This window comes from Kitasatospora sp. NPDC056731 (assembly GCF_040687675.1).
In the GTDB taxonomy this organism is placed as follows: domain Bacteria; phylum Actinomycetota; class Actinomycetes; order Streptomycetales; family Streptomycetaceae; genus Kitasatospora.
In genome coordinates this window covers 54,549-169,891 of the sequence record NZ_JBFBNR010000011.1, presented here as the reverse complement: position 1 = coordinate 169,891, position 115,343 = coordinate 54,549, and the positions used below count along the sequence as shown (strand labels likewise).

Annotated in this window: 86 protein-coding genes (1 of these 86 only partly in view); 45 read left to right on the top strand and 41 right to left on the bottom strand. The window is 74.0% G+C overall.

Going from position 1 to position 115,343, the window contains the following annotated elements; translation table 11 throughout:
* The 5 genes from AB0R04_RS14190 to AB0R04_RS14170 all read left to right on the top strand — a co-directional run.
* On the top strand, positions 1-554 hold the 3' portion of the coding sequence (locus AB0R04_RS14190) for a TetR/AcrR family transcriptional regulator C-terminal domain-containing protein (protein WP_363370975.1). It extends 55 nt beyond the left edge of the window; only the last 554 of its 609 coding nucleotides appear in the window; its start codon lies beyond the left edge, outside the window; its stop codon occupies positions 552-554.
* Between the two features lie 660 nt (positions 555-1,214).
* A complete protein-coding gene (locus AB0R04_RS14185; RefSeq protein ID WP_063350270.1) occupies positions 1,215-1,598 on the top strand; it encodes a hypothetical protein in 384 nt (127 codons plus the stop codon).
* A gap of 88 nt (positions 1,599-1,686) precedes the next feature.
* Positions 1,687-2,742, top strand: coding sequence for a hypothetical protein (locus AB0R04_RS14180; RefSeq protein ID WP_363370971.1), 1,056 nt, complete (start codon positions 1,687-1,689; stop codon positions 2,740-2,742).
* A gap of 34 nt (positions 2,743-2,776) precedes the next feature.
* Positions 2,777-3,220 (top strand): roadblock/LC7 domain-containing protein, encoded by a 444-nt coding sequence (locus AB0R04_RS14175; protein WP_363370967.1) that lies wholly within the window; start codon positions 2,777-2,779, stop codon positions 3,218-3,220.
* A 77-nt stretch (positions 3,221-3,297) separates the two neighbouring features.
* Positions 3,298-3,672, top strand: a complete 375-nt coding sequence (locus AB0R04_RS14170; RefSeq protein ID WP_350879111.1) for a hypothetical protein — start codon at positions 3,298-3,300, stop codon at positions 3,670-3,672.
* A 98-nt stretch (positions 3,673-3,770) separates the two neighbouring features.
* Here AB0R04_RS14170 and AB0R04_RS14165 read toward each other — a convergent pair whose 3' ends face one another.
* From AB0R04_RS14165 to AB0R04_RS14135, 7 genes are all read right to left on the bottom strand, one after another.
* Positions 3,771-4,187, bottom strand: a complete 417-nt coding sequence (locus AB0R04_RS14165) for a DUF6188 family protein (protein ID WP_063350273.1) — start codon at positions 4,185-4,187, stop codon at positions 3,771-3,773.
* A gap of 119 nt (positions 4,188-4,306) precedes the next feature.
* The gene (locus AB0R04_RS14160) at positions 4,307-5,422 is read right to left on the bottom strand and encodes an NUDIX hydrolase (RefSeq protein WP_363370964.1); all 1,116 of its coding nucleotides are present in this window, start codon (positions 5,420-5,422) and stop codon (positions 4,307-4,309) included.
* Between the two features lie 273 nt (positions 5,423-5,695).
* Positions 5,696-6,577, bottom strand: a complete 882-nt coding sequence (locus tag AB0R04_RS14155) for an SGNH/GDSL hydrolase family protein (RefSeq protein ID WP_363370961.1) — start codon at positions 6,575-6,577, stop codon at positions 5,696-5,698.
* Positions 6,552-7,808, bottom strand: coding sequence for a glycosyltransferase (locus AB0R04_RS14150; RefSeq protein WP_363370958.1), 1,257 nt, complete (start codon positions 7,806-7,808; stop codon positions 6,552-6,554). Before AB0R04_RS14150 ends, AB0R04_RS14155 begins: the two co-directional genes overlap by 26 nt.
* Positions 7,805-9,022, bottom strand: a complete 1,218-nt coding sequence (locus AB0R04_RS14145) for a glycosyltransferase family 1 protein (RefSeq protein ID WP_363370955.1) — start codon at positions 9,020-9,022, stop codon at positions 7,805-7,807. The genes AB0R04_RS14150 and AB0R04_RS14145 overlap by 4 nt, the downstream gene beginning before the upstream one ends.
* Before the next feature lie 108 nt (positions 9,023-9,130).
* A complete protein-coding gene (locus AB0R04_RS14140) occupies positions 9,131-9,319 on the bottom strand; it encodes a DUF1508 domain-containing protein (RefSeq protein ID WP_063350276.1) in 189 nt (62 codons plus the stop codon).
* A gap of 204 nt (positions 9,320-9,523) precedes the next feature.
* Entirely contained in the window at positions 9,524-11,239 is a 1,716-nt protein-coding gene (locus AB0R04_RS14135; RefSeq protein ID WP_363370952.1) for a serine/threonine-protein kinase, read from the bottom strand.
* A 255-nt stretch (positions 11,240-11,494) separates the two neighbouring features.
* Here AB0R04_RS14135 and AB0R04_RS14130 point away from each other — a divergent pair, with 255 nt between their 5' ends.
* Positions 11,495-12,175 (top strand): FHA domain-containing protein, encoded by a 681-nt coding sequence (locus AB0R04_RS14130; protein ID WP_363370950.1) that lies wholly within the window; start codon positions 11,495-11,497, stop codon positions 12,173-12,175.
* Positions 12,176-12,183: 8 nt separating this feature from the next.
* On the opposite strand, the gene AB0R04_RS14125 is transcribed toward AB0R04_RS14130, so the two are convergent.
* The 3 genes from AB0R04_RS14125 to AB0R04_RS14115 form a co-directional block, all read right to left on the bottom strand.
* Positions 12,184-12,417, bottom strand: a complete 234-nt coding sequence (locus tag AB0R04_RS14125) for a hypothetical protein (RefSeq protein WP_363370948.1) — start codon at positions 12,415-12,417, stop codon at positions 12,184-12,186.
* Positions 12,418-12,448: 31 nt separating this feature from the next.
* Entirely contained in the window at positions 12,449-15,028 is a 2,580-nt protein-coding gene (locus tag AB0R04_RS14120; RefSeq protein WP_363370946.1) for a hypothetical protein, read from the bottom strand.
* 81 nt (positions 15,029-15,109) lie between these two features.
* On the bottom strand, positions 15,110-15,844 hold the full coding sequence (locus AB0R04_RS14115; RefSeq protein WP_363370944.1) for a Crp/Fnr family transcriptional regulator: 735 nt from the start codon (positions 15,842-15,844) through the stop codon (positions 15,110-15,112).
* 173 nt (positions 15,845-16,017) lie between these two features.
* On the opposite strand from AB0R04_RS14115, the gene AB0R04_RS14110 reads away from it, so the two are divergent.
* The 6 genes from AB0R04_RS14110 to AB0R04_RS14085 all read left to right on the top strand — a co-directional run bounded on the left by AB0R04_RS14110 (position 16,018) and on the right by AB0R04_RS14085 (position 23,463).
* The gene (locus tag AB0R04_RS14110; protein WP_363370941.1) at positions 16,018-16,761 is read left to right on the top strand and encodes a hypothetical protein; all 744 of its coding nucleotides are present in this window, start codon (positions 16,018-16,020) and stop codon (positions 16,759-16,761) included.
* 7 nt (positions 16,762-16,768) lie between these two features.
* On the top strand, positions 16,769-17,185 hold the full coding sequence (locus AB0R04_RS14105) for a hypothetical protein (protein ID WP_363370938.1): 417 nt from the start codon (positions 16,769-16,771) through the stop codon (positions 17,183-17,185).
* Complete coding sequence (locus AB0R04_RS14100) at positions 17,182-18,384, top strand: protein phosphatase 2C domain-containing protein (protein ID WP_363370935.1); 1,203 nt, start codon at positions 17,182-17,184, stop codon at positions 18,382-18,384. Before AB0R04_RS14105 ends, AB0R04_RS14100 begins: the two co-directional genes overlap by 4 nt.
* Positions 18,381-19,514, top strand: coding sequence for a hypothetical protein (locus AB0R04_RS14095; protein ID WP_363370933.1), 1,134 nt, complete (start codon positions 18,381-18,383; stop codon positions 19,512-19,514). The genes AB0R04_RS14100 and AB0R04_RS14095 overlap by 4 nt, the downstream gene beginning before the upstream one ends.
* Before the next feature lie 16 nt (positions 19,515-19,530).
* Positions 19,531-20,181 carry a VWA domain-containing protein gene (locus AB0R04_RS14090; RefSeq protein ID WP_363370930.1) on the top strand — a complete coding sequence of 217 codons (651 nt, stop codon included), beginning with the start codon at positions 19,531-19,533 and terminating at the stop codon, positions 20,179-20,181.
* 1,452 nt (positions 20,182-21,633) lie between these two features.
* The gene (locus AB0R04_RS14085; RefSeq protein ID WP_363370928.1) at positions 21,634-23,463 is read left to right on the top strand and encodes an ABC transporter ATP-binding protein; all 1,830 of its coding nucleotides are present in this window, start codon (positions 21,634-21,636) and stop codon (positions 23,461-23,463) included.
* A 66-nt stretch (positions 23,464-23,529) separates the two neighbouring features.
* Here AB0R04_RS14085 and AB0R04_RS14080 read toward each other — a convergent pair whose 3' ends face one another.
* A complete protein-coding gene (locus AB0R04_RS14080; protein WP_363370926.1) occupies positions 23,530-23,949 on the bottom strand; it encodes a hypothetical protein in 420 nt (139 codons plus the stop codon).
* A 237-nt stretch (positions 23,950-24,186) separates the two neighbouring features.
* Positions 24,187-25,569 (bottom strand): amino acid permease, encoded by a 1,383-nt coding sequence (locus AB0R04_RS14075; protein ID WP_363371079.1) that lies wholly within the window; start codon positions 25,567-25,569, stop codon positions 24,187-24,189.
* 451 nt (positions 25,570-26,020) lie between these two features.
* Here AB0R04_RS14075 and AB0R04_RS14070 point away from each other — a divergent pair, with 451 nt between their 5' ends.
* A complete protein-coding gene (locus AB0R04_RS14070; protein ID WP_363370923.1) occupies positions 26,021-26,227 on the top strand; it encodes a hypothetical protein in 207 nt (68 codons plus the stop codon).
* Between the two features lie 75 nt (positions 26,228-26,302).
* On the opposite strand, the gene AB0R04_RS14065 is transcribed toward AB0R04_RS14070, so the two are convergent.
* Entirely contained in the window at positions 26,303-27,253 is a 951-nt protein-coding gene (locus tag AB0R04_RS14065; RefSeq protein ID WP_363370921.1) for a deoxyribonuclease IV, read from the bottom strand.
* A 357-nt stretch (positions 27,254-27,610) separates the two neighbouring features.
* Here AB0R04_RS14065 and AB0R04_RS14060 point away from each other — a divergent pair, with 357 nt between their 5' ends.
* On the top strand, positions 27,611-28,684 hold the full coding sequence (locus tag AB0R04_RS14060; RefSeq protein ID WP_363370918.1) for a right-handed parallel beta-helix repeat-containing protein: 1,074 nt from the start codon (positions 27,611-27,613) through the stop codon (positions 28,682-28,684).
* Positions 28,685-28,765: 81 nt separating this feature from the next.
* A complete protein-coding gene (locus tag AB0R04_RS14055) occupies positions 28,766-29,797 on the top strand; it encodes a methyltransferase (RefSeq protein ID WP_063350289.1) in 1,032 nt (343 codons plus the stop codon).
* Between the two features lie 68 nt (positions 29,798-29,865).
* On the opposite strand, the gene AB0R04_RS14050 is transcribed toward AB0R04_RS14055, so the two are convergent.
* From AB0R04_RS14050 to AB0R04_RS14010, 9 genes are all read right to left on the bottom strand, one after another.
* Positions 29,866-30,576, bottom strand: coding sequence for a class F sortase (locus AB0R04_RS14050; RefSeq protein ID WP_363370915.1), 711 nt, complete (start codon positions 30,574-30,576; stop codon positions 29,866-29,868).
* Between the two features lie 159 nt (positions 30,577-30,735).
* Positions 30,736-31,368, bottom strand: coding sequence for a hypothetical protein (locus AB0R04_RS14045; RefSeq protein ID WP_363370913.1), 633 nt, complete (start codon positions 31,366-31,368; stop codon positions 30,736-30,738).
* Between the two features lie 500 nt (positions 31,369-31,868).
* Positions 31,869-32,189, bottom strand: coding sequence for a TcmI family type II polyketide cyclase (locus tag AB0R04_RS14040; RefSeq protein WP_063351612.1), 321 nt, complete (start codon positions 32,187-32,189; stop codon positions 31,869-31,871).
* Between the two features lie 5 nt (positions 32,190-32,194).
* Positions 32,195-32,650 (bottom strand): SRPBCC family protein, encoded by a 456-nt coding sequence (locus tag AB0R04_RS14035; protein WP_063350292.1) that lies wholly within the window; start codon positions 32,648-32,650, stop codon positions 32,195-32,197.
* A gap of 1 nt (position 32,651) precedes the next feature.
* Positions 32,652-32,915: an acyl carrier protein gene (locus AB0R04_RS14030; protein ID WP_363370910.1), complete on the bottom strand. Its 264-nt coding sequence runs from the start codon at positions 32,913-32,915 to the stop codon at positions 32,652-32,654.
* 34 nt (positions 32,916-32,949) lie between these two features.
* Positions 32,950-34,191 carry a beta-ketoacyl synthase N-terminal-like domain-containing protein gene (locus tag AB0R04_RS14025; protein ID WP_063350294.1) on the bottom strand — a complete coding sequence of 414 codons (1,242 nt, stop codon included), beginning with the start codon at positions 34,189-34,191 and terminating at the stop codon, positions 32,950-32,952.
* A gap of 5 nt (positions 34,192-34,196) precedes the next feature.
* Positions 34,197-35,453 carry a beta-ketoacyl-[acyl-carrier-protein] synthase family protein gene (locus AB0R04_RS14020; RefSeq protein WP_363370907.1) on the bottom strand — a complete coding sequence of 419 codons (1,257 nt, stop codon included), beginning with the start codon at positions 35,451-35,453 and terminating at the stop codon, positions 34,197-34,199.
* Positions 35,450-35,875: a cupin domain-containing protein gene (locus tag AB0R04_RS14015; protein WP_063350296.1), complete on the bottom strand. Its 426-nt coding sequence runs from the start codon at positions 35,873-35,875 to the stop codon at positions 35,450-35,452. Before AB0R04_RS14015 ends, AB0R04_RS14020 begins: the two co-directional genes overlap by 4 nt.
* Before the next feature lie 32 nt (positions 35,876-35,907).
* The gene (locus AB0R04_RS14010) at positions 35,908-37,074 is read right to left on the bottom strand and encodes a SchA/CurD-like domain-containing protein (protein WP_363370904.1); all 1,167 of its coding nucleotides are present in this window, start codon (positions 37,072-37,074) and stop codon (positions 35,908-35,910) included.
* 302 nt (positions 37,075-37,376) lie between these two features.
* Between AB0R04_RS14010 and AB0R04_RS14005 the strand changes: the two genes are divergently transcribed.
* Positions 37,377-39,002 (top strand): FAD-dependent monooxygenase, encoded by a 1,626-nt coding sequence (locus AB0R04_RS14005; protein ID WP_363370901.1) that lies wholly within the window; start codon positions 37,377-37,379, stop codon positions 39,000-39,002.
* Between the two features lie 103 nt (positions 39,003-39,105).
* Here AB0R04_RS14005 and AB0R04_RS14000 read toward each other — a convergent pair whose 3' ends face one another.
* The 3 genes from AB0R04_RS14000 to AB0R04_RS13990 all read right to left on the bottom strand — a co-directional run bounded on the left by AB0R04_RS14000 (position 39,106) and on the right by AB0R04_RS13990 (position 40,795).
* Complete coding sequence (locus AB0R04_RS14000; RefSeq protein ID WP_363370898.1) at positions 39,106-40,029, bottom strand: serine/threonine dehydratase; 924 nt, start codon at positions 40,027-40,029, stop codon at positions 39,106-39,108.
* Positions 40,030-40,166: 137 nt separating this feature from the next.
* Positions 40,167-40,493, bottom strand: coding sequence for a hypothetical protein (locus AB0R04_RS13995; protein ID WP_063350300.1), 327 nt, complete (start codon positions 40,491-40,493; stop codon positions 40,167-40,169).
* Entirely contained in the window at positions 40,490-40,795 is a 306-nt protein-coding gene (locus tag AB0R04_RS13990; protein ID WP_063350301.1) for an SAV_915 family protein, read from the bottom strand. Before AB0R04_RS13990 ends, AB0R04_RS13995 begins: the two co-directional genes overlap by 4 nt.
* A 236-nt stretch (positions 40,796-41,031) precedes the next feature.
* Here AB0R04_RS13990 and AB0R04_RS13985 point away from each other — a divergent pair, with 236 nt between their 5' ends.
* The 4 genes from AB0R04_RS13985 (at position 41,032) to AB0R04_RS13970 (ending at position 45,870) form a co-directional block, all read left to right on the top strand.
* Positions 41,032-41,466 carry a helix-turn-helix domain-containing protein gene (locus AB0R04_RS13985; RefSeq protein ID WP_363370893.1) on the top strand — a complete coding sequence of 145 codons (435 nt, stop codon included), beginning with the start codon at positions 41,032-41,034 and terminating at the stop codon, positions 41,464-41,466.
* Positions 41,467-41,589: 123 nt separating this feature from the next.
* A complete protein-coding gene (locus tag AB0R04_RS13980; RefSeq protein WP_363371076.1) occupies positions 41,590-41,925 on the top strand; it encodes a DUF4180 domain-containing protein in 336 nt (111 codons plus the stop codon).
* Between the two features lie 165 nt (positions 41,926-42,090).
* Positions 42,091-44,313, top strand: a complete 2,223-nt coding sequence (locus AB0R04_RS13975) for an NADP-dependent isocitrate dehydrogenase (protein ID WP_363370890.1) — start codon at positions 42,091-42,093, stop codon at positions 44,311-44,313.
* Between the two features lie 276 nt (positions 44,314-44,589).
* Entirely contained in the window at positions 44,590-45,870 is a 1,281-nt protein-coding gene (locus AB0R04_RS13970) for an RICIN domain-containing protein (protein ID WP_363370887.1), read from the top strand.
* 19 nt (positions 45,871-45,889) lie between these two features.
* Here AB0R04_RS13970 and AB0R04_RS13965 read toward each other — a convergent pair whose 3' ends face one another.
* Both AB0R04_RS13965 and AB0R04_RS13960 read right to left on the bottom strand, forming a co-directional pair.
* Positions 45,890-46,522, bottom strand: coding sequence for a YdcF family protein (locus AB0R04_RS13965; protein ID WP_363370884.1), 633 nt, complete (start codon positions 46,520-46,522; stop codon positions 45,890-45,892).
* An 85-nt stretch (positions 46,523-46,607) separates the two neighbouring features.
* On the bottom strand, positions 46,608-47,630 hold the full coding sequence (locus tag AB0R04_RS13960) for a cytochrome c oxidase assembly protein (protein WP_363370881.1): 1,023 nt from the start codon (positions 47,628-47,630) through the stop codon (positions 46,608-46,610).
* A 233-nt stretch (positions 47,631-47,863) separates the two neighbouring features.
* Between AB0R04_RS13960 and AB0R04_RS13955 the strand changes: the two genes are divergently transcribed.
* Complete coding sequence (locus AB0R04_RS13955) at positions 47,864-48,838, top strand: NAD-dependent epimerase/dehydratase family protein (RefSeq protein WP_363370878.1); 975 nt, start codon at positions 47,864-47,866, stop codon at positions 48,836-48,838.
* An 83-nt stretch (positions 48,839-48,921) separates the two neighbouring features.
* Here the strand turns inward: AB0R04_RS13955 and AB0R04_RS13950 are convergent, their stop codons facing one another.
* The gene (locus AB0R04_RS13950) at positions 48,922-51,033 is read right to left on the bottom strand and encodes a phosphocholine-specific phospholipase C (RefSeq protein ID WP_363370875.1); all 2,112 of its coding nucleotides are present in this window, start codon (positions 51,031-51,033) and stop codon (positions 48,922-48,924) included.
* 201 nt (positions 51,034-51,234) lie between these two features.
* On the opposite strand from AB0R04_RS13950, the gene AB0R04_RS13945 reads away from it, so the two are divergent.
* Positions 51,235-53,415 (top strand): hypothetical protein, encoded by a 2,181-nt coding sequence (locus tag AB0R04_RS13945; protein WP_363370873.1) that lies wholly within the window; start codon positions 51,235-51,237, stop codon positions 53,413-53,415.
* A gap of 303 nt (positions 53,416-53,718) precedes the next feature.
* On the top strand, positions 53,719-55,758 hold the full coding sequence (locus AB0R04_RS13940) for a transglycosylase domain-containing protein (RefSeq protein WP_363370871.1): 2,040 nt from the start codon (positions 53,719-53,721) through the stop codon (positions 55,756-55,758).
* Between the two features lie 78 nt (positions 55,759-55,836).
* Here AB0R04_RS13940 and AB0R04_RS13935 read toward each other — a convergent pair whose 3' ends face one another.
* The gene (locus AB0R04_RS13935; RefSeq protein WP_363371073.1) at positions 55,837-57,087 is read right to left on the bottom strand and encodes a hypothetical protein; all 1,251 of its coding nucleotides are present in this window, start codon (positions 57,085-57,087) and stop codon (positions 55,837-55,839) included.
* Between the two features lie 224 nt (positions 57,088-57,311).
* Positions 57,312-60,644: a cytochrome P450 gene (locus AB0R04_RS13930; protein WP_363370869.1), complete on the bottom strand. Its 3,333-nt coding sequence runs from the start codon at positions 60,642-60,644 to the stop codon at positions 57,312-57,314.
* A 173-nt stretch (positions 60,645-60,817) separates the two neighbouring features.
* Between AB0R04_RS13930 and AB0R04_RS13925 the strand changes: the two genes are divergently transcribed.
* From AB0R04_RS13925 to AB0R04_RS13830, 20 genes are all read left to right on the top strand, one after another.
* Positions 60,818-61,483, top strand: a complete 666-nt coding sequence (locus AB0R04_RS13925) for a LuxR C-terminal-related transcriptional regulator (RefSeq protein ID WP_363370866.1) — start codon at positions 60,818-60,820, stop codon at positions 61,481-61,483.
* Positions 61,484-61,614: 131 nt separating this feature from the next.
* Positions 61,615-63,084, top strand: coding sequence for an MFS transporter (locus tag AB0R04_RS13920; protein WP_363370863.1), 1,470 nt, complete (start codon positions 61,615-61,617; stop codon positions 63,082-63,084).
* A complete protein-coding gene (locus AB0R04_RS13915) occupies positions 63,084-63,536 on the top strand; it encodes a MarR family transcriptional regulator (RefSeq protein WP_363370860.1) in 453 nt (150 codons plus the stop codon). The genes AB0R04_RS13920 and AB0R04_RS13915 overlap by 1 nt, the downstream gene beginning before the upstream one ends.
* 80 nt (positions 63,537-63,616) lie before the next feature.
* On the top strand, positions 63,617-63,751 hold the full coding sequence (locus tag AB0R04_RS13910; RefSeq protein WP_363370857.1) for a hypothetical protein: 135 nt from the start codon (positions 63,617-63,619) through the stop codon (positions 63,749-63,751).
* 238 nt (positions 63,752-63,989) lie between these two features.
* Entirely contained in the window at positions 63,990-65,267 is a 1,278-nt protein-coding gene (locus AB0R04_RS13905) for a helix-turn-helix domain-containing protein (RefSeq protein ID WP_363370854.1), read from the top strand.
* Positions 65,268-65,464: 197 nt separating this feature from the next.
* A complete protein-coding gene (locus AB0R04_RS13900) occupies positions 65,465-65,911 on the top strand; it encodes a cobalamin-dependent protein (RefSeq protein ID WP_107453099.1) in 447 nt (148 codons plus the stop codon).
* On the top strand, positions 65,908-67,197 hold the full coding sequence (locus tag AB0R04_RS13895; protein ID WP_363370852.1) for a methylaspartate mutase: 1,290 nt from the start codon (positions 65,908-65,910) through the stop codon (positions 67,195-67,197). The genes AB0R04_RS13900 and AB0R04_RS13895 overlap by 4 nt, the downstream gene beginning before the upstream one ends.
* 74 nt (positions 67,198-67,271) lie before the next feature.
* The gene (locus AB0R04_RS13890) at positions 67,272-68,264 is read left to right on the top strand and encodes an asparagine synthetase A (protein WP_363370850.1); all 993 of its coding nucleotides are present in this window, start codon (positions 67,272-67,274) and stop codon (positions 68,262-68,264) included.
* The gene (locus AB0R04_RS13885; protein WP_363370847.1) at positions 68,261-69,532 is read left to right on the top strand and encodes a glutamate synthase-related protein; all 1,272 of its coding nucleotides are present in this window, start codon (positions 68,261-68,263) and stop codon (positions 69,530-69,532) included. Before AB0R04_RS13890 ends, AB0R04_RS13885 begins: the two co-directional genes overlap by 4 nt.
* Positions 69,533-69,761: 229 nt before the next feature.
* A complete protein-coding gene (locus AB0R04_RS13880) occupies positions 69,762-74,468 on the top strand; it encodes an amino acid adenylation domain-containing protein (protein WP_363370844.1) in 4,707 nt (1,568 codons plus the stop codon).
* Positions 74,469-74,500: 32 nt separating this feature from the next.
* Entirely contained in the window at positions 74,501-78,982 is a 4,482-nt protein-coding gene (locus AB0R04_RS13875) for an amino acid adenylation domain-containing protein (RefSeq protein ID WP_363370842.1), read from the top strand.
* Positions 78,983-78,991: 9 nt separating this feature from the next.
* Positions 78,992-80,764 carry a non-ribosomal peptide synthetase gene (locus AB0R04_RS13870; RefSeq protein ID WP_363370839.1) on the top strand — a complete coding sequence of 591 codons (1,773 nt, stop codon included), beginning with the start codon at positions 78,992-78,994 and terminating at the stop codon, positions 80,762-80,764.
* On the top strand, positions 80,761-81,558 hold the full coding sequence (locus AB0R04_RS13865) for a thioesterase domain-containing protein (RefSeq protein ID WP_363370836.1): 798 nt from the start codon (positions 80,761-80,763) through the stop codon (positions 81,556-81,558). Before AB0R04_RS13870 ends, AB0R04_RS13865 begins: the two co-directional genes overlap by 4 nt.
* A gap of 2 nt (positions 81,559-81,560) precedes the next feature.
* Positions 81,561-82,745, top strand: a complete 1,185-nt coding sequence (locus AB0R04_RS13860) for a cytochrome P450 (protein ID WP_363370834.1) — start codon at positions 81,561-81,563, stop codon at positions 82,743-82,745.
* A 143-nt stretch (positions 82,746-82,888) separates the two neighbouring features.
* Positions 82,889-83,101 carry an MbtH family protein gene (locus AB0R04_RS13855; protein WP_063350320.1) on the top strand — a complete coding sequence of 71 codons (213 nt, stop codon included), beginning with the start codon at positions 82,889-82,891 and terminating at the stop codon, positions 83,099-83,101.
* An 8-nt stretch (positions 83,102-83,109) separates the two neighbouring features.
* Positions 83,110-84,105 (top strand): TauD/TfdA family dioxygenase, encoded by a 996-nt coding sequence (locus tag AB0R04_RS13850; RefSeq protein WP_363370831.1) that lies wholly within the window; start codon positions 83,110-83,112, stop codon positions 84,103-84,105.
* 49 nt (positions 84,106-84,154) lie between these two features.
* On the top strand, positions 84,155-97,450 hold the full coding sequence (locus tag AB0R04_RS13845) for an amino acid adenylation domain-containing protein (protein WP_363370829.1): 13,296 nt from the start codon (positions 84,155-84,157) through the stop codon (positions 97,448-97,450).
* 6 nt (positions 97,451-97,456) lie between these two features.
* Entirely contained in the window at positions 97,457-98,779 is a 1,323-nt protein-coding gene (locus AB0R04_RS13840) for an MFS transporter (protein ID WP_363370827.1), read from the top strand.
* Between the two features lie 63 nt (positions 98,780-98,842).
* Positions 98,843-99,655 (top strand): dimethylargininase, encoded by an 813-nt coding sequence (ddaH, locus tag AB0R04_RS13835; protein WP_363370824.1) that lies wholly within the window; start codon positions 98,843-98,845, stop codon positions 99,653-99,655.
* 162 nt (positions 99,656-99,817) lie between these two features.
* Entirely contained in the window at positions 99,818-100,054 is a 237-nt protein-coding gene (locus AB0R04_RS13830; RefSeq protein WP_063350324.1) for a hypothetical protein, read from the top strand.
* Positions 100,055-100,154: 100 nt separating this feature from the next.
* Here AB0R04_RS13830 and AB0R04_RS13825 read toward each other — a convergent pair whose 3' ends face one another.
* Positions 100,155-103,334: a BTAD domain-containing putative transcriptional regulator gene (locus tag AB0R04_RS13825; protein WP_363370821.1), complete on the bottom strand. Its 3,180-nt coding sequence runs from the start codon at positions 103,332-103,334 to the stop codon at positions 100,155-100,157.
* Positions 103,335-103,593: 259 nt separating this feature from the next.
* Here AB0R04_RS13825 and AB0R04_RS13820 point away from each other — a divergent pair, with 259 nt between their 5' ends.
* Positions 103,594-104,667, top strand: coding sequence for a hypothetical protein (locus AB0R04_RS13820; protein WP_363370819.1), 1,074 nt, complete (start codon positions 103,594-103,596; stop codon positions 104,665-104,667).
* A 41-nt stretch (positions 104,668-104,708) separates the two neighbouring features.
* Here AB0R04_RS13820 and AB0R04_RS13815 read toward each other — a convergent pair whose 3' ends face one another.
* From AB0R04_RS13815 to AB0R04_RS13795, 5 genes are all read right to left on the bottom strand, one after another.
* Positions 104,709-105,704, bottom strand: a complete 996-nt coding sequence (locus tag AB0R04_RS13815) for a 2-hydroxyacid dehydrogenase (RefSeq protein ID WP_363370816.1) — start codon at positions 105,702-105,704, stop codon at positions 104,709-104,711.
* 124 nt (positions 105,705-105,828) lie between these two features.
* Positions 105,829-106,854: a 6-phosphofructokinase gene (locus AB0R04_RS13810; RefSeq protein WP_063350327.1), complete on the bottom strand. Its 1,026-nt coding sequence runs from the start codon at positions 106,852-106,854 to the stop codon at positions 105,829-105,831.
* Positions 106,855-107,208: 354 nt separating this feature from the next.
* The gene (locus tag AB0R04_RS13805; RefSeq protein ID WP_063350328.1) at positions 107,209-107,937 is read right to left on the bottom strand and encodes a glutamine amidotransferase; all 729 of its coding nucleotides are present in this window, start codon (positions 107,935-107,937) and stop codon (positions 107,209-107,211) included.
* A 46-nt stretch (positions 107,938-107,983) separates the two neighbouring features.
* A complete protein-coding gene (locus AB0R04_RS13800; RefSeq protein WP_063350329.1) occupies positions 107,984-109,246 on the bottom strand; it encodes a MurT ligase domain-containing protein in 1,263 nt (420 codons plus the stop codon).
* A gap of 262 nt (positions 109,247-109,508) precedes the next feature.
* Entirely contained in the window at positions 109,509-110,213 is a 705-nt protein-coding gene (locus tag AB0R04_RS13795) for a GNAT family N-acetyltransferase (RefSeq protein WP_363370812.1), read from the bottom strand.
* A gap of 301 nt (positions 110,214-110,514) precedes the next feature.
* Between AB0R04_RS13795 and AB0R04_RS13790 the strand changes: the two genes are divergently transcribed.
* The gene (locus tag AB0R04_RS13790) at positions 110,515-110,757 is read left to right on the top strand and encodes a hypothetical protein (protein ID WP_363370810.1); all 243 of its coding nucleotides are present in this window, start codon (positions 110,515-110,517) and stop codon (positions 110,755-110,757) included.
* Positions 110,758-110,906: 149 nt separating this feature from the next.
* Here the strand turns inward: AB0R04_RS13790 and AB0R04_RS13785 are convergent, their stop codons facing one another.
* The 5 genes from AB0R04_RS13785 to AB0R04_RS13765 all read right to left on the bottom strand — a co-directional run bounded on the left by AB0R04_RS13785 (position 110,907) and on the right by AB0R04_RS13765 (position 115,334).
* Positions 110,907-112,124, bottom strand: coding sequence for a HAMP domain-containing sensor histidine kinase (locus tag AB0R04_RS13785; RefSeq protein ID WP_363370808.1), 1,218 nt, complete (start codon positions 112,122-112,124; stop codon positions 110,907-110,909).
* Positions 112,121-112,891: a two-component system response regulator CseB gene (cseB, locus tag AB0R04_RS13780; protein WP_363370805.1), complete on the bottom strand. Its 771-nt coding sequence runs from the start codon at positions 112,889-112,891 to the stop codon at positions 112,121-112,123. The genes AB0R04_RS13785 and cseB overlap by 4 nt, the downstream gene beginning before the upstream one ends.
* Positions 112,888-113,784 carry a hypothetical protein gene (locus AB0R04_RS13775; RefSeq protein ID WP_363370802.1) on the bottom strand — a complete coding sequence of 299 codons (897 nt, stop codon included), beginning with the start codon at positions 113,782-113,784 and terminating at the stop codon, positions 112,888-112,890. The genes cseB and AB0R04_RS13775 overlap by 4 nt, the downstream gene beginning before the upstream one ends.
* A gap of 175 nt (positions 113,785-113,959) precedes the next feature.
* Positions 113,960-114,778 (bottom strand): class F sortase, encoded by an 819-nt coding sequence (locus AB0R04_RS13770; RefSeq protein ID WP_363370799.1) that lies wholly within the window; start codon positions 114,776-114,778, stop codon positions 113,960-113,962.
* Between the two features lie 79 nt (positions 114,779-114,857).
* Complete coding sequence (locus AB0R04_RS13765) at positions 114,858-115,334, bottom strand: hypothetical protein (RefSeq protein WP_363370797.1); 477 nt, start codon at positions 115,332-115,334, stop codon at positions 114,858-114,860.
* Between the last annotated feature and the right edge of the window lie 9 nt (positions 115,335-115,343).

The window sequence follows — 115,343 nt, the reverse complement described above, 5'->3', positions numbered from 1 at the left end:
TGCGGCTGGTCGACGAGTCGGGCGACCTCACCATCCCCGGCCTCGCCGGCGCCCTCAAGGTCAGCCCCTCCGCGCTCTACCACCACGTCGCCGGCCGGGCCGAGATCGTCGCCCTGATGCGCGCCGAACTCGTCCGCACCATCGGCGAGCAGTCGATGTGGGACCAGCCCTGGGACGCGGCGCTGCGCACCTGGGCGCACGCCTACCGGGACGCCTTCGCCGAACACCCCGGCATCGTCCGCCTGCTCGCCACCGCCCCGCTCGCCGAATCGTTCATGCACGAGCTGTACGAGCGTGCCGTCGCCACCCTGGAGGGTGCGGGCTTCGCCGCGCGGGACGTGATGGGCGTGATCACCGCGTTGGAGAGTTTCATCCTCGGCTCCGCTCTCGACCTGGTCGCCCCGGACGTCATGGTCGACGCCGTCGACCGTGACGCCACCCCGCGCCTGGCCGACGCCCTTGATGCCGTCCCCGCCGGCCGTGAACGCGCCGACCGGGCCTTCGAGCTGGGCCTCACCGCCCTGATCGCGGGTTACCGGGCGCTGCTGCCCTGACCGCCCTCCGTGCCGGGGCCGTCGCTGCCGGGGCCGGGTCGCCGCAGTTCCGTCAGGTCCGGTCCCGTTCCTCCATCCGGTTTCTGAACAGGCGTGATGACCTGCTAATGTTCTTCTCGTCGGGAGGGAAACAAACTCCCGAGCAGGCGTCAGCGGTGCTACCAGAGCACGTCCTACTTTCAGTAGGAAGAGTCCGTGCGACCCGGGCCTGGCGCTCCACCCGAAGGGGCTCGTTCCGTCCAGCGGAACGGGCCCCTTCGTCATGTCCGGGGCTCCTTCGTCATGCCCGGGGCTCCGGCGGCAGTCGGCGTGCGGCGACCCGGTGGTGTAGACCTGTTTGCCCGGGCCCCTATCGCATGTCGGCGGTCGAAACCCTGCCGTGCGGCCGGTTCTCGGCCAAGCTCCCCTGCCAGGTGGTCGGCGGGTGGCGGTGGGCTGCGGTCCGCGACCGTCCCCGGGCCAGCGGGTTCGCCCGGCAGCGGTGGCTGACGTCCTGTCACACCTTGGCCGGAAGTGGACGCTACTGATGTGAATATGCCATTGGAATGTTCGTCATATGGAATCCGGCAGTAGCCTTCCGTGTCGAGCCCGCCACTGCTGGTGGCGGCCCGGCCGTGCCGTGCTGCGCCCGGCTGCCCAGACCCCCTCGAAGGAGCCGGTGTGCCGGGTATCGACGAATGCCTCGCCGGAGCGATGTCGATCTCCGGGGCGCGCTCCGCGAGCCTGGTCGACTGGAGCAGCGGACTCGCACTCGGCAGCCTCGGCGAGTGCCCGACCGGTGACCACGAGACCGCGGCCGCCGAGACAACCGACTTGGTACGGGCGGCCGTTGAGAGCCAGACCTTCACCGGGGCGGAGGACCGGCGGTCGCCGTTACAGGACGTCATCGTCACCGCCGGCCGCAGCTACCACCTCATCTGCTTCATCGACACCGTCTTCGACAGCCGCCTCGTCCTCCACCTCTGGCTCGACCGCGCCCAGGGCAACCTCGCCGCCGCCCGCTACCGCCTCCAGGCGCTCGCCGAGGAACTGGTGCTGGGGTGAGCGGGACGCCCATCGCGGCCATCGGGTTTCGGCCAGCACGCCGGACGGGCCGCCCCCGCCGCCCGCGCTCCACCGGGTGGTGGCCCCGATGAACGCCGCGCCCGCCGCCGTCCGCCCGCCCGCCACGCCGCAGACCCCCGGCGAGGCCCTCGGCCTGCTCGCGGCCCGCCGCGCCACCGGCGCCCTGTGCGGCCCGCTCGGCAGCCTGCACCTGGTCGACGGCCAGGTGGCGCACGCCGACTCCCCGCGCGCGCCCGGCCTGGCCGAACTGCTCACCGGCTGCGGCCGGATCACCCCCGGGCAGTGGGCGGAGCTGCTCCGGCTCCACGGCCCGCGCGCCCGGGTCGGTGAGGCACTGGTCGAACGGCGGCTGCTCACCCGGGGCGAGCTCGAACTCGGCCACCTGGGCACGCTCTTCGACGCCGCGTTCTTCGTCCTCGCCGACCGGACCGGCGGCGTCTGGCGGTTCGAGCCCGATGCCCGGCACTGGCTGGGCCCGGTGGCCACGGTCGACCCCGGCCGGCTGCGCCGCGAGGTCGAGCGCCGGGGCCGGCTGCTGGAACGCATCTGGCCCTGGCCGCAGCTCGACACCGCGCCGGTCCGCCCGGTGGTGCCGGTCCCACGGCCGTCGCACCGCCCGCCCGGCCGCCGCCGGCGCGAACTGCTGGAGCACGCCGACGGCCGAAGAACCCCGGCGGACCTGGCGCGCCTGCTCGGCCGGTCCGGCTTCGGCGTCACGGCGGACGTCCGCCGCCTGGCCGCCGCCGGGCTGCTCGACGCCCCGCGGCACGCCGCACCGGCGGTGGCGCCGGCGGTGGCGCCGGCGGTGGCGCCGAGCGCCGCGACACCCGCGACACCCGCGACACCCGCGACACCCGCGACACCCGCGACACCTGGGGCGCCGAGGCCCGCGGCGCCCGTCGCGGAAGCCGAGGCGCCGGCCCCCGCCCGCCCGCCGGGAGGAGGCCTGCACCGCCGGGTCCCCGGAGCCACCCTCACCGGCACCACGCCGTCCGGCCCCGTGGCCCCCACCCGCTCCGATCGCCCGCCCACCACGGCAGCGGCCCACCCGCCGCTGGCCGTCCCCGACCCGGACATCGCGCTGCTGACCCGGGTCCGAACCCTTCTGGAGGCCCGACTTTGAACCACTCTCCACCCGCGACCCCGCCGTCCCGGCCATGAGGCGGGTGCTCAAGCAGCGTGTCGGAAGGAGACAACTGATCGCCTTGGAGACCGAACTGCTCGCCGAGCTCCGCGCCGTCAAGCAGCGCGTCCCGCACCTCGCGGGTGGCCTGGTGGCCAGCGTGGACGGCCTGTTGGTCGCGCACGACACCCACGGGGCGGAACCCTCCGGCCTGGCCGCGATGACGGCGGCCTCGCTGTCGCTGGCCCAACGGCTCGCCGACACCACCGGCCAGGGCGAGTTCCGCGAGTCGCTGGTGCGCGGCGAGCACGGCTACGTCGCCACCTACGCGGCCGGGGGCAGCTGCGTGCTGGCCCTGCTGGCGCACCCGGACGTCAACGTCGGCCGGCTGCACCTGGAGGCCCGCCGCTCGGCCCAGCGGATCGCCGGGCTGCTCAGCGACAGCCTCCTGCCGAAGGACCCCCGCGACCCGGCCTGACCGGCCTGACCGGCCAGGCCCCCGGCCCGACCGCACCTATCACCCCAGCACCCCACCATCGAAAGGGAGTTACCCAGATGACCGACGCAGCCGGCGCGCTCAAGCAGGCCATGACCAGCATCGAGGGCGCCATCGGCGCGGCACTCGTGGACTACAACAGCGGCATGGCGCTCGCCACCCTCGACGGCCCCGGCGGGCTGGACCTCAACGTGGCCGCGGCGGGGAACACCGACGTGGTCCGCGCCAAGATGCGCACCATGGACATGCTCGGCCTACAGGACGGGATCGAGGACATCCTGATCACCCTCAGCAGCCAGTACCACCTGATCCGGCCGCTCGCCGGCCGCACCGGCAAGGGCCTCTTCCTCTACCTGGCGCTGGACAAGGCGCGGGCCAACCTGGCGATGGCCCGCCACCAGCTCACCAGGATCGAGGCCGAGCTGGAGGTCTGACAGGTCGGACAGCTCGAACAGGCGGACAGCTCGAAAAGTTCGGACAGGCCGGACAGGCCGGAGAGTCCGACCGGACGACGCGTCGGCCCGGCGTCGGCTCAGGCCGCGCCGGGCGCCGTCCACCGGACCTCGCCGCCCGGCAGCCCCGCGCACACCGCCCCCTCGGCGGTCTCCACGCTCCACGGCGCGAGCTGCGCGTGCGGCGGGACGGACAGCGCGCCGCCCTCCGCGAAGGCCAGCTCCAGGCCGCCGGCGAGGGTGATCTCGGCGGTGTCGACGGTCCGGCCGACGAGTGCGAGCAGGGTGCCGGTCGGACGGACGGTCAGCGCCGGAAAGTAGTGCTCGACCTCCGCCGGGGCGGTGAAGGAGGGCGCGGCGAGGCGGAACTCGTGCGCCACCCGGACGGTCACCGGTCCGTCGAGGGTGAGGTCCAGCCGGTCGCCGCCGCTGACCGACGCCACCCGGCGGCCGGCCAGCGCCTCCGTGATCCCGTGCTGCGTGATCCCGTTCTGCATGGCCCCAGTGTGACCCACCCGACCCGGCCTTGTCCGCCCTGCCCAACAGCCCCGCCCGACCGGCCGGTCCGACCGGCCCGCCTGACTCGCCCTCCTGAATCCGCCCCGCCCGCCCGCCGCTACCCGGCGGCGCGTCCGCGCACCAGCTCGGCCGGCCCGCCCGCCCGCTCCCGCGCGGCCAGCGCGGCGGCCGTCCGGTCCCAGGACGGGCCGGTCAGCAGCGCCCGTGCCTCGGCGGGGCCGCAGAGCCGCCACTCCACCAGCTCCTCGTCCGGCAGTGCGATCGAACCGAGCATCCGTTCCGTCACCGTGCCCCCGTCGAACACGGACACCAGCACGGCGGTGTCCCGCCCGGTCGCCGGGTCGGCCTCCGGATCGGCGGCCGCCCCGGGCTGCCAGTCCAGCGCCAGCAGCCGCCCCGGTTCGACCTCCCAGCCGAGTTCCTCGCGGATCTCGCGCCGGACGGCCGCCCGGGGCAGTTCCCGGTCCGCCTCGATCCCGCCGCCCGGCAGCGTCCAGTACGGCACCCGGCCGCGCGGCCCGTCCCACGGCCGCAGCCGGACCAGCAGGACCCGCCCGGCGTCGTCGGTGAACAGGGCCCGGGCCTTGGCCCGGATCCGCGGGCGGGTGGCGATGTAGGTGGCCCGGTCCATCGGCGGCTCGTACCCGGGCCCGCCGGGGGCGGAGCCCAGGGCGGGCGCGTCGGCCAGCCCGGTGTACGCGGGCGGCGGTTCGTCCGCCGGCAGGTGGTCGAGGGTGTGCCCCACGGGCCTGCTGTCCTCCAGCTCCAGCGGACCGGCCGACCGTGGCGCCCGCAGGCAGGCCGTGACCCGGCGGGACAGCAGGGGCGGCAGCGCGTGGCCTGCCTGTTCGGGGGTCAGCCAGGCCCAGCCGCCGACCTCCGCCGCGTCCGGCCGGATCGCGGCGGTCTGTTCGGCGGTGAGCGGCTGCGCCCAGTACAGGTACGCGGCGATCGGCGGCCGGAAGTGGTCGAGCGTCCAGTCGACGCAGGCCAGCGGCCCCAGCCGGGGCGTGAACCCGAGTTCCTCCACCACCTCGCGCAGCGCGGTCTCCCGGGGCGAGCGGTCCTGCGGCTCCCACCCGCCGCCCGGGATCGCCACCGGATGCTTCCGGTCGTACGGCAACCGCACCACCAGCACCCGCCCCCGCTCGTCCGGGAACAGCACCCCCGCCGCCGCCAGCAACTCCCGCCCGCTCCCGGATGACGCGTCCACCGCTGCTCCCTCCGTCAGGCCCGGTTCGAAGGCCGTGTCCCCCCGACGACTCGGCGGACCCCTTTCATGGTTCCCCCCACGAGCCGTCCTAGGGCGTGTCTGACAATTCGCGTCGGATCAGCGCGCGGCGGTGGGCGCCCGGCTGGGCGTGCCGGCGAAGCGTCCTCGTACTGGGCCGTACTTGGACGTTTCGCCGGTGCGTTCAGGCGGGATGCCCGGCGTCGCGCGCCCGGCGGGAATTGTCAGACACGCCCTAGCCGAGCCCCCGCCGCCTCACCCCAGTGACGCGAGGGCCTGGGCCGCCGCGCGGGCCATCTGCTCGTCGTGCCGCCCGCTGGACCCGCGCAGCCGGGCGAGGCCTTCGGCCGCCGCCAGGGCGAGCAGCCCGGGCAGCAGGTCGGTGCTGCGGGCGGCGACCCAGCGGGTGCCCTGGGTGGCCATCCACCACAGGTCGGCGGCCCGGCCGGGCGGAGCCTCGGCGGGGGTGTCGACGGGCGGCGGGCCGAGGGGGTGGCCGGCGGCGGCGAGCAGTTCGTGGAACCGGCGGGCGATCAGGTGGTGGCCCTCGGCGCTGGGGTGCAGCCGGTCGACGCTGAGCAGCCGGCGCTGCGCGCACCAGGGCAGCTCGGCGATGTGAAGGTGCACCGCCCGGTGCCGGGCGGCGAGGGCGTGTATGACGGTGTTGACGGCCTGCATCCGCCGCGCCAGCGGTCGGGCCAGCGGCGCGGGCAGGCGGAGCAGGGTGCCCGGATCGGGCAGGCAGGCGGTCAGCAGGACGGCGCCGTGGCTGGAGAGTTCGCCCAGGGTGGCGTCGAGCTCCAGGGTGGTGCGCCGGATGTCGAAGCCCGCCCGTAGGGTGTCGTTGCCGCCGACCACCACGGCCGCGAACCGCGGCCGCAGTGCCAGTGCGGCGGGGAGTTGGCGATTCGTCAGATCGGCGGTCAGGGCGCCGCTGCACGCCAGGTTGGTGAACTCGACGCCGCCCTCGGGTGCCAGCGACCGGGCCAGGACGGCGGCCCAGCCGCGCCACCCCTCGCCGACCGGGTCCCCGACCCCTTCGGTCAGCGAGTCCCCGAGCGCGACGAACCGCACCGGCCCGCCGGTGGCCGGGCGGCCGTCCGCGGACCGGTCACGCCCGGTGCCGAGCACGCTCATCCCAACCCTCCTCCACCGCACCGGGGTTGCGCACGCCGGGGTTGCGCACGCCGGGGTTGCGCACGCCGGGGTTGCGCATGCCGGGGTCCCGCACGCTGTGGGCGGCGAGGAACGCGGCCACCGCGGCCGGCCAGCCGTACCGCTCGGCCTGGGCCCGGGCGCCGGCCCGCCGCGCCTGCTCCGGGCGTGCCAGCAACTCCCGTACCGCCGAGGCGAATCCGGCCCCGGTGTCGGCGGCGGCCACCCCGGCCAGGCCGATCAGCCCGGGCAGCGCGGAGGAGCGGCTGACCGCCACCGGCGTCCCGCAGGCCAGCGCCTCCAGCGCGGCGAGCCCGAAGGTCTCCACCGGCCCGGGCGCGAGCACCACGTCCGCGCAGCCCAGCAGCCGGGCCAGTTCCTCCCGCCGGCCCAGGTGCCCGAGGAGGCGCACCGGCAGTCGCAGCCGCTCCGCCCGGGCCGCCAGCCGGTCCCGCAACGGTCCGGCCCCGGCCACCACCAGGACGGCCGGCAGCCCCCGGGCCCGCAGTGCGGCCAGCGCCTCGACGGCCCGTTCGGGCCGCTTCTCGGCCGAGAGCCGGGAGCAGAGCACCAGCAGCACGTCGTCCGGCCCGCAGTACCGCGCCCGCTCCCGGGCCCGCGCGGCCGGCGGCAGCGGGCGCATCGCGTCCAGGTCCACGCCGAGCGGGGCCCGGACCAGGTTGGGCACGCCGATCCGCCGGAACTCCGCCGCCGCCCAGTCGGTGGTGCAGAGCACCGCGTCGTACGTACGGGCCGTCGCCGCGTTGAGCCGGTCGGCGGCCGCGTCGGCGAGCGGGCGGGGCAGCCCCCAGGCGCGCAGCAGCCCGACGGCGCTCTCGTGCGACACCATCACCGAGCGGACGCCGTGCCGCCGGGCCCAACTGCCGGTCCAGCGCAGCGTGGTGCGGTCGGACACCTCCAGCCGGTCGGGTTTCAGCCGGGTGAGTTCGGCGGCCACCGCCCGCCGGTCGGTGAGCACCCGGTAGCCGCCGCTGGCCGGCAGCACCGGCCCGGGCAGGGTGACCACCAGGCCCTGCTCGCCCTCCTCCTCGCTGCGCCGCTCCCCGGGCACGATCAGCACCGGCCGGTGCCCGGAGGCCAGGTAGCCGGCGCCGAGGTGGCGCAGCGCGGTGCGCAGGCCCCCGGAGACCGGGGTGACGAAGTTCGCGAGCCGCACGATGGTCAGCGGCTCGCGGTCGGCGGTGTCCGTCATGCCGGCAGCTCCGCCACGACGGCGACCGGCTCGACGACCGCCGGGGGAGCGGTAGGGGGAGCCACCGGTGTGCCCCGGTGCTCGGCGAGGACCTCCGCGTAGTGCCGCAGCAGCAGGTCGCCGACCGCCTCCCAGGTCCGCGCGGTCACCTCGGCCCGTCCGGCGCGCCCGTACGCGGCCCGCCGCCCGGGGTCGGCGGCCAGTTCCGCCACCGCCCGGGCCACCGCGGCGCCGTCCCGGGGCGGCACCAGCAGGCCCGTCCGGTGGTGCGCGACCAGGTCCAGCGGGCCGCCGGCGGCCGGGCCGATCACCGGCACGCCGCTCGCCATCGCCTCCTGGATGGTCTGGCAGAAGGTCTCCAGCGGGCCGGTGTGCACGAACACGTCCAGGGTCGCGAAACAGCGGGCCAGTTCCTCGCCGGTCCGGCGGCCGAGGAAGACCGCGCCGGGCATCGAGGCCCGCAGCCCGGGCCCGGACGGCCCGTCCCCGATCACCACCACCCGTACCCCGGGCAGGGCCGACGCGGCGGCCAGCAGGTCGACCCGCTTCTCGGGCGCCAGCCGCCCGACGTACCCGACCAGCACCTCGCCGCCCGGGGCGAGCGCCCGGTGCAGCGCCTCGTCCCGGTGCCGGGGGTGGAACCGCACCGAGTCCACCCCGCGGGGCCACAGCTGCACCCGGGGCACCCCGTGCGCGGTGAGGTCCTGGGCGGCGGGGGTGGACGGCGCCAGCGTCCGGGCCGCGGCCCGGTGCACGGCCCGGATCCGCCGCCAGGCGGCCGCCTCCCCGAGGCCCCGCCCGGCCCGGTAGGCGTGCGCGTACCCGGCGAGGTCGGTCTGGTAGACGGCCACGGCGGGGACGCCGAGGCGGGCCGCGGCCTGCATCCCGCGCGCGCCGAGCACGAACGGGCTGGCCAGGTGCACGATGTCCGGCCGGTGCCCGGCGACGGCGGCCGCCAGCTGCCGGCTCGGCAGCGCGATCCGCACCTGCGGGTACCCGGGCAGCGGCACCGACGGAATGCGCACCACCGGCAGCTCCACCGTTTCGGAGCCGCCGAAGGTGTGCGGCGGGCACGCGGCGCCCCGTGCGGGTGCGGGGGTGACGACGAGTGGCTGGTGGCCCCGGCGGACCAGATGCTCGGCCGTCCGCAGCACGCTGTGGGCGACTCCGTTGACCTCGGGCGGAAAGGATTCGGTGACGATGACGACGCGCATGCCAGAGTTCTGTCCGCGCCCGGCGTGCACCCGGCCAAAGGGATCTGTCGTACAAGCGAACGCGGGTCGGCGATTTGCACCGCCGACCCGCGCCCGCACCGCGCCGCCTCAGTGCGACCCGGCCGCCTCCTTGAGCTCCGCGTACGGCGCGAGCTTGCGGAGCGACTCGATGCTCCTGAGGCACTCGTCCTTGCTCTCGTGCGGGTCCCCGGTGACGATGACCGTCCCGTTGCTCGCCTTGAGCCGGAAGCGGTGCATCCCGCTCTCGTCCTTGTACAGCTCGAACTTTCCAGCCATGCCTGTAACAGCCTTCCGTTCAGGTGACCCCCTCGCACCGCACCGTAGGGCCAACCCGGTTGCTCCGCCCGCCGGCTGGGGCATCCGAGTCATCCGGACCTGCCCACCTGGCCCGTTCGGGTCAGGTGGTGCTCGCGGGGGAGCTGTGGGCCTGCGGGCGGCTGGGCGTGGTGGCCCGGGAGCGCTCCTCGCGGAAGCCTCGTTTCACCGGCGGACCGGGGTGGTGCCGTTCATGCCGAAGCGAGCGGAGCACTGCTCGCCGGATCGGTTGTTCGCGTTCCACACGCAGATCCACATCGTGTAGCCGATGTCCGGGACGAAGCTCGTCTTCGCGGCGCCCACGGAGGCGCGGAAGGTGTACGTGATGCCGTCGCTGCGGGCGAGCTCGGCGACGCAGGTCTGGATCAGGGAGGTGTTGAGCACGCCCGCGAGCGAGCCGGAGCCGTTGTCGTCCAGCCAGGCGGAACAGGCGGCGGTGGGGCCGAGCCAGTCGGTGTCCGCCTCGGAGCCCTTGACCTGTGCCGGGTCGTCCCTGCCGTTGATGCCGCGGATCGATGACGAGGTGGGGCTGGGGGCGGCCGTTGAGGGTGCGGCGGTGGCCGTGCTCGGTGGGGTGGCCGTTTCGCCAGGCGGGGTGGTCGGGGGCTGGGTAGCGGGTTTGGCGGCAGCGAAGGTCGAGGGCCGCAGGCTCGGGGAGGGTGCCCGCGTGGTGCCGGCCGGGGCGGTTGAAGGCGGGGGAGAGGGTTCGGCGGTGGCGGTGGCGGAGATCGAGGCGCTCGGGCTCGCGGAGGGTCCTTGCGTCGTCCCGGCCAAGGGCTCGACGGCGACCTGCACGCCGCCGGACTCCTGCGCGTCGTGGTGCTGCGGGGAGGTGGACGGGCTGAGGACGAACACCGCGACCGCGCCGAGGGCGGTCGCCGCGGCGATCGGCAACAGGAACAGGTGCTTGCGCGGGCGGCGAGGTGATGCGAGGGGTGCGGGCCCGACGTCGGGGTTCGGGTCCGTGCTCGTATCCGGTGGCGGGACGGTCTCCAGCTTGCCGACCGGCGTTTCGGCGAACGCACGTCGAGCGCCGATGCGTGACATGACCTCGGGCGGCCAGGACGGGGGAGGGGCGAGCCGGTGCGTGCGCGTCGCCAGGACGATCTCGTCGGCGGTGGGGCGTGCGCCGGGGTCGGTGGCGAGACAGGGCCCGAGGAGGGCGGCGAGGTCGGCGTCCACGGCGCGCAGCGGCTCCACGTCGGGGACAGCGCCGGGCGTGCGACCCGAGGCGGCGTAGAGCAGGAGCGCCGCGAGCGAGTAGACGTCCGCGGGCGCTGCCACGTCCTCCTCCCCGGCCTGCTGTTCCGGTGCCGAGAAGCCCTGCGTTCCGTAGCTGCCACCGCTCTTGGTGAGCCTCGCCTGGTCCGCGGCGCGCGCGATGCCGAAGTCGATCAGCTTCACGCCGTCGCGCACCAGCATGACGTTGGCGGGCTTGATGTCGCGGTGCGCGATCCGGGACGCGTGTACGGCCCGCAGTTGAGCGGCCGTCTCGGCCAGTAGTAGCCACAGCGCCTCGGCGGGCAGCGGGCCGTGCAGCCGGACCGCCTCGTCCACCGTGAGCCCGGGGACGTACTCGGTGGCGAACCACGGGCGTTCCGGAGTGGCGTCGCTCGCCAGCACCCGCGGTCCGACTCCGAGCGGCACACGGTAGAGGATGCCGACCTCTCGTTCGAAGCGCTCGCCGGGGACCAGCCGCGGCCGGACGAGCTTGACAGCGGCGTAGCCCCTGTCCGAGACCCCGAGGTAGACCTCGCCCATGCCGCCGGTGCCGAGCAGGCCGATGATGCTGAAGCTGCCGATCTCCTGCGGATCGCCCGGACCGAGTGGTTCGGCGACCACGCTGTCGATCGCAGCAGCTCGCCGGCTGATCTCGCTCACGGCGGGCAGGCTATCGGGCAAGTCCACTCCGGACAAGCGGAGTTGGTGGTTCCGCAAGCTCGGCACGCCGCATGCTCGCAGGAGGACTGGTCCTCCCGGTGCGCTCATACACTGGCGCGACCCGAGGCGGAGGTATGTGAGATGGCGTACGAAAACTTCCCACCCCAGATGCTGCCGCCGGGCAGTCCTTCCGGCAGAGTGCCCTCGGCGCCACCCGGGACGATCTTCGTGCTTGGCCCGGAGGGTGGGTACGCCGTGCCGCCGCGCCGGTACACCTTGCTGTTCGGGCGCGACCGCGAGGACGTGCACGTACCGGTCGGTGTCGACGACCCGACCGTCAGCCGCCGGCATGGCGTCTTCACCTGCGCCGGCGCGGACGGCGACTGGTGGCTGGTCAACACCGGCAATCTGCCGATCGAACTGCCCGACGGCGTGCTGATGCTCACCAGCCACAAGCGGATCATCGGGCCCGGGTACACCCCGCTGGTGATCAACTCGTCCAAGCGGCGGTCCCACCTGGTGGAGGTCCGCGTCGTGGACGGGGACGACCTGCACCCCCGTTCCACGAGCAGCGCCGATACCGCGGCCCCCGAGACGGTCTACCTGCTCTCCCTGCAGGAGCGGCTGGTGCTCACCGCGCTCGCCCGGCGCTACCTGGAGGGCCAGGACGCCTTCCCGCTCCCGTCGGCCTGGGAGGAGACCGCCCGGCTGGTCAACGCCTCGCCCCACGTGACCAAGTTCTGGACCCACAAGTCGGTCGCCAACACGGTCGAGGACGTGCGCGAACGGCTGCGCCGACGGGGCGTGCGCGGACTGACGCGCGACGAGGTCGGCGAGCCGGTCGGCTCGACGCTCAGCGTCAACCTGATCAGGGAACTGCTGAAGACGGCGACGCTGAACGCCCAGGACTTGGAGTTGCTGGCCGATCGGGGCTGACGCGTTTCTCAGGCCTCCGTCTCGGGCGCGGCTTCGGCGTTGTGGTTGTAGGTGACGTGCATGGTGCCGTGTTCCACGGCGAAGACGGCTGCCTGGTCCTCGGCCGAGTTCTGCTGGCGCGGTTGGGGCTGCGGCTGCTCGGGGTGATGCTTCGTGTTCGTCACGTGGTTGTTGTCGCCCACGATGAAGGTGCCGGAGACGTCTCCGGCGTGGATGGTACCGGGGGTGGATTCCGTAGGCATGGTTGGCCTTTCTCGGTTGGTCCTGTGGAGGTCAGCCTCCGCAGTGGGTTTTCAGGCTCTGCAAGGCCGAGTTATACGCCGACGCCTGGCTTTCCGTGTCGATCGTGGCACCGGACGGATGGTTCCGAAACGAGCGGAACTGGTTCTCCTCCTGCTGGCTAGCGGTCAGAAGGCCCTTGAGGTCGGATACCACGGATCCGTCCCGCGCTTGCGATAGGGCTCCCCGCAACGTGGACTCGCTGGCGCGCAGGTCTTTGAGGATGATGTCGATACGGGATTTCACCGTGCTGTCGTCGGGAACGGTGGAGGTCCGTCGTGAGTTGTACGCGGCTACGGCGTTGTTGTACGAGTCGAGGGCGCTGTGAACGGCGGTCAGGTCGGTGTTGTGCTGCTGGATCTCTTTTCCCAATTCCGGTGCCACCGTTGCGCACACGGGATCGACGGGGTCCGGTGTGACGACGGGGGCAGGGATCGGCGGCTTGGGGGTGTAGACCGGCCGGGTCGGGATCGGTGGGTAGGTGGGCTGGGCCGGCTTGGCCAGGTTCGACTGGTTCTGGGTGTAGACCATGGCGCCCACGCCGAGTACGGCTGAGGCGCCGACCACGCAGGCGACGGCGAGGGCTACTCCGGCCTTGGCAGCCACTGCGCCGGCGGTGGTGACCGCGTGGCCCGTGCTGGACGTGGTGGTGGCGCTCGCGGCGTGCGGATGGTGCGCCCCCGAGAGGTCGATTCGGTGCGGCGCCGCCTGCGAGGGGGAGTGTGCGCCGGCCACATGGCCCCCGGGCGGGGGCTGTTGGGCGGACTGGGACAGGTCGATCACGTGCGGTGTACCCGGCGGGTGCACGGGCGCCGGAGCGCCGGAGGCGGGGACGGGGTGGGTGACGGCCGGTGGTTGGACGACCGGGTGGGTGACGGCCGGTGGCTGGACAACGGGGTGGGTGACGGCGGGTGGCTGGACAACGGGGTGGGTCACGGCCGGTGGTTGGACGACCGGGTGGGTGACCGTCGGCGGCTGGACGACGGGGTGGGTGACGGCCGGTGGTTGGAACACAGGCTGGGTGACCGTCGACGGGCTGACCACCGGGTGCGTGATCAGCGGGGACTGGCCGATGGCGTGTGCCGTGGTGGCCGGGTCGATCGGCGGCACGGCGGTGATCACCGTCGTGGCGGCCTGGTGGGCCACCGAGTGCGCTTGCAGGGCGGCGAGTTCCTGCCAGAGCGCCCCCGCCTCCAGCACCAGGGTCGTCGTCAGTGCCGCCCGGCCGATCGCCTTGCGGCGGGTGCGCGCCTCCCCCAGGAAGAACTCCTCGCCCGTGCGGTCTCCCGCGCTCTTCGCGGCGGCCCAGCCGGCTCCGAGGAGGCTGCCCCACGCGTCGAACTGCCGGGAGAGCGCCAGTTTCGGCGAGGCGGCACGGGCCAACTCCACGCCGAGCTGCGCCTGTCCGCTGCTCTCCGCTCCCAGTACCGCGACGTCCAGGGCCTGGAAGTGGGCCGCGACCTCGTCCGGGGTGGTCTCCCGCGACTGGACCCACGCGGTGAGCGCCCGGCAGAGCGGCGCGGCGGGGTACTGCGTCATCCGGCTCTTGAGCACGCACTCGGCGACGTCCGGCGGACACCCGTAGCCGGTTTCCGAGGCGACCAGCAGGCCGTGCCGCACCAGCCCGCTGGCGAGCGCGTCGCTGTCCGTCCGGCTGAGCAGGGTGTTGAGCTGCCGGGCGGCCAACTCGGCGCCGGAGAGCGAGCCGAGCAGGTACAGCAGGTCGCGCTCCTCCGGCCGGAGCCTGTTGAGCAGCGCGGGAAGGAGCGCGGGGAGATCGGCGATGCCCGGCAGGCCCTTGCCGGTCGCGGCCGACAGGGCGATGCGCCGCAGTCGGAGCGGATTGCCGTGCAGGGCGTCGCACAGCGCCGTCACGGTCCGCGCCTCGTCGGGCTGCAGCGCGCGGGCCAGGACCGTCTGGACCAGGACCACCCCTGCCGGGGCCGCCAGTCCGTCGAGTCGGATCGGGTGGACGCCGGTGACCGACGACCGGCGCTGCGAGGTGAAGACGAACGTGGAGTGCTCGGCCAGGTCGAAGAGCCGGTGCAGGTCCTTCTCGTCGAGTCCCGCGTCGTCCAGGTAGATCCGCAGCCGCAGGGTCTTCAGGTGCTCCTTCAGCACCTCCAACGACGGCTTGTAGTTCGGTGCGTCGAAGCTGATGTCGAAGATCGCCTGCGCGAGGTCGTCGGCCGTCCGGCCGCCGGCTTCGATGTAGGCCGCGCCCTCGGGCCCGCGCGGCAAGGTGCGGGCGAGGTGGCGCAGCAGCGCACTCTTGCCGACCCCGGAGGCGCCCCAGATCTGCACCAACTGGCGTGCCCCGATGGCCTGTTGCAGTGCCTGGAGCTCCCGTTCCCGGCCGATCGGCGGATCGGCGGCGGAACGCGGCAGGTGGGAGATCGGCTGACGCTTGACCGGGTTGGGCGGAGGCCCCGCGTTCACGGTGATGGCCGAACCGTGTCCGGTGGTGATGTTCAGGTTGGTCACGGTGTTCCGGTTGCCGACGATCATCGTTCCGGACACGTCGCCCGCCCGGATTCGCGTGGAACCGTCCGGAGCACCGTTGTTCTCTGGCATCTGTTTCTCCGGTCCTCTCCAACGCTCGGGTTCCGGCACTCGGTCATGCTGGCGCCGACCCGTCGTCGGAACCCGGCGCTTTTACCTGTTTGGTGAGATCGGCCGTGAACCGGCCGGTTCGGCCGCGGCGGCGATCCGGGCGAGGTGGTCCAGGTCGAGGATCGTGATCCTGCGGTAGCCCGTGACGACCGCGCCCGACTCCCGCAGGGCCCGCAGGGCCTTGTGGATCGACGACTCCGCGGCGCCGACCAGCGTGGCCATCTCCGGCTGCGACAGCGGGAGATGGGCTTCGTTGCGGCCGGGGCGCCCGTAGGTGACGGCGAGGTGGTGCAGGATCCTGGCCAGCCGCCCGAGCACGTCGCAGCCGGTGAAGTCGACGATCCGGCTGGTCGCCGTGCGCAGCTTGGCCACCACGCTCGCGTTGAGTGCGAGCCCGATGGCGGGGTGCTGCTTCGTGCACGCCAGCAGTTCGGTGGGCAGGATGTAGCGGGCCAGCACCCGGCCGCAGGCGGTCACGGTGCCGATGCGCGGCTGACCGTCGATCCCGGCGAACTCCCCGACGAGGTCCCCGGCCATCCGTACGGCCAGCAGTGCGTCCCGACCGTCCTGTGCGTGCGCGGTGACCTTCACCGTGCCGCCGATCAGGAGCAGCGAGAAGTCCGAGGTGTCGGCCTCGCGGATGGTGATCTGACCGGCCGGGTAGGCCACGCCGTGGCCGAGCTCCAGCAGGACTCGGCGATCGGCCTCGCCGACCCGGCCGAGCAGCCCGGTCGTCGGCCAGTAGGCCTCGGCCCCGCGCATCCGTGTGTTGCTCATCGGTCACTCCTCCTCCTCGTCCGGCCGAAGCCGGACAAGCCGTATTAGTAGCCGGTTTACCCGAGGACCCCTCCTCTACGTTCTGGTTAACCATCGTGTCGGCACCGGGAATTCGGTGCCGACGGCAGATCGATCCTCGAACTGCCGGCCCTCGTCGTGATCGCGGAGGGAATGTGAATCCGAGGTACGAGTACCGAGCTCTGCTGGCGTGCGACATCGCGGGTTCCGCGGGCCGCGGTCAGCAGCGGCTGCAGGAGATCCGCGGCGTGCTGCGGTCCGCGCTGTTCGGCGCCCTCGGCGTCGCGGAGCTGGACCGGCGGGACTTCGCGTACGTGGACACCGGCGACGGCTGCCGGCTCGTCGCCCCGGCCGGGTTGCCCAAGGCCGGACTGCTGGTCCCGCTGCTGCCGGAGCTGGGCGCGCGGATCCGCGAGCACAACCGGCACGCCGGCCCGGACTCCCGGCTGCGGGTACGGGCCGCCGCGCACGCGGGGGAGGTCCGGCTCGATCCGGACGGCACGGTCTCCGGCACCCCGTTCGAGGCGCTCGCCCGGCTGCTCGACTCGCCTCCGTTGCGGCATGCGCTCCTGGACGGTCCGGACGGCGCCCCGGTGGCCGCGGTGCTGTCGCAGCACTACTACGAGGAGACGGTCGGGCACGGCTACGAGGGGCTCGAAGCCGGTGCCTTCACCGCGGCCGAGGTCCGGGTCAAGGAGTACGCCGCACGGGCCTGGCTCTGGTACCCGGGCAGCCCGGTCGGGCCGCACGGCGGTCCCGGCCCGGAATCCGGCTCCCGCGAGCGGCCTGCGGAAGCCGAGCCGCGGATCGTGGAGCAACTCGTCCAAGCCACGGGGAACGGCACGGTCTTCGCCGTCGGCCGAGGTGGCCAGCACATCCACTACAACGAAGGGGGCTGAAGCGCCGATGAACCAGGAACTCGCCGAGCTGGCCGCGAGCGGAGCCACCGCTCTGGTGTCCGCGATGGGCACCGATCTGTGGAACGAGGCGAGGCGACTGATGAGCGGCGTCATCGCCCGGGCCCACGGCAGCCGCCGCAGGGAACTGTCCGTCGCGCTGGAGCGGGGGTCGACCGTCACGAGGGGAGCGGTCGACGCCGCGGCCGTGGACTTCTGGACCGAGGCCCTGTTCCAGTTGCTCGACCGGGACCCGGCTCTCGCCCAGGACGTCATAGCTCTGGCGACGCTGCGGACCGCGCAACGGCCGGACGTCGTGGTCCAGGTCAACTCCGCCACCGGTTCCGGTGAGGTGTTCGCGGTGCAGCACGGTGACCAGCACTTCGCCTCGGGGCCGAGGTCCCGCGATCGTGAGGAGCGGCCGTGAGCGGGGGAGACGGCCGGCGGGACGGCCTGACGGACGGCTGGGTGCGGGCGGGGCTGCTCGCAGCCGTCGTCATCGGGGCCTTCGCCGAGGTCGGCACGCCGCACCGGCACTACGGCTGGCTGGTGAACGCGTTCGCCCTCGCGGCGGTGGGTGTCGTCGGCGCGGCGGCCGCACTGGGGTCCGAGGCCGCCGCGCCGCCCGCCCGGCAGCGGGACCGGCCCGAACGGGGGCCCCGGCCCGACGCGACGGCGCCGGTCTGCCGCTTCGTCGCGGCACCGGCGGTGTCGACGGCCCAGCCCGGCAGGCCCCGGCCGTTCCTGCGCGAGAGGCCGACCGACCTGAGCGTGCCCCGCTTCGGCGAAGGCGCGCGGGCACAGGGCTATCCCTGGCTGCTGCCGGAGCGCACGGTGCAGAACGGCATCGCCGCCGACGAAGCCACGGTCGGTGCCCTCACCATCCGCGCCGCCTCCGTCGTCGGGCCCGGCCACCGCTGCGGCCAGCCCGCCGAGCCGCGACAGGACTCCTACCGGATCGGGCGGAGCCCGGACAGCCGGTACGCGATCGTGGCCGTGGCCGACGGCCTGTCCAGCGCGGCCTGGTCCGACATCGGGGCCACCGCGGCCTCCAGCCAGGCCGTCACCCTGCTGCGCGAGCAGATCGAGGCGGTCGGCTTCGACCGGCTCGACGTCAAGGCGCTGTACGGGCGGGTCGCTGAATCGATCGCCGCGCACGCGGCCGGACGCGGCGTCGGCACCTCGCACCTGGCGACCGTGCTGATCACCGCGGTGATCGCCGAGCCGGACGTGAACGGCGTGGCGCGGGCATGGGTCGGCTGGCTCGGTGACAGTTCGGCCTGGACACTCGACCCGCGCGTCCCGCTGTGGCAGTTCTCCGCAGGCGAAGCCAAGGACCGCGCGGCCGTGGTGGTCTCGAACGAGGTCGCCGGCCGACTGCCGGACACGCCGCACCTGGCCGTGGACGGTTACGTCACCCTGGCGGCCGGTGCCGCCCTCGCCCTGGTCACGGACGGGATCGGCGACGCGTGGGCGGACCGGGCGGGCAACGTCAACGAGTACTTCGCGAACGCCTGGCGCTCGCCGGTCCCGGCCACCCGGTTCACCGCCGACGTCGGCTTCGACGCACCGCAGTGCCTCGACGACCGCACCGCCGTCGTGGTGTGGAACGGCAGCGGGACATGACCGACTCCGATCCCGTCGCCGGCGTCGGCGCCCCGGCGGTGGACCCGCGGGGCTGGGCGTTGCCGAGGACCGTGGGCCTCGGCGATCTCGGACCGCTCGCCGAGCCGATCTCCGAACACAACGGCCAGGCCGTCGCCGTACGGCCGCTGACGGACCATCCGGGCTGGCTGGCCAAGCTCTACCGGCCCGGCCCGCACCAGGAGGACGGCCACCGGATCGACCTGCTGATCTCGGCTCCGGACGCGCTGCCGGAGGCGGAGCGGGCGACCCTGTACGCCGGGACGTGCTGGCCCGCGGCCCGGATCCACGAGCCCGGCAACCCGGCCGTCGGGTGCGTGATCCCGATGGCGCCCGAGCAGTACCGTTCCGAGCTGCGGCGCGGAAAGTTCAGCGAGCGCCGGTTCCTGGAGATCGACTGGCTGGCGAAGTCCGACGAGTCGATCCGGGGCGTCGGCCTGCCGTGCCCCGGCTTCGAGGGCCGACTGGCTGCCTGCCGCCGGCTGACGGAGCTCGCCGCGATCCTGGAGGGCCTGGGCCTGGTCTACTCGGACTGGTCGTTCTCCAACGCCTTCTGGAGCCCGGAGGGGCGTTCCGTCTACCTGATCGACGTCGACGGCTGCCAGCCGAAGAAGATGCCCGACATCCACCAGCCGAACTGGGCCGACCCGCTCACGCCGCCGGGCTCCGACGCGGACCAGTACACCGACCGCTACCGGCTCGCCCTGCTCGTCGCCAAGTGCCTGACCGGCAGGCGCGACGCGAGCACCTTCCACGGCGTCGCCGCGTCCCACTGGCTGAACCAGCCCGCCGCCTCCGAGGTCCTGCTGGACATGCTGCTCGCGACCGACCGGGAACGGCGGCCCGCGGCCGCCCAGTTGAACCAGGCGCTGAACAACGGGCCCTACCTCAGGGCCGTGCCGCGTCCGACACGTACGCCGCTGCCCCAACTGCCCCCGACGCAGCCGACGCTGGTGCTTCCGCAGCCCGTGCCGCACACGACCCAGGAGCCCCCCGCCGCCACCTGCATCAGCACGGTCGAGGAGAAGCAGAAGTCCGAGACCGGGTGGATCTGGGTGCTCGCCTTCGTCGTGATCCTGGTCATCGTCATCGTCATCGCCTCCAACCACTAGCTCAGAGGTGCACACAATGTCACTCTGCCTGCCCACCTACGTGGTGATCGACGCCTCCTCGTCGATGAAGCCGCACGAGGCAGTGCTCAACGCGACCCTCTCGCGTCTGCACTACAACCTGGCGACGAATCCGCGCGTCTCGGAGTTCGCCAGGGTCAGCGTGGTCGCCTTCTCCACCGACGTGCACGTGGTGATCCCGATGTCGGACATGGAGCAGGTCCCGAGCATGCCCGAAGTGATCTGCGGCGGGGGCACCGAGTACGGCAAGGCCTTCGACCAGTTGCGGCAGAGCATCGAACAGGACGTCAGCAGCCTGCGGGCGCAGCAGTACAGCGTGCTGCGGCCGGCGGTCTTCTTCCTGACCGACGGCGCCCCGACCGACGCGAGGTGGCAGGACTCCTTCCGCACGCTGGTGGACCGGAACTGGCCGCGCCACCCGCACGTGATCGCCTACGGCTTCGGCGCCGCCAGGCGCGACGTGCTGAAGGAGGTGGCGACCAAGGCGCTGTTCATCGCCGACGGTTCGGACACCGAGTCGGCGCTGAGCGGGGCGATCACCGGCCTGCTCAACACCCTGATCGCCTCCTCGCAAACCGGTCAGATGCACATCGCCACCGACGTCAAGGGCTTCGAGTACGTGCAGGTCGCCCAGGAATACGTGGACTGAGCGTGGACACCGACCCGCGTACCACGGCGCCCCGGGCGCTGAGGGCCTCCGCCGGGCTGTCCGTGCTGGCCGCGGTGCTGCTCGCCTGCGGCGGCGTGGTCGAGGTGGCGGGCCATCTCAGCGGCCCCCCGACGAACGGGGGCGGAGGCGGCTCGTACCCGGCGACGCCGGTGCCGGTACAACCGGCCCCGACCCCGACCCCGACCCCGGCCCCGACCCGGACCCCTGAGGTCTCCTCGCCCGCCGCGGCGCCGTCGCCGAGTTACCCGCTCTCGGCCTCACCCACCCAGTTGCCCGAGCCGACGACCGCCCCCACCACCCCCACCACATCGGCGTCTCCTTCGGAGCATCCTCCAGGGAAAGGGGCATCCCGGACGAAGGCTCCGGTGACGAGGAACGCCGCCCCGTAGCTGCGATACCGGCGCGGCCACTGAGGGGCCGAGCAGCACGGGCAGCCGGCAGGCGGGCCGGGGAGTGGGGCGGGGGGTGCCGCTGATGGTGGCGCCGTCACCCGAACGCAGTCGCTTCGGGTCCTCGCGCGGCCCCGGAGTCGCCCGGAAGGCGGCTCCGGGGCGCCTCCTCAGGGCGGACCTGCCGTGGCGTCGGCGGTGCCGGGGCGTCGTTCCGGTGGTTTCCGCGGGGCTCGACGCGGGGTCTCGCCTCTCGCCGCGCGGGGGTGCGCACCTCCGCCCCGTCGGTCGGCTGCGCCATCCGGGTAGGCCTCGGCGGGCGGGGTCGGCGGCCCGGGCGGGGGTCTTCGGGGAGGGGCGCGAGGGCCGGGGGCTCGCGCCGAAGCCGTCGTCGCGGGGGCCTGCGGTCGACCGGTGGGCGGCGGTGCTCGGTGCGCGGAGGTGGCTGTTTCGAGACGCCGGACGAACGGCACTTGACGGTGGGTCAGTCGAGGAGGCGACCGGGCGGATCCTCGCTCGACCCGGCTCGTCGGGGGGCCGGTCGGGAGGGCCGGAACCGGCCGCCGGGGCGGTGATCGGGCGGCCGTGTCCGGGGTCCCTTCGCATGCCGAGGACCGTTCGCGGTTGCCGTCCAGAAGCTGCGAGCCGGGGCGTCAGGCGGATACTGGAGATGTGAGAACGGCTCTGGCAGGCACATCCCTGACGTGCCCGCCGCTTAGGGCTGTCTCACGGCAACGGCAGTCTCTGTCGTGCTCCCCGGGTCCGCGCCGTCGGCGTCGGCCGTGGACGTGCGGCGTGCCAATGCAAGGGAAGAAATGGAGTCGTGATGAGTTACTTCAACCGCAGGGACCGCGGTCGCGGACGTGAACGTGACCGTCGCCGCCGTCGCCACGGCCGCCGTCGTCGGTTTGGCTTCTGGTGACAGATAAGGGCGGTCCGGGCTGTGCTTAACAGCCCGGCATGACACCCATCCCTGGGGCCGGCGGTATCACCGCCGGCCCCTCATCCTGAGTGGGGTTCCTCCATGCACGGTGCGACGCCCATGGGGGGTCCGGAGGACCGGGCAGCCGACCGGGCCATCGACCAGGGGCCGGTGGCGGACTCGCCCGTCATCTCGTTGCGCGAGCTGTTCCGGCGGTTCTGGCCGTGGGTCCGACCGGACGTGCGCTGGCTGCCGCTGAGCGCGGTGCTGCTCGTTCTCGGCGCCTTCGGCGAGGTCGTCTCGGTCTGGATGTTCAAGGACCTGATCGACGAAGTCCTGGTGCCGCGGCACTTCGCCGAATTCTGGCCGCTCGGCGGCACGATGCTCGCCGCGGCCGCGGCGGCGGCGCTGTTCACCTTCGCGGGCACCTACACCGGCACCTGGATCGCCGAGCGGTACCTGCTCCGGCTCCGGACCGGCACACTGGCCCATCTGCACACCCTGCCGCCCGACACCCTGGAGACCCGCTGGCGCGGTGACCTGGTGGCCCGGATGACCGCCGACATCGCGACGATCGAGCAGATGGTCGCGACCGGCCTGGTCGAGGGCGCGGTGGCCTCGACCAGCCTGGTGCTGTTCGCCGGCGCGGCGTTCTACCTGAGCTGGCCCCTCACCCTGGCGGCGCTGATCGTCGCGCCGCTGTTCATCTTCACCACCGGCTTCTTCGGGCGCCGCATCCGCATCCGGGAGCGGCAGGTCCAGCGCCGCGCCGGCGGCGTCACCGCGCTGCTGGAGGAGACGCTGCGCAACGTGGTGGTCACCCGCACCTGCGGCCAGGAGGAGCGCGAGGTCGAGCGGGTGCACCGCGAGGGCAAGGCCCTGCTGGACGCCGAGCTCTCCGCCGCCCGGATGTCCGACCTCTACCAGCCCCTCCTCAACGTCCTCCAGATGCTCGCGGGGCTGGTCGTGGTGGGCGTCGGCGCGCTCCAGGTGATCCGCGGCGAGCTGAGCCTGGGTGGTCTGCTCGCCTTCGCCGCCTTCATGGCGCAGCTGTTCGAGCCGATCCAGCAACTCGCCGGGCTCGTCCCGCTCGCGGGCGCGGCCTGCGCCTCGGGCGAACGCCTGCTGGAGATCCACGACCTGTCCAGTCCGGTCCGGGAGAGCCCCGCCGCGCGGGACGCCGGCGCGGTCCGCGGCCGGGTCTCCTTCGAGGGCGTCCACGTCGCCTACCCCGGCAGTTACGACGCCCCGGTGCTGTCCGACGTCAGCTTCGACGTCAGCCCCGGCAAGGTCCTGGCCGTCATCGGCCCCAGCGGCAGCGGCAAGTCCACGCTCGCCAAGCTCCTGGTCCGCTTCCTGGACCCGCAGGCCGGTACCGTCCGCCTCGACGGCGTCGACATCCAGGACCTGACCATCGCCTCGCTGCGCGGGGCGATGAGCTTCCTGCCCCAGCAGGCGCAGCTCTTCCACGCGACCATCCGGGACAACATCGCCTACGGCAGGCCCGACGCCCCGCAGGACGACATCGAACGCGCCGCCCACAGCGCGGGCGCCCACGGCTTCATCACCGCGCTGCCGCAGGGCTACGGCACGGTCATCGGCGACGAGGGCTTCCAGCTCTCCGGCGGGCAGGCCCAGCGCGTCGCCATCGCCCGGGCCTTCCTGCGCGGCGCGCCGGTCCTCGTCCTGGACGAACCCACCACCGGCCTGGACCCGAAGACCGTCCAGCAGCTGATCCCCCCGCTGCGCCGCCTGATGGCGGGCCGCACCACGATCCTGATCACCCACGACCCGGCCTTCCTCCCGTTGGCCGACCACGTCCTCACCCTCCAGCCGCCGGACGCCCCGCGCCCCCGCTTCGCGGGATCGGCCGCCGGGCGCCCGGAGGCCGTCGCGGTGAACGCGTCCGAGGCACGGCTTCCCGGTGAGCGGGGCCACGGGCCCGGGTGACCTTCGCCCCCACCCGAACGGCCGGGGTCCGCAGGCTGCGGACCCCGGCCGTTCGAGTGCGTGCGGTCAGGAGACGACGATGGTGGTCCGCAGGTAGTAGACGAACGGCGGGCAGGCCGAGCCGCGGTCCGGGAAGGCGCACCGCCAGATCCAGGTGATGTCGCTCGTCCCGGCGGTGGCCGGGCTGAAGGTCGCGTGCGTGGTGTTGTCGGGGTCGGTGCTGCCCGAGGTCTGCGGCAGCACCGAGGGCGCGGTCGTCGCCGGGACGGAGGACAGCCAGGTGACGGTGCTGTCGCGGTAGGGCGGCAGGTCGATCTGGACCACGTCACCCGGGTGGACCTGCACGGTCTGGCCGTTGGAGGCGACGCCGAGGACCACGACGTCGTTCAGGGCCGGCCGTGCCGGGGCCGCTGCGGCGGTGGTGACGGTGCCGGCGGTCAGGGCGAGGACGGCGGCGGGGGCTGTCAACAGCCTCAGGATCTTCATGGCACTCCCGGTACTCGAAGGTTCACGGAAACGGAGGTTCGCGCAGAACGGCGGTGCAGGGTGCGGAGGTTCCGGCCTCCCGTCTATCCGGTGCGGGCGGCCCGGCCGATGGCGCTTAGCCGCCCGGGAGGGAAACCTCCGGCCAAGGATGTCCACATCTGCCGCTTCCGGCAAGGAGAGTGACGATCCGTCAGGCACTCGTCACTCCGAGCCGCCGAGGCCCCGGCCCCCGGGCCGTCAGTCCCGGCGGCGGGCCGCCATCCAGACGTAGACCAGGATCCCGGCGAACAGGAACAGCACGCCCTGGTAGACGGCCGCGTAACCGGCGCCGGCCACCAGCCACAGGGAGAAGCCGAAGGCGCCCAGGCCCAGCACCGCGTCCCGGGCGAGCCGGCCCCCGGAGACCTTGTCGGGCATGCCGCGCACCAGCCAGTACAGCTGCGCGGCGGTGGAGAGCAGGTACGGGACGGTCGCGGTGAAGGTGGTGACCAGCACCAGGATTTCGAACGCGCCCTTGGCACCGGTGGCGAAGTTGAGGATGGTCAGCACCGAGGCCAGCGCGACGCTGGTCACGACGCCGAACACCGGGACGCCGCGCCGCTCCTTGGCGAAGGCGGCCGGGAACAGCCCGTCCTTGGCGGCCGCGTACGGCGCCTGGGCGGCCAGCAGCGTCCAGCCGTTGAGCGCGCCGGTCATCGAGACGAGCGCGGCGACGGCGATGGCCGTGCCGCCCCACGTGCCGCCGAACATGGCGTCCACGGCGTCCGAGAACGGCGCGGTGGAGTGGATCAGCCGGTCGTGGGCGACGGTGCCGAAGACCGCGAGCGTGCCCAGCAGGTAGACCACCGCCGCACCGGCCGTGCCGAGCACGCTGGCCCGCCCGACGTTGCGCTCCGGATCGCGGACCTGGCCGGCGCTCATCGCGGCCGACTCCACGCCCAGGTAGCTGAAGAGCAGGATGGCCGCGGCCGCCGTCATCCCGCCGGCCCAGCCGTGCCCGGTGGCGTCGAAGGGGCCCAGGTTGCGCGCGTCGAAGAAGCCCAGGCCGCCCACCGAGACCAGCAGCAGCGGGATGAACTTGAGGACGGTGGAGACGAGTTGGACGGCGCCGACGTAGCGGGTGCCGGCCAGGTTCGCCAGCGCGGGCAGCCACTGGAAGGCCATCGCGGCGGCGATGCTGAGCCCGACGGAGTGGCCGACGGGCAGCAGCACGTCGAGATAGCCGACGGCGGCGACCGCGAGCGCGGCGTTGCTGACCCAGGTGGTGATCCAGTACGACCAGGCCGACAGGAACCCGGCGAAGTCCCCGAAGGCCTCCCGGGCGTAGACGTAGGGCCCGCCGGTGCGCGGGTTGCGGCGCGCGAGCTGCCCGAAGACGAGCGCGAGGGCGATCGCGCCCACGGTCAGGACGACGAAGGAGACCAGGCTGACCGTCCCGTAGGGGGCCACGGCGGCGGGGATCATGAAGATGCCGCCGCCGATGATGTTGCCCATCACCAGGGCGGTGGCGGTCGGCAGGCCGAAGCGGCCGCCCTTGCGGGGTGTCGCGGTGACCGCTTCCGGCGTCTCCGGCGGGCTCGGTCGGGTCGCCTGCCGGGGTGCGGCCGGGCTGGTCTGCATGAGGGTGGTGCGCCTTTCGTGGTCCTGCTCGTGCTCGGTGGAGCCACCGTTCATGCTCGAACCGGGTGGCGCTCTGTACCAAATCGATGGGATTTGTTCAGTCGGCCTGGCATGTCACCGCAAGACTTGCGGTCCCGCGCCGGTCGGACGGGCACTCGTCCTGCGCCGGTCGGACGGGCGCTCGTCCAGTGCCGGTCGGACGGGCGCTCGTCCAGTGCCGGTCCGGCGCGGCCGTTCGGCGTGCGGCCGGGTGACCGAGGGCGTTCACCCGGGGGAGGGATGTCGTCACCCGGATGCCTCAGCCGGGTTGCGGCGTGCCGCGGCGCGTGCGCGTTCGTGTGCAAACGTTGGCCCGGCGCCTCCCCGTGGGGCGTCGCCCAGCCTGCGGGCGGTCGACGTGGCCGGTCGGGGGCGCGGGTCAGAGGACCAGAGACGAACTAGGGGACAGTAGATGTCGCTTCGTGGGAAGATCCGCAAGATCGCGGTGATCGTGGCCGTGACGGGTGCCGCCGTGGTGGCCGTGCCGACCTCGGCCATGGCGTTCGGCCACGCGCCGGTGCCGTCCGCCGGGCAGGGCCTGGAGTCCGGTTCGGCGGGTGTCGGCCTGTTCGGCCCGCACGCCAACTGGTTCAACTACCACGAGCACAGCGAGGGCTGATCCGTCCGAGCTCGGAGCCCGGGGGCCGCTGTGGGCCTCCGGGCTCACGGCTGTCCGCGCGGCGGTCCGAGCAGGTCAGGCGGGCAGAGCGGGGGCGGCGGCCCGCTCGCGCAGTTCCTTCAGTACGGCGATGTCCATCGCGTGCCCGGTGCCGTCCCCGCCGTGCTTGCGGTCCGGGGTCTCCACCAGCAGTGGGACACCGGCCGTCTCCGGGTGCTCGAACAGCTCGCGGAACGGTTCCGCGCCGATCATCCCGGCGCCGATGTTGGCGTGCCGGTCCTTGCGCGCGCCGACGACGTCCTCGGAGTCGTTGGCGTGGATCAGCCGCAGCCGGCCCGGCCCGGCGGCCGACGCCAGGGCGTCCAGCGCGGCCGTCACCCCGCCCGGTACGGCCAGGTCGTGCCCGGCGGCGAAGGCGTGGCAGGTGTCCAGGCAGACGCCGACCTTCGGGTGCCCGTCCAGCGCCTCGACGTACTCGGCGAGCTCCTCCAGCCGGGAGCAGAGCGAGCTGCCCTGGCCCGCCGTCGGCTCCAGCAGCAGCCAGGGCGCGTCCTCGCCGAGGGCGTCCAGTTCGTCCAGCAGCGGCCGCACGTCGGCCCGGACCTGTGCCATCGCCTCGGCCCGCCGGGAGCCGCCGCCGGGCGCCGTGCCGACCGCCGAGCCGGTGTGCAGGACGACGCCCAGTGCGCCGATCGCGTGGCCGCGGCGCAGCGAGTGCCGCAGCGAGTCGGCCGAGCGCTCGCGGGTGGCCGGGTTGTCCGAGCCGAAGTTGATCAGGTACGGCGCGTGCACCCAGGCGGGGAGTCCCTGCTCGGCGCAGGCCGCCCGGAACTCCTCGTCCTGCGCGGGGTTGCCCGGCGGAGTGGCCCAGCCGCGCGGGTTGGCCACGAACACCTGCACGGTCTCGGCGCCGACCCGGCGCGCGTACGCCAGCCCCGTGCCGGCCAGCCCGCGGGCGGCCACCGGGACGTGCGCGCCGACCGGGTTGCGGAGGGTGCCGAGGGGCGCTGCGGGTGCGGTGGTCATGGCCCCGAGGATGTCACGCCGCCGGCTGGCGGTGGCACGCGGCCCGGCCGGCGGTGCCGGGGGCGGTCCGGGGGCGTGCCGTGCCGTGCCGTGCGGAGCGGTTCGGAGCGGTTCGGAGCGCGCCGCGCCGTACGCGCCACGCCGGGCCGTCCCACCACCGGCCGACGCCCCGTCAGTCCCGCAGCCCAGCCCTGGTGGCGGGCCCACCCGGCGGCCCATAGCGTCGAGTCGGCCGCACCCACCGGCCGTCACTGCCCAAGCACACCGTGTAAGAACAGACACCGCGTACCTAGCGCGCCGCCCGGCAGGCTCCGGCCGCACCCCGGCGAGCGCGCCGGAAAGAACAGGTCACCACTCATGCCCACGCGACGGGTCCACCACTTCGCCGCGGCCACCGCCGCCGCCACCGCCCTGACCACCGTCCTCGCCACCCTGGCCGCCGCGCCCGCGGCCCACGCCGCCGACGGCCTGCACGTCGTCCAGCCGGGCGAATCGATTCAGCAGGCCGTCGACGCCGCCCTCCCCGGCGACACCGTCCAACTGCTCGCCGGCACCTACCCCGGCAGCGTCCGCATCACCACCCCGGGCCTCACCCTGCGCGGCGCCGGCGCGGACAGCGTGATCACCCCCGGGGACGGCACCGAGAACGCCTGCGCCACCGCCGGACACGGCCTCTGCGTGGACGGCACCGAGGCGGCCCCGCTGCCGGACGTCACCATCGAGACCCTCGCCGTCACCGGCTTCCGCAAGAACGGCATCGACGCCAGCGGCACCACCGGCCTGACCGTGCGCGACACCTACGTCCACGACAACGCCCAGCAGGGCATCAGCCAGGAGATCTCCACCCGGGCCCGGATCGTCGGCAACCGCGCGACCCGCAACGGCCAGTCCGGTGTCTTCCTCGCCAACTACGCCTACCGCGAGGGCGGCGCGCCCGACACCGGGGGCACCGTCGTGGAGGGCAACGAGCTGACCGAGAACCGGGTCGGCGTCACCGTCCGCCGACTGCGCGGGCTGGCCGTCCAGGACAACGAGCTCCGCGGCAACTGCGCCGGCGTCTTCGTGGTCGGCGACGAGGGCGTGCCCCGGGCCGGGGACCTCGACGTGCGCCGCAACCGGGTCGTCGCCAACAACATGTTCTGCCCGGCCAACCCGCGGCTGGGCGCCATCCAGGGCGCGGGCATCGTGCTCACCGGGGTCGAGGACACCCGGGTCACCGACAACGAGGTCCACGACAACGTCGGCAGCTCGGACTTCTCCGGCGGGATCGTCCTCTTCAAGAGCGCCGTCGGCGTCGCCAACGCCCGCAACACCGTCGCCGACAACCACCTGAGCGGCAACAGCCCGGCCGACATCGCCGACCGCGACACCGGCGAGAACGCGTTCGCCCGCAACACCTGCGCGCGGTCCGATCCGTCCGGCCGCTGCTGAGCCGCGGCACCCGCACCCGGTACGACCCGCCCCCGGTACGCGCCCCCGGCACCCCCGCCCCGTCGACAAGGAAGACCTCCCATGACCATCGCACCGCCCCCCACTCCCCAGGCCGCGATGCGCCTGCGCGAGCTCGTCTTCGGCGCCGCCTGCGCCGCCGCCGTCCGCGCGGCCGCCCGGCTCGGCGTCGCCGACGTGCTCGGCGACACCCCGACCAGCGTCACCGAACTCGCCGCCGCCCTCGACACCGAGCCCCTGCCGCTGTGCCGCCTGCTGCGCGCGCTCACCTGCTACGGCATCTTCTCCGAGACCTCCGACGACCGCTTCGAGCACACCGAGATGTCCCGCCTGCTGCGCGAGGACGCGCCCAACTCGCTGCGCTACATCTCCCTCTGGTGCACCGAGCCGTGGACCTGGGAGGCCTGGCCCAAGCTGGACGAGGCGGTCCGCTCCGGCCGCAACGTCTTCCCCGAGCTGTTCGGCAAGGAGTTCTTCGACTACCTGCACAGCGACGCGGGCGACTCCGCGAAGGTCTTCGACAAGGCGATGACCGCCTCCAGCCGGCAGTCCGCCCACGACCTCGCCGAGTACTTGGACCTCACCGGCGTCGACTCGGTGGCGGACATCGGCGGCGGCCAGGGGCACGTGCTGGCCAGCCTGCTGGAGAAGCACCCGGCGCTGCACGGCACCCTGCTCGACCTGCCCAAGGTGGTCGCCGGCGCCGAACCCCGGCTCCAGGACGGCGGCGCCTTCTCGGCCCGCGCCCGGCTGGTGCCCGGTGACTGCCGGGTGGAGATCCCGGTCCGCGCCGACCTCTACATCATCAAGAACATCCTGGAGTGGGACGACGAGAGCACCCGCCGCACCCTCGCCAACGTGGTCGCCGCGGCCCGGCCCGGCGCCCGCGTCGTGGTGGTGGAGAACCTGGTCGACGACAGCCCGTCGATGCGCTTCACCACCGCGATGGACCTGATGCTGCTGCTCAACGTCGGCGGCGCCAAGCACTCCAAGGAGAGCATGGTGCGGCTGATGGAGGACGCCGGACTGGACGTCGCGGACGTCCACCCGGTCAACCCCTACCTGCACGCCTTCGAGGCCACCGTGCGCGGCTGAGCACCGGCCCTTACGCGAACGACCGCCGTCCCCCGGGAGTTGGGGGCGGCGGTCGTTCGCGTTGCCGGTCAGGCCGGGTGCGAGGAATCCAGGTGCGCGAAGACCACCACGTTGTCCGAGTAGTCCTTCTGGCCCTTGTCGTACGCACCGCCGCAGGTGATCAGCCGCAGCTGGGCGTCGGGCGTCTGGCCGTACACCTTGTCGTCCGGGAAGGCGTTCTTGGGGAAGGCCTCCACCGAGTCCACCGAGAACACCGCGACCGTGCCGTCCGCGCGCCCCACCTCGATCTGCTGGTCCGGTTGCAGCTGGCTCAGCATCAGGAACACCGCCGGGCCCGTGGTGGTGTCCACGTGCCCGGCGACCACCGAGCTGCCGAGCTCGCCCGGGGAGACACCGTCCCGGTACCAGCCGACCAGGTTGTCGTCGTCCGGCGGCGGCGCGGTGAGCTGGCCCTCCGGATCGAGCGTCAGCTCGGTGAACGGGGCGTCGACGCCGATCTGCGGGATCCGCAGCCGGGTCGGATTGGCGCGGCCCAGCGCCGGTGTCGCAGGGGCCGGGTCCTGGGTGGCCTCCGCGGGGGCCTCCTCGGCGGCCTCCGTGGGGGCGTCCGCGGGGGTGGTGGCCGGTGGGGACGGGCGGGGGGTGGCCGGCGCGACGATCGCCGGGGGACGGGTCATGCGGGACGCCGAGTTGGCTCTCGGCGTGGTGTCGACCGAGTTGTACATCAGCAGCAGACCGACCGCCGCCGCACCGATGCCGGTGCGCAGCAGTCGGGACATTCCAGGGACGGGACCGCCCATCGCTCCTCTTTCTCCATTCCCATGCGCAGCCGGGCCGGTGACGGCCCGAAAAGGTCCAGAAGGTCCAAAACGACCCGCCGCCCCCGTGCGCGCCGCCCTGGTGGGGAGGCGCGTGGGGGCGGCGTCAGATGCCGGACGTCAGATGGTGGCGCCGGTGTTGCGGCGGTTGCGGCGCAGCGCGTACGCGCCGGCCCCGAGGCCGCCGATCAGGAGGACGGCGCCGGAGGCGAGGCCGCCACCGGACAGCGTGGTGCCGGTCTCGACCATCGCCAGGCCGCCACCGCCGGCGTGCACGCCGCCGTGCGGGCCCTTGCGGCCGTGCTCGCCACCACGGCCGTGCTCGCCGCCGCGACCCTCGCCGCCCTTGTCGCCGCCACGGCCTTCGCCGCCCTTGTCGCCGCCACGGCCTTCGCCGCCCTTGTCGTCGCCACGGCCTTCGCCGCGACCGTGCTCGTCGCCGCGGCCTTCGCCACGGCCGTGCTCGTCGCCGCGGCCTTCGCCACGGCCGTGCTCGTCGCCGCGACCCTCGCCACGGCCGTGCTCGTCGCCGCGACCCTCGCCACGGCCGTGCTCGTCGCCACGGCCTTCGCCGCGGCCGTGCTCGTCGCCCCGGTCGTCGCCGCGACCGTGCTCGTCGCCGCGGTCGGACTGGTCCTGCGAGGTGAGGCTCTTCGCCTGGTCGGCGGAGCCGTCGGCGAAGGCCATGGGGGTGCCGACGGTGAGAACGGCGGCGACAGCCGCCCCGGCGAGCAGAGTGCGTGCAGAACGCATGAGGTTGATCCTTCCGATACACAGGCCCGCGACCGCCGGCACGGCGCCGGACAAGGGAATTCGTGGGTACTGCGTCTGATTCACCGTCAACCACCGCGACGTCCGCCGCCACCGGAGAGTGGCTGCTTGGGTGCGGACTGTGCTCGGTTCGAGTGGAGTCCCGGCCCGGTTCACCCGGGTGCCCCAGCGAGACGGGTGAAGAGGATTCGCGGCGGTCCGGGCCGAGTCGGGCCGCGCGGGTGCTGCGCTGACGGCGTGTCGGGCCCACCTGGACGGCGCTGACGCCGCGTCGGGCGGGTCCGGACGGCGCTGACGCCGCGTCGGTCGGGTCCGGACGGTGCTGACGCCGCGTCGGGCCGGCTCGGTTGGCGCTGACGCTGTGTCGGGCCGGTCGCGGGCGGCGCTGACGCCACGTCCGATCGGGCCGGACGCGCACGTGGGCCCGCCCCCGGCGGATGGCCGGGGGCGGGCCCAGGACGAGCGGGACGGGTGGGGCGGGGTCAGCGGTCCCAGCGGTAGAACTCGTGCGCCATGGCGTCCTTCGGCTCGCGCCAGGTGGCCGGGTCGTAGGCCTGGACGAAGGCGGTCAGCTGGTCGCTGACGGACCGGAACTCCGGGTGGCCGATGACCTTGGCGACGGCCGGGCCCGGCGGGCGGTCGGCCTCGATGAGGTGCAGGTAGACGTCGCCGAACTGGAACAGGCTGCGGCCGGTGACGCCGATCAGGTGCGGCAGTTCGCCCTGGTCGGACGTGGCGAACACCTCGGCGATGTCCGGTGCGGCCTCGGGCTTCATCCGGGCGACGATCAGGGCGCGGTGCATTCCGGTCACCGCTCCGCCGCCCGCTTCTCGACCTTCTCGCGGATCAGCTCCAGCTGGATCCGGGAGTTGCGGTTGATGTGGTTGACCATGCCGTGGTCGTCGACCGGGGCGGTGGGCTTCATCGCGAAGTCCTGGATCCAGCGCATCCTCGTCCCGGCCGGGACCTCCGCGTACTCCCAGCGGATGTCCATGAACTCGAACGGGCCGGGCTCGACCCGGCGGGCGCGCACCGCGAGCGAGGACTTGTCGGTGGTGCGCTCGGAGACCCAGCTCCACACCTGGCCGTTCTCGTCGGGGTGCATGGTGAGCCGGAAGCGGACGCTGTCGCCGTCGCGCTCCAGCACCTCCACCGAGGCGTACTCGCTGAAGAGGTCCGGCCAGTTCTCCAGGTCGTTGGTGATCTCCCAGACCAGGTCGAGGGGGGCGGCGATGACGATCTCGTTGTCGGTGTGTCCGGGCATCTCAGGCACCAGCTTTCGGGGAGAGGAGGGAGGTGTTGACGAGCTGCAGGAACTCGGCCGGGGTCTTGGCGGACTCGGCGCCCGAGGTGACCTTGAGGCCGTGCCGGTTCTCCAGCTCGCCGACGACGCCGAGCAGGCCGAGCGAGTCGACGCCGAACTCGTCGAACTGCGCGCCCGGGCGCTCCAGGTGGAGCGGGTCGACGGTGACGCCGGCCCGGGCCTGGATCAGGGCGGCCAGCTCGGGATAGCTGAGGGTGTTGCTCACGGGGTGTCCCTTCGGTGGAATTGCGGGTGCGGTCTCAGGGCCGGTCTCCGCACCGGAGCACCAGCGCGGAGTTGGAACCCATCAGCCCGCGGCTGAGCACCAGTGCGGTGCGCAGTTCGGCCGGACGGGCGCGGCCGGTCACCAGGGCGAGGTCGTGGCTGACCTCGGTGACGTTCGGGGTGGGCGGCAGCACGCCGTCCTCCATGGCCAGGACGGCGGCCGCCACGTCCAGCAGCGGCGCGCCGCAGTAGGCCCGTCCGGTGCCGGACTTGGGGGCGGTGACCGGGACGCGTTCGGCCGCCGGGCCGAGCGCGTCGGCCAGTGCGAGCGCCTCGGCCCGGTCGGCGGCCGGGACGCCGAGCGCGTCCGCGAAGACCACGTCGATCTCCTCGGGCGCGATCCTGGCCTCGTCCAGGGCGATGCGGATCGCGGCGGCCAGCCCCTCGCGGGACTCCTCCCAGCGGGAGGCCCCGGTGAAGGTGGAGCCGTGTCCGGCCAGGTGGGCCCGGACGGCGGCACCGCGCCGCCGGGCCGCCTGCTCGTCCTCCAGCAGCAGCATCGCGCCGCCCTCGGCGGGGGCGAAGCCGCAGGCCTGCGCGGTGAACGGCAGATAGGCCCGGTCGGGCTGCCCGGCGAGGCTGACCTCCGGGTAGCCGAGCTGGCAGACCATCGAGTACGGCGCCAGCGGCGCCTCGGCGGCGCCGGCCACCACCGCGTCGGTGCCGCGCTCGATCGTGCGGGCCGCGTGCGCGAGCGCGTCCAGGCCGCCGGCCTCGTCGCTGGCGACCACCCCGCACGGGCCCTTGTAGCCGCCGCGGATCGAGATCTGGCCGGTGCTGGCCGCGTAGAACCAGGCGATGGACTGGTACGGGCCGACGAACTGCGGCCCCTGGCCCCAGAGCTGCTGGAGCTCGCGCTGGCCGAACTCGCCGCCGCCGGAGCCGGCCGCGGTCACCACCCCGACCGCGAAGGGATGTTCGGGGTCGGGGTGGAACCCGGCGTCCGCCACCGCCAGGTCGGCGGCGGCCATCGCGTAGTGCGTGAACCGGTCGGTCTGCACCAGGTACCGGCTGTCGATCGCGGCCCGCGGGTCGAAGTCCCGCACCTGGCCGGCGACGCGCAGCGGCAGCCCGTCGCAGCCCTCGCGGGTGATCCGGTCGAGGACGCTCACGCCCTGCCTGGTGGCCTTCCAGAAGGCGTCGGCCCCAACGCCGTTCGGCGCCACCACGCCGAGGCCGGTGACCACCGCCCGGCGGCCCTGCTGACGTGACGTCATGACACTCACCCCGTTCTGTTGAGCACGACGGCGGACTGGAATCCGCCGAATCCGCTGCCGACCGAGAGGATGTGGCTCAGCGGCAGCTCGCGCGCGGTGCGCGGCACGTAGTCGAGGTCGCACTCCGGGTCGGGGGTCTCGTAGTTGGCGGTCGGCGGCACCACGCCGTGGGCCAGCGCCAGGGTGCAGGCGACCACCTCGATGGCGCCGATCGCGCCGAGCGAGTGCCCGACCATCGACTTGATGGAGCTCATCGGCGTCCGGTAGGCGTGGGCGCCGAGCGAGCGCTTGACGGCGGCGGTCTCGTGCCGGTCGTTCTGCTTGGTGCCCGAACCGTGCGCGTTGACGTAGCCGACGTCGGTGCGGTCCACCCGGGCGTGGGCGAGCGCGTCGTCGATCGCCCGGGACATCTCCAGCCCCTCCTGGGTGAGGCCGGTCATGTGGTAGGCGTTGCCGAAGGTGGCGAAGCCGCCGATCTCGCCGTAGATCCGGGCGCCGCGGCGGCGGGCGTGCTCCAGTTCCTCCAGCACCAGGACGGCGCCGCCCTCGCCGAGGACGAAGCCGTCCCGGTGGGCGTCGAAGGGCCGGGAGGCGTGCTCCGGGTCGTCGTTGCGCTCGCTGGTGGCCTTGATGGCGTCGAAGCAGGCGACGGTGATCGGCGAGATCGGCGAGTCGGAGGCGCCGGCGATGCAGATGTCGGCGCGCCCCTCCTCGACGGCCTGGAAGCCGTAGCCGATCGCGTCGAGGCCGGAGGTGCAGCCGGTGGAGACGGTCTGCACCGGGCCGTGCGCGCCGGTGCGCTCGGCGACCGTGGAGGCCAGCGTGCTGGGCGCGAAGGCCCGGTGCAGCTGCGGTTCGGCCCGCTGGTGGTCGACGTCCCAGCGGGCGCCGCCGGCGCTGACCAGGGCGTAGTCGTGCTCCAGCCGGGTGGTGCCGCCGACGGCGGTGCCGAGCGAGACGGCGATCCGCCACGGGTCCTCGGCGGCCAGATCCAGGCCCGCGTCGGCGATCGCCTCGTCCGCCGCGACCATCGCGAACTGCACGTAGCGGTCGGCCCGCTGGACGTCCGCCGGGCTCAGCCCGTAGGCCGCCGGGTCGAAGTCGACCTCGGCGGCGATCCGGGAGCGGAACCCGGTGGGGTCGAAGAGCGTGATGCCCCGGGTGGCGGTGCGGCCGGCGGTGAGGAGCTCCCAGAACGCCCGGACCCCGACCCCGCCGGGCGCGACGACGCCGATCCCGGTGACGGCGACGCGCCGGGTCACGAGGCCACCTTGGCGTGTTCCGGCGGCCCGGCGGCGCCGGTCTCCTCGGTGTCCACGTGGCCGAGCTCGGGGCGGGGGGCGAGCGGGCCGAGGTGGAACACCATCCGGGCCTCGGTGTCGCCGACGTTGCGGAAGCGGTGGCGCATGTTGATCGGGATCATCAGGCCCTGGTTGGGCTTGATCGGACGGCTCTCGCCGTCCAGGTCCACCTCCAGGTCGCCGCTGACCACGAACACGAACTCCTCGGAGTACGGGTGGTAGTGCTCGCCGATCCGCTCGCCGGGCTGGACGATCGCCAGCCCCATGAACCCGCTGGTCGCCCCGCAGGTGGTCGGGGTGAGCATGGCGCGCAGGTCGCCGCCGCGCCGACGGTTCTCCGGTGCCTCGTCGACGTGCACGATCCGTGGGTACTGCGTGGTCATGGTGTTTTCCTCCGAGAGATGCGGCTGGTTCTTCAGTTGTCCTGCGAGCTGCGGTCGGTGACCGGGTTCATGGCGCGGGCGGCGAGGGCGGCGGCGAGCCCGGTGGCGGTGCGCAGGTCGCCCTGCGGGCCGAGGTCGAGCAGCCGGCCGAGCGCGAGGGCCTCCTGGTCGCCCGCCACGCCGAGGGCGGCCGCCGGGTCGGCCTCGGCCGGCACCCGCAGGTCGACCAGGCGCACCACCACGTCCGCCCGGTGGAACACGGTGCTGGCCGCGACCGGGCCGGTCGGGTCGGCGGTGGCGAGGTTGTCGTAGTCGGCGAGCAGCTCGGCGACGGCCTGCCCCTCGCCCGGGCGGACGGGGTACAGCACGGCGTGCCGGTGCAGCCGGGCGGAGGTCGGGGAGCTGGCGATCGCCTGGTGCTTCGCCGGCAGCGCGGCCCGGGCGAAGAAGGCGCGCGCGGCCTGCGGGTCGCCCAGCTGGCGGGCCTCCTCCAGGTACGGGTTGATCGCCTCCTCGACGGCCCGCACCTCCGGCTGCATCGCCACGTGGCGCAGCGCGTCGCCGAGGTTGCCGACCACCTCGACGGCCCGGACCACCCGGTTGCCGTGCATGAACAGCGAGGTGCGGTGCAGCCGGGTGTGCTCGTCCACCTCGGCCCGGGGCGAGGCGTAGCCGGACAGGATCCGGGCCACCTCGTGCTCGCTGCCGGGCTTGACCGTGAAGGTGAGCGCGTGCCGGACCACGCCGTCCGGGCCGGGCTCGGCCTTCGGCGGGCCGACGTGCCCGGCGGGCTCGGTGCGCGGCAGGCCGGGCGGGACCTCCAGCGGGGCCCGGGTGCCGGTGGAGCCGGCCGCCGAGGTCTCGCGCAGGATGCCGTAGCGCAGCGAGCGGAAGTTGTCGCTGACGCAGCCGTGCATCGGCTTGACCATCTCGCGGTGGGCGGGGCTGTCCACCCACTCCAGGAAGGTGTCCTGGTCCTCCCACTCGCTGGTGATCAGCCACTGGCGGGGGTCGTTGATCGACTGGCACAGCTGGTCGCTGACATGGCCGGGCACCGAGGCCACCTGGTGGCGCAGCTGCTCGTAGACGTCGAGGAAGCGCTGCTGGGCGCCGTCCTGGATCTCCAGCATCAGTACCACCCGGAGCCGGGTGTCGGAGTCGGCCTGCTGCTTCCGCTGCGGTTCGGACAGAGTTGTCATGATCCACTTTCTGCTCTGGGCCGCACGTTGCGGGCCGCGGTGGGCCGCGTCCGGGGGGTGCTCCCGGCTTGGGAGGGCGGTGCGACGGCGATCGGCCCGGTCGGTCGGCGCCAGGCCTGAAGTCGATCGTGAGCGGCGCACCGGGGTGCCGCGATATTTGCGGGCCATCCGGGCGAAGAGGCGGCACAAGCACCCTCGGGCGGGGGATGGAAGAGCGGGGCCCCCGGTCGCGCGGTCGCGTCGACGGCGGCCCCGATCCCAGCCACCGGTCCGCTGAATCCCCTGACAGGGCGGAGCAATTGATGAATCCGAAGGTTGACGACCGGGTGCCGGTCCTGATCGTGGGAGGGTCGCTGGTCGGGCTGTCGGCCTCGCTCTTCCTCGGCCGACTGGGTGTCAGGCACCTGCTGGTCGAGAAGCACGCCGACACCTCGCATCACCCGCGTGGCCGAGGCAACAACGTCCGCACGATGGAGCTGTACCGGGTGGCCGGGATCGAGCCGGCGATCCGCGAGGCGGCGTCGGTCCTCGCCCCGAACCACGGCATCCTCCAGGCGCCCTCGCTGACCGGCACCGAGCAGGAGTGGCTGTTCCGGGAGATCGACCCCGGCGGGCGGCTCGCCCGGTTCAGCCCCAGCTCGTGGTGCCTGTGCAGCCAGAACGACCTGGAGCCGGTGCTGCTGCGCGCCACCCGCGACCTCGGCGGCGACGTCCGCTTCAACACCGAGCTGCTCTCCTTCGAGCAGGACGCGGAGGGTGTCACCTCGGTGCTGCGCAGCCGGGAGACCGGCGAGGAGCGCCGGGTGCGCTCGGACTACCTGATCGCGGCGGACGGCCCGCGCAGCCCGGCCCGCGAGCGCCTGGGCATCGGCCAGAGCGGCCAGGGCGAGCTGTTCCACAACGTCAGCATCACCTTCCGCGCCAAGCGGCTGGCCGACGTGGTCGGGGACCGGCACTTCATCGCCTGCTACCTGACCAACCCGGAGGCGGACGGCGCGCTGCTGCCGGTGGACAACCAGGAGGAGTGGGTCTTCCACGCGCCCTGGCACCCCGAGCACGGCGAGCCGCTGGAGGCGTTCACCGACGAGCGCTGCGAGCGGCACATCCGCACCGCCGTCGGCCTGCCGGAGCTCGACGTCGAGGTGACCGGCCGGGCGCCCTGGCACGCCGCCGAGCGGGTGGCCGAGCGGTACGGCGCCGGGCGGGTCTTCCTCGCCGGGGACTCCGCGCACGAGATGTCGCCGACCGGCGCGTTCGGCTCCAACACCGGCATCCAGGACGCGCACAACCTGGCCTGGAAGCTCGCCGCGGTGCTCTGCGGGTGGGCCGGGCCGGAACTGCTGGAGACGTACGGGCAGGAGCGCCGCCCGGTCGCGCAGGTGACCAGCGAGCGGGCCTCGGCCCGCTCGGCCGAGCACAGCCACCCCGGGTACGCGGTGGTGCCGGGTGCCGGGCGGCAGACCGGGGTGCTCGGGGTGGCGCTCGGCTACCGCTACCCGGTGGGCGCGGTGACCGGGACGGACCCGGCGGGCGCGGTCGTCCCCGAGACGTTCGAGTCGGCCGGGGAGCCGGGCAGCCGCGCCCCGCACCAGTGGCTGCTGCGGGCGGGCGTGCGCCTGTCCACGCTGGACCTGTACGAGCAGGCGATGGTGCTGCTCACCGGCCCCGAGGGCGCGGCCTGGCAGGCCGGGGCGCGGCGGGCGGCCGACCGGCTGGCCGTCCCGCTGGACGCCTACCGGATCGGCGGCGGCGCCGAGGACGACCTGGCGCCGGAGCCGGGCGCGGACTTCGCGGAGCTGCACGGGATCGGCCCGGCCGGCGCGGTGCTGGTCCGGCCGGACGGCTTCGTCGCCTGGCGCTCGACGGGCGCGGCGGACGACCCGGAGGCGGAGGTCGCCGGGGCCCTGCGGGCGGTGCTGAGCCTGTAGCGTGCGGCCGATAACGGGACCTGCCCGCCGGTTACCGAACCGGCGGGCAGGTCTTCGTGTGGGGGGACGGATGCGGCCGGAGCCGCCGTCCGGCGGCCGTCGGTCAGGGTGCGGCGAGGTCGGACGGGTCGGTGTTGGCGCCGCACAGGAGGACGGCGACCCGCTCGCCCTCCGCGTGGTCGAGGGCCGCGAGGGCGGTGGAGGCCGCGTACTCGACGGCGATGCGGTGGTCCTCCCAGAGCCGGCGGCGGGCGCGCACGATGGCCTCGTCGTCGACCAGGACGGACCGGACGCCCTCGTGGCGGGCGGCGTGGACGGCGAGGGCGGTGGCGCGGCGGGCGCCGAGGGCGTCCTGGGCCACGGAGGACACCGGGACGTCGACGGGGTGGCCGGCGGCGAGGGCGGCGTGCAGGGCCCGGCTGCCCTCCGGCTCCACCGCGACCACCCGGACGCCGTGCTCGCGGGCCGCGACGGCCACCCCGGCGAACAGCCCGCCGCCGCCGACCGACACCACCACCGTGTCCAGCCCGGGGACCCGGGCGCGGATCTCCTCCAGCACGGTGCCCGCCCCGGCGGCGATCAGCGGGTGGTCGTAGGCGTGCGAGGCCAGCGCCCCGCTGTCCGCCGCGAACTCCTCGCAGGCCGCCAGCGCCTCCGCGTACTCCCGGCCGACCAGCCGCACGTCGGCGCCGTACGAGCGCAGCCGCGCCAGCTTCACCGGGGAGGCCGTCTCGGGCAGGAACACCGTGGCGCGCACGCCGAGCTCGCGCGCCGCCCAGGCGCAGGCCAGCCCGGCGTTGCCGCCCGAGGCGATGGTGACCCCGGCCTCCGGGAGGGTGCCCGCCTCGGCGTGCGCGAGCAGGAAGTTCTGCGCGCCGCGGGCCTTGAAGCTGCCGGTGTGCTGAAGGAATTCCAGCGCCAGCCAGGTCCGCCCGTGGTCGTCCCCGGGGGCGACCGCGACCGGCCGCACCCTCCCGGCGATCCGCTCACCGGCGGCCTTGACCTCGTCGTACGTCAATCGGTCCATCGTGCCTGCTCCTCAAGCCGGGTGCGTCGCCTCTGGGCTTGACGGTACGTCGCGGGCGCGGGACGAGGAAAGGATCACGGTCGGGCGGCACCGGGGCGGGGCCCTGCTGCCGCCCGACCGGGGCGCGGGGACAGGGCTCAGGGAACCGGGCGGAGGGTGACCGGTCTGGGGGTGAGGGCGCGCAGCACCAGGTCGATCCGGATCCTGGCGGCCCCGGCGCGCTGGAGGGCGGCGGCGACCGCCCGCAGTTCCTCGGGGCCGGTGCAGGCGAGGCGGAGTTCCAGGTCGGCGTCGCCGGCGAGGGAGAGTCCGCCCTGGACGGCCGGGTGCTCGGCCGCCAGCCGGTCGAAGTCGAGCGGGACCGGCCCGTAGCTGACCCGGGCGAGCGCGTGCAGCGCCCGGGCCGGCTCGGGTGGTTCCGGTTCGGGGTCAGGGTCCTCGGGGACCAGTTGGAGGGCGGTCACCGGTGCTGGAGCTGTGCGGTCGGGGCGGGGGCGAGCGGGGTGGCGGGTGCGGTGACGGGCGGGGCGACCAGGCGCGGGTCGAGGACGAGGGTGTCGATGCCGAGGGGGGCGGTGAGCGCGCGCAGGGCGGGTTCACCGAATTCGGTGAAGGCCTGGTCCGGCCCGAAGAGGGCGGCGAGCGACTCGGGGCTGGAGAAGCCGACGGCGCAGCGGCGGCCGTCGCGCAGGCGGAAGAGGCGGAGGGCGGTGGTGGTGCCGGTACTGGAGACGGTGACCGGAACGTGCCAGACGACGCGGGCCATGCGAGTGCTCCCGGGTGGGGTGGTGGTGCCTGCCGGAACTGCTGCTTCGACGCTAGGCCGGGTTCCGCCGGGCGTCGCCGGTCCTGACGCGGCGTTGACCGAATGAGGTGGTGCGTTGACGCAGCCCTGACGGTCGGTTCACCCGAGTGGACTAAACCACTCCCTATTATTACGTAAACATCTCTATCGGATGGTATGTTTCCTGCGGATGGGGACGTTCGAGAGGATGGTCGCAGGTGGCGCAGTACTACTCGGTGGAACAGGTGGCCGAACTGCTCGGCCTGCACGTGCGCACCGTCCGCGGCTACATCCGCGACGGTCGGCTCGCCGCGACCAGGATCGGCAAGCAGTACCGGATCGCCCGTGCGGACCTGGAGGCCTTCACCGGCGCCCCGGCCGCCCCGCCCGCGCCCGTGCCCGGTGCCGGCCCGCGGCGCGCCGAGGTGTCCGCCGTCGTCCGGATCGAGAACGTCGACCGGGCCGCCGCCGACCGGCTGTCCACCGCCGTGCTGGCCGCGATCGCCGGCCCGCGCGAGGGCGGCTGGCCGCTGCACGTCGAGACCGTCCACGACGAGGAGCGGGAGACCCTGCGGCTCGTCGTCCTCGGCGATCCGGCCGACACCGCCGCGCTGCTCGGCATCGTCCACACGATGACCTCGTCCATGCACTGAGACCTCGTCCAGGCGCCGGCGCCGGCCGCGCCGGATGGCGTCGGTCACACCGGATCCGCATCGGGATCCGCATCGAACCCACATCGACCAGGGAGAACGGCAATGTCCGAGCAGTACGGCACGATGGTCCTGCGGCTGCCCGCCGAGGGCGCGCCGATCCGCGAGGAGCAGGACGCCATGGACGTGATCGGCGACGCGTTCGGCCGCGGCGCCTCCTGGGTGGTCGTCCCCGTCGCCCGGCTGCACCCGGACTTCTTCACGCTGCGCACCCGGGTCGCCGGCGGCATCGTGCAGAAATTCGTCAACTACCGCGTCGGCCTGGTGGTCCTCGGCGACATCGCCGCCCACGTCGCGGCGAGCGACCCGCTGCGCGACTTCGTCCGGGAGAGCAACCGCGGCCGACAGCTCTGGTTCCTCGCCGACGAGACGGAGCTGGCGGCCCGGTTCACCGAGGTCTGAGCGCTCTCCGCTTGCCCCGCACTCGCCCCGGGACCACGGTGGAGCTGACCGTCGGCGCGCCCTCGGGGCACCCGGCGCGCGCTCCGGGGCGGGGGGAGGTGGAGCTAGGGGGCCGTGACGAGATATCTTGACGTCAAGACGTTGGAGACGTGAAGCGGAGTACCGATGACTGACTCGACCATCATCTATACGCACACCGACGAGGCTCCGGCCCTGGCGACCTACTCGTTCCTGCCGGTTGTCCAGGCATACGCCTCGACGGCGGGTGTGCGCGTGGAGACCCGCGACATCTCCCTGGCCGGGCGGATCATCGCGAGCTTCCCGGAGCGTCTCGCCGAGGGCCAGCGGATCGAGGACGCCCTCGCCGAGCTGGGCGACCTCGCCAAGACCCCGGGCGCCAACATCATCAAGCTGCCGAACATCTCGGCGTCCATCCCGCAGCTGAAGGCCGCCGTCGCCGAGCTGCAGGCGCAGGGCTACGCGCTCCCGGACTACCCGGACGACCCGCAGACCGACGAGGACAAGGACGTCCGCGCCCGTTACGACAAGGTCAAGGGCAGCGCCGTCAACCCCGTCCTGCGCGAGGGCAACTCGGACCGCCGCGCCCCGGGCTCGGTGAAGAACTACGCCAAGACCCACCCGCACCGCATGGGTGCCTGGTCGGCCGACTCCGAGACCAACGTCGCCACCATGGGCGAGAACGACTTCCGCTCCACCGAGAAGTCCGCCGTGATCGCCGCCGACGGCGCGCTGCGCATCGAGCTGGTCGCCGAGGACGGCAGCGCCACCGTGCTGCGCGAGCGCGTCCCGGTGCTGGCCGGCGAGGTCGTCGACGCCTCGGTGATGCGCGTCGCCGCCCTGCGCGAGTTCCTGACCGCCCAGGTCGAGCGCGCCAAGGCCGAGGGCGTGCTGTTCTCGGTCCACCTCAAGGCCACCATGATGAAGGTCTCCGACCCGATCATCTTCGGCCACGTGGTCCGCGCCTTCTTCCCGAAGACCTTCGCCAAGTACGGCGAGGTGCTGGTCGCCGCCGGTCTGGACCCGAACAACGGCCTCGGCGGCATCCTCAACGGCCTGGACGGCGTGCCGCACCTGGGCGCGGAGATCAAGGCCTCGTTCGAGGCCGAGCTCGCCGAGGGCCCGGCCCTGGCGATGGTCGACTCGGACAAGGGCATCACCAACCTGCACGTCCCGAGCGACGTCATCGTCGACGCCTCGATGCCGGCCATGATCCGCACCTCCGGCCACATGTGGGGCCCGGACGGCCAGGAGGCCGACACCCTCGCCGTGCTGCCCGACAGCAGCTACTCCGGCGTGTACCAGGCCGTCATCGACGACTGCCGCGCCCACGGCGCCCTGGACCCGGCCACCATCGGCTCCGTCCCGAACGTCGGTCTGATGGCCCAGAAGGCCGAGGAGTACGGCAGCCACGACAAGACCTTCGAGATCGCCGCGGCCGGCACCGTCCGCCTCGTCGACGCCGAGGGCAACGTGGTGCTGGAGCAGGCCGTCCAGCCGGGCGACATCTTCCGCGCCTGCCAGACCAAGGACCTGCCGATCCAGGACTGGGTCAAGCTGGCCGTCACCCGCGCCCGCGCCACCGGCGACCCGGCGGTGTTCTGGCTGGACGAGAACCGCGCCCACGACGCCGTCCTGATCGAGAAGGTCAAGAAGTACCTGCCGGAGCACGACACCACCGGCCTGCAGATCGAGATCAAGTCCCCGGTCGAGGCCACCACGTTCTCGCTGGAGCGCATCCGCCGCGGCGAGGACACCATCTCGGTGACCGGCAACGTGCTGCGCGACTACCTGACCGACCTGTTCCCGATCCTGGAACTGGGCACCAGCGCCAAGATGCTGTCGGTCGTCCCGCTGATGGCGGGCGGCGGCCTGTTCGAGACCGGCGCCGGCGGCTCCGCCCCGAAGCACGTCCAGCAGCTGGTCAAGGAGAACTACCTGCGCTGGGACAGCCTGGGCGAGTTCTTCGCCCTGGCCGCCAGCTTCGAGCACCTGGCCACCAGCACCGACAACGCCCGCGCCCAGGTGCTGGCCGACACCCTGGACCGCGCCACCGGCACCTTCCTCAACGAGGACAAGTCGCCGAGCCGCCGCCTCGGCGGCATCGACAACCGCGGCAGCCACTTCTACCTGGCCCTGTACTGGGCCCAGGAGCTGGCCCAGCAGGCCGCCGACGCCGAGCTGGCCCAGGCGTTCGAGGGCCTGGCCAAGGCGCTCGGCGAGCAGGAGACGACCATCGTCGAAGAGCTGATCGCCGTGCAGGGCTCGCCGGTCGACCTCGGCGGCTACTACCAGCCGGACCCGGCCAAGGCCGCGGCGGTGATGCGCCCGTCCAAGACCTTCAACGAGGTGCTCGCCAACCTCGCCTGATCCCAGGGGAGTCGAAGCACCGGGAGGCTCCCGGGTCCGGTACTGGACCCGGGAGCCTCCCGGCTTTCCGGGCGTCCTCCGCGGCGCTGCGGCCGCTGCGGTCGCTGCGGGGCCAGGACCTGGGTGGCCGGCGCGGAGGAAGATCATCAACGGTTCGTCAGGGAGCCGTCAAGATCACGGGTGGTGCCGGTGAGCGGCCCTAGCATCCGGAGGACCGTTCTCCGCTGCGGATCCGCAGACGGACGCCACCTCGCCGAATGATCGGGGCACTTCAGCATGCGCGCTTCCTCCCGCCGGACGACCAGGGCCACCCAACGGGCCGTCGCCGGCGCCCTGTTGGCGGCCCTGGCCTCGACCGGCCTGATGGCCGTGCCGCAGCAGGCCTCGGCGGCGACCGACTGTCCGGGCATCGAGCCGGGCGTCGGCGGGCCCGCCAACATCGGCAACGGCAACTGCTACAGCGCGCTGATCAGTTCCATCGGCGCCATGATCGGGGGCTTCCGCAGCGCGGCCCTCACCGCGCAGGCCGACAACGCGGCGTTCACCCAGGGGATGGCTGGCCAACTGAGCGCCGCCGCACCGGGGTTCAACGTGATGGTGTTCAAGTACGACGGCACCGACCTGTACGACACCCTCTGGTTCCGCAACGTCTACGAGGCGGACATGCGCGGGGTGCTGATCGACCAGACCGTCAAGCTGGAGCACCACGACAGCGAGGGCGGCCCGACCGGCTACGACGACTTCCGGATCTGGGTCTTCGCGGGCGAGTCGACCTTCACCAACAAGGGCGACGGCGGCTACGGGAACTGGGCCTTCGTCGGCAGCGACTCGGACCGGACCGTGACCACCTCCCGGTCCTGCGTGCTGATCCGCTGCTACGACAGCAAGCGGATCATCCACTTCCCGGCCCGCGAGATCCCGGCCGACATCGCGGGGACCCCCGGCACCCCGGGCGTCCCCGTCACCCCCGGCATCCCCGGCACGGTGCCGGGCGTCGGCACCGGTGGGACCGCCACCCCGGGTGTTCCGGCCAAGCCCGGCACGGTGCCGGGCGTCAGCACGGGCGGGACCGCCACCCCGGGCGTCCCGGCCAAGCCCGGCACGGCGCCGGGCGTCGGCACCGGCGGTACCGCCACTCCCGGCGTGCCCGCGCACCAGGGCGGCGGCGGTGACGCCGTGACCGGGCTGTTGTACCCGAAGGTGAAGACCGGCCGGGGCCCGGTGGCCACCGGGGCTGCCTCCGGCCCCTCGATCCTCGCCGGCACCAGTGGCCCCAAGAACACCGGCTGGCAGTTCACCGCACTGGGCAACGGCCGCTACAAGATCACCAGCGCCGTGTCCGGCCTCGCGCTGACCGAGAACACCAAGGGCTACGTCGCCGACGCCAAGCCGTGGACCGGCGCCGACGAGCAGAAGTGGCAGCTCGTCGCGCAGGGCGACGGCCAGTACCGGATCCGGATCACCGACCAGGACTGCCTGACCTACGACGAGGACGCCAAGGCCCTGGGCGTCTGGACCTGCGACAGCGGCTGGAACCAGCAGTGGAGGCTCCAGTAGCAGCCGCCGGGCCCGGGACCTAGCCGAGGAGGGCCCCGGTGCCCGTGAGCAGCAGGAGGGCGGCGGCGTTGGCGCGCGGGTAGGCGAGTGCCGTGCCGACCGCCTCCCGCAGCAGTGCGTACGGGCCGTGGGCGAGCAGTCCGTCCGCGCCGACCACCCGGCCGGGGGCGCCGGCCCGGCGGGCGGCGAGTGCGGTGCGGGCGGTGTGGAAGCCGCTGGTGACGACCGTGCACCGGTAGCCGGGCCGTTCGGCGGCCATCAGCGCCGCGCTGAAACGCAGGTTCTCGACGGTGTTCACGGCCCGTTCCTCGCGCCGGATCCGGTCGGCCGGGACGCCCCTGGCGGTCAGGTAGCGGGCCATCGCGGCGGCCTCGGTGCACTCCTCGTGCGGGCCCTTCCCGCCGGTGACCAGGAGCAGCGGCGCGTGCCCGGCGGCCTCCTCGGCGGCGAAACGTTCCAGCGCGGCGTCCAGCCGGGCCGCCAGCGGCGGGGCGGGTTCGCAGCCGTCCAGGGCGGCGCCGAGGACGACCAGGTAGTCCGCCCCGACGGGGGCGGGGCGGCGCCCCTGCCGCAGCGCGCAGCCGAGGAAGCCGAGCAGCCAGAGCAGGACGTACCCGCCGAGCAGGACGGCGACGATCAGCAGAGCGTGCATACCGTCCGAACGTATACGGCGGAACCCCCGTTCCACTGGGCGGTTTCCAGGGGACGGGGGTTCCGTGGTGCAGGCGGCGGCGGGCTCAGCCGACGTCGGCCGCCGGGGTGACGGGGGTGACAGCGGCGGCGGGGGAGGCCGGGGCGGCGGGGGCCGCCGGGCCCGGGCCGCGCTTGTGCAGCGAGGCCAGATAGGCGTTGTACGCCTCCAGCTCGGCGTCGCCGCTGCGCTCCTCGGCGCGGTCGCTGCGGCGGGCCTGCCGTTGTTCGGAGCGCATCCACTGGTACACCAGCGCGATCAGCACGATCGCGGTCGGGATCTCGCCGAACGCCCAGGTGATGCCGCCGGCCAGCTTCTGGTCCTCCAGGAGGTCGGTGCCCGGCGGCGAGCCCTCCACCGTGAAGGTGGTGACCAGCGGGTGGCTGGCCATCATCACGGCCACGCCGAAGAAGGCGTGGAACGGCATGCCCATGAACAGCTCGATGATCCGCATCACATGGCCGGGGCGGTGCGGGCCCGGGTCCACGCCCATGATCGGCCAGAAGAAGGCCAGACCGGTGAGGAGGAAGTGCACCATCATGAAGATGTGCCCGGCGCGGTACTGCATCAGGAAGTCGAACAGCGGGGTGAAGTAGACCCCGTACAGGCTCGCGATGAACATCGGGATGGTGAAGGCCGGGTGCGAGATCACCCGGACGTAGCGGCTGTGCAGCAGCGCCACCAGCAGCTCGCGCGGCCCGCGCGGGCGGCCCCGGCCGGCCGGCCGCAGCGCGCGCAGCGCCAGCGTGATCGGGGCGCCCAGCAGCAGCAGGATCGGCGTCAGCATGGACAGCACCATGTGCTGGATCATGTGCGCGCTGAACAGCACCATGCCGTAGTCGTTCAGCCCGGTGCAGGTGACCAGGATCAGGCTGCCGACACCGGCCGCCCAGCCGACCATCCGGCCGACCGGCCAGCGGTCGCCGCGCCGGTGGAGCCGGACCACGCCCGCCGCGTACAGCGCGAGGGCGGCCAGGCCGCCCAGCAGGAACACCCAGTCGGGGGACCAGGTCCAGACGTTGGACAAGGTGAACGGGCCTAGCTGGGTCATCCCGCCGTGGTGGTGCATGCCTGACATTCCGTCGCCCATCGGGGGGCCCTGCTTTCCGTCCTGGTGGCCCCTGGAGGGGGTCCGGTTCGCCCGTTTTGCTTGGCCTACAGCCTAGGTGGGCCTTACCTCGGGCCGTGCCCCGCCCCCTCCGTACGGGTGGCCGCCGGGCGGGTGGCGGCTGGATAGACTGACCGGCCGGTCGACGGCGACACGCCGAGACGGCGACACGGTGGGACGGCGAGGGGGGCGGCATGGCGGCGGGACGGCGACACCCGGAGCGCACCACGGTCGCGCTGACCGGGGCGACCGGCTTCATAGGCTCCGCGGTGCTGGCCGCCTTGACCGCCCGCGGCGCGATGGTGCGCGCGCTGGCCCGCGACGTGCCGGACGGGCGCGGCCCGGCCGTCTGGGTGCCGGGCGACCTCGCCGACGGGGCGGCGCTGGCCGCGCTCTGCGAGGGTGCCGACGTCCTGCTCCACCTGGCCTCCCGGGTCTCCGGGGGCGCCGAGGAGTGCGCGGCGGTGAACGTGCGCGGCACCGAGGCGGTGACGGCCGCCGCGACCCGGGCCGGGGTGCGCCGGATCGTCCACCTGTCGACGACCGCGGTGTACGGCGAGGGGCCGCACTCCGGCATCGGGGTCGACGAGGTGCCGGCCGCCCCGGTCTCCGAGGCCAGCCGGACCAGGCTGCTCGGCGAACGCGTCGCGCTGGCGGCCGGCGCCGTCGTGCTGCGGCCCGGCCTGGTGACCGGGACGGGCGACCGCTGGGTGGTGCCCGCGCTGGCCGAACTGGTCCGCCGGGTGCCGGTGCCCTGGGCGGGCGGGAACGCCAGGCTCTCCGTGGTGGACCGCGCCGACCTGGCCCGGCTGATCGCCGCGCTCGCCCTGGACGACCACGCCGTCCCGCCCGGCGTCCAGCACGCGAGCCATCCCGACCCGGTCCGGGCCGGTGACCTGCTCGCCGCCCTGGCCGGCCTCGGCCTGCTGCCCGCCCTGCCCGGCGCGGACGGCCCGGGCGCCTCGTGGGACGAATGCCGGCGTCTGCTCGCCGCCACCCCGGGCCGCGTCTCCGAGCGGCAGTTCTCCCTGATCGCCCGCGACCACTGGTACCGGGGGGACGACGTCTGGCGCCTCGCCGCCTGCCCGCCCGGCCCCGGCCCCCTCGCCCGGCTGCCCGCCGCCGCCCCCTGGTACCGCCAGGCGCTGGGGCTCGCCGCACCGGCGTAGGACGAAACGCCGGTGCGGCGAGCCGGTTCAGGCGCTGCGTCGTCGGTCGGGCGCTGTGCCGACGGTCAGAGCCGCGCCGTCGGTCAGCTGGTGCCGGGGTCGCTGGTGCCGGGGCGGCCGTTCTCCAGGTGGCCGGCCCAGCGGCGGCGGAAGGTCGGGCCGTCGGTGGCGGCGACGGTGATGTCGTACCAGCGGCTGTCGGGGCGTATGTCGAAGGTGAACTGGGCCGAGGCGCCGCGCCGGATGCTGCGGCTCTGCTGCGAGCCCTTGGCGTAGGCGTTGGCGACGGTCACCGTCCGGGCGGCCGGCCCGTTGTTGGTGATCTTGACGCGCACCTTGGACTTCTGCGGGTCGAACAGCGCGACCAGCTCGGTCCGGGCGCTGCCCTCGAACTCGTACACCGACCCGTTCGGGCCGTGGGCGGCGAGGTGGTAGTCGCCGGAGGCGGAGTGCGGCCAGAAGTCGCCGAGGGTGTCGCCGCCCGAGATGGTGTACCGGCGGGGGGCGGCCTTCGGCGCGGTCCGGTCGTAGATGTAGAGCCAGGCGCCCGCTTCGCCCCGGTTCTCCAGATCCAGCTGGAACCGCCCGGGGGTGTCCGTCTCCTCCTCGTTGACCACCAGGTCGTACGGGAGGGCACGGGCCGGCCGGACACCGGGCTCCTGGGTGGGCATCCGCTGGGGCAGCGGCACCTGGTACGGCTTGCCCTGCGAGGCGATCGGCGCGGGCACCGGGATCGAGACCGGCCGCGGGTCGGCGCCGGAGAAGTCGAGCGCCGAGGTGAGGTCGCCGCAGACCGACCGGCGCCAGGCGCTGATGTTGGGCTCCTCGATGCCGAACCGGGCCTCCAGGAACCGCAGGACGGAGGTGTGGTCGAAGGTCTCCGAACAGACCCAGCCGCCGCGCGACCACGGGGAGATGACCAGCATCGGCACGCGCGGGCCGAGGCCGATCGGCTGGAGGCCGCCCGGGTCGGCGCCGGGGACCAGCGGGCCCATCTCGCCCGGGTGCTTGCCGAGGTCGAGCAGTTCGTCGCGCAGGCTCGCCCTCAGGTCGGCGGAGACGATGCCCTGGCCGCCCGGGCCGCTGACGACCGGCGGCATCGGCGGGACGACGTGGTCGAACAGGCCGTCGTTCTCGTCGTAGTTGATGAGGAAGACCGTCCTGCCCCAGACCTCGGGGTTGGAGGTGAGCGCGTCCAGCACGAGGTTGATGTAGTACGCGCCGTCGGTGGGCGTCGCGGACGGGTGCTCGCTGTACTTGTACGGCGGGACGATCCAGGAGACCTGCGGCAGCCGGCCCTGCTGGACGTCGGCGCGGAACTCCTTCAGCGTGTGGTCGGTGGCGCCCTTGTCCACCAGGGGGCCCGACGCGCCCTCGGCGACCTGGTACCGCTCGAAGAACATCAGCGAGTTGTCGGTGTAGTTGTCCGTGGGGGTGCCCGGCTCGCCGGAGCCGCCCTGGTACAGCTTCCAGCTGACGCCGGCCTTCTCCAGGCGCTCGGGGTAGGTGGTCCAGGTGTAGCCGTTGGTGTTGTTGCGCTCCTCCAGGCCGGGGCCGTTGGGCTTGCGGCCGTACACGTTGCGCGGGTCGCTGGTGCCGGTCCACAGGTAGATGCGGTTGGGCGCGGTGTCGGCGTGGACGGAGCAGAAGTACGAGTCGCAGAGGGTGAAGGCGTCGGCCAGGGCGAAGTGGTACGCCAGGTCCTGGCGCTTGAGGTGGCCCATCGTCATGACGTCCTGCTTCTGGTTCACCCACTGGTCGTGGCGCCCCTCGTTCCAGGCGAGGTGGCCGCTGCTCCAGCCGTGGTCGGTGCCGGCCTGGTACTCGGTGGTGTTCCTGGGGTCGATGTACCAGGGCAGCACCTCCTGCTCGGAGGCGGGCAGACCGCGGTCGTGGTAGCGGCCGGTCTTCACGGCGGCGGCGGGCTGGTGCCAGTTCGGCCGGCCGTCGGGCAGCAGCGTGGGGCGCGGGTCGTCGAACCCGCGCACGCCGCGCAGGGTGCCGAAGTAGTGGTCGAAGGAACGGTTCTCCTGCATCAGGACGACGACGTGTTCGACGTCCTCGATCGAGCGGGTCCGGCCGATCGCGGGCAGTGCCAGGGCCTTGCTGACCGCGGGCGGGAACGCGCCGAGGCCTGCGGCGGCTGCGGACGCGCCGCTCAGCTGGAGGAATCGGCGCCGGTCGATGGAGGCCACGTGGTGTCCTTCCTTCTCGGGGTACAGGGGGGTGCCAAGAAGGTTCGAACATAGGTGCCGCAGCCAGGCCGTACGAGGTCCCCCAGCGAACGCCGCATGAGTTTTCAGCCAATTCCTGTCTAGCCAACTTCCCCGGACCCACCGGCGGCGGGCCCGGAAACCCGCATGCGCCGCCCCGTACCGTTCTGCGAGCATGACCGCATGGTCCACCGTCTCGAACCCATCGTCGTCCGGCACACCCACCGCCTCCCCGCCCCCTCCCGGCCGGGCGTTCCGGCGGGGCAAGGCGCTGTCGTGGCGCGGCAGTTCGACGCCGCGCTGATGTCCGTGGGCTTCAAGCTCTCGGCGGACCTGCTGGAGTACCTGTCGGGACTGCCCGAGGCGACGGTCGTCGACACCGCCGCCCGCACCCTGGGCACCGTCCGCGAGTCGGTGGGCGACCACGTCGGGCACAACGCCTACTTCATCGACTTCCCGCTCAACGTGCCGGACACCTTCGAGTTCTGGACGCACTGCATCGCCGGGGCGCTCGCCGACGACGCGTCGCGAGGCAGTGTGCTCGCCCAACTGCGCACCGGTGTGGTCGACCTGCTGACCCTCCCGTCCTACGGCCGCTACCAGCACAGCTACGCCGAACTGCTCGCCGCCCACGACGAGCTGATCGCAGCTGCGGGCGACCGCATGACGGTCCTGCACCTGGGCGGCGCCCTGGAGGAGGAGGTGACGGCCCTCTACCTGGCCCTGGCCGGCAGCACCACGCCGCTGGGCGAGGAGGGCCTGCGCGACCTCGGCGTGCTCGCCGGGAACTGCGTCGCCGGTCCGCAGCCAGAGGCGATCCCGGTCCGGGAGAACCGCGCCGTCGTCAACCTCGCCCGCCTCCAGGCCGGCGCCGACCTCCTCCTGGACACCGTCACCGACGTGCTCCGGCTGGCCTGCGCACTGTCCGACGGCGACGTGACCCTGGCGGAACCGACCCGGTTCCGGGCGCTGTCCCGACCGGCCCGCCGCGCCCTGCTGGCCGGCCTCGACGCCGTGGTGGGCGCCAACCCCGCCAAGCTCGCCGACGTCAGCGGGCACCGCGAGGCGTTCAAGCGCCTCGGTGAGCGCCTTCACCCGCACGAGTACCCGCGCTGGCCGCGCGCCGCCGAGGTGTTCGCCGTGGCCCGGGGCGAGGTGGCGGCCCGCTCCCTCACCAGCCGCGTCGAGGAACTCCTCGGCGCCGGCGACGTCACCGGTGCGGTACGGCTGCTGGCCGCCGCCCCGGGCATGCTGTTCCGCTCCCTGGACCGTCTGCTGCGTGCGGGCCGCACCCCGGAGGAACGCGACACCGTCGTGGCCGCCGTCGAGCAGGCCGCCCCGCAGGTCTCCGGCCGGGTCCTGCTGTCGGTCCGCGAACACCTCCACAACCGCACCGGGGAAGCGGACGGGCGCCGCCTCTTCGTCAACCGCCTCGGCCGCGCCTGGGTCACCACCGACACCCGACCGCCCCTGCCGGCACCCGAACGCGACCGCCTACTCGCCGCACTGGACGCCGAGACGAGCCGCCGCCTCCCCGACCCCGGGCACCTGCTGATCGACCCCGACGTACTCGACGTCGCACTCCCGCTCAGCGGCAAGGCCACCACCGCCGGACTCGGCGTGCTGCCCCGCGGTTCCCTCACCCCGGTCGACGGCGAACTGCTGCGCTTCTTCGTCTACTGGAAGCAGACCGGTCACAGCACCGACTTCGACCTGTCCGCCCTGATGCTCGACGACTCCTACGAGACGCTCGGCTGGCTCTCCTACACCTCGCTCAGCCAGGTCGAGGGCGAGCACTCCGGAGACGTCACCGACGCCCCCGACGGCGGCTCCGAGTTCATCAACCTGCGCCTGGGCGCCGTACGCGGCAGCGCCATCGTCCCGCAGGTCAACATCTTCTCCGGTGAGGGCTTCGAGGAGGTCGAGGAGTCCTTCTTCGGCTTCATGCTGCGCGACGCCGAACAGCAGGGCCGCCCCTTCGAACCGCGCACCGTCCGGATGAAGTCGGACCTGCGCGGCCCGGGCAGGGTCGCCCTGCCGCTGGCCTTCCTGCGTGGGGACGACGGCCGCTGGCACGCCAAGTGGCTGCACCTGTACCTGAGGGGCAACCCGAACGCCAACCGGGTCGAGGGGAACCGGATGTCGGTCGCCACGCTGCTGCGGGGCATCGTCGGGCGTGACCACCTGACGGTCCGCCATCTGACCGAGCTGATGGGCGAGCGCGCCACCGCCACCACGCTGTGGGACGGCACGTCGCTCCCGGCCGGCCCGGTCACGTACATCGGTCTGGAACGCCCGGAGGGCCTGCACCCGGACTCCGTCGTCATCACCCCGGAAAACCTGCGTGACCTGATCCCCGCCTGACTGCTAGCGTTGGCCCCGGCGAGGCCATGAACGGGCTTCCTTCTCACACCACCTGACATAGCCCGTTCGCTTTCCTCGCCCTCGACCACCCGCCGGGGTGCCACAAGGCACCCCGGCGTCGTCGTTTCCCCGTGGTCCACCTCCTCGGCCGGCGTTGTTCCGCCCCAGGCCGGGTGGGTCCGTGCCGTCCCGTCGGTCCGCTCGGTATGACCGTGATCACATCAATTCCGTTGTGCCGTGGTCCGGCCCCCATCGCGTCTGAGTTCGGGGGTCTGTGCCCACGAGCGAATCGGAGACCGGACTGTGCGTGCTGACCGAGGTGGCGGGGCGGAGAAGGAGAAGCCCGGAGGGGAGGCCGGAGGGGAGGAGCCCGGAGGGCGGCGGTGGATCGACTACCCGCGCAGAGGGCGGCGTGGAGTCCGCCGCTGGCTCCCGTCCTGGCGGCAGCTGCTCCTGGTGGCGGGGGCCGGGGCCGCGGTGCTGACGGGGTGGCTGACCTGGTTCTACGTCACCACCCACGTCCCGGAGGACCTGAACGCCTTCGCCACCCAGCAGAACAACGTGTACTTCTGGGCGGACGGCACCGAGATGGCACGGATCGGCGAGACCAACCGGCAGGAGGTGCCGCTCGACCAGGTACCGGAGTCGGTGCAGTGGGCCGTACTGGCGGCTGAGAACGAGACCTTCTACTCGGACCCGGGGATCTCCTTCACGGGCATCGGCCGCGCGGTCTACCAGATGGTCTCGGGCGGTGAGACCCAGGGCGGCTCGACCATCACCCAGCAGTACGTCAAGAACAACTACCTGAACCAGCGTCAGGACTTCTCGCGCAAGCTCAGCGAGATCGTCATCGCGATCAAGCTGGACCGGCGGATGGGCAAACCGGACATCCTGGCCGGCTATCTGAACACCAGTTGGTTCGGGCGCGGCAGCTACGGCATCGAACGGGCCGCGGCGGCGTACTACGGCAAGGACGTCTCGCAGCTCAACCCGAGCGAAGGGGCCTTCCTCGCCGCCCTGCTGAAGGGGGCCGGGCAGTTCGATCCGGGGATCAGCGCGAACAACCACCGGCGGGCCGAGGACCGGTGGTCCTGGATCCTGGACCGGATGGTGAAGGTCGGCAGGCTCTCCGCCGCCGAACGCGCCCGGTACACGGTGTTCCCCGAACCCAGGACCCAGCCGAAGGCGGCGGGGCTGAGCGGCCAGGTCGGGTACCTGGTGGACATGGCCAGGACCTACGTGGAGGGCCACAGCGACATCACACAGGCCCAGTTCGACCTCGGCGGCCACCAGATCTTCACCACCTTCGACAAGCCCAAGGTCAACGCGCTGGCCGCCGCGGTGCGGGACGCCACCAAGGGGATCGACCCCGACAGCCGCGAGACCGACCGGTTACTGAAGGTCGGTGCCGCCTCGGTGGCCCCGGACGGGAGGATCGTCGCGCTCTACGGCGGAACCGACTACCTGAAACAGGGCTTCGACAACGCCAACACCTCCACGGTGCCGGTCGGTTCGGCCTTCACCCCGCTGGTCTACGCCTCGGGCCTGAGCGAGGGCGTGCAGCGCAAGCGGGGCGGCAGCCGCACCCCGGTGGTGCCCGCCACCACCTACGACGGCGACGACGGCGTGAACGTGATGACCCCGGAGGGGCCGTACTGGGGGCGCAACGGGCGGATAGCGAAGACCGCCAACGACGGCAAGCGGAGCTGGGGGACGGTCACCCTGAGGAGCGCGGTGGAGCAGTCCGTCAACGGGCCGATGATGCAGCTCGCCATGGACGTCGGCCTGGACCGGGTGCAGAAGACCGCCGCCGACCTGGGCCTGCTCCCGGGCAGCATGGGGGAGTTGGTGCCGGCCTTCGGCGTCGGGAACTCCACACCGAGCGCGATCAGGACCGCCGACGCCTACGCCGCCTTCGCCGCCGGAGGCAGCCACACGGACCCGTACTCCGTCCTGCGGATCACCCGGAACGGCGAGCCGCTCGGGCTGCGCTTACCGACCGCCGTACAGGCGCTGACCCCGCAGGTCGCGGGGGAGGTGGACGCGGCGCTCAAGAGCGCGGTCCGCACCGGGAGCGCCAAGGCGGCGGCGGAGGCCGGGCCGGACCTGGCCGGGAAGCCGGGGACGACCCCGGACCGCACGGCGGGGTGGTTTGTCGGCTACGACGCGCGGATGTCCACGGCCGTCACGGTCTTCCGGGCGGACCTGAAGGACATGAAGCTGCTCTCACTGGAGGGGCTGGGCGGCGCCGCCCCGGACACCCCGGACTCCGCGCTGCCCACCCAGATCTGGACCTCGTACATGAAGGCGGCCGGTGGCCCGGGAGACGCGAGCGGCCGGTAGGGCCTGGGGCGCCGGTAGGGCCTGGGGCCGGGCGGCCGCGGGGCGTGGTGTCACGGCCCCGCGGTCGCCCGGGCCGGGTCACTTGACCAGGCGGGACCAGTCGGCCGGCTGCCCCGGGTCCAGTGCGCGCAACTGGTCGAGCACCTTGGGGTCCTGGGCGTCCAGCCAGTCGGCGACCTGGCGGAAGGACACGCAGCGGACGCCCTCCCGGGTGCAGACGCTCTTCATCACGTCCTCGATGGCCTGCATGTAGATGCCGCCGTTCCAGCTCTCGAAGTGGTTCCCGATGAAGAGCGGGGCCCGGCTGCCGTTGTAGACCCGTTCGAAGCCGTTGAGGTAGCCGTTCCGGGTCTCCTTCTCCCACGCGTCGTACTTCTTCGGATCGCCCTTGGTGGTGTCCCCGGACTGGTTGGCGAGGAAGTTGTAGTCCATCGAGAGGACCTGGGTCGATTTGCCCGGGTAGGGCAGCAGTTGGAGCGGGAAGTTCCAGATGCCGTCCTTCTTGCCGGGCCAGACCTGGAACTCACCCGGTGAGCTGGCGTCGTACCGGAAGCCGGCCGCCTTCTCGGCCGCGAGCAGGTTCTTCTGGCCCTGCAGGCAGGGGGCGCGGCCGCCGACCGCCTCCTTGGTGTAGTCGAAGGGCAGCGGCGGGAGGTTCTTGAAGCCGGTGTTGGTCTTCCAGTTGGTGACGAAGGAGATCGCCTGGTCGAGCTCGCTCTTCCACTCCTCGGTGCTCCAGTCGTCGCCGCCCTTGGATTCGCAGAAGTGCCCGTTGAAGTGGGTGCCGATCTCGTTCCCGTCCTGCCAGGCCAGGCGCAGTTGCTCCAGGGTGTCCTTGATGTGGGCGTCGGTGGCGAAGTCGATGGCGGAGGCGCCGGCGTCGTGTTGCGGCGGGTGGTAGAGCGTGCGTTTGGACTTGGGCAGGGTGTAGATGCCGCTGAGGAAGAACGTCATCTGGGCGTTGTTCTCCGTGCCCAACTTGCGGAAGCGCGAGAACTGTTCGTCGTCGCCCTCCAGTGCGCCGTCCCAGGAGAACACCACGAACTGCGGCGGCTTCTCACCGGGCTTCAGCTTCTCGGGCCGGGGTTGTCTGGGCTGCGGGCCGGTGTCGGAGGTGGAGCCGTCGCCGAGCACCTTGACCTGGCCGTCCCAGGTCGGCGTGGCGCTGGGGGTCGGGGTGGCACCGGGGCTGCTGGGGCTGTCGGAGGGTGTGCCGCTCGGGTCGGGTGTGCTCTCCGGAGCGGCGCCGGCGGTGGCCGGTCTGCCCTTCGAGTCGGGGCCTCCCGTGCCCAGGCCGAGGGCCACGACGACCCCCGTTGCCAGCAACACAGCCACGCCACGAGCAGGCCGCACCGTTCCTCCGCTTCTCCGACCTGCCGTCAGGTATCGGTCGGATAGTCATACGTATGGTGCGAACATCAGAACACCTTGATCGACAATGTGTCGAGGCTTGCATGGAAGGGGAGTTGGGAGATATGTGTGCGACAGGAGGCCGGCCGCACCCCGGGTGGGTGTGGCCGGCCTCCTGGTCGGGCGGGATCCGGTCGGGCGGCTCAGCGGCCCGCGTAGACGTCCTCGACGTAACGGCGCTCGTCGATCAGGCCCTGGAGCCAGGCCTGGGCCTGGCCCTCGTCGGCGCCGGGGGTCCGGCTCCGGTAGAGCTCGCGGAATGCGGCGCGGACGCCCGGGGCCATCCGGGCGCCGTCGCCGCACACGTAGACCTCGGCGCCGGCGGCGAGCAGGCTCCAGACCTCCGCGCCCTCGGCGGCGATGCGGTCCTGGACGAAGCGCCGGCCGTCGACGGGCCGTTCGCTGAAGACCGGGCGCATCGAGACGGCGCCGGCCTGCTCGGCGGCGAGCAGTTCGTCGCGGTGCAGGTAGTCGGCGTCGGGCGCGTCGCAGCCGAAGTAGAGCAGGGCCGGGGCGAGTTCGGTGGCCCTGTCCCTGCCCGTGTCCTCGGCGGTGGCGGTGGCGGTGGCGGTGGCGAGCAGGGCGCGGCGGTCGGCGACCGCGCCGCGGAACGGCGCCAGGCCGGTGCCGGCCGCGATCATGATCACCGGAGCGCGGTGGCCGATCCGGAACGTCTCGCGGCACGGCTGGAGGCGCGCCAGCACGGTGTCCCCGACGGCCGCCCGGTCGAGGTAGCCGGAGCCGACGCCCCGGAAGGAGCCCCGGCCGGAGCGGGCCGGGGCGTCGAGCACGGAGACCATCAGGTCCACGTGGCGAGGGGCGCTGGTCGGCGAGGTGGAGATGGAGTACATCCGGGGCCGGATCGGCGGCAGCAGTTCCAGCAGCACCGGCCAGGTCAGGACCTCCCGCAGGGCCGGGTGGTCCTCGACCAGGTCCAGCAGCGTCCGCGGGTCGTCCTCGGGCAGCGCCCGCAGCGCGGCCCGCTCGGGCGGGCAGGGGTTGAGGTCGGCCAGCGTCGCGCGCTGGGCGGCGCTCGGGCGGTCCTGCAACTCGACGTGGTGGGTGAGCAGTTCGCGGACCGTCAGCGGCCGGTCCACGGCGAGGATGGTGCGCCGGTTCGCCACGATGCCGAGCAGGGTGTCCGGGTCGGCGCCGAACACCTTGGCGGCGCGCTCGACCAGGGCCGGGTCGTTGGCCGGCAGTACCGAGACGTGGTCCGCGGTGCGGTAGTCGACGCCCTCCGGCAGGGCCAGCCGGACCAGGCGCTTGACCCGGGGGTAGGCGGGGTCGGTGAGGCTGCCGACCGCCGTGACGGTCAGCCCGATCACGCGGCGCTTCGCGGCCAGGGCGTCCAGCGGGCCGCCGGCCAGCTCGGTCACGGTGTACGTCTCCAGGGCGGCGGCCTCGGCGGGAGCGGGCGCGGGGCCGGTGACGGGGGCGACGACGGGTGCAGCGGCGTCGCCGTACCGCTCCAGCAGGGCCCGGCTCAGCGCCGTGGTGAACTCCGCCACCTTCCCGGCCAGATCGCCGGAGGCGTCGGCTGCGCCCCGGGCGAGCAGCCGGGTGCCGCCGAGGGCGGCGAGGCCCTCGTCGATCAGCGTCGGCACGCGCTGGTACGTGGCGGCGTACGTCCGGTCGCCGATGCCGAGCACCGCGTATCGGACGTCCTGCGCGAACCCGGCGGTGCCCCGGCCGCCGGCGCCCGTGCCTCCGCCGCCCTCGGCCTGTTCGGCCTGCTCGGTCGCCGTCCGGAGCCGGCGGACGAACTCCGCCGCGTCGTCCGTCGGCTGCCCGTTGTACGAGGCGGCGGTGATCACCACCGGCCGGTCGGTGGGCAGCCCGTCCGCGTAGGCGTCCAGCGGGGCGACGGCGGTGTCGCAGCCGAGCGCGGCCGCCGCGTCGGCCAGCTGCCGGGTGAACTCGCGGCAGGCACCGTAGTTGGAGCCGTGCAGGAGCAGCAGGCCGGTGCCCTGGCGGACCCGCCCGGGCAGGTCGGCGGCGCGGACCGGCGCGTCCGCCACCGCCGGGGGTGCGGGCGTGCGCGGGGCGAGGGCGAGGGTGAAGTCGTCGGGCTTGATGGTGAGCGTCTGCTTGATGGTCAGCTGGTAGTCGGCGTGGTCGATCAGCCGGTAGCGGTGGACCAGCATGCCGAGCAGCATGGTCGCCTCGTGCAGCGCGAACTGCCGCCCGATGCAGGCGCGTTCGCCGGTGCCGAAGGGCTTGAAGGCGTGCGGTGAGCGGGCCGCCTCGGGCTCGGGGTCGAAGCGGGAGGGGTCGAACAGCTCCGGGTTGTCGCCCCAGACGGGGTCGCGGTGCAGCATCATCGTGGCCACCAGGACCGGCTCCCCGGCGCGGATCGGGATCCGGCCGCCGAGCAGGGTGTCCGCGCGGGCCTCCCGGCTGAACGCGGGGGCCGTCGGCCACAGCCGCAGCGCCTCGTTGAGCACCTGCCGGGTGTACCGGAGCCGGCCGATGTCCTCGTACGAGGGCTCCGGGTCGGCCTGGTCGCCCCAGAGCGCGTCCACCTCGCGCTGGACCTCGCGGAGCACGGCGGGGTGCTTGACGAGGTAGTACAGCGCGAAGGAGAGCGCGCCCGAGGTGGTCTCGTGGCCGGCGATCAGGAAGGTGATCACCTGGTTGCGGATGTTCTCGGCGTCCAGTCTGCTGCCGTCGGCGGGGTGCACGGCGTCGAGCATCAGGCCCAGCAGGTCCTCGGCCGGGCCCTGTTCGGGGCTGCCGGCGCGGGCGGCGATCACCTCGTCCACCACCGAGGCCAGGTACCGGGCGTCGCCCCGGGCGGCCTGGTCGGGCTCGCCGTGGTCGAGTTCCGGGTCGCGCAGGAGCTTGTTCATCGCCCAGTTCAGGGAGCGGACCATCGCCTCGACGAAGGGGTGCGGCTCCTCCCGGTCGAAGGAGCCGAAGTCGAAGCCGAAACCGGCCAGCCCGATGGTGTCCAGGGTCATCCGGGTCATGTCGCCGGGCACGTCCACGACCAGCCCTGCGGCCGACCGGCCGTCCCAGGACTCGATCAGGCGGCGGGCCACCCGCAGCATCACCGGGTGGTAGGTGCGCATCGAGCCGAGCGCGAAGGCGGGCATCAGGATGTCGTGCGCCCTGGCCCAGTTCGGCTCCGCGTTGTACGCCGTGAACAGGCCGTCCCCGGTGAACTCGCGGACGTTCTCCAGGGCCGGTCCGATCGACTTGGTGAACCGCTCCTCGTCGGCCAGCTCCTCGACCAGGTCCAGGCCGCTGACGATCAGGGTGTCCCGCCCGTGCAGGCGCTGGACGAAGGCCGGGGCGTGCCGCCGGGCCAGCTCCATGGTGCGCAGCAAGGGGGCGGCGATCGGCGGCGCCGACGAGATGTCGACCAGCGGCACCCCGGCGGCGCTCTGCCGGGGCACCAGGGTCTCGGGCGGGAGCCCGGCCCCGGCCGGATTCGCAGCCTCGGCTGCCGCCGGGGTCATCGTCTCGGTCATGGGTTGTCGCCTTCCGTGGCAGGAGAAACCTCGTCGTCCTCCACTCTCGCCCGAGCAGGGCGGGAACCCGGGCCCGAGGACTACATGTTTGTGCAGTAGCGGCGGTCGCGGAAGACTTGTCAACGGACCGTCAGGTCTGCTGCACGCGCAAGTTGTACACGGGAGGGGCCGGGATGAGACTGACCGACTGCGAGTCGACGGCGGAGAGCTGGCAGGACCTCGCCGTCATCTGGCGCAACCGTACGCTGCGGTTGCTCGACCACGTGCCGGTGGCGCTGGCGGTGTGCGAGTTCAGCGGCCGGATCATGATCGTCAACCGGGCGATGGCCGCCGAATTCGGCCTGCTGCCCGGGCAGTTGCGCAACCGGAAGATCCTGGAGTTCTTCACCCTCCGGGACAGCGCCACCATACCGGCGCTCGCCGAGGCCGTCCGCCTGCACCGCCGCTCGCAGTACCCGGCGCCGGTCTCCTGGTCGGCCGCCGACGGCACCGAGCGGAGCGGCGAGATGACCGTCGCCCTGGTCGGCGACACCCCGGAGGAGGCCCCGAACCTGCTGCTCTCGCTGCCGGTCCGCAGCGGGCCCGCCGACCCGCCGGCCGCCCCCCGCCCCGAGGTGAGCCCGATCGAGGCCCGGATCCTCGCCGCCGCCGCCCGCGGCGCGACCACCGCCCAGATCGGCCGGGAGATCGGCCTCACCCCGGACGGCGTCAACTACCACCTCGCCCGGCTCACCCGCCGCTGGCAGTTGCCCAACCGCACCGCGCTGGTCGCCCGCGCCTACGCCACCGGCGTCCTGGCCCCCGGCGCCTGGCCGCCGGAGCCGGCCCCCCGACCATGACGGGGGCGGCTCGCGGGGGAGGCCAGCGGGCTGGGCTGCGCGGGCTGGGTTGCACGGGGCTGGGCCGTTCGGTGATTTAGTTATATGCTCACAATGATTTCAACAATACAAATACTTGTGGAGCCCCCACCATGCCGGACGCCGCCCTACGACGGCCCTGGCTCGTGCTCGCCATCTGCTGCATGAGCCTGCTGATCGTCAGCCTCGACAACACGATCCTGAACGTCGCCCTGCCCGCCATCCAGCGCGACCTGCACACCTCGGTGTCCGGGCTGCAATGGACGGTCGATGCCTACACGCTGGTGCTGGCCAGCCTGTTGATGCTCTCCGGCTCCACCGCCGACCGGGTGGGCCGCCGCCGGGTCTTCCAGATCGGGCTGGTGGTCTTCACCGCGGCGTCGCTGCTGTGCAGCCTGGCCCCCGGGCTCGGCTGGCTCGTCGCCGCACGGATGCTCCAGGCGGTCGGCGGATCGATGCTGAACCCCGTCGCCATGTCGATCATCAGCAACACCTTCACCGACTCCCGGCAGCGTGCCCGCGCCATCGGCGTGTGGAGCGGCGTCGTGGGCATCAGCATGGCCGCCGGACCGATCGTCGGCGGCGCCCTGGTCGAGTCGGCCGGCTGGCGGGCCGTCTTCTGGATCAACGTGCCGATCGGCCTGGCCGCGCTGTTCCTGACCCGCAGGTACGTGCCGGAATCACGGGCGCCGCGGCCCCGCCGGGTCGATCCGGTCGGCCAGGTGCTCGTCATCGTCCTGCTCACCGCGCTCACGTACGCGATCATCGAGTCGCCGGAGCGCGGCTGGACCTCGCCGCTCGTCGTCAGCTGCGCGGCGGCGGCGCTGGCCGCGCTGCTGGGCCTGCTGTGGTACGAGCCCAGGCGCGCCGACCCGCTGATCGAGCTGCGGTTCTTCCGGTCCGCGCCGTTCGCGGGCGCCACCGTGATCGCGGTCGCCGCCTTCGCCTCCCTGGGCGGGTTCCTGTTCGTCAGCTCCCTCTACCTGCAGAACGTGCGCGGGCTCACCCCGCTGCACGCCGGACTGTTCATGCTGCCGATGGCGGTGACGGCGCTGCTGACCGCACCGTTGTCCGGCCGCATGGTCGCCTCCCGGGGGCCGCGCATCCCCCTGCTCCTCGCCGGGGCGGCCCTGTGCGCGAGCGCCGGGCTCCAGGCGCTCACCTACTCCGAGCACCTTCCGACGGCCGTGCTGGTCGTCGCGTACCTGCTCTTCGGCACCGGCTTCGGCCTGGTCAACGCGCCCATCACCAACACCGCCGTGTCGGGCATGCCCCGTTCGCAGGCCGGTGTCGCGGCCGCGGTGGCCTCCACCAGCCGGCAGATCGGCCAGTCCCTCGGCGTGGCCGTCGTCGGCGCCCTGATGGCGGGCGGGGCGTACGCGCACACGGCGGCCTTCACCGACGCCGGGCGGACGGCGTGGTGGATCATCGCAGGCTGCGGCGCCGCCGTGCTGGTCACGGGTACGCTCACTTCCGGCCGCTGGGCCCGGGAGACGGCCCTGCGCACGGCGGAGCGGCTCGCCTCCGAGGAGACGCCGGAGGCGCCGGGGACAAGGGAGACGAAGGAGACGGTGAACACCTGATGGACCGCCCGCACACCGGCGAGCACCACGAGGGGGACGAGGCCGCCACCAGCACGGCGACCAGGGTCTGGCAGGGGCTGAACGCGCTCGTCCTGGAGCGCTACGACCGCCGCAAGACCGTCGCCGAAGCCCTCGGCATGAGCTTCAGCCGGGTCAGGGCGCTGCGCCGCCTCGGCGCCGACCCGATCACCCTGCGGGACCTGGCCGAGCGGCTGGGCAGCGACCCGCCCTACACCACCGTCATCGTCGACGACCTGGTGCGGCGCGGCCTCGCCGAACGCGTCACCAATCCCGCCGATCGCCGGTCCAAGCTGGTCCATCTGACCGAGGAGGGCCAGGCGAAGGCCGCCCTCGCCGTCAGGATCCTCACCACCCCGCCCGACGACCTGCTCGCCCTGCCCCCGGAGGACATCCAGGCGCTCGACCGCGTCCTGGCGAAGCTCCTGGACTGAACCCCCCGGGCGCGGGGAGCCGCGGCGGCCTCGGGCGGGTGGCCGCCACGGCCGCTGGTCGACCGTGCGAGGAGCGCTCGGTGGCCGCGCTGGAGCGGATCGGGCAGGAGCGGGCGAGGCTCGACGCGCACATCGCGGACACGGCCAGGACCCGCGACGCGCTGATGGGTACAGCCCCTGCCGCACTCGAGGAGCAGTCCGCCGACGGGCTGTGAGGCCAGGGTGAAGGTCGTGGGTGGGGCCGGTGATCGGCCGTTGATCGGGCGTAGACGGCAAGCCTGCAGCATCTGGAACCGGAGGGGACCGGTTCGGAGGCCACAGCCTGACCACCGGGACCCACGCGGTCGGACCACGGACCGCGCGGGTGCCCAGCGCTGATGCCGCCACCGGTCCCGACCCCCATCAGGAGTCCGGACCACGAAGGGCAGACGAGGCATGGACGGCGGGCAGTGGGTGCAAGCGGTGAGGCCGGCGGCGGGCTTCGGCGAGCAGTTGAGGGTACGGCGCGAGCGGATCGGCCTGACCCAACAGTGCCTGGCCGATCACGCCACCCTGAGCGTGCGGGCGATCCGGGACATGGAGAGCGGCCGAGTCAGAAGGCCGCGGAACGAGACCGTCCGGCTGCTGGCGGACGCGCTGCGGCTGGAGGGCCGCAGCCGGACGGACTTCGAGGAGGCCGCGCGTCGGCACCCGCTCGCCGATGAGCCGGCGGCCGTGGCGCCGGTCGCCCCGCCGGTGGCGCGCGGGGCCATCGTCGGCCGGGAGATGGAGGCCGAGGTGCTGTCCGACGCCTTCGCCGTGCACGGGGACCGGCTGGTCTCGCTGGTGGGGCTCGGCGGGGTCGGCAAGACCCGGCTCGCCCTGGAGGTGGCCCGCCGCCTGCACCTGGCCGCCTGCTGGTCGGTGCGCTGGGTGGACTGCGCCGGCGACCCGGCCCCCTGGCACGGCCGGATGGACGACATCGTCCGGGACATCGGCGACCGGCCCGCCCTGCTGGTGCTGGACGGCGCCGACGGCGGGGTGGACGCCGGCCGGCTGGACGGGCTGTTCCACCACTGCCCCGGGCTGCGGGTGCTGATCACCGCCCGGGAGGCCTGGCCGCTGCCCGGCGGGCAGGTCGTCCCGCTCGCGCCGCTGCCCGTACCGGCCCCCGAACTCGACGCCGAACCGGAGGCGTTGGCGCAGATCGGCGCCGTCCGGCTGCTGCTCTCGCACCTGCGCCGGCTGCGCCCCGGCTACACCCTGGAGCGCTCCGAGGCCCCCGCCGTGGCCGCGCTCTGCCGCCACCTGGACGGCCTGCCGGGGGCGTTGGAGCGCGCGGCGGGGTGGACGCTGGTGCAGTCCACCGCCCAGCTGCTGGCCCGGCTGTCGGCCGGCCCGTTCACGCTGGCGGCACCGCCGGTGGTGTACGGCACGCGCGGCGACGTCCGGGACGAGGTGGAGCCGGCGATCCAGCGGTTGACGGAGCGCCAGCGGGCCCTGCTGGACGTGCTCGTGGACGAACCCGGCGACTGGTCGGGGGAGGACGCGGTGGTCCGCAGCGGCTGGGCGCCGCAGACCTGCCTGGCGACGGTGCACGAACTGCTGTCGCGCGGACTGATCCGCAGCGTGCCCGCCCGCGACGGGGTGCGCTTCACGGTGCTCAACGTGTGCCGCCGCCTCCTCCGGGAGGAGCCCGGGCACCGGTTCGCGCCGGCCGGGGACGTCCAGCTGCTCGCCGTCGCGGGCTGACCACACGGCGTCCGTCCGGGTGTCGATACTGCCGCTTCTTGCCCGCATCTTGCCGCACGAGCTGCCGGTCGCCGGGCCCGATCGTTCCTAGCGTTCTCCGTGGGGCTGGACCGCCGCGGAATACGCGCCGGAATTCCCGGGCCGCCGGCAGGGGCGTCGGCGGAATTCCATCGAGGATCGCTACCGACGAGGGCTGGATTGTGGAGCACGGAAATGCAAGAGAGAGCAGACTGGACGTCGTCGTGACGACGACGGCCTCGGATTCGCACACCTGGAACCTGGTGTTCCTGCAACTGCTGCTGGAGGAAATGGGCCACCGGGTGACGAACCTGGGCGCGTGCGTCCCCGACGCCCTGCTGCTCTCCGAATGCCGCCGGATCGAACCTGACCTGATCGTGGTCAGCAGCGTCAACGGGCACGGCTACCAGGAAGGGCTGCGGGTGATCCCGGCCCTGCGCGCCTGCCCGGAACTGCGACGCACCCCGACGGTCATCGGCGGCAAGCTCGGCATCGCCGGAACCGACGACCCCGACCGCGAGCGCACACTGCTGGCGGCCGGCTTCGACCGGGTCTTCGAGGAGGACTCCGCGGTGGCCGGGTTCCGCGAGTTCGTCGACGGGCTGCACTCCCGGGTCCTGCTGTGACGAGCTTCGGCGCGTTCGTGGCGCAGGCCGCGGAGGCCGGCGCACTGGTCGTCCAGCCCCGGATGGGGATGGCGCAGGCGGCCCGGATGCGGGAGGGCCTGCTCGCCACCCGGGCGGCGGCCGCCGTCACCGTCGGCACCATCACCCTGGACAGCTACACCCGCACCGGTGACCTCGACGCCGCGCGGCGGGCCCTGGCCGCCGGGGCCGGCCTCAACGGCTACCCGATCGCCACCCACCCGGTCGACGTCACCCGGGCGGTCCTGGCCGGGGTGGCGGACGCGGGCTTCCCGGTACAGGTCCGGCACGGCTCGGCCGCGCCGGAGCACATCATCGGGGCGCTGCTGGCGGCCGGCCTGGACGCCACCGAGGGCGGACCGGTCTCCTACTGCCTGCCGTACGGCCGCACCCCGCTGCACGAGGCGGTGGCCCGCTGGCAGCGCAGCTGCGAACTGCTGTCGTCCATGCGGGAGTTCGGTGCGGATCCGCACCTGGAGACCTTCGGCGGCTGCATGATGGGCCAGCTCTGCCCGCCCTCGCTGCTGATCGCCATCAGCGTCCTGGAGGCGCTGTTCTTCCGCCAGCACGGGCTGCGCAGCATCTCGCTCAGCTACGCCCAGCAGGCCAACGCCCGCCAGGACGAGGAGGCGCTGGCCGCGCTCGGCCGGATCGCGGGCGAACTGCTCGCGGACGTCGACCACCACCTCGTGGTGTACGCGTACATGGGCGTGTACCCGCGCTCGCCCGGCGGCGCCCGGCTGCTGCTGGAGGACGCCGCGCGGCTCGCGGTGCGCGGCGGCGCCGCCCGGCTGATCGTCAAGACCACGGCCGAGGCGCACCGCATCCCGACTGTCGCCGAGAACGTCCGGGCGCTGGAGACCGCCGCCGCGGCCGCCACGGCGGAACGCGCCCGCCCCCGGCCCGCCGCCCCGCCGGACACCGGGATCGAGGCCGAGGCCAGGGCGCTGATCGGCGCGGTGCTCGACCTGGACGCCGACCTCGGGCGGGCCCTGGTGCGGGCGTTCGCGGCCGGCTACCTGGACGTGCCGTACTGCCTGCACCCCGACAACGCCGGGCGGACGCGCAGCTCGCTCGGCCCGGACGGACGGCTGCTGTGGTCCGCCGTCGGCTCGATGCCGATCGCCGGGCTCGCCGAGGGCGGCCGTGCGCCGATCCTCGGCTCGGCCGGGCTGCTGGCCGCGCTCTCCCAGGTCCAGCAGCGCTACGACGACCGGGCCGGGCGCTCGCCCGCACCCGCACTGCGGGGGCTGCCCGCCGCCCGGTGAGACGCCCGGTGAGGCGCCCGCTGAGAAACCACGCTCCACGCTCCACGAGAGAACGAGAGAAGAGGACCCCGACCATGCCCGACACCACGCCCCTGCCGCCGACCGACCCGGGCCGGCACCTGACCGCGCCGGCCACCCGCAGCGCGCTCCGGATCCAGCAGCACCTGCTCACCGCGGCCCGCGAGTTCCTGCGCGGCCGGGGCTTCACCGAACTGCTGCCGCCGATCATCGGCCCGGTCACCGATCCCGGTGCGCGCGGCTCCAAGCAGGTGGACATCGACTTCTACGGCCACCGCTACAAGCTGATGACCAGCGCGATCCTGTACAAGCAGGCCTCGCTGCTCGCCTTCGACAAGATCTTCTGCATCGCCCCGAACGTCCGCCTGGAACCGCTGGAGACCGCCGGGACGAACCGGCACCTCGCCGAGTTCCACCAGCTGGACGTGGAGGTCGCCGGGGCGAGCCGGGACGACGTCGTCCAGCTGGCCGAGGACCTGGTGGTGCACATGGTCGACAGCACCGTCCGCGCGCTGCCCAAGGAGTTCGCCGACCTCGGCCGGGACCCGCAGGCCTTCGCCGAACTGCTGCAGGGCTCCTTCGGCCGCATCCGGCACGCGGAGGCGGTCGCCGAACTCCAGGGCATCGGGCACCCGCAGAGCCCCGAGGCCGAACTCGACTGGGAGGGCGAGGCGTTGCTGTCGGCCCGGCGGGACCGGCCGTTCTTCGTCACCGACTACCCGAAGGGCTCGCGCGGCTTCTACGACCGCGAGCACCCCGACGACCCGGGCCTGCTGCGCAACTTCGACCTGCTGGCGCCCGAGGGCTACGGCGAACTGTGCAGCGGCAGCCAGCGCACCAACGACTACGCGGAGATCGTCACCCGGATGCGGGAGACCGGCGAGAACCCGCAGAAGTACCGCTGGTACCTGGACCTGGTGCGCGAGGGCGTGCCGGCCAGCGCGGGCTTCGGCATCGGGGTCGAGCGGCTCACCCGGTACGTCGCCGGGCTGGACGCCGTCTGGCAGGCCAGCGCCTTCCCGAAGATCGCCGGGGTGGTGTCGCCGTGAGCGACCTCAGCGCGCCGGGATTCCCGGAGGAGGAGGTCCGGCACCGGGCCCGCGCCGGGGCGGCTGCCGCCTTCCCGCCCGCCGAGGAGTACGGACACGTGCTGTTCGGCGCCGGCCAGTCGGGCGCGGCGGACCGGGCGGCGCCGCCGGACGCCCTGGACGCGCTGCGGATCGTCCCGCCGCTGTTCCTGCCGCAGCGGCTGGCCAAGCTGATCGACCTCGGCCGCGAGCCCGACTACCGGGACGTCGAACTCGCCACCGCCATCGGCGGGTTCGCCTCCGCGCTGCCGGTGTACGTCTCCGCGACCGGCTCCACCCGGGCCGCCGGCGGTGACCTCGGGCTGGCGCTGAGCCGGCAGGCCGGGGCGCTCGGCATCCCGATGGTGATCGGCGAGAACGTGGTGCCGGTCAACGGCTACGGCCGGCTCGGCGAGGCGGCCGACCGCACGCTGCTCGGCCGGCTGCGCGCCTACACCGAAGAACTTCCGGACGGCCTCGGCGGCGTGGCCGTCCAGCAGAGCACCGAGGACGCCGACGCCGAGGTGTGGAACCTCGTCCACAGCGACCCGGCCGCCCTGCCGCTGCTGGAATCCGGGCGGCTGGCCTTCGAGTTGAAGGTCGGCCAGGGCGCCAAACCGGGCCTGGGCGGCATGACGGTGCTGGAGGCCGAGGCCGCCGCCGCGCTGGGCGACCGCTTCGGGCTGGACCCGTTGTTCGGCGACGGGCGGGTGCTGCGCGCCGCCACCCCGGGCACCTTCACCGCGGAGATCCTGCGCCAGCAGATCCGGCTGATGCGCAACAACTACCCGCGGGTGCGGATCTGGGTGAAGCTCTACCCCGGCCGGGACGTGGCCGAGGCCGCCCGGGTGGCGCACGAGGCCGGGGCGGACGCCGTCGTGGTGGACGGCGCCGAAGGCGGAACCGGCTGGGCGCCCGGGGTGTTCCTGCCGCACGTCGGACTGCCGCTCGCGGAGTGCCTGCGCCGGCTGGCGGTCGCGCCGCCGCCCTCGCTGCTGGTCTCCGGGCGGATCTGGGAAGGCGCCAGAGCGGTCAAGGGCCTGGCCTCGGGGGCCCGTGCGGTGGGCCTCGGGCGGGCGGCGCTGATCGCCGTGGCGGAGGACCGGGAATTCGGGCTCCGCCGTTTCGTGGACTGTCTGGCGCTGGAACTCCGACTGCTGATCAGCGCGCTCGGAAAGTACGCTCCGCAGGCCCTGGACCGGGAGGACGTCTGGTCCCCCGAGGAATGCGGAATCACCGCCGGCCGGTAGCCCCGGCCTGCCCGGGTCGATTCCTGCGGCATGTCCGGAAAGCGGCAGCGGAAAACTGCCGATTTCCTTCCTCCTTTCCTGCCGATAGGGCCGTCGAATTCCCCCTATCGTCGAACTCGTCGCCGATTCATCTCACTTCTGGGGCTGGATGATGTCCTCTCGCGGTTTTCCTACTGAGAATGCTGCGCCCGAAAGCACGGCGCCCGAAATCACGGCGCCTGAAATAACGGTGTCCGCTTTCGAGCCGCCCGCTTTCGAGCCGTTCGCCTCCGCCGTCCGCCGCTTTCCGGAGCGGCCGGCCGTCCGCACCGGCGGCCGGACCGTCAGCTACCGGGAGCTGGACGGCCTGACCGCCGCGCTCGCCGCCCGGCTCGCCCCCGGGGGGATGGTCGCCGTCACCGGCCGCGACCGGCTGGACCACGTGGTCGCGCTGCTGGCGGTCCTGCGGGCCGGCGCCACCTACCTGCCGCTGGACCGGGAGGCCCCGGAGGAGCGCAACCGCTGGATCACCGAGGACGCCGGGGCCTCCCTCGCCCTCGGCGGCGAGGAGCTCACCGAGCTCACCGGGCGCAGTGCCGCTGCCGGTGCGGGCTACGTCATCTACACCTCCGGCACCACCGGCCGCCCGAAGGGCGTGCACGTCCCGCTCGCCGCGCTGACCGGCCACCTGGCCGCCGCCGTCCGGACCTTCGGCCTGACCGAGCAGGACGTGGTGCTGCAGTTCGCCCGTCCGACGGTGGACGTGGCCGTGGAGCAGGTCCTCGGCGCGCTGTCCGCCGGGGCCTGCCTGGTCCTCCCGGAGCACCAACTCCTCTCCCCGGCCGAACTGCTGGACCTGCTGGACGCCGAGGGCGTCACCGTCGCCAACCTGGCCGCCGGCTACTTCCAGGACGTGGTGGCGGCCCTGGGCGGCCGGGTGCCGCGCACCCTGCGGCTGATGATCTCGGGCAGCGACAAGCTGGAGCCCGCCACCGCCGCCGCCTGGTGGGCCGCGACCGGGGTGCCGCTGCTGAACGCGTACGGACCGACCGAGACCGTGGTCACCGCCACCACCCACCGGCTCGCGGGCGAGCAGCCCGAGGCGGGTGTGCCGATCGGGACCGCGCTCGGCGGGCGGCGGCTCTACGTGCTCGACGAGCGGCTGCGTCCGGTGCCGCCCGGCACGGCCGGCGAACTGTACGTCGGCGGGCCGCTGCTGGCCTCCGGCTACCTGGGCCGCCCGGGCCTGACTGCCGACCGCTTCGTCGCGGACCCGTTCGTGGCCCCGCTCGCGGACCCGGGCGGGGAGGCGCCCGCGGCGCCGAGCGGCGCTCCCGGCGCGCGGATGTACCGCACCGGCGACGTGGTGCGCCGCACGACCGAGGACGGCCCGCTGGAGTTCGTCGGCCGCAGCGACCACCAGGTCAAGGTCCGCGGCTTCCGGGTCGAGCCGGGCGAGATCGAGCAGGTGCTGGCCGGGTACCCGGGCGTCACCGGCTGCGTGGTGGTGGCGCGCGAGGGCCGGCTGGCCGGGTACCTGACCGGCGCCGCGCCGCAGTACGCCGAGGCGCGGGCCTGGCTGGCCGAGCGGCTGCCCGAGCACATGATCCCGGCGACGCTCACCGCGCTGGACGCCTTCCCGCTGACCGGCGGCGGCAAGGTGGACCGCCAGGCCCTGCCCGAGCCGCAGGCCGCGCCCGAGGGCCAGCCGACCGGCCGCCCGCCGCGCACGCCCGCCGAGCAGCTGATCGCGGCGGTCTGGGCGGACGTGCTCGGGGTGCCCGAGGTCGGGGCGGACGACAACTTCTTCCACCTGGGCGGCGATTCGCTGACGGCCGTGCGCGTGGTGGGCCGGGTCTTCGACGTCTTCGGCATGGTGTCCCCGTACACCATCTTCGACGCGCCGACGCTGGCGGAGTTCGCCGCCGCGGTGACCGCCGCCTCCGGCGGTGAGCGCCCGGCGCTGGTCCGCTCGGGTGCCACCGAGGCCCCGCTGTCCAAGTTCCAGCGCGGCCTCTGGTTCCTCGACCAGTGGAACCCGGACGCGCCGACCTACGTGGTGCCCTGGGTGTTCCGGTTCGCCGGGCCGGTCGACCCCGAGCTGCTGCGCCAGGCGCTGGCCGGGGTGGTGGCGCGGCACGAGAGCCTGCGGACGACCTTCGAGCTCGCCGAGGACGGCCCGCGCCAGGTCGTCCACCCGGCCGTGGAGCTGCCGTTCACGCTCACCGAGACCACCGCCGACCAGGTGGACGACCTGGTGGCCGAGGCCGCGCTGGAGCCCTTCGACCTGGAGGCCGGGCCGCTGGTGCGGGCGCGGGTCTTCCGGGCCGCCGGGGCGACGACGCTGCTGCTGCTCTTCCACCACATCGTCTGGGACGAGGGCTCGCTGCCGGTGCTGGAGGCCGAACTCCAGGAGCTGTACGCGGCGGCGGCCGAGGGGCGCCCGGCCGAGCTGCCGGAACTCGCCGTCCAGTACGGCGACTACGCGGCCTGGCAGTACCAGGACGACACCGCCGAGCGGCAACTCGACTACTGGCGCGAGCAGTTGTCCGACGTACCGGACGCCGACGCGCTGGCGCCGGACCACCCCCGCCCCGAGGAGCAGGCCTTCCGCGGCGCGTTCCACCGCTTCGCGATGCCGGATCCGGTGGCCGGAGCCGTCCGGGCGCTCGCCCGCAGCGAGGACGCCACCCCGTTCATGGTGCTGCTCGCCGGGCTGGCGCTCACCCTGCACCGCCGCTCCGGGCAGCGCGACCTGGTGCTCGGCTCGCCGGTGAACGTCCGTGGCCGGGCCGAACTCGACGGCCTGATCGGCTACTTCGTCAACCTGCTGCCGCTGCGCCTGAAGGTCGAGGAGGGCGTCTCCTTCCGCGAGCTGGTCCGGCACGTGCGCGAGGTGTCGATCGCCGGCTACCGGCACCAGGAGGTGCCCTTCGACGACATCGCGAACGCGGTGGTGGAGGAGCGCCCCGAGGACCGCAACCCGCTGTGCCAGGTGCTGCTGGAACTGCACCCGCTGGACACCCGCCCGCTGACCGTCGGCGGCTGCGAGGTCACCCGCGAACTGCACTCCAACCCCGTCTCCCGCTTCGACCTGTCCGTCTCGGTGGACGACCGCGGCACCGGCTTCACCGGCCGCTTCGAGTACGACAGCGACCTCTTCGAGGCCTCCACCATGGCCGGCCTGTGCGAGCAGTGGCTGGGCACCCTGGCCGCCGCCCTGGAGGTGCCGGGGCACGCCCTGTTCGAGGCGCAGGCCGCCCGGGCCCCGCAGGCCACCGCCCTGATCTCCGGTGAACGGACCGTCCCGTACGGCGAGTTGAACGCCGCCGCGAACCGGCTGGCCCGCCACCTGGTGGGCCTGGGCATCGGCCGCGGCGACACCGTCGCCGTACTCGCCGAGCGCGGGCCGGAGATGGTCACCGCGCTGCTGGCCGCCCTCAAGACCGGCGCCGCCTACACCCTGCTCGACCCGGACTTCCCGGCCGAGCGGCTGGCCGGCGCGGTCGCCGACACCGGCGCCGCCACGGTGATCACCCACGGCCACGCCACCGTGCCGTTCGCCGTCCGGCGCCAGGTGGACCTGGACGCCGCGGCCGCCGAACTGGCCCGGTACGCGGCGCACGACCTCGGCCTGCCGGTCGACGGCGGCGACCTCGCCTGCGTGATGTTCACCTCCGGCTCCACCGGCCGCCCCAAGGGCGCGGCCGTCCCGCACCGCGCGCTCACCACCACCTACCTCGGCCAGGACTACGCCCGCTTCGGCCCGGACGAGGTCTGGCTGCAGTGCTCGCCGGTCTCCTGGGACGCCTTCGCGCTGGAGCTCTACGGCGCGCTCTGCTTCGGCGGCGCGTGCGTCCTGCAGCCCGGCCAGCGCCCGGACCCGCAGACCATCGCCGAGCTGACCCGCCGCCACGGCGTCACCGAACTCCAGCTCTCCGCCAGCCTGTTCAACTTCCTGCTGGAGGAGCTCCCGGAGACCTACGACGGCCTCAAGCTGGCCATCACCGCCGGCGAGCGGGCCTCCGTCACCCATGTGGCCAAGGCCCTGGAGAACCATCCGGGCCTGGTGGTCGCCAACGGCTACGGCCCGGTCGAGAGCCTCGGCCTGACCACCTGCCACCAAGTCCGCCCGGAGGACGTCACCGGCAGCTCCGTCCCGATCGGCGTCGCGCTGAACGGCAAGGGCATCCTCGTCCTGGACGAGCTGCTGCGCCCCGTCGAGCCCGGCGTGACCGGCGAGCTGTACGCCTCCGGCGGCGGTCTCGCCTACGGCTACCTCGGCCGGCCCGGCCTCACCGCCGAGCGCTTCGTCGCCTCCCCGTTCGGCGCCCCCGGCGAGCGCATCTACCGCACCGGGGACCTCGGCTACGTCAGCACCGGGGGCCTGCTGGAGGTCACCGGCCGGATCGACGACCAGGTCAAGATCCGCGGCTTCCGGGTCGAGCCCGGCGAGATCGAGGACGCGCTCACCCGGCACCCCGCCGTCCAGGAGGCCGCCGTCACCGTCCACGAACCCGCCCCGGGCGACCACCGCCTGGCCGCCTACGTCACCGTCGGGGCCGACGCGCCGGACCCGGAGGTGCTCCTCGACCACCTGGCCGGCCTGCTGCCCGAGCACATGGTGCCCGCCACCCTGGACGTCCTGGACGCCCTGCCGCTCAACCACAACGGCAAGGTCGACCGGAAGGCGCTGCCCGCCCCCGCCGGGCGCCGGGCCGCCGCCCGCGACCCGCTGACCGAAGCCGAACGGCTGGTCGCCGAGGCCATGTGCGAGGTCCTCGACCTCACCGAGGTCGGCCGGGAGGACAACTTCTTCCGGATCGGCGGCAACTCGCTGGCCGCCGTCCGGGTCGCGATGCGGCTGTCCCGGGAGACCGGCACCCGCGTCCCCCCGCAACTGGTGTTCCGGGCCAGGACCGTGAGCGCCATCGCCGAACGGCTGGCCGCCCGATGACGGGCCGCACCGCACACGAAGGGAACGAGGCCGTGAGCCCGTCCGACCACCCGGCGCGCACCGCGCCCGCCTCGGGGCTGCAACGCGGCCTCTGGTTCCTCGACCGCCTCGATCCGCGGCAGGTCACCTACTGCACGCCCTGGACGGTCGACGTCACCGGTCCGCTCGACCTCCCGCTGCTCCAGCGCGCGCTGGACGCCCTGGTGGCCCGGCACGAGGTGCTGCGCACCACCTTCGCGCTGCACGCCGACGGCCCGCGCCAGCAGGTCCACCACACCCTCGCCCTGCCGCTCGCGGTGACCGACCTGCGCCCGCAGGGCGGCCCCGAGCAGGCCGGACGCCTGGAGGAACTGCTCACCGCCCGCTGCGCCGAACCCTTCGACCTGGCGGCCGGCCCGCTACTGCGCGCCGAGGCCTTCCAACTGGCGGACGAGCGCACCACGCTGCTGTTCACCGTCCACCACATCGTCTGGGACGGCTGGTCCGCCGAGGTCTTCGAGCGTGAACTCGCCGACCTGTACGGCGCCGCGGTGCAGGGCCGGCCCGCCGAACTGCCGGAACTGACCGTGCAGTACGCCGACTACGCGGTGGAGGAGCTCGACACCTCCTTCGAGGAGCACCTGACCTACTGGAAGGAGCAGCTGCACGGCGCACCCGCCCTGCTGGAGCTGCCCACCGACCGGCCCCGGCCCGCCGAGCGCGGCGCGGCGGGACGGACCGAGGAGTTCGGGCTCGCCCCCGGCACGGCGGCGAAGGTGCGGGCCCTCGCCGAGGCGGAGGGCGTCACCCCCTTCACCGTCCAACTGGCCGCCTTCGCCCTGCTGCTGAACCGCTGGACCGGCGCCGACGACCTGGTGATCGGCACCCCGGTCACCACCCGCAACCGGCCCGAACTGGAGCACCTGCTCGGCTACTTCGTCAACCTGCTGCCGCTGCGCCTGCGGCTCGCGCCCGGGCTGAGCTTCCGCGCCCTGCTGGAGCACGTCCAGGACGTCGCCTTCGAGGCCTACGGTTACCTCGACGTGCCCTTCGACCAGCTGGTCGACCAGCTCGGCACCGCCCGCACCGCGCAGCACCCGCCGCTGGTCCAGGTGGTGTTCGGCGCCCACGGCGAGGACCGCAGCCCGCTGGTGCTCGGCCCGGCCACCGCCGAGAGCCGGGTGCGCTCCAACGGCACCAGCAAGTTCGACCTCACCTGGTCCGTCTTCGACAGCAGCGGGACCGGCAGCGGGACGGGCAGCGGGGCCGGCGACCCCGGCGGCGAACTGCGCGGCGAGGCCGAGTACCGCAGCGAGCTGTTCGACGCCGGGACGGTGCGCCGGCTGGCCGCCGACTACGGCGCCCTGCTCACCGCGGCCCTGGACGACCCCGACGCCACCGTGCTGCGGCTGACCGGCCGCACCGCCGCGGCCGAGGCCGTCCGGGCCACCGACACCCCCGGCCACTGCCTGCACCGGCTGTTCGAGCAGGCCGCCGACGCCCACCCCGACCGGCCCGCCGTCAGCGACTCCGGCCACACCCTGAGCTACGCCGAACTCGACCGCCGGGCCAACCGCCTGGCCCACGCCCTGCGCGCCCGCGGGGCCGGCCCCGGCGACCGCGTCGGCATGCTGCTGGACCGCACGGCCGACGTCCTGGTCACCGTCCTCGGCGTGCTCAAGACCGGCGCCGCGTACGTGCCCGTCGACCTCGCCGCCCCCGCCGACCGCGCCGCGCTCGTCTTCGCCGACGCCGACGTCACCCTCGTCGTCACCGACCGTCCGGACCGGGCCCCCGAAGGCCCCTGGCAGGCCTACGACCTGACCGCCGAGGCCGCCGACCTGGCGGCCCGCCCGGACCACCGCCCGCCGGCCGCCGGGCGCCCCGGCGACGTCGCCTACATCATCTTCACCTCCGGCTCCACCGGCCGCCCCAAGGGCGTCGCCGTCGCCCACGAGCACGTCAGCCGGCTCATGGCGGACGGCGCGGAGCACTTCGGCTTCGGCCCGGAGGAGACCTGGACGCTCTTCCACAGCTACGCCTTCGACTGGACGGTCTGGGAGATGTGGGGCGCCCTGCTGCACGGTGCCCGCCTGGTCGTCGTCCCCTACGTCACCAGCCGCTCGCCGGAGGAGTTCGCCGAACTGCTGGAGCAGGAGCGGGTCTCCTTCCTCTGCCTCACCCCCTCGGCGCTGCGCCAGCTGGAGCCCGTGCTGCGGCGCGGCCCGCGCGACCTGTCCGCGCTGAAGTGGATCATGCTCGGCGGGGAGGCGCTGGACCCGGGCGTCGTCCAGCGCTGGTTCGAACTCGACCCGCCGCCCCCGGCCCGGCTCTGCAACCTGTACGGCATCACCGAGACCACCGTCCACGTCACCACCCACGACCTGGCCGGCAGCGCCGGCTTCGAGCGCAGCCTGATCGGCGCGCCCATGCCGCACCTCACCGCCCAGGTCCTGGACGACTGGCTGCGCCCGGTGCCGCCCGGCGCGGCCGGCGAGCTGTACATCGGCGGCGGCAGCCTCGCCCACGGCTACTGGGGCCGCCCCGGCCTCACCGCGGGCCGCTTCGTCGCGGACCCCTACGGCCCGCCCGGCGCGCGGCTCTACCGCACCGGCGACGTCGCCCGCCGCCTGCCCGACGGCGGACTGGAGTACATCGGACGCGCCGACTTCCAGGTCAAGCTGCGCGGCTTCCGGATCGAGCTCGGCGAGATCGAGAACGCGCTCGCCGCCCACCCGGACGTCGACGCCTGCGTCGTCGCCGTGCACGACGACCGGCTCGCCGCGTACGTCACCGGGCGCGAGCCCGCCGACGTGCGCGCCTTCCTCGGCCGCTCACTGCCCCCGTACATGGTCCCGGCGAGCTTCACCGTCCTGGAGTCGCTGCCGCTCACCGTCAACGGCAAGGTGGACCGCGCCGCGCTGCCCGCCCCCGGCCAGCGCAGCACGGCCACCGGAGGCCGCCACGTCGAGCCGCGCACCCCGGAGGAGGAGGCCTTCGCCGCCGTCTGGACGGAGGTCCTCGGAGTGGACGGCATCGGCGTCCACGACGACTTCTTCCACCTCGGCGGCGACTCCATCCGGGCCGTCCAACTCGCCGGCGCGCTGCACGAGCGCGGCTGGGGGGTGAGCCTGCGGGACGTCTTCAACGCGCCCACGGTCGCCGCCCTGCTGCCGCTGGCCGAGCCCGTCGCCGAAGGCCCGGCCGACCACGAGCCCTTCGCCCTGATCACCCCGGAGGACCGCGAGGACCTGCCGCCCGGCCTCGCCGACGCCTACCCGATGGTCTCCATGCAGCTCTCCATGGTCTTCCACATGGAGATCGCCGGCGGCACCGACAGCTACCACAACGTCAACTCCTACCGGATCTCGGGCGACCTCGACGAACAGGCCTTCCGCCGCTCGGTCGCCGAGGCCATGGAGCGCCACGCGGTGCTGCGCACCGGCCTCGACCTGTCCGGCTACGGCGAACCGCTCCAGCTCGTCTACGGGCGGCTGCCCGCGCCCGTCGAGTTCACCGACCTGCGCGGCGAGCCCGACCAGGACACGGCGGTCCGCGAGGTGTTCGACACCCACCGGTTCACGCCCTTCGACCTCACCACCCCGCCGCTGTTCCGGATCACCGTGCAGCGCCTCGCCGAGGACGCCTTCCAGCTCACCATCTCCGAGCACCACGCCATCCTCGACGGCTGGAGCTTCACCTCGCTGTTCACCGAGATCCTGGAGCGCCACACCGCCCTGGCCGCCGACCCGCTCGGCGCCCCCACCCCGCCGCCGCGCACCGCCTTCCGCGACTTCGTGGCCGTCGAACGGCAGGCCGCGGGGGACGAGCGCTCGCTCGCGTACTGGCGCGACCGGCTGTCCGGCGTCAGCGGCCAGCTGTTCCCCGGCAGCGAGGACGTGCACGAGGCGCCGCGCACCGTCGAGCGGGTGCTGCCCGAGGCGCCCGAGCAGCTGCGGCAGGTCGCCGACGCACTCGCGGTGCCCCTCAAGTCGGTCGCGCTCGCGGCCCACCTGCACGCCCTCGCCGCCATCACCGGGCGACGGCGCGTCACCACCGGCCTCGCCGTGAACGGCCGGCTGGAGCGGCTCGGCGGCACCGAGGTGTACGGGCTGTTCCTCAACACCGTCCCGCTGAGCTGCGAGCCCACCGGCGACCTGCTCGCCCTGGTGCGCGAGGTGCACCGGGAGGAACTGGACATGATGCCGCACCGCCGGGTGCCCTTCGCCCGGCTCGCCCGGCTGATGACCGACACCGCGCTGGACAGCCAGTTCGGCTACCTGCGCTTCCACGCCCTGGGCCAGCTCAGCTCCGCCCGCATCGTGGACGGCCGGATCGGCTGCGAGCCGACCCTGCGCCACGAACCCAACAGCTTCGCGTTCGGCGCCTCGCTGATCCAGGACCCGGTCTCGCAGCGCGTGCTGCTCGCCGTGGACCACCAGCGCTCCCTGGTCACCGACACCACCGCCGAGCAGTTCATCGACACCTACACGGCAGCCCTGCACGCCATGGCCGCCTCCGTCCGAGAGTCCTGAGGAACCGTCATGACCGACCTCCTGCACCGCCTGCGCGATGCCGTCGCCGCCCACCCCGAGCGCACCGCCGTCCTCGCCGGAACGGCCCGCCTGGACTTCGCCGAACTCGACCTGCGCACCGCCGCGCTGGCCCGCGCCCTGCGCGCCCACGGCGTCGGCCGCGGCGACCGGGTCGGCGTCCACCTCGCCCGCACCGCCGACCTGCCGGTCGCCCTGCTCGCCGTCTGGCGGGCCGGCGCCGCCTACGTCCCGCTCGACCCGGCCTACCCCGCCGAGCGGCTGGCCTTCATGGCTGCCGACGCGCGGCTCGCGGCCCTGATCAGTGCGGACGGCCTCCCGGCGGCCGAGGGCGTGCCGGTCCTGCGCCCGGACGCCGCCGGGCCGGACGCTGTCGCCGACGGCTCGGACCTGCCGGAGGCGGCCGACCCGCTCGACCCCGCCTACGTCATCTACACCTCCGGCTCCACCGGGCTCCCCAAGGGCGTCGAGGTGCCGCGCGGCGCCGTCGCCGCCCTGGTGGAGGCACTGGAGGCCACCGGCGCCTACCGCGCCGAGCCCGGGGTGGTCGGCTGGAACGCCAGCGTCTCCTTCGACGCCTCCGTCCAGCAGTGGGCCCGGATCTGCCGCGGCGACACCGTCCTGGTCATCGGCGACGAAGACCGCGCCGACCCGGCCCGGGTGGCCGCCCTGCTGTCCGAGCACGCCGTCACCGACCTCGACCTGACCCCCTCGCACTGGGAGCTGCTGCGCGAGCCGCTCACCGGCGCCCGGGTGCCGCGGCTGTTCATGGGCGGCGAGCCCGTCCCCGAGCACACCTGGCGGGAGCTCGCCGACGGCGGCATCGACGCGCTCAACCTGTACGGGCCCACCGAGTGCACCGTCGACGCCGTCACCGCGCCGATCAGCGGCCCCGGTCCGCACCTGGGCGAGCCGCTGCCCGGCGTGCGCCTCCACCTGCTGGACGAGAAGCTCGCCCCGGTCGCCGACGGCCTCGTCGGCGAGCTGTACCTCGCCGGGCCCGGGCTCGCCCACGGCTACCCGGGCCGCCCCGGGCTGACCGCCGGACGCTTCGTCGCCGACCCGACCGCCCCCGGCGAGAGGATGTACCGCACCGGCGACCAGGCCCGGCGCGGCGAGGGCGGCCGACTGGAGTACGTCGGCCGGGTGGACCGCCAGGTCAAGCTGCGCGGCTTCCGGATCGAGCTCGGCGAGGTCGAGCACGCGCTGGCCCGGCTGGAGGGCGTCCAGGCCGCCGCCGTCACCGTCCACGAGCCCGCCCCCGGCGACCGCCGGCTCATCGGCTACGTCACCGGCGCCGCCACCGCCGCCGAACTGACCGAGCGCCTGCGGGCCACCCTGCCCGCACACCTGGTGCCCTCGGCGATCACCGTGCTGGACGCCATGCCGCTCACCCCGAACGGCAAGGTCGACCACGCGGCCCTGCCCGCCCCCGCGGCGCAGCCCGCCCCCGCGGCCGAGGAGACGCCCGCCGAGGGCGCCGACGGGCTGGCGGAGCAGGTCGCCGAGGTCTGGCGCACCGTGCTCGGCCTGACCGGCGTCACGCCCACCGACGACTTCTTCTCGCTCGGCGGCCACTCGCTCGCCGCGCTGCGCGTCGTCCACCTGCTGCGCCGCCGGCTCGGCATCGAGCTCCAGCTGCGCCACCTGCTGGACTCGGCCGACCTGGCCGCCTTCACCGCCACCGTCGGGAAGGCCGTCGAGGCCGGCACCGCCGCCCCCCGGCCCGCCCTGACCGCCCGCTCCCGGGTGAGCGGCGCATGACCACCGCCGCGCGGGTGCGCCCCCGCGTCGAGGGGGACTGGCTGCTCGTCCCCGCGCCCCAACCGCACCGCCCGTTCCGGCTGTTCTGCTTCCCGCACGCCGGGGGCGACGCCACCGCCTACACCCCGCTCGCCCGCGCCCTCGCCCCGACCGCCGAGGTCTGGGCCGTGCGTCCGCCCGCCCGCGGCGGCCGCCTCGGCCACCCGATGCCCGCGAGCTTCGACCTGCTGGTCGACGCCGTCGTGGACGCCCTCACCTCGCACCTGACGGGCCGGTTCGGCTTCTACGGGCAGAGCTTCGGCGCCCTGCTCGGCTACGAGGTCGCCCGGGCGCTGCCCGCCGAGCGGCGGCCCGAACTGGTGGTCGCCGCCTCCGCCTCGCCGCCCGCCACCTGGGCCGGCCGGGACCGCCCGCAGCACACCGCCGACGACCTGCTGCGCCTCGCCGGCATGGGCGAACTCATCGAAGGCGAACAGGAGTTGAAGGAGCACGCGCTCCAGGGCATCCGTACCGACCTGGCCGTGGTCGCCACCTACCGCCCCCGCCCGCACCCGCCGATCGGCTCCGACCTGCACACCGTCGCCGGCGCCGACGACCCGATGCTCGCCTCCGCCGGACTCCAGGGCTGGGCCGTCCACACCCGCGGCGCCAGCGGCCACCACATCGTCCCCGGCGGCCACCTGCTCGCCACCGTCGACGGGCCCGGCCCGGTCGACCTGCTGACCTCCCTCATCGAGCGACCGGGCCCGGGCCACCGGGCCGGCGCCGCCGCCGACCAGTCCACGACGGAGTAGCCATGCTGACCACCACCCCGGTCGACCTCACCGACCCGGACCTGTGGGCCCGCCCCGACACCCCCGCCCTGGTCGCGGAGCTGCGCCGGGAGGCCTCCGTCCACCGCACCGACACCGTCGACGACGGGCCGATCTGGTCGGTGCTCTCCTACCGGCACTCCGCGGAGGTGCTGCGCAACGCCACGCTCTACAGCTCCGAGCAGGGCTCGCTGCTCGGCGCCGGCGAGGGCAACGTCCCGGTCGGCTCCGGCCGGATGATGGCCCTCACCGACCCGCCCCGGCACCGCGAACTCCGCGCGCCCGCCAACCCGTTCTTCGCCCCCGGCCCGGTTCGCGGAGCATCCCGCGGCATCACCGAACTCGCCGCCTCGATCGTCGACCGGGCCGTCGAGCTGGGCGAGGTCGACCTCGTCGACGCCGTCTCCGCCCTGCCGCTGTCCGTCATGTGCGACCTCCTGGACGTCCCCGAGAAGGACCGCGAGATGGTCGAGCGGGTCTGCGACGTCGCCTTCCTCGGCCGCACCCCCGAGGAGCGCCGGGCCGGCCACCAGCAGCTCATCCCCTACCTGCTGCACCAGGTGATGCTGCGCCGCACCGACCCGCGCGACGACCTGATCAGCAAGATGGCCACCTACCGGGTCGGCGGCAAGCTGCTGCCGATCGAGGACGTCGTCCTCAACCTGGACAACATCGTGGTCGGCGGCGTCCAGACCGTCCGCCACACCGCCGCCATGGGCCTCCACACCCTCGTCCAACACCCGGAACTGTGGCGGCAGTTGCAGCGGGGCGAGGTCGGCATGGACTCGGCGCTGGACGAACTCCTGCGCTGGACGTCCGTCGGGCTGCACACCCTGCGCACCGCCAGCCGCGACACCGAGCTCGACGGCCGCACCATCCGGCGTGGCGACCGGGTCGCGGTCTGGGTGTGGTCCGCCAACCGCGACCCGGAGGCCTTCGACCGGCCCGAGGAGATCCTGCTCGACCGCGCCCCCAACAAGCACCTCGCCCTCGGCCTCGGCGCCCACTACTGCATCGGCGCGCCGCTGGCCAAGGCCGAACTCGGCGCCCTGTTCACGGCGATGCTGGAGCGCGTCGCCGAGATCGAACCGACCGGGCCGGTCGTCCACAACCGCTCGATCATCAACTTCGGCCTGGACCACTTCCCGGTGCGCCTCACCCCGCGCTGAACCGGCCCGCCGCGGACCGCGCTGAACCTGCCCGCCGCGGACCGCCGACGGGGGCCGAGTCGAACTGCCGCGTTCCTGCCGCGACTCCTGCCGTTGCGCCCCCCGGCCCGCCCCTACCTTCGAAGCAACCCAAGGAGGACACCATGAGCAACCCGTTCGAGGACGACAACGCCGGCTACCTGGTGCTGGTCAACGACGAGAACCAGCACTCGCTGTGGCCGGTCTGGATCGACGTGCCGGCCGGCTGGACCACCGTCCACGGCGAGGACACCCGCCAGGGCTGCCTCGACCACATCGAGGCCAACTGGACCGACATCCGGCCCGCCAGCCTGACCGCCTCCCTCGCCCGGCAGTGAGCGCGACCATGCTGAACTGGGAACTGAACCCCGGCCGCCCGGCCCTCGCCCACGCCCCGCGCACCGCCGACATCGGCGAGGCCGGCGCGTGGCTGCGCGAGAACGAGACCGAGCTCACCGAAGCCCTCCACCGGCACGGCACGATCTTCCTGCGCGGCCTGCCGGTCGCGAGCACCGAGGACGTCGCCGCCGTGCGCGACGTCCTCATCCCCGAGCGCACCCCCTACCGGGAGAAGGCCACCCCGCGCAGCGACTACGGCAACGGCGTCTTCTCCTCCACCGACCTGCCGTCGCCCCAGCCGATCCGGATGCACAACGAGAACAGCTACACCCTCACCTTCCCGGGCCGACTGCTCTTCGCCTGCCTGACCGCCCCCGAGGAGGGCGGCGCCACCCCGACCGCCGACTGCCGCCAGGTGCTCGACCACCTGCCCGCGCACCTGGTCGAGCGGATGCGGACGTCCGGCTGGACACTCACCCGCAACTACTCGGACTACGTCTCCCTCGGCTGGCGCACCGCCTTCGCCACCGAGGACCGGGCCGCGGTCGAGGCCTACTGCCGGGAGAACGGCATCACCTGGGAGTGGCTGCCGGACGGCAACCTGCGCACCGGCCAGCTGCGCCCCGGCACCATCCACCACCCGGCGACCGGCGAGGAGGTCTGGTTCAACCACCTCGCCTTCTGGAGCGAGTGGTCGCTCGACCCGGACATCCGCGAGGCGATGACCGACGAGTTCGGCCCGGACGGCTTCCCGTTCAACACCGGCTTCGGGGACGGCGAACCGCTGGAGCGCGCCGACGTCGACGCCCTCAACGAGGCGTACCACGCAGCGACCGTGCGCGAGCGCTGGCAGGTCGGCGACGTGATGCTGGTCGACAACGTGCTGTGCGCGCACGGCCGGGACCCGTACCGCGGCGACCGCAGGATCGCCGTCGCGATGGGGCAGCCCCTGGACGTCCTGGACTGCCGGCCCAGCGTCCGGCCCACCCTGGCCTCCGCCTGACCGTCTGCCCAAGAACACCCCGTGCCGTGACGTGAGTAGAGGAAGCACCGTGATCCCGGTTTCGTACGCACAGCAGCGTCTCTGGCTGATCGACCAGATCGAGGGGCCGACCGCGCTGTACAACCTTCCGTTCGCCCTGCGCCTGCGCGGCGAGCTCGACACCGCCGCGCTGCGCGCCGCGACGGTGGACGTGGTCGCCCGGCACGAGGCCCTGCGTACGGTGTTCCCGGTGGACGGGGGAGTCCCGGTGCAGCAGATCCTGCCGGCCGAGGAGGCGCAGCCGCGCTTCCTGGTCGTGGACTGCGCACCGGACGACTACCCCGCCCGCCGGGACGCGGCCTCCGCCGAGACCTTCGAGCTGAGCCGCGAACTGCCCATCCGGGTCACGGTGTTCACCCTCGCTCCGACCGAGCACGTGCTGCTCGTCGTCCTGCACCACATCGCCGGCGACGGCTGGTCGCTCGGCCCGCTGCTGCGCGACCTCGCCACCGCCTACCGGGCCCGGCTCGCCGGCCGCGCCCCCCACTGGGAGCCGCTGCCCGTCCAGTACGCCGACTACGCGCTCTGGCAGCGCGACCTGCTCGGCGACGAGCGCGACCCCGAGAGCCTGCTCGCCCGCCAACTCGACCACTGGCGAACCGCCCTGGCCGGACTCCCGGAGGAACTGGAGCTGCCGACGGACCGCCCCCGACCGCCCACCCCCACCGGCGACGCCGACTCCGTCGACCTCGCCTGGGGCGCCGACCTGCACACCGCCCTGCTCGGCCTCGCCCGGACGCACCGCACCACCCTGTTCACCGTCCTCCAGGCCGGCCTGGCCGCACTGTTCACCAGGCTCGGCGCCGGCACCGACATCCCGCTCGGCACCGGCCTCGCCGGCCGCGCCGACGAGGCCCTGGACGACCTGGTCGGCTTCTTCGTCAATTCGCTGGTGCTGCGCGCCGACACGTCCGGCGACCCGAGCTTCGCCGAGCTGCTCGGCCGCGTCCGGGAGGCCCAGCTCGACGCCTTCGCCCACCAGGACATCCCCTTCGAGCGCCTCGTCGAGGAGCTCAACCCGACCCGCGCCCTCGGCCGCCACCCGCTGTTCCAGACCCTGCTGGTGCTCCAGAACCACGGGCAGGACGCCGAACTCGACCTGCCCGGGCTGGAGTCCGCACCCGAACCGATCGGCCTGCGGGTCGCCAAGTTCGACCTCAACATCGGCATCGCCGAACGCCACGGACCCGACGGCGCCCCCGCCGGGCTCACCGGCTCGATCGAGTACGCCGCCGACCTCTACGACCACGCCACCGTCGTCGCCCTGGCCGCCCGGCTCGGCCTGCTGCTGACCGGTGCCGCCGCCGACCCGCACGCCCCCATCGGCACCCTCGACGTCCTCGCCCCCGAGGAGCGCACCCGCATCCTCACCGAGTGGAACGCCACCGGCGCCCCGGTCCGGCCCGGGACCCTCGCCGAGTCCTTCGAGCGCCAGGCCGACCGCACCCCGCACACCACCGCCCTCGCCCACGACGGCGGCACCCTCGACTACGCCGAACTCGACGCCCGGGCCAACCGCCTCGCCCACCACCTGATCGCCCTCGGCGTCGGCACCGAGACCCCCGTCGCGATGCTGATGGAGCGCTCCGTCGAGGTCGTCGTCGCCACCCTGGCGATCCTCAAGGCCGGCGGCTGCTACGTGCCCATGCACCCCGGCCTGCCGCCCGAGCGGATGACCGACGTGCTCGCCGACACCGGCGCCCCCGTGCTGCTCACCGACCGCGCCGACCCGGGCTTCCCGCACCGGGCCGTGGTGGTCCGCCCCGGCGACGAGGCGGCCGCCCCCGCCTACCGCCCCGCAGTGCCCGTCCACCCGGACCAGCTCGCCTACGCGATGTACACCTCCGGCTCCACCGGCCGCCCCAAGGGCGTCGCCGTCCGCCACCGCGACGTCCTCGACCTCGCCGCCGACCGGCGCTGGCAGGACGGCCGGCACGAGCGGGTCCTGCTGCACTCCCCGCACGCCTTCGACGCCGCCACCTACGAGATCTGGACGCCCCTGCTGGCTGGCGGCACCGTCGTGGTCGCCCCACCCGGTGCCCTCGACGCCACCTCCCTGCACGCCGTCACCACCCGCCACGGCGTCACCGCCGTCTTCCTCACCAAGGCCCTGTTCGACCTCGTCGCCGAGCAGGCCCCGCAGACCTTCGCCGCCCTGCGGGTCGTCTGCACCGGCGGCGAGGCTGCCTCCGGCACCCTGATGCGGCGCGTCCTGGACGCCTGCCCCGACCTGCTGCTCGCCCACGTCTACGGGCCCACCGAGACCACCACCTTCGCGACCCACCACCCGCTCGTCCACGCCGACCTCGACGGCCCCCGGGTGCCGATCGGCGGCCCGCTCGACGCCATGCGCAGCTACGTCCTCGACGCCCGGCTGTGCCCCGTCCCGCCCGGCGTCCCGGGAGAGCTGTACATCGCCGGTGCCGGCCTGGCCCGCGGCTACCTGAACCGGTCGGCCCTGACCGCCGAACGGTTCGTCGCCTGCCCGTACGCGCCCGGCGAGAGGATGTACCGCACCGGCGACCTGGTGCGGCTGCGCGCCGACGGCGCCGTGGAGTTCCTCGGCCGGATCGACGGACAGGTCAAGCTGCGCGGCTTCCGGATCGAACTCGGCGAGATCGAGGCGACGCTCTCCCGCCACCCCGCCGTGCGCCAGGTCATCGTGATCGCCCGCGAGGACCGCCCCGGCGACACCCGGCTGGTCGCCTACTGCACCGCCGACGCCTCGCTCACCCCGGCCGAGCTGCGCACCTTCGCCGGCACCACGCTGCCCGGCTACATGGTCCCCTCCGCCGTCGTCCTGCTCGACGCCCTGCCGCTCAACGCCAACGGCAAGGTCGACCGCCGGGCCCTGCCCGCCCCGGACGTCGCCGCCGACGGCACCGGCCGCGAGCCCCGCGACGAGCGCGAACGGGCGCTGTGCGAGCTCTTCGGCGACCTGCTCGGCATCGACGACATCACCATCGACGACGACTTCTTCGCCCTCGGCGGGCACTCGCTGCTCGCCACCCGCCTCACCGGGCGGGCCCGCGCCGAACTCGGCATCGAACTCGCCATCGGCGACCTCTTCCAGGCCCCCACCGTCGCCGGGCTCACCGACCGGCTCGCCGACCGCACGGCCGACGCGCCCGCCCCGGCCCGCCCGGCGCTGCGGCCCGGCCCCCGGCCCGACCGGGTGCCGCTCTCCTTCGCCCAGCGCCGCCTCTGGTTCCTCGCCCAGGCGGACGGCCCCGCCAGCACCTACAACGTGACCCTCGCCCTGCGGCTGCGCGGCCCGCTCGACCCCGCCGTCCTCGCGGACGCCCTCGGCGACACCGTCCGGCGGCACGAGGCCCTGCGCACCGTCTTCGGCGAACAGGACGGCGTCCCGTACCAGCACGTCCTCGACGGGCCGACCGCCCCGCTGCTCACCACCACCGACCGGCCGGTGGACGAACTCGCCCGCCACACCTTCGACCTGGCCGCCGACCTGCCCCTGCACGCCTACCTGCGGCCCGAGGGCCCGGACGAGCACGTCCTGGTCCTCGTCCTGCACCACATCGCCGGGGACGGCGCCTCGCTGGGCCCGCTCTACCGCGACCTCACCGACGCCTACCGGGCCCGGCTCGCCGGCCGCGCCCCCGGCTGGGAGCCGCTGCCCGTCCAGTACGCCGACCACGCGCTCTGGCAGCACGCCCTGCTCGGCGACGAGGACGACCCGCAGAGCCTGGCCGCCCGCCAACTCGCCTACTGGCGCGACGCGCTGGCCGGCCTGCCGGAGGAGCTGCCGCTGCCGCTCGACCGGCCCCGGCCCCCGGTCGCCAGCCACCGCGGGACCGTCCTCCCGCTGGAGCTCGACGCCGAACTGCACGCACGCCTCGGCGCCCTCGCCGTCGAGCACGGCGCCACGCTGTTCATGGTCCTCCAGGCCGCCTACGCCACCCTGCTGCACCGCTTCGGCGCCGGCACCGACCTGCCGATCGGCACCCCGGTGGCCAGCCGCCTCGACGAGGCCGTCACCGACCTGGTCGGCTACTTCGCCAACACCCTGGTGCTGCGCACCGACGTCTCCGGCCGCCCCAGCTTCGCCGAACTGCTGCACCGCGTCCGCGACACCGACGTGGCGGCGTACGAGCACCAGGACACGCCGTTCGAGTCGCTGGTCGAGGAGCTGAACCCGGCCCGGTCACTGGCCCGACACCCCCTGTTCCAGGTGATGCTGGCCTTCGCCGGCACCCCCGAGGACGGGCCGGACCTGCCCGGCGTCACCGTGACCGAGGAGCCGGTCGACTTCGGCACCGCGACCTTCGACCTCACCCTCAGCCTGGTCGAGCGGCTCGCCGCCGACGGCTCCCCGGCCGGGCTGAGCGGCGGCCTGGAGTACGCGACCGACCTGTTCGACCGGGAGACGGTCCGGCGGCTCGCCACCGCCCTGGAGCTGATCCTGCGCCAGGCGGTCGAGGACCCCGAGCGCCCGGTCGCCGCCCTGGAGGTGCTCGGCGAGGCCGAGCGGGACGCTCTCGCCGCATGGAACGACACGGCGCTGCCGGACGCCGGCGCGCCCTACCTGACGGTGTTCGAGAAGCAGGCCGCGCGCACCCCCGGGGCCGTCGCCCTGGTCTGCGGCCCCGAGTCGCTGACCTTCGCGGAGCTGAACGCCCGGGCCAACCGGCTGGCCCGCGCCCTCGCCGACGAGGGCGCCGGGCCGGACACCGTGGTCGCCCTCGCCGTGCCGCGCTCGGTGGAGTCGGTGGTCGCCACGCTGGCGACACTGAAGGCCGGCGCGGCCTTCCTGCCCCTGGACCCGGAGTACCCGGCGGAGCGGATCGCCCACATGCTGGCCGACTCCGCCCCGGCGGTCGTGCTCACCGACCACCGCTGGCCGCTCGCCGAGCCGCTGGACGGACGTACCGTGCTGCCCGTCGACGACGAGCTGTGGGCCTTCCACGACGACCACGACCTGCCCGGCACCGCCCACCCGGGGCACGCCGCCTACATCATCTACACCTCCGGCTCCACCGGCAGGCCCAAGGGCGTCGTGGTCTCCCGCGGCAACTTCGCCAATCTGCTGGCCTTCCACCGCGCCGAGGTCGGGGCCGCCGTCGAGCGAGCCCGGCCGGGCCGCCGGCTGACGGTCGCGCTCACCGCCTCGCTGTCCTTCGACGCCTCCCTGGAGGGCTTCCTCTGGCTCGCGGCCGGGCACGAGCTGCACCTGATCGGCGACGACGTGCGCCGCGACGCCGCCGCGCTGGTGCGCCACGCCGAGCGCACCGGGATCGACGTCCTCGACCTCACTCCCACCTACGCGGACCAGCTGATCGAGGAGGGACTGCTCACCCGCTGCCCGCCGGCCCTGCTGCTGCTCGGCGGCGAGGCCACCGGCCAGGCCCTGTGGACCACCCTGCGGGACGCCCCGGACCTGATCGCGTACAACCTGTACGGCCCGACCGAGTGCACCGTCGACGCCCTGTACCACCGCCTCGCCGACAGCGAGCGCCCGCTGATCGGCCGCCCCCTCGGCAACCTCCGCGCCTACGTGCTGGACTCCCGGTTGAACCCGGTGCCGGCCGGGGTGCCCGGTGAGTTGTACCTGGCGGGGGCGGGTCTGGCCCGGGGCTACCTGAACCGGCCGGAGCTGACCGCCGAACGGTTCGTGGCCTGCCCGTTCGAGCCGGGGGAGAGGATGTACCGCACCGGCGACCTGGTGCGCCGCCGCCCGGACGGCGACCTGGACTACCTGGGCCGCACCGACCAGCAGGTCAAGATCCGCGGCTTCCGGATCGAACTCGGCGAGATCGAGACCGCGCTGACCTCGCAGCCCGGGGTGCTCCAGGCCGCGGTGCTGCCGTACGAGCAGGGCCCGGGCGGGGCCCGGCTGGTCGCCTACCTGGTGGGCCCGGCCGCGTCGGACCCGGCCGAGCTGCGCGCCGCCGTCGCGGCCGAACTGCCCGCCCACATGGTGCCGGCCGCCTTCGTGGCGCTGGAGGCGCTGCCGCTCAACGCCAACGGCAAGCTGGACCGCTCCGCGCTCCCGGCACCGGACTTCGCGGAGTTCGCGGGTGGCCGGGCGGCGCGGACGGCGGAGGAGGAGATCCTCTGCGGGCTGTTCGCCGAGGTCCTCGGTGTCGAACGGGTGGGCGCCGACGACGACTTCTTCGCGCTCGGTGGTCACTCCCTGCTGGCGACGCGGCTGCTGAGCCGGGTGCGGTCGGTGCTGGGGGTGGAGCTGGGGGTGCGGGATGTGTTCGAGGCGCCGACGGTGGCGGGGCTCGCGGCCCGTTCGGGCGCGGCGGCCGGCCGGCCGGTGCTGTCGGGAGGTGCCGAGCGTCCGGAGCGGGTGCCGCTGTCGTTCGCGCAGCAGCGGTTGTGGCTGATCGACCGGATGGAGGGCCCCAGCGCGCTCTACAACGTGCCGGTCGCGCTGCGGCTGGACGGTGAGCTGGACGTGGCGGCGCTGGAGGCGGCGCTGGGTGACGTGGTGGCGCGGCACGAGAGCCTGCGCACGCTCGTGGCCGAGGCGGACGGCGAGCCCTACCAGCGGATCCTGTCGCCCGAGGAGGCCCGGGTCACCGTCGAACGCCGGGACTGCCCGGCCGACGCGCTGGCCGACGCCGTGGACGAGGAGTCCCGCCGCCCCTTCGACCTGGCGGCCGAACCCCCCTTCCGCGCGACCCTGCTGAGGACGGCCGAGGAGAGCCACGTGCTGCTCCTGGTGCTGCACCACATCGTCAGCGACGGCTGGTCGATGGGTCCGCTGCTGCGGGACCTGTCGACGGCGTACGCGGTCCGGTCCGGGGGCGAGGTGCCGGTGGTGGAGCCGCTGCCGGTGCAGTACGCGGACTACGCGCTCTGGCAGCGCCGACTGCTGGGGGAGGAGTCGGACGAGAACGGCCTGCTGTCGCGTCAACTCGACTACTGGCGCGGGATCTTGACCGATCTCCCGGAGGAGTTGGCGTTGCCGGTGGATCGTGCGCGTGGTGTGGTGGCGTCGCATCGGGGTGACCGGGTGGTGCTGCCGCTGGGTGTCGAACTGCATCGTGGGTTGGTGGGGTTGTCGCGTGCGCATCGGGTGACGTTGTTCATGACGGTGCAGGCGGCGTTGGCGGCGTTGTTGACCCGGTTGGGTGCGGGGACGGATGTGCCGATCGGCACGGTGGTGGCCGGTCGTTCGGACGAGGCGTTGGACGAGTTGGTCGGGTTCTTCGTCAACACGCTGGTGCTGCGGACCGATACGGCGGGTGACCCGAGTTTCGCGGAGTTGCTGGGTCGGGTGCGGGAGTCGGATCTGGGGGCGTTCGGGCACCAGGACGTGCCGTTCGAGCGTCTGGTGGAGGAGCTGAACCCGGCGCGGTCGCTGGCCCGCCACCCCCTCTTCCAGGTGATGCTGGTCCTGCAGAGCAACGAGCAAGCCGAACTGGAGCTGCCCGGACTGCGCGTCGAGACCCTGCCGGCCGGGACCGGGGTGGCCAAGTTCGACCTCAACGTGATCATGGAGGAGGTCTTCGGCCCGGACGGCGAACCTGCCGGGATCGACTGCGCGATCGACTTCGCGACGGATCTGTTCGACCGGGAGACGGTGGAGTCGCTGGCGGTGCGGTTCGGGCGGTTGCTGCGGGCCGTGGTGGAGCGCCCGGAACTGTCGGTGGGCCGGGTGGAGTTGTTGGCAGCGGAGGAGCGGGCCGGGCTGGTCGGTGGCGGGTTCACGTCGCTGCCGTCGCGGGTGCCGTTGGTGCCGGAGGTGTTCGAGGCGCAGGTCGCGCGGACTCCGGAGGCGGTGGCGCTGGTGTGCGGCGCCCAGACGTTGACCTTCGCCGAGTTGAATGTGCGGGCGAATCGGCTGGCGCATCGGCTGATCGCTGCGGGGGTGGGGCCGGAGTCGGGTGTGGCGTTGGCGCTGCCGCGTTCGGTGGAGTCGGTGGTGGGGTTGCTGGCGGTGCTGAAGGCCGGTGGTGTGTACCTGCCGCTGGACGCCGAGTACCCCGCCGACCGCACCGCCGACACCCTGGCGGACTCCCGTCCGTCGCTGGTGCTGACCGACCCGCGGTGGCCGCTGCCCGAGGTCCTGGCGGGCCTGCGGACGCTGGACGTCACCGAGGACGGCCCCGGCCCCGAGAGCGATCCGGCCCCCCGCGTCACCGCGCAGGATGCGGCGTATGTGATTCACACGTCGGGTTCGACGGGTCGTCCGAAGGGTGTGGTGGTGTCGCACGGGAGCCTGGCGGCTCTGTTGGCGGCGCATCGGGCTGGTGTGATGGCGGGTCGGGTGCGGTCGCGGGTGGCGTTGACGGCGTCGTTGTGCTTCGACGCGTCGTGGGACGGCGTGTTGTGGCTGGTGGCCGGGCATGAGCTGCACCTGGTCGGTGATGAGGTGCGCCGGGACGCGACAGCGCTGGTGCGTCATGTCCGCGAGCGCGGTATCGGGGTGCTGGAGGTGACGCCGTCCTTCGCCGAGCAGTTGGTGGAGGAGGGGTTGTTGGCCGAGTCGGCACCGGAGCTGTTGCTGCTCGGTGGTGAGGCGGTGGGCCAGGCCCTGTGGTCGCGGTTGCGGGAGGCGCCGGCGACGGAGGCGTACAACCTGTACGGGCCGACGGAGGCGACGGTGGACACGCTCGTCCACCCGTTGGCCGCCACCGAACAGCCGGTGTTGGGCCGGACGGTCGCCGGGACGCAGGCCTATGTGCTGGACGAGTGGTTGAACCCGGTGCCGGCGGGGGTGGCGGGTGAGTTGTACCTGGCGGGGGCGGGTCTGGCCCGGGGGTATCTGAACCGGCCGGGGCTGAGCGCCGAGCGGTTCGTGGCCTGCCCGTTCGAGCAGGGGGAGAGGATGTACCGCACCGGCGACCTGGTGCGCCGCTCCCGCGAGGGTGAGCTGGAGTACCTGGGCCGCACCGACCAGCAGGTCAAGATCCGGGGCTTCCGGATCGAACTCGGCGAGATCGAACAGGTGTTGGTCCGCCACGACGTCGTCCGCCAGGCGGTCGTCACCACCCGGGAGAGCGACGACGGCGACCGCCGGCTGGTGGCCTACTGCGCGGTGACCGAGCAGATCCCTGGGATCGCCCTCGACCTGCGGGAGTTCGTCGCCCGGGCACTGCCCGGCTACATGGTGCCGGCCGCCGTCGTCCCGCTCACCGCCCTGCCGCTCACCGGCAGCGGAAAGGTGGACCACCGGGCCCTGCCGGCGCCGGACTTCGCGGAGTTCGCGGGTGGCCGGGCGGCGCGGACGGCGGCGGAGGAGATCCTCTGCGGGCTGTTCGCCGAGGTCCTGGGGATCGCCGGGGTCGGCATCGACGACGACTTCTTCGCGCTCGGTGGTCATTCCCTGCTGGCGACGCGGTTGTTGAGTCGGGTGCGGTCGGTGCTGGGGGTGGAGCTGGGGGTGCGGGATGTGTTCGAGGCGCCGACGGTGGCGGGGCTCGCGGCCCGTTCGGGTGCCGGGGTCGGGCGTCTGGTGCTGTCGGCGGAGGCGGAGCGTCCGGAGCGGGTGCCGCTGTCGTTCGCGCAGCAGCGGTTGTGGCTGATCGACCGGATGGAGGGCCCGAGCGGGCTCTACAACCTCCCCGTGCTGCTCCGCTTGGGCGGTGAGCTGGATGTGGCGGCGCTGGAGGCGGCGCTGGGTGATGTGGTGGCGCGGCACGAGAGCCTGCGCACGCTCGTGGCCGAGGTGGACGGCGAGCCGTACCAGCGGATCCTGCCGCCCGAGGAGGCCCGGGTCACCGTCGAGGTCCTGCCCGTGGGCACCGACCCCGAGAGCTGCGTCGACCGGCCGTTCGACCTGTCCGCCGACCTGCCCGTGCGCGTCCAGGTGATTCCGGGCGGGTCCGACGGAGACCTGCTGGTGCTGGTGCTGCACCACATCGCCGGTGACGGCTGGTCGATGGGTCCGCTGCTGCGCGATCTGTCGACGGCGTACGCGGTCCGGTCCGGGGGCGAGGTGCCGGTGGTGGAGCCGCTGCCGGTGCAGTACGCGGACTACGCGCTCTGGCAGCGCGGACTGCTGGGGGAGGAATCGGATTCCGGGAGTGTGCTTTCGCGTCAGTTGGATTACTGGCGCGGGGTGTTGGACGGCCTTCCGGAGGAGTTGGCGTTGCCGGTGGATCGTGCGCGTGGTGTGGTGGCGTCGCATCGGGGTGACCGGGTGGTGCTGCCGTTGGGTGTGGAGTTGCATCGTGGGTTGGTGGGGTTGTCGCGTGCGCATCGGGTGACGTTGTTCATGACGGTGCAGGCGGCGTTGGCGGCGTTGTTGACCCGGTTGGGTGCGGGGACGGATGTGCCGATCGGCACGGTGGTGGCCGGTCGTTCGGACGAGGCGTTGGACGAGTTGGTCGGGTTCTTCGTCAACACGTTGGTGCTGCGTACCGATACGGCGGGTGACCCGAGTTTCGCGGAGTTGCTGGGTCGGGTGCGGGAGTCGGATCTGGGGGCGTTCGGGCACCAGGATGTGCCGTTCGAGCGTCTGGTGGAGGAGCTGAATCCGGCGCGGTCGCTGGCCCGCCACCCCCTCTTCCAGGTGATGCTGCTGCTGGAAGGCGACCGGACGGCCTCGGCGCCGCTCACCCTCGGCGCCCTGCCCGCCACCGTGCAGTCGACGGCCGGATCGGTGGCCAAGTTCGATCTGAGCATCGGCATGGGCGAGACCTTCGACGCGGACGGCGAGCCCGCCGGCCTGGAATGCGCGATCGACTTCGCGACGGATCTGTTCGACCGGGAGACGGTGGAGTCGCTGGCGGTGCGGTTCGGGCGGTTGCTGCGGGCGGTGGTGGAGAGTCCGGAACTGCCGGTGGGCCGGGTGGAGTTGTTGGCGGCGGAGGAGCGGGCCGGGCTGGTGGGTGGCGGGTTCACGTCGCTGCCGTCGGGGGTGTCGCTGGTGCCGGAGGTGTTCGAGGCGCAGGTCGCGCGGACTCCGGAGGCGGTGGCGCTGGTCGTCGGCTCGGAGCGCCTCACGTTCGCCGAGTTGAATGTGCGGGCGAATCGGCTGGCGCATCGGCTGATTGCCGCGGGGGTGGGGCCGGAGTCGGGTGTGGCGTTGGCGCTGCCGCGTTCGGTGGAGTCGGTGGTGGGGCTGCTGGCGGTGCTGAAAGCCGGTGGTGTGTACCTGCCGCTGGACGCCGAGTACCCCGCCGACCGCATCGCCCATACGCTCGCCGACGCGCAGCCCGTCCTCGCCGTGACCGACGATCGCTGGCCGCACCCGGAGTTGCTGGCCGGGCTGACCGTGGTGGAGGCCGGTGACGTGGCCGGTCCGGAGTCGGACCCGGTCGCGCGGGCTTCGGCCGGGGATGCGGCGTATGTGATTCACACGTCGGGTTCGACGGGTCGTCCGAAGGGTGTGGTGGTGTCGCACGGGAGCCTGGCGGCTCTGTTGGCGGCGCATCGGGCTGGTGTGATGGCGGGTCGGGTGCGGTCGCGGGTGGCGTTGACGGCGTCGTTGTGCTTCGACGCTTCCTGGGACGGCCTGTTGTGGCTGGTGGCCGGGCATGAGCTGCACCTGATCGGTGATGAGGTGCGGCGGGATGCGGCAGCGCTGGTGCGCCATGTTGGGGAGCGCGGTATCGGGGTGCTGGAGGTGACGCCGTCCTTCGCCGAGCAGCTGGTGGAGGAGGGACTGCTCACCGGCTGCCCGCCGGAGCTGTTGCTGCTCGGTGGTGAGGCGGTGGGCCAGGCCCTGTGGTCGCGGTTGCGGGAGGCGCCGGCGACGGAGGCGTACAACCTGTACGGGCCGACGGAGGCGACGGTGGACACGCTCGTCCACCCGCTGGCCGCGACGGAGCAGCCGGTGTTGGGCCGGACGGTCGCCGGGACGCAGGCCTATGTGCTGGACGAGTGGTTGAACCCGGTGCCGGCGGGGGTGCCCGGTGAGTTGTACCTGGCGGGGGCGGGTCTGGCCCGGGGGTATCTGAACCGGCCGGGGCTGACCGCGGAGCGGTTCGTGGCCTGCCCGTTCGCGTCCGGGGAGAGGATGTACCGCACGGGTGACCTGGTGCGCCGCTCCCGTGAGGGTGAGTTGGAGTACCTGGGCCGCACCGACCAGCAGGTCAAGATCCGGGGCTTCCGGATCGAACTCGGCGAGATCGAACAGGTCCTGAGGCGGCACCCCCGGGTGTCGGCGGCCGTCGTCCGCCCGGTCGAGGACCGGGCAGCGGGCACTCGTCTGGTCGCCTACGTGGTGACCGACGGCCGGCTGGACCAGGCAGGTCTGCGGGCCTTCGCGGGCGGGTTCCTGCCCGGCTACATGGTGCCGGCCGCCGTCGTCCCGCTCGACGCGCTGCCGCTCACCGGCAGCGGCAAGCTCGACCACCGGGCCCTGCCCGCCCCGGACTTCGCCGAACTCGCCGGGGGCCGCGCGCCGCGCACCGAACAGGAGCGGGTCCTCTGCGGGCTGTTCGCCGAGGTCCTGGGGATCGCCGGGGTCGGCATCGACGACGACTTCTTCGCGCTCGGCGGTCACTCCCTGCTCGCGATGAAGCTGCTCGCCCGGATCCGCACCGCCCTCGGCGCCGACCTCGGGATGCGCGCGCTGTTCGAGGCCCCGACCGTCGCCGGACTGGCCGGCCGGCTCGGTGCCGGGCCGGCCGCCGACGCCCTGGACGTGCTGCTGCCGCTGCGCACCGGTGGCGGCCTGGCCCCGCTGTTCTGCGTCCACCCGGCCGCCGGCATCAGCTGGGTCTACTCCGGCCTGCTGCCGCACCTCGGCGCCGACCGGCCGGTCTACGGTCTGCAGGCCCGCGGCCTGCGCGGGGATGCACCGGCGAGCGTCGCCGAGATCGCCGAGGACTACGTGCGGCAGATCCGGGCGGTGTGGCCGTCCGGCCCGTACCACCTGCTCGGCTGGTCCTTCGGGGCGGTGGTCGCGCAGGAGATGGCCGTCCGGCTCCAGGCCGAGGGCGCACAGGTCGGTGTGCTCGCCCTGCTCGACGGCGCACCGGTCACCGGCCACGGTCCGGCGGCCGCCGACGGGCCGGAGGAGGACGAACCCGTCGACACCCTGGCCGAGTTGCTGCTGTCACTGGGCTACGACCCGGAGGCCGGGCGCGGCCAGGCCGAGCTGGCCGCCGTCCTGGGGGAGGCCGCCGCCGAGCTGCCCGGCATGTTCGAGCGGCACCGCAAACTCATGGCCGAGCACGTGCCCGGCCGCTACCGGGGCGACGCCGTCTTCTTCGGCGCGACCCTCGACAAGCCCGCCGACTGGCCCTACGAACGGTCCTGGCGGCCGTACCTGGACGGCCGGATCGAGCCCCACCGCCTCGCCTGCGCGCACGGCGAGCTGACCCGCCCGGAACCCCTCGCACGGATCGCCTCCGTGCTCGCCGAGAAGCTTGGAGAGTGACCCGCGATGTCCGTCACCACCCCCGCCATGGCTCCGCCGGAGCCGTCCCGCAGCCGCTGGGGGCTGTGGGCCCAGGCCGACTTCCGTCGGCTCTGGATCGGTGAGACCACCAGCGGTCTCGGTACGGCGGTCGGCAACGTGGCGCTGGCCCTGGTGGCCGTCGTCACCCTGCACGCCAGCCCGCTCGCGGTCGGCCTGCTGACCGCCTCGGCCTGGCTGCCCTGGCTCTTCCTCGGGCTGCCGGCCGGTGCCTGGGTGGACCGCTGGCCCAAGCTGCGGGTGATGCTGGTCTGCGACCTGCTGCTGCTCGTCCTGTTCGTCAGCGTGCCGGTGGCCGGCTGGTTCGGTGTGCTGACCATGGCCCAACTGGTGCTGGTGGCCCTGCTGACCGGCGGGGTGAAGGTGTTCTTCTCCACCGCGTACGGGGCGGTGCTCCCGTCGCTGGTGGCCAAGGAGGACGTGCTGGAGGCGAACGTCAAGCTGCGTTCCGGGGAGTCGGCGGTGGAGATCGCCGGTCCCGGTGCGGCCGGCCTGCTGTCGCAGCTCTTCGGCGCGACCAGCGGCCTGCTCGCCGACGCGGTGAGCTACCTCGTCTCGGCGGTCTGCGTGGCCCGGATCACCGTGGTGGAGCAGCCTCCGCCGCCGTCGCAGCGGCGGGGCATCCTGAAGGAGATCGGCGAGGGCGTGGGCTTCCTGGCCCGCGACCCGTACCTGCGGACGCTGGCCTGCTTCGGGGCGGTCGGCAACCTCGGGCTGAACGGCATCCAGGCCGTCCAGACGGTCTTCCTGGTGCGCAGCGTCGGCATCGGATCCGGCGAGGTGGGCCTGGTGTTCGCGGTGGTGAGCATCGGCGGGCTGGCCGGCGCGGCGGTGGCCGGGCGGCTGGCCCGGCGGCTGGGCAGCGCCCGCGGGCTGCTGCTGTGCGAGCTGGTGGTCGCGCCCTTCATCTTCCTGCTGCCGATGGCCGGCGACCAACTGCCGCTCGCGGTCAGCGCGCTCGCGTGGTCGGTGGCCGTCTGCGGCGTCGTGGCCGGGAACGTGCTGGCCGGCAGCTTCTACCAGTCCTACTGCCCGCCCGCGATGATCGGGCGGATCAGGGCCAGCGCCTCGACCGTCAACTACAGCGCGATCCCCCTCGGCGCCCTGCTCGGCGGCTGGCTCGGCGAGGTGCTGGGCCCGCGCACCACGATCTGGATCATGGCGGGCGTGCTGCTGTCCGCAGGCGCCGTGCTGCTGGCGAGCCCGCTGCGCGGAATGCGCGACTTCCCGGCGCGCCCCGAGCACGGCGACCACCGCGCCGACGACGCGCGGCCCGAGCCCGCCGTCTGACCTCGCCGCCTGACCCCGCACACCCCGCCCCGCCCGCCCGATCCCTCACCCCGGAGCCCTCCGATGACCCGCACCGCCCGCCCGCGCCATTACCTGATGTGCCGTCCGACCCACTTCGAGGTCACCTACGCGATCAACCCGTGGATGGACCCGGCGAAGCCGGTCGACACTGGGCTCGCCGTGGCGCAGTGGGAGCGGCTGTACGCGCTCTACCAGGAGCTCGGTCACCGGGTCGACCTGATCGACCCGATCCCGGGCCTGCCCGACATGGTCTACGCGGCCAACGGCGCCACCGTGGTGGACGGCAAGGTGCTCGGTGCCCGCTTCCGCAACGCCGAGCGGGCCGCCGAGGGCCCCGCCTACCTGGAGTGGTTCCGCGCCCGGGGCTTCGAGACGCGCGATCCGGAGCACGTCAACGAGGGCGAGGGGGACCTGCTGCTGACCGCGGGCTCCGTGCTGGCCGGGCGGGGCTTCCGCAGCGTGGCCGACGGGCACGCGGAGGCCCAGGAGTTCTTCGGGCGCCCGGTGATCGGCCTGGAGCTGATCGACCCGCGCTACTACCACCTGGACACCGCGCTGGCCGTGCTGGACGGCGACGAGATCATGTACAACCCCGAGGCCTTCTCCGCCGGCAGCCGTGCCGTCCTGCGCCGGCTGTTCCCCGACGCCCTGTTGGTGGACGGCGCCGACGCGGCGGTGTTCGGCCTCAACGCCGTGAGCGACGGCCTGCACGTGGTGCTGCCGGAGGCGGCCGTCGGCCTGGCCGCGCGGCTTCGGGAGCGGGGATTCCGGCCGATCGGGATGGACCTCAGCGAGCTGCTCAAGGGCGGTGGCAGCGTGAAGTGCTGCACCCTGGAGATCCGCGCGGCGGCCTGAACGGCAGCCTCGATGGGTGGCCTGAGTGGGTGGCCTGAGTGGGCGGCAGTGATCACCGGTGCTCGGTTGTAGATCCGCCGTTGAACGCCCCCGGCCAGACTGGTGCCACACCACGACGGAAGCCCTTCCCCACCAGGGAAGCGAGCCAAGGGAGCACCAGAGATGACGCAGCGTCCGGCCACCGCCCCCATCCGCCTCCGCCTGTTCACGGTCGGTCTCGGGGTGGCCGTCGCCCTGGGTGCCGGTCTCTCCGCCACGGCCGCCGTGGCGGAGACGGCCGGCACCGGGACGGCGACGGTGGTGAGCGGCGGCGCGACGCCGACGCCCACCCCCGCCCAGCCCAGCCCCACCGGCACCGTCCACGGCAGCACCGGCGACTGGAACAGCACCGGCTCCTGACTACACCGGTTCCAGACCGCACTGGCTCCTGGCCTTACTGGCTCCTGACCGCACCGGAACAGCGGCAGGATCGATTCTTCAGTAGCTGGTCATCAGCTCGTCAGCGGCCCGGCCCGCAGCTCGTCACCGGAGCGCCCGCCGCCCCCCGGCCACCGCCCCGACGCCCATCCGAGACGGACGGAGCCGCCGGCGTCGACGGAGCCGAAGCAGCCGTAGCAGCCGTAGCGGCCGAAGGGTTCGAACCCTCCCCCCGGGGCAGCAGCCCCGCCACCTCCTCCGCCTCCGGCAGCCCCAGCCGGACGAAGATCCGGTGCGCCTCCCGCAGCCGGCCCCACGCCGCGGCCTCCCGCCCGAGGTCCGCCAGCGTCCGGCCCAGCACCACCAGCGCGTGGCCCTGGTCCCGCTCGGCCCCCAGTTCCTCGCACAGCGTCAGCGCCTGCCCGGCGTGCTCCAGCGCCTCGTCCGTCCGGCCCAGCGAGCGCAGACTGTCCGCCATCCGGTAGCGGGCGTGCGCGGCCCGGGCCCGCAGCCCGGCCGCCGAGGCCACCGCCAGGCACTCGCCGAACCAGGTGACGGCCTCCTCGTGCTGCCCCAGCCCGTGCAGCGCCAGCCCCAGTACGTACAGCGTGTACGCCCGGCCGGGATCGTCGTGCCGGGTCCGCAGCTCGGCGAGCGCCTCGTGGCAGATCGGTACGGCCTCGGCGGCCCGCCCGCTGCGCACCCGGGCCAGCGCGGCGTTCACCGTCGTCACCAGCGCCCCGGAGCGGTGGCCGAGTTCGCGGGCCAGCAGCAGCGCCTCGTCGTAGTGCCCGACGGCCTCGTCGTAGCGGCTGAGGAACTGGCAGACCAGGCCGAGGTCGTTCAGCGCCTGGCGCAGGATCACCGTGTCGCCTGCCGAGCGGGAGGCGGCCACCGCCAGCCGGGAGGCCGCCTCGGCCTCCTCCAGGCGGGTGGCGGCCAGGGCGACGTTGCCGCGGAGGAAGTGCGCCCGACCAGCTGCCCGGTGGTCGGTGTGGTGGTCCGCGGCGGTGGCCAGGGCCTCTGCCGTACTGGCGAGCTGGCGGCTGGGCGGGGCGAGGACGAACGGCGTGAGCGCGATCAGCAGGTCGATCGCGGCGCGCAACGCATCCGGTGCCGCGCCGCCGTCGGCCGGGGCCGGCGCGGTGTCGTCCGCGACGGTCCAGCACGCCACCTGGGCGGCGAGCGCAATCGCCCCGGAACCCTCCGCCTCGGCCCAGGCCCGGGCGCCGTCCGGGCCGCCGAGGTCCACACCCGCACTGCGGGCCGGCCCGAGCGCACCGGCGGCCGGATCTCCCGGGACGGCGTGCTGGAAGGCCGCGCACGCGGTGGCCAGCAGGTGGTCCAGCAGCCGGTCACGGGCCTCCACGGCCGCTCCCGGGTGGTCCGGGCGCCGCCGGGCGAAGGCGCGCAGCAGGTCGTGGTAGCGGTAGCGGCCGGGGAACGGCGACTCCATCATCGCCACGTCCACCAGGGACTCCAGCAGGTCCTCGGCGTCGTACTCGTCCAGGTCCAGCAGGGCGGCCGCGGCGGGCAGCCCGATGTCGGGGCCGTCCACCGAGGCGGCCAGCCGGAACGCCCGGGCCTGGGCGGGCGTCAACTGGCGGTAGCTCAGTTCGAAGGCGGCCTCCACCGCCAGGTCGCCGATGCGCAGCTCGTCGATCCGCCGCCGTTCGACCGCCAGCCGGCGGCCCAGCGTCTGGACCGTCCAGCTCGGCCGGGCGGCCAGCCGGGCCGCCACGATCCGTACCGCGAGCGGCAGGTGGCCGCAGACCAGCAGCAGCTCCCGGGCGGCCTCCGGCTCGGCGGCCAGCCGCTCGGCGCCGATCGTGCGGCCCAGCAGTTCGAGTGCCTCCGCCGGCTCGAACACGCCGAGGTCGGCCTGGACGGACGAGGGCAGGCCCGAGAGGCGGGTACGGCTGGTGGTGAGCACGGCGCAGCCGACCGCGCCCGGCAGCAGGGGCCTGATCTGCGCGGTGTCGTGGACGTTGTCGAGCACCAGCAGCAGCCGCCGGCCGTCGACCACCGAGCGGAACAGCGCCGAGCGGGCGTCCAGCCCCTCGGGCACCCCGTCGGCCGGCACGCCGAGCGCCACCAGGAAGCTGCTGAGCACCGCCTCCGGGTCGGCCGGGGTGGTGTCGGCGCCCCGCAGGTCGACGTAGAGCTGCCCGTCGGGGTAGGCGTCGCGGGCCCGGTGGGCGACGTGCAGGGCCAGCGCGGTCTTGCCGACCCCTCCCATGCCGACCACGGTCGCGATCACCAGCGCCTGCTGGCCCGGGGCGCCGAGGGCCTCGCCCAGCCGCTCGACCTGGACGGTGCGGCCGGTGAAGTCCGCCGCGTCGGGCGGCAGCTGGGCCGGTCTGGGCGCCGTCGTGGTGGTGCCGGCGGGCGCGGCGGGCGCACCCGCCGCCGTGGGGCCGTCCGGCGGATCCTGCGCCTCGGGCCCGGGCCCGGCCGGCTTCGCCGGGTTGGGGAGCAGCGCCGCGGCCGGCGCCGGGGCGGCGAGCGACAGGTCGCCCTCCAGGATCCGCCGGTGCAGCTGGTCCAGCTCCGCCCCGGGCTCCACCCCCAGCTCGTCCAGGAACAACTGGCGCACGCCCCGGTACACCGCCAGCGCGTCCGCCTGCCGCCCGGCCTGGTACAGCGCGCGCATCAGCAGCCCGTACGCCCGCTCGTGCAGCGGGTGCTCGGTGGTCAGCGCGGTCAGCTCCGGGATGCACCGGGAGAAGCGGCCCAGCGTCAGATCCAGGGCGATCCGCTCCTCCAGCAGGGTCAGCCGGAGCTCCTGCAACCGTTGTCGCTGCCGCTGTGCGAACGGGCCGGGGATGCCGGCCAGCGGCTCGCCCTGCCACAGCTCCAGCGCCTGGTTCAGCAGGTCACGCGCCTGCTGCGGCTGTCCGGCGGCCGCCGTGCGCTCGGCCTGCGCCGCCAGCTCCTCGCCCTGCGCCGCGTCCACGGAGTGCTTGGGCAGCACCAGCCGGTAGCCGTCCCCGACCGAGGTCAGCACGGTCGGCGCGTCCGGCTCGTCGCCGTGCAGGATCTTGCGCCACCGCCAGGCGTACGTCCGCACCGTCGTCACCGCGGTGCTCGGCGGCTCCTCACCCCACAGGGCGTCGATCAGGTCCGTGGCGCTCGCGCCGTGCCCCGGCCGGAGCAGCAGCACCGCCAGCATCGCCTGTTGTTGGGGACTGCCGACCTTCAGCACGGTCGTGCCGCGCTGCGCTCTCATCAACCCCAGCACCGAGAACCGGAAATCACTCATTCGTGCACCTGCCCGCTTCATGTGCCCGCCCCCGCCCACGCACGCGTCCGCCCCCCGATTGATGAGTCCCTATCAACCCACGCCAGCCGGTGGGCTGTCGAGAGATCGTCGACCCCGTAGTGATCCGGTGTTGATCGCCCACCGTCACAATCACTGGTGTGGCCCCCCAGCCGTCGGCCCGGTACGACCCGCCGGGCCCGCCACACCCCCCGGGTGCCGCCGCCCGGGCGACCACCACGTTTCTCGGAGGCCGACGCCAGTGAACACCGACCTGCTCTACCGGTTGCTCGACGTCGACCCGGTCGCCGGACCGGTCGAACTGCTCCACCGCGCCCGCGGCGCCCGCGACCTCCCCTACCTGGTGCTCGCCGCGCTCGTCCGGGAGGACGTCCGGATGGGCGAGCACGCCCGCGCCGAACTGCAGCGCGCCCGCGACCGGGCCGACTGTTACGCCCGGCTCGCCCGCGACCTCGCCGACGCCACCGGGGTGCGCCCGATCCGCGACCTCCCGCTGGCCGGCTACTACCCGTCCGACCTGCCCCGGCCGCTGGGCGAGCTCACCCTCGTCAGCCCCACCGAGGCCGCGCTCTGGCAGGCCGTCAGCCGGCTGGTCACCGAGCACCCGGTGGAGTCCGTGGAGGTCACCCTGCTCGGCGAGCGCCCCCGGCACACCTCCGTCACCCTGCGCTGGCCGGCCGAGGACCCGCTGCTCGACCCGTGGTACCAGGTCCGGCTCGGAACCGCCGCGCTCACCGGCGACCTCGCCACCGTCCCGGTCCGGCCCTACCTGGCCGCCGACGACCACGTCGAATGCCTGATCGCCCTCGCGGAGGAGGGGCTCGGCCGCGCCTTCCGGGCGGGTGACGTGATCGACGTGGCCCGCCTGGGCCGGAAGTCCTTCGAACCCGTCGAGACCGCCGCCGTGGTCGCCGCCTACCGGCTCGCCCCGGAGGCCGTCGCGCTCCTCGACCTCGCCGCCGAACACGTACCGCTGGGCTCCCTGGGCGGCGTGCGCACCGTCCTGGAATCCGAGGTCGCCCCCGAACTCCACCGCCGCGAAGCCCTCACCCGCCCGCTCCGCCCGCGGCACGGCACCCTGCTGCGCCGCACCGTCATCCGGCACCAGTGGGACGAGGCCCGCCTCCTCCCGGCCGGACCCGCCACCCTGCTGCTCACCCCGGTCGCCGACTTCCTCCTCGCCCCGGAGGGCGTCCGCCCGACGGCCCCCGCCCGCGCCGCCGCCCTCACGGCCCTACGGGCCTGGGACACCACCGCCCCCGCCACCCCGGACGGCACCCCCCGCGCCCGCCTCCCGGAGTCGAAACACGGCTGAACACGACCGCCCCCCGGGCGCCCGCCCCCTCCGACGACGGGTCAGCTCCTCGGGACGAGGGTGTTCTCGTTGGTGCGGCCGGCGGTGTAGTCGTCGATGTTGCGGGTGGTGGCGTCGATGATCTGGGTGACGGCGGTGTGGGTGAAGTAGGCCTGGTGGCTGGTGACGAGGACTTGGGGGAAGGTGACGAGGCGGGCGAGGACGTCGTCGGTGATGCCTTCGATGGAGCGGTCGGTGAAGAAGACGCCGGTTTCCTCTTCGTAGACGTCGAGGCCGACGCCGGAGAGGCGGCCGGCGCGCAGGGTTTCGACGAGGGCGGCGCTGTCGATGAGGCCGCCGCGGCTGGAGTTGACGAGGATGGCGTCGTCCTTCATCCGGGCGAGGGCGGCGGCGTCGATGAGGTGGTGGGTGGCGGGGAGCAGGGGGACGTGGAGGCTGATCAGGTCGGCGCGGGTGAGGAGTTCGGGTAGTTCGGTGTAGGTCATGCCGAGGTCGAGGCAGGCGGGGTTGGGGGCGATGTCCCAGCCGAGGAGGTGGGTGCCGAAGCCGGCCGCGATGCGGGTGAAGCACTCGCCGATCTTGCCGGTGCCGATGACGCCGATGGTCATGCCGTGGATGTCGCGGCCGAGGAGGCCGTCGAGGCGGAAGTCGAACTCGCGGGTGCGGGTGGCGGCGCGGGTGAGGCGGCGGTTGACGGCCAGGGCCAGCGTCCAGGCGTGTTCGGCGACGGCGTAGGGGCTGTAGTAGGAGACCCGGGCGACGGTGAGGCCGAGGTCGGCGGCGGCGTCGAGGTCGATGTTGTTGAAGCCGGTGGAGCGTTGGGCGATCAGCTTGGTGCCGCCGGCGGCGAGGGCGGCCAGGGTATCGGCGTCGAGGACGGCGTTGACGCTGCTGCTGACGGCGGGGTAGCCGGCGGCGAGCGGGGCGGTGTCGCGGTTGAGGAACATGCTCAGGCAGCGCAGCCCGTGCCGGCCGGCGAAGGCCTGTTCCAGCAGCGGCCGTTCGTCGGCCTGTACCCCGTACGCGAGGATCTCCATCGGTTGCCCTTCCGCGAGTGGTCCGCTCCACCGGCCACGCTAGCGGGGCCGTCGCGGGGGCGCCCGTCGGACGCACGAGGGCCCGGACCGGTGGCGGTCCGGGCCCTCGACGGGGCGGGGGAGGTCAGATGACCGTCTCCGCCTCCAGGTAGCGCTCCTGCGGGACGGTCTTCAGCTCGGCGACCGCCTCGGCGATCGGCACCAGGTTGATGTTGGTGCCCTGCAGTGCGGTGATGTGCCCGAACGCGCCCTTGTGGACGGCCTCGACGGCGTGCCAGCCGAAGCGGGTGGCGAGCACCCGGTCGTACGCGGTCGGGGTGCCGCCGCGCTGGGTGTGGCCGAGGATCACCGGGCGGGCCTCCTTGCCGAGGCGGTGTTCCAGTTCGCGGGAGAGCTGGGTGGCGATGCCGGTGAACCGCTCGTGGCCGTAGATGTCCTTGGTGCCCTCTTCCCAGTGCATGGTGCCGGGTTCGGGCTTGGCGCCTTCGGCGCAGACCACGATGGCGAACTTCTTCTGCCGGTCGAAGCGTTCGCGGACGACGGCGGTCAGCTTGTCGATGTGGAACGGGCGCTCCGGGACGACGATGGCGTGCGCGCCGGCGGCCATGCCCGCGTTGAGCGCGATCCAGCCGGTGTGGCGGCCCATGACCTCGACGACCATGACCCGCTGGTGGGATTCGGCGGTGGTCTTCAGCCGGTCCAGCGCCTCGGTGGCGACCGAGACGGCGGTGTCGAAGCCGAAGGTGACGTCGGTGGAGGCGATGTCGTTGTCGATGGTCTTCGGGACCCCGACCACCGGCAGTCCGGCGTCGCTCATCAGCTTGGCGGCCTTGAGGGTGCCCTCGCCGCCGATCGGGATCACCGCGTCGATGCCGAGGTCCGCGCACAGTCGCTTGGCGCGCTCGACGCCGTCGCGTAGGTGGCTGGGCTGGACCCGGGACGAGCCGAGGATCGTGCCGCCCTGGGCCAGGATGCCGCTCACCGAGTCGAGGGTGAGCGGCCGGTGGACGCCCTCCAGGAGACCGCGCCAGCCGTCCTGGAAACCGATGATCTCGTCGCCGTGGTCGACCACCCCCCGGTGGACCACGGAACGGATCACCGCGTTCAGGCCGGGGCAGTCACCGCCGCTGGTCAGCACTCCGATACGCATTAGCTTTGCAACTCCCGAGCAGAACCGAGGAACGGCCGGACTACAGGCTGGGACGACGAGCCGTCACCGTAGCGGGGCGCTCCCACGCCGGAGTGGCGGGGAGGTGGCCGCGGGGTGAAGGACCGGCCGATCCGGACAGAACGCCCGAAAACGGCCGCGAAGTCGAGCATACGGCCCCTGGTCCGGCCGGGCAGGAGCCGACGCGGGAGCGGCGCCGTCGGCGCCCCCGCGCGGAAGTGCAGCCTGCTGCCGAGGAGGGTGTGCAGTAGGCAGCCCCATTGTGGTACGTCCGGGGCCGCCCCTGAACCGGGTGACCGCATCGCGGGCACCCGGGCTTCGGGGCGGGCGGACGTACTACGCGGGGCGCGTCGTGGCGGCGATGCGCTCGGCGCGCAGCGCGTCGTACCAGGTGGTGTCGGCCGGCGGCAGGGCGTTGACGTCCAGCGCCAGCTTGATCAGCATGTCGGCCACGGCGGGGTTGCGGGCCAGCACCGGGCCGTGCAGGTAGGTGCCGAACACGGTGTCCCGCCAGGCGCCCTCGGTGCCGTCGCCGGTGCCGTTGCCCCGGCCGGCGACCACGGTGGCCAGCGGCTGGACGCCCTGGCCGAGGTGGGTGACGCCCTGGTGGTTCTCGAAGCCGGTCAGCTGCGGCAGGCCGAGGCGCGGGTCGACGTCGGCGAGGACGTCGCCGACGCAGCGGGCGCCGTCTCCGCGGGTGGTCCAGACGTCGAGCAGGCCGAGGCCCGGCTCGCGCTCGCCGAGGTCGTTGACGAACTCGTGGCCCATGATCTGGAAGCCCGCGCAGACGCCGAAGATGATCGCGCCGTTCTCGGAGGCCCGGATCAGGCCGCTGTCGTTGCGCAGCCGCTCGGCGGCGAGCCGCTGCGGACGGTCCTCGCCGCCGCCGATCAGGTAGATGTCGCCGCTGGTGGGGACGGACTGGTCGGAGCGGACGTCGATCCGGGTCACGTTGAGATGGCGCTGGCGGGCCCGGCGCTCCACGACCAGGGCGTTGCCGCGGTCGCCGTAGGTGCTGAGCAGGTCCGGGTAGACCCAGACCACGCGCAGGCTGCTCTCACTCATCCTCGAAGGCCTTCCGTCACGATCAGATGGGGCTGCAGGCGCGGCATCAGCCGGCCACGACCTTCCGCAGCTGCTGGAAGGCGGTGTAGTTGGCGATGGCCTCGATCCGGCCGGGCGGGGCCATCCGGACGGCCTGCTCCAGCGTGTCCACCACGTGGAACTGCAGTCCGGCGACCTCCAGGCGGACGGCCAGGTCCAGCTTGCGCTGCCCCATCACGAACACCGGGTGCCCGGCGAGGCGCTCGTAGTCGACGTCCCACAGCCAGGAGGTGTCCGTGCCGTCGGCGTCGAGCGCGTTGACGGAGAGGATCACCGGCGCGGGCGGGCCGTCGATCAGCGAGAAGGTCTCCAGCCAGCCGGCCGGGTTCTTGGCCAGCAGCAGCCGGATGTCCCGGCCCTGGTACTGGACCACGTCGTAGCGGCCGGCGACGGCCGAGACCGAGCGCATCCGCTCCAGCGCGACCTGCGGGGAGACGCCGAACACGGCGGCGACGGCGGCCGAGCTGGTGGCGTTGGCCAGGTTGGCCCGGCCGGGCAGCTGGAGCTGGATCGGCCAGGCGCCGCGCTGCGGGTCGATCACGTGGGTGCCCTGGAGCGCCCAGTGCGGGTTGGGGCGCCGGAAGCCGCACTCCTGGCAGAACCAGTCGTCGCCGGGGCGCTGCATCACACCGCCGCAGGCGGGGCAGGACCAGGCGTCCTCCTTCCAGGCCTGCCCGGCGGCCACCCAGACCACCTTCTTGCAGGAGGAGGCGGCCCAGGTCACCAGCGGGTCGTCGGCGTTGGCGATGACCACGGCCTCGGTGTCCTGAAGGCCCTCGCGCCACTTCTCGGCCATCATCCGGGTCTCGGCGGCGCGGTCGAGCTGGTCGCGGGAGAGGTTGAGCAGGGCGATCGCCTTGGGGCGGGTGTCGCGGGCGACGCCCGCCAGGTACTTCTCGTCGACCTCGATCACGCCGAAGCGGGCGTCCGAGCCGCCGGCCAGGGCGGAGGTGATGCCGGCCGGCATGTTGGCGCCCAGGGCGTTGGAGACCACCGGGCCGGCGGCGCGCAGCGCCTCGGCGATCAGGCGGGTCGTGGTGGTCTTGCCGTTGGTGGCGCTGACCAGGACGACGTCGAGGTGGTCGGCGAGGGTGGCGAGCAGGTCGGGGTCGAGCCTCAGGGCGACCTTGCCGCCGATCACCGAGCCGCTTCCGCGTCCGGCCTTGCGGGACACGGCGGCAGCGACCCGACCGGCCGTGACCGCGATCTTGGCGCGGGCCGGCAGCGAGGCGTCGCGTGCGCCTGTGGGCTCCGATTCGGTGCCTGCCATGCTCAGTGGTTCCTCCTTGCTGCGGCACCACCCGGGTCCGGATTAACGGGCCGTCGGGCGGCGGGGACGGGGCCAGCCTACCGACTCCGCCGCCCGGCTCGACGATCCGGACCCCAGGCAGCCTGCTGCGACGCGGCCGGAGGCGCCGCCTCGGGCGCCCTGACGGATCGTCGGGGAAGACGGTGTACGGAGGGGGCCTTCGTCGCTTGGGACGCTCTCCGGGCTCGCGGGGTTCCCGGGTGAGGATGTGGTGAAGAAAAGATCAGCGGCCCGGACGGACGCAGGAGGCCGGCTCGTCCGCGGCCAGCGTGGCGGTGATCACCAGGGTGCCGTCCTCGGCCCGGAAGTCCAGCGGGGCGGCCAGCCGGCGCATCGCGGTGATCAGCCCGGTGTTGGAGGCGTGGGTCACCGCGTACACCGTCGTCACACCGGCCGCCCGGGCCGCCGCCGAGAGCTGCCGCAGCAGGGCCGGACCGAGTCCGCGCCGCTGCCAGGCGTCCTCGACCAGCACCGCCAGCTCCGCCTCGTCGTCGTCCCACATCAGGTGCCCGAGGGCGACGATCCGCCCGTCGGCGGCCGTCGCGGCGAGGCTGTGGCCGTGCCGGGCGTCCAGCAGGTGGTCCAGGTAGCGGCCGGCGTCGCGGACCGGCCCGTGGTAGCGCAGCCGCAGCGAGGCGGGGGAGCAGCGGAGGTGCATCGCCAGGGCCGCGGCCCGGTCGGCCGGTCCGGCGGGGCGCAGCGTCAGCGCCGTCCCGTCCGCCAGCGTCAGGCGGGACGGCGCCTCCCGGTCCGGCTCCGTCACGGCTCGCGGCCGGTCGACCGGGGGGTGCGGACGGGCGGGCCGCAACGGGCCCCCGGCGAGCGCGGGCAGCCGGGCGGCCTGGCCCTCGGGCGCCGCGCACCTGCGGTCGGACCTGCGGAAAGGCCGGTGCCAGAGCCGTTCGGGGCGAGTGCGTGATGCCGTCATGCCGCCGACGCTACCGACGCCGCGCTTCCGGCCGGTTACGTGATCGTGAACGCAGGAATGACCTGGGCGGTTCCGGAGCGTGACGAGCGTGGCCATGTTCCGGGGGCTCGACGGGGCTCGATCGGCCCCGACCGGGCTCGGACACCAGGGTGGCCGACGGGCCTGGGGTGATCGCCCGGCCCCGAACGGATCATTGACCTGAACACGCTCACGGATGGCGCAGAATCCGGGAACGGACGAGCCCCTTCGGATAGGGATGGCTCGGCTTTCCGCCGATCCCACCTCCCCCGAAGGGGCCCACATGTCCTTCCCGTCGTCCCTCCTGAAGAAGTCCGTCCTCGTGCAGCGGTCCGTACTGGGCGTGGCGTGCTGCGCACTGCTGCTGGCCGCGCCGATCGCCCTCGCCCAGCCGGCGGCCGCCGCCGACGGGCCCAAGACCCCGCAGGAGGCCGCCGCCTGCAAGTCCGTCGTCTCCACGCTGCTCGGCGGCTTCGGGTCGATGCTCGCGAACTCGGCGTGCGTCGTCCAGCCGAGCGACAGCTGAGCGACAACTGAGCGACAACTGAGCGGCGGCCGAGTGGCGGCCGAGTGACGGCCGGGCGACCCGGCGGGCCGGGGCCACCCGAGGGACCGCCTCAGGCCCCGGCCACCGCTGCCACCTGGGCGGCCATATCTCACGGCTGCGCCGAGCGGTCAGGGGTGGGACGGGTCGTCGGGGAGGGTGAGGGTGGCGAGGGCGCCACCCTCGGGGTGGTTGGTGAAGGCGAGGTCGGCGCCGATGACCCGGGCGTGGCCGGTGGCGATGGTGAGGCCGAGGCCGTGGCCGCGTCCGCGTTCGGGGGCGTTGGTGCGGAAGCGCTGGGGGCCGCGGGCGAGGAGGTCGTCGGGGTAGCCGGGGCCGTGGTCGCGGACGGTGATCCGGTGGCCGTCGACGTGCAGCCGGATCGGCGCGGTGCCGTGCCGGTGGGCGTTGAGCAGCAGGTTGCCGAGGATGCGGTCGAGGCGGCGCAGGTCGGTGCGGACCTGACGGTCGGCGGCCGCGTCCACGTCCACGTCGACCTCCAGGCCGGTGAGCGTGACGGTGCGACGCACCGCCCGCTCCAGCGGGACGGGGGCGAAGTCCGGGATCTCGGCGTCGGCGTCGAGGCGGGAGACCTCCAGCAGGTCCTCGACCAGCGAGCGCAGGGCTTGCACCCGGTTCTGGACGAGTTGGGTGGGGCGGCCGGGCGGGAGCAGTTCGGCCGCGGTGACCAGGCCGGTGAGCGGGGTGCGCAGTTCGTGGGCGACGTCCGCCGTGAAGCGCTGCTCGTCCTCCAGCCGCTGGTGCAGGGTGCGGGACATCAGGTCGACGGCGGCGGCGAGGTCGGCGACCTCGTCCTTCCCGTCGACGAGCTCGCCGATCCGGGTGTCCGTCCGGCCGGCGGCGATGCCCCGGGCGGCCGTCGCCGCGGTGCGCAGTCGGCGGCTGATCCGGTCGGCGACCAGTACGCCGGCCAGGACCGTGGTGAAGACCGCGGCGACGACGGTGATCAGGATGATCCGGTCGAGGTCGGCGATCGCCTGCCGGTCCTGGGTGAAGTCCACCCGGACGGAGAGCACCCCGGTCTGGACCGGTCGGGCCGCCCACATCGACTCGCCCTGCGGACCGCCGGCGAGCAGCGAGCCCTCGTGGCCGTCGGCCGCGAGCGTCCGCAGCCCCTGGGGCAGCGCAGGGTCGTCCAGGGCGAACCGGTCGGTGACCTCGCCGCGCTTGTAGGTGTCCACGGCCGAGCCGAGCGCGGCGAGCGCGGCGGCGCGGGCCTGGTCCACGTGCTGACGGATCATCGCCTGGTGGACCAGCAGGCCGACGGCCACCGCCACCAGGACGGCGATGGCGGCGACGGCGGTGGCGATCTGACGGCGCAGGGTCATGCCGGACGCCGCAGCTTGTAGCCGAACCCGCGGACGGTCTCGATCCGGCCGGAGCCGATCTTGGCGCGCAGCCGCTGCACGTGGACGTCCACCACCCGGGTGTCGGCGCCCCAGTCGTAGTCCCAGACGCGTTCCAGCAGGGTGGAGCGCTCCAGCACGATGCCGGGCGCGGCGGTGAACTCCAGCAGCAGCCGCAGCTCGGTGGGGGTGAGCGGGACGAGGTGGCCGTCGACGCGCACCTCCATGCTGTCGGTGTCCACCTGCATGCCGTCGAAGCTGCGCAGCGCGGGGGAGGGGGCGTCCGCGAGGACGGCGGCAGGCGCGGCGACGGGAGCGGCGGGGTCCACCGGCTCCTCGGGCAGCGCGGGTTCGGCCGGGACCACCCGCACCCGGCGCAGCACGGTGCGGATCCGGGCGACCAGCACGGCGCTCTCGAAGGGCTTGACGACGTAGTCGTCCGCCCCGGCCTCCAGACCGGACACCACGTCGACCGGGTCGGTGCGTGCCGACATCATCAGGATCGGCAGCTGGCTCTCCTCCCGGATCCGGCGGCAGAGGCCGACCCCGTCGAGGAGCGGCAGCATGACGTCCAGCAGCAGGAGGTCGGGGCGCACGGCATGGAAGGCCTCCAGGCCCTCCAGGCCGTCGGCGGCCGTGGTGACCGGGAAGCCGTAGCGCTCCAGGGCCATCCGGGTGGCCTCCCGGATCACCTCGTCGTCCTCGACGAGCAGGATGTGCGGGTGGGCGGGCGCGGCTGCGGGGTTCATGGCTTCGCTTCCGAGGGAGCCGAGGGCGGGCGGATGGGGACCGGGACGGCCGTCTTCGGGGAGGAGACGCCCGCGCCGGCGCCGGCTTCGGGCAGGGCGGGCTGCGGCTGGGCGGACGGGCGGCCGCTGCGCTGGGCGACGGCGGGGCCGGCGGAGGGCGTGCTGGTGGGCGTCTGTGCGCCGCCGTTCGTGGCTCCGCCGGCCGGGCCGGCGATCGGGCCGGAGATCGGGCCGGTGTCCTCGACCTTCCGCTCCAGCAGGCCGAGCCGGACGCCGTCCCACTGGTAGTGGCTGCTGGTCCGGACGAACGCGCCGGTCGGCTCGTAGAGCCACAGGTCGGACCCGACGGTCGCGGCGCTGAACCCCTTCAGCACCTCGACCTGGAGGATGGGCAGCAGCCGGTCGTCGGCCAGCAGGTAGACGTGCAGGACCACGGGCCCGGGGGTGGCGACGGAGACGACCAGTTCGTCCCGCCCGTCGCCGGTGAGGTCACGGAACTCGGGGCTGCGGACGTCGCAGGCGGGGCAGGAGTCCAGGGCGCGCCGCTCCTCCGGGCCCACCGTGGAGTCCTTGGCGAGGACGGTACGGACGTCGACCGTCCTGATGTCGTGCCCGGGGACGGTCACGTCCGGGACGGGTTGCGGCGCGGCCTGGGTGGCGGCCCCGGCGCCGGTGGCGGGAGGGCGCGGCGGCGGGGAGGCCGCCAGGTCGGGCCAGAGCGGCTGGGCCACCAGCGGTGGCGCCACCGGCTGGGTGGCGCCGTGGTCCTGGAGCCCGCCGGGGGTGGCGCGGCCGAGGGCCAGGGCCGCGAGCGTCACGAGGACGGCCAGGGCGGCGAGGGCCGCCACCGGCACGGCGACGGGCCGGCGGCGGGGTGGGGATGCTGCTGCCACGGTCGGTGCTCGTCCTCCTGGTCTGCGGCGATGCGCCGGTTCGTCCCCGCACCGGCCTCGGTGGTAGGTCGCGTGGACGGCGGTCGGTGGTTCCCGTCCCGCCGTCCCGGCCGCCGCGCCGGTTCGACAGTCGAAACGACCCGACGGCCGGGACGACCGGGACGGCGCGGCGGCTTCAGCCGGTCGCGCCGCCCGGACCGGCCAGGTCCGCCAGGACGATGATGTTGTCCGTCCAGTGCCCGTCCGAGCCGATCCGCCCGCCGCAGGTGATGAGCCTGAGAGCGGGTTCGGGAGTGTCACCGTAGACCGTTTCGGTCGGGAAGCGGTCCTTGGCGGCCTGGAGCAGCGAGCGGACCTTGAAGTCCACGGTGCTGCCGTCCGCGCGCCGCACCTGGATCAGGTCGCCCGGCCGCAGCTTCGGCACGCCGTGGAAGACCGCCGGGCCGTGCGCGGTGTCGTAGTGCCCGATGAGGACGGCGGGGCCGGCCTCCCCGGGCGTCGGCCCGTTGCGGTACCAGCCGACCTCGTCGGCCCGGTCGGCGGCCGGCACTTCGACCGTCCCGTCGGGATTCAGCCCGAGGCCGGTCACCGGGGCGTCCACCCCGGCGGCCGGCACCAGCAGCCGGGTCGGCGCCGAAGCGGCGAAGGGCTTCGGCGCGCCGGCCGGGCTCCCGGCGGTCCCGGCCGTCCCCGTGGTCCCCGCGGTTCCGGGGCCTCCCGAGGGCGCGGCCGCCGGGTTGTCGGTACTGCCGTGCACCGAGGGCTCGACCCGCACCACCGGGGTGTGCTGGCCGGACAACGCCACGGTGGTGCCCAGCACCAGGCAGGCCAGGCCCGCCGCACCGAACGCCGTCCGGCGCAGTGTGCCCGGGCCGGGGGAGGCCTTGCGGCGCCGCCGGTTGCGGCCGCCGCGCGGGAGGCCGTGGCGGGCCGGCCCGTCGGCGCCGGGCGTCCTGTCGGGCTGCCCGCCGCCCGCCGGGGCCCCGGTACCCACCGGGCCCCCGGCGCCGCCTCCCCACCCGGTCAAGGGCGGGGGAACGGCGCCGGGGTGCCCGGCGGACTCGGGGCCGGTGTCAGCCGCGCGCACCGGAGCGGCGGCGCAGCATCGCGAAGCCCAGCGCACCGGCGCCGACGGCCGCGACGGCGCCGCCACCGGCCAGCATCAGGCCGTTGCTGTCGGTCTCGCCGGATCCGTCGCCGGCCTGGGCCGCGCCCTTGGGCACCTCACGGACCTGGGCCTTGCCGTCACTGGAGACCCCGGCGCCACCGGCGGCCGGCTGCGCGGAGGGCCCGGTACCGGCGGAGGGCTTCGCCGTGGGGGTGGCACCCGCGACCGAGGGGGCACCCGGGGCGGCCGGGGCGGGCTGGGCCGGGCTGGGCGTCGCGGTGGGGGTGGCCGACACGCCGGCACCCGCAGCAGGCGCGGCGGACGGGGTCCCGTCGGCGAAGGCCTGTCCGCCGGTGACGACGGTCAGCAGTGCGCCCCCGGTCAGGGCGCAGACGGCCAGCACGCGGCGGGCGGGGGAGCGGTGGGTACGGCTCCTGCTCATACGGTGTTC

What these genes read in the sequence shown, in the direction of transcription:
- AB0R04_RS14010 (WP_363370904.1), bottom strand. Translation starts at nt 37,074, where the DNA reads ATGACAACTCTGTCCGAACCGCAGCGGAAGCAGCAGGCCGACTCCGAC.
- AB0R04_RS13955 (WP_363370878.1), top strand. Translation starts at nt 47,864, where the DNA reads ATGGCGGCGGGACGGCGACACCCGGAGCGCACCACGGTCGCGCTGACC.
- AB0R04_RS14105 (WP_363370938.1), top strand. Translation starts at nt 16,769, where the DNA reads ATGAACCAGGAACTCGCCGAGCTGGCCGCGAGCGGAGCCACCGCTCTG.
- AB0R04_RS14025 (WP_063350294.1), bottom strand. Translation starts at nt 34,191, where the DNA reads ATGACGTCACGTCAGCAGGGCCGCCGGGCGGTGGTCACCGGCCTCGGC.
- AB0R04_RS13945 (WP_363370873.1), top strand. Translation starts at nt 51,235, where the DNA reads ATGGTCCACCGTCTCGAACCCATCGTCGTCCGGCACACCCACCGCCTC.
- AB0R04_RS14140 (WP_063350276.1), bottom strand. Translation starts at nt 9,319, where the DNA reads ATGGCTGGAAAGTTCGAGCTGTACAAGGACGAGAGCGGGATGCACCGC.
- AB0R04_RS14035 (WP_063350292.1), bottom strand. Translation starts at nt 32,650, where the DNA reads ATGCCCGGACACACCGACAACGAGATCGTCATCGCCGCCCCCCTCGAC.
- AB0R04_RS14055 (WP_063350289.1), top strand. Translation starts at nt 28,766, where the DNA reads ATGACCATCGCACCGCCCCCCACTCCCCAGGCCGCGATGCGCCTGCGC.
- AB0R04_RS13975 (WP_363370890.1), top strand. Translation starts at nt 42,091, where the DNA reads ATGACTGACTCGACCATCATCTATACGCACACCGACGAGGCTCCGGCC.
- AB0R04_RS14180 (WP_363370971.1), top strand. Translation starts at nt 1,687, where the DNA reads ATGAACGCCGCGCCCGCCGCCGTCCGCCCGCCCGCCACGCCGCAGACC.
- AB0R04_RS13840 (WP_363370827.1), top strand. Translation starts at nt 97,457, where the DNA reads ATGTCCGTCACCACCCCCGCCATGGCTCCGCCGGAGCCGTCCCGCAGC.
- AB0R04_RS13890 (WP_363370850.1), top strand. Translation starts at nt 67,272, where the DNA reads ATGCCCGACACCACGCCCCTGCCGCCGACCGACCCGGGCCGGCACCTG.
- AB0R04_RS14150 (WP_363370958.1), bottom strand. Translation starts at nt 7,808, where the DNA reads ATGACGGACACCGCCGACCGCGAGCCGCTGACCATCGTGCGGCTCGCG.
- AB0R04_RS14005 (WP_363370901.1), top strand. Translation starts at nt 37,377, where the DNA reads ATGAATCCGAAGGTTGACGACCGGGTGCCGGTCCTGATCGTGGGAGGG.
- AB0R04_RS14125 (WP_363370948.1), bottom strand. Translation starts at nt 12,417, where the DNA reads ATGCCTACGGAATCCACCCCCGGTACCATCCACGCCGGAGACGTCTCC.
- AB0R04_RS14060 (WP_363370918.1), top strand. Translation starts at nt 27,611, where the DNA reads ATGCCCACGCGACGGGTCCACCACTTCGCCGCGGCCACCGCCGCCGCC.
- AB0R04_RS13920 (WP_363370863.1), top strand. Translation starts at nt 61,615, where the DNA reads ATGCCGGACGCCGCCCTACGACGGCCCTGGCTCGTGCTCGCCATCTGC.
- AB0R04_RS14070 (WP_363370923.1), top strand. Translation starts at nt 26,021, where the DNA reads ATGTCGCTTCGTGGGAAGATCCGCAAGATCGCGGTGATCGTGGCCGTG.
- AB0R04_RS14115 (WP_363370944.1), bottom strand. Translation starts at nt 15,844, where the DNA reads ATGAGCAACACACGGATGCGCGGGGCCGAGGCCTACTGGCCGACGACC.
- AB0R04_RS13790 (WP_363370810.1), top strand. Translation starts at nt 110,515, where the DNA reads ATGTCCTTCCCGTCGTCCCTCCTGAAGAAGTCCGTCCTCGTGCAGCGG.
- AB0R04_RS13785 (WP_363370808.1), bottom strand. Translation starts at nt 112,124, where the DNA reads ATGACCCTGCGCCGTCAGATCGCCACCGCCGTCGCCGCCATCGCCGTC.
- AB0R04_RS13990 (WP_063350301.1), bottom strand. Translation starts at nt 40,795, where the DNA reads ATGGCCCGCGTCGTCTGGCACGTTCCGGTCACCGTCTCCAGTACCGGC.
- AB0R04_RS13800 (WP_063350329.1), bottom strand. Translation starts at nt 109,246, where the DNA reads ATGGCAGGCACCGAATCGGAGCCCACAGGCGCACGCGACGCCTCGCTG.
- AB0R04_RS13850 (WP_363370831.1), top strand. Translation starts at nt 83,110, where the DNA reads ATGCTGAACTGGGAACTGAACCCCGGCCGCCCGGCCCTCGCCCACGCC.
- AB0R04_RS13980 (WP_363371076.1), top strand. Translation starts at nt 41,590, where the DNA reads ATGGTCCTGCGGCTGCCCGCCGAGGGCGCGCCGATCCGCGAGGAGCAG.
- AB0R04_RS13855 (WP_063350320.1), top strand. Translation starts at nt 82,889, where the DNA reads ATGAGCAACCCGTTCGAGGACGACAACGCCGGCTACCTGGTGCTGGTC.
- AB0R04_RS13810 (WP_063350327.1), bottom strand. Translation starts at nt 106,854, where the DNA reads ATGCGTATCGGAGTGCTGACCAGCGGCGGTGACTGCCCCGGCCTGAAC.
- AB0R04_RS14080 (WP_363370926.1), bottom strand. Translation starts at nt 23,949, where the DNA reads ATGAAGATCCTGAGGCTGTTGACAGCCCCCGCCGCCGTCCTCGCCCTG.
- AB0R04_RS14050 (WP_363370915.1), bottom strand. Translation starts at nt 30,576, where the DNA reads ATGTCCCGACTGCTGCGCACCGGCATCGGTGCGGCGGCGGTCGGTCTG.
- AB0R04_RS14175 (WP_363370967.1), top strand. Translation starts at nt 2,777, where the DNA reads ATGAGGCGGGTGCTCAAGCAGCGTGTCGGAAGGAGACAACTGATCGCC.
- AB0R04_RS14155 (WP_363370961.1), bottom strand. Translation starts at nt 6,577, where the DNA reads ATGAGCGTGCTCGGCACCGGGCGTGACCGGTCCGCGGACGGCCGCCCG.
- AB0R04_RS14065 (WP_363370921.1), bottom strand. Translation starts at nt 27,253, where the DNA reads ATGACCACCGCACCCGCAGCGCCCCTCGGCACCCTCCGCAACCCGGTC.
- AB0R04_RS14120 (WP_363370946.1), bottom strand. Translation starts at nt 15,028, where the DNA reads ATGCCAGAGAACAACGGTGCTCCGGACGGTTCCACGCGAATCCGGGCG.
- AB0R04_RS13860 (WP_363370834.1), top strand. Translation starts at nt 81,561, where the DNA reads ATGCTGACCACCACCCCGGTCGACCTCACCGACCCGGACCTGTGGGCC.
- AB0R04_RS13815 (WP_363370816.1), bottom strand. Translation starts at nt 105,704, where the DNA reads ATGGAGATCCTCGCGTACGGGGTACAGGCCGACGAACGGCCGCTGCTG.
- AB0R04_RS14085 (WP_363370928.1), top strand. Translation starts at nt 21,634, where the DNA reads ATGGGGGGTCCGGAGGACCGGGCAGCCGACCGGGCCATCGACCAGGGG.
- AB0R04_RS14075 (WP_363371079.1), bottom strand. Translation starts at nt 25,569, where the DNA reads ATGCAGACCAGCCCGGCCGCACCCCGGCAGGCGACCCGACCGAGCCCG.
- AB0R04_RS13825 (WP_363370821.1), bottom strand. Translation starts at nt 103,334, where the DNA reads ATGAGTGATTTCCGGTTCTCGGTGCTGGGGTTGATGAGAGCGCAGCGC.
- AB0R04_RS13830 (WP_063350324.1), top strand. Translation starts at nt 99,818, where the DNA reads ATGACGCAGCGTCCGGCCACCGCCCCCATCCGCCTCCGCCTGTTCACG.
- cseB (WP_363370805.1), bottom strand. Translation starts at nt 112,891, where the DNA reads ATGAACCCCGCAGCCGCGCCCGCCCACCCGCACATCCTGCTCGTCGAG.
- AB0R04_RS14045 (WP_363370913.1), bottom strand. Translation starts at nt 31,368, where the DNA reads ATGCGTTCTGCACGCACTCTGCTCGCCGGGGCGGCTGTCGCCGCCGTT.
- AB0R04_RS14165 (WP_063350273.1), bottom strand. Translation starts at nt 4,187, where the DNA reads ATGCAGAACGGGATCACGCAGCACGGGATCACGGAGGCGCTGGCCGGC.
- AB0R04_RS13915 (WP_363370860.1), top strand. Translation starts at nt 63,084, where the DNA reads ATGGACCGCCCGCACACCGGCGAGCACCACGAGGGGGACGAGGCCGCC.
- AB0R04_RS13865 (WP_363370836.1), top strand. Translation starts at nt 80,761, where the DNA reads ATGACCACCGCCGCGCGGGTGCGCCCCCGCGTCGAGGGGGACTGGCTG.
- AB0R04_RS14145 (WP_363370955.1), bottom strand. Translation starts at nt 9,022, where the DNA reads ATGCGCGTCGTCATCGTCACCGAATCCTTTCCGCCCGAGGTCAACGGA.
- AB0R04_RS14015 (WP_063350296.1), bottom strand. Translation starts at nt 35,875, where the DNA reads ATGACCACGCAGTACCCACGGATCGTGCACGTCGACGAGGCACCGGAG.
- AB0R04_RS13965 (WP_363370884.1), bottom strand. Translation starts at nt 46,522, where the DNA reads ATGCACGCTCTGCTGATCGTCGCCGTCCTGCTCGGCGGGTACGTCCTG.
- AB0R04_RS13805 (WP_063350328.1), bottom strand. Translation starts at nt 107,937, where the DNA reads ATGAGTGAGAGCAGCCTGCGCGTGGTCTGGGTCTACCCGGACCTGCTC.
- AB0R04_RS14095 (WP_363370933.1), top strand. Translation starts at nt 18,381, where the DNA reads ATGACCGACTCCGATCCCGTCGCCGGCGTCGGCGCCCCGGCGGTGGAC.
- AB0R04_RS14090 (WP_363370930.1), top strand. Translation starts at nt 19,531, where the DNA reads ATGTCACTCTGCCTGCCCACCTACGTGGTGATCGACGCCTCCTCGTCG.
- AB0R04_RS13960 (WP_363370881.1), bottom strand. Translation starts at nt 47,630, where the DNA reads ATGCACCACCACGGCGGGATGACCCAGCTAGGCCCGTTCACCTTGTCC.
- AB0R04_RS14040 (WP_063351612.1), bottom strand. Translation starts at nt 32,189, where the DNA reads ATGCACCGCGCCCTGATCGTCGCCCGGATGAAGCCCGAGGCCGCACCG.
- AB0R04_RS14000 (WP_363370898.1), bottom strand. Translation starts at nt 40,029, where the DNA reads ATGGACCGATTGACGTACGACGAGGTCAAGGCCGCCGGTGAGCGGATC.
- AB0R04_RS13970 (WP_363370887.1), top strand. Translation starts at nt 44,590, where the DNA reads ATGCGCGCTTCCTCCCGCCGGACGACCAGGGCCACCCAACGGGCCGTC.
- AB0R04_RS13765 (WP_363370797.1), bottom strand. Translation starts at nt 115,334, where the DNA reads ATGAGCAGGAGCCGTACCCACCGCTCCCCCGCCCGCCGCGTGCTGGCC.
- AB0R04_RS13870 (WP_363370839.1), top strand. Translation starts at nt 78,992, where the DNA reads ATGACCGACCTCCTGCACCGCCTGCGCGATGCCGTCGCCGCCCACCCC.
- AB0R04_RS13925 (WP_363370866.1), top strand. Translation starts at nt 60,818, where the DNA reads ATGAGACTGACCGACTGCGAGTCGACGGCGGAGAGCTGGCAGGACCTC.
- AB0R04_RS14170 (WP_350879111.1), top strand. Translation starts at nt 3,298, where the DNA reads ATGACCGACGCAGCCGGCGCGCTCAAGCAGGCCATGACCAGCATCGAG.
- AB0R04_RS13930 (WP_363370869.1), bottom strand. Translation starts at nt 60,644, where the DNA reads ATGACCGAGACGATGACCCCGGCGGCAGCCGAGGCTGCGAATCCGGCC.
- AB0R04_RS13795 (WP_363370812.1), bottom strand. Translation starts at nt 110,213, where the DNA reads ATGACGGCATCACGCACTCGCCCCGAACGGCTCTGGCACCGGCCTTTC.
- ddaH (WP_363370824.1), top strand. Translation starts at nt 98,843, where the DNA reads ATGACCCGCACCGCCCGCCCGCGCCATTACCTGATGTGCCGTCCGACC.